The sequence below is a fragment of the Olleya sp. UBA1516 genome (genome assembly GCF_002323495.1).
Classification (GTDB): domain Bacteria; phylum Bacteroidota; class Bacteroidia; order Flavobacteriales; family Flavobacteriaceae; genus Olleya.
Window position 1 is genome coordinate 1 of sequence record NZ_DCQO01000018.1, and the last position, 95,982, is coordinate 95,982.

At 31.4% G+C, this 95,982-nt stretch carries 100 protein-coding genes; 40 read left to right on the forward strand and 60 right to left on the reverse strand.

What is annotated here, in order from left to right; genetic code table 11:
- Positions 1-197 precede the first annotated feature (197 nt).
- Together B2989_RS11365 and B2989_RS11370 are read left to right on the forward strand one after the other, a co-directional pair.
- Positions 198-584 (forward strand): START-like domain-containing protein, encoded by a 387-nt coding sequence (locus tag B2989_RS11365; protein WP_145002055.1) that lies wholly within the window; start codon positions 198-200, stop codon positions 582-584.
- Positions 585-636: 52 nt separating this feature from the next.
- Positions 637-1,479 carry an aminotransferase class IV gene (locus B2989_RS11370; RefSeq protein WP_292948474.1) on the forward strand — a complete coding sequence of 281 codons (843 nt, stop codon included), beginning with the start codon at positions 637-639 and terminating at the stop codon, positions 1,477-1,479.
- On the opposite strand, the gene B2989_RS11375 is transcribed toward B2989_RS11370, so the two are convergent.
- The 5 genes from B2989_RS11375 to B2989_RS11395 all read right to left on the reverse strand — a co-directional run bounded on the left by B2989_RS11375 (position 1,476) and on the right by B2989_RS11395 (position 6,011).
- Positions 1,476-2,036, reverse strand: a complete 561-nt coding sequence (locus tag B2989_RS11375; RefSeq protein WP_145002053.1) for a YqgE/AlgH family protein — start codon at positions 2,034-2,036, stop codon at positions 1,476-1,478. The two genes, B2989_RS11370 and B2989_RS11375, sit on opposite strands and share 4 nt — an antisense overlap.
- 119 nt (positions 2,037-2,155) lie before the next feature.
- On the reverse strand, positions 2,156-2,428 hold the full coding sequence (locus tag B2989_RS11380) for an HU family DNA-binding protein (protein WP_028281811.1): 273 nt from the start codon (positions 2,426-2,428) through the stop codon (positions 2,156-2,158).
- A 192-nt stretch (positions 2,429-2,620) separates the two neighbouring features.
- Positions 2,621-3,571, reverse strand: coding sequence for a methionyl-tRNA formyltransferase (gene fmt / locus B2989_RS11385; protein ID WP_292948477.1), 951 nt, complete (start codon positions 3,569-3,571; stop codon positions 2,621-2,623).
- Positions 3,568-5,469 (reverse strand): RecQ family ATP-dependent DNA helicase, encoded by a 1,902-nt coding sequence (locus tag B2989_RS11390; RefSeq protein ID WP_292948479.1) that lies wholly within the window; start codon positions 5,467-5,469, stop codon positions 3,568-3,570. The genes fmt and B2989_RS11390 overlap by 4 nt, the downstream gene beginning before the upstream one ends.
- Positions 5,469-6,011 carry an ATP-binding protein gene (locus B2989_RS11395; RefSeq protein WP_292948481.1) on the reverse strand — a complete coding sequence of 181 codons (543 nt, stop codon included), beginning with the start codon at positions 6,009-6,011 and terminating at the stop codon, positions 5,469-5,471. The genes B2989_RS11390 and B2989_RS11395 overlap by 1 nt, the downstream gene beginning before the upstream one ends.
- Positions 6,012-6,100: 89 nt before the next feature.
- On the opposite strand from B2989_RS11395, the gene B2989_RS11400 reads away from it, so the two are divergent.
- The 4 genes from B2989_RS11400 (at position 6,101) to B2989_RS11415 (ending at position 8,840) form a co-directional block, all read left to right on the forward strand.
- Positions 6,101-6,394 carry a DUF493 family protein gene (locus tag B2989_RS11400; protein ID WP_145002049.1) on the forward strand — a complete coding sequence of 98 codons (294 nt, stop codon included), beginning with the start codon at positions 6,101-6,103 and terminating at the stop codon, positions 6,392-6,394.
- 72 nt (positions 6,395-6,466) lie between these two features.
- Complete coding sequence (locus B2989_RS11405; RefSeq protein ID WP_145002048.1) at positions 6,467-7,126, forward strand: DUF4290 domain-containing protein; 660 nt, start codon at positions 6,467-6,469, stop codon at positions 7,124-7,126.
- A gap of 8 nt (positions 7,127-7,134) precedes the next feature.
- Positions 7,135-8,451, forward strand: coding sequence for a UDP-N-acetylglucosamine 1-carboxyvinyltransferase (gene murA, locus B2989_RS11410; RefSeq protein WP_145002047.1), 1,317 nt, complete (start codon positions 7,135-7,137; stop codon positions 8,449-8,451).
- Positions 8,452-8,456: 5 nt separating this feature from the next.
- A complete protein-coding gene (locus B2989_RS11415) occupies positions 8,457-8,840 on the forward strand; it encodes a lipocalin family protein (protein ID WP_292948485.1) in 384 nt (127 codons plus the stop codon).
- Between the two features lie 249 nt (positions 8,841-9,089).
- On the opposite strand, the gene B2989_RS11420 is transcribed toward B2989_RS11415, so the two are convergent.
- From B2989_RS11420 to B2989_RS11515, 20 genes are all read right to left on the reverse strand, one after another.
- On the reverse strand, positions 9,090-9,227 hold the full coding sequence (locus tag B2989_RS11420; protein WP_292948487.1) for a hypothetical protein: 138 nt from the start codon (positions 9,225-9,227) through the stop codon (positions 9,090-9,092).
- Between the two features lies 1 nt (position 9,228).
- Positions 9,229-10,533 carry a cryptochrome/photolyase family protein gene (locus B2989_RS11425; RefSeq protein WP_292948489.1) on the reverse strand — a complete coding sequence of 435 codons (1,305 nt, stop codon included), beginning with the start codon at positions 10,531-10,533 and terminating at the stop codon, positions 9,229-9,231.
- 3 nt (positions 10,534-10,536) lie between these two features.
- On the reverse strand, positions 10,537-10,998 hold the full coding sequence (locus B2989_RS11430) for an SRPBCC family protein (protein WP_292948491.1): 462 nt from the start codon (positions 10,996-10,998) through the stop codon (positions 10,537-10,539).
- A 10-nt stretch (positions 10,999-11,008) separates the two neighbouring features.
- Positions 11,009-11,470: a TspO/MBR family protein gene (locus B2989_RS11435; protein ID WP_292948493.1), complete on the reverse strand. Its 462-nt coding sequence runs from the start codon at positions 11,468-11,470 to the stop codon at positions 11,009-11,011.
- Positions 11,467-12,009: a glutathione peroxidase gene (locus B2989_RS11440; RefSeq protein WP_292948495.1), complete on the reverse strand. Its 543-nt coding sequence runs from the start codon at positions 12,007-12,009 to the stop codon at positions 11,467-11,469. Before B2989_RS11440 ends, B2989_RS11435 begins: the two co-directional genes overlap by 4 nt.
- A gap of 4 nt (positions 12,010-12,013) precedes the next feature.
- Positions 12,014-12,697, reverse strand: a complete 684-nt coding sequence (locus B2989_RS11445) for an SDR family NAD(P)-dependent oxidoreductase (RefSeq protein WP_292948497.1) — start codon at positions 12,695-12,697, stop codon at positions 12,014-12,016.
- A 100-nt stretch (positions 12,698-12,797) separates the two neighbouring features.
- Entirely contained in the window at positions 12,798-13,022 is a 225-nt protein-coding gene (locus B2989_RS11450; RefSeq protein ID WP_145002039.1) for a hypothetical protein, read from the reverse strand.
- Positions 13,023-13,026: 4 nt separating this feature from the next.
- A complete protein-coding gene (gene folE, locus B2989_RS11455; RefSeq protein ID WP_409994629.1) occupies positions 13,027-13,704 on the reverse strand; it encodes a GTP cyclohydrolase I FolE in 678 nt (225 codons plus the stop codon).
- Positions 13,705-13,784: 80 nt separating this feature from the next.
- On the reverse strand, positions 13,785-14,063 hold the full coding sequence (locus tag B2989_RS11460; RefSeq protein ID WP_292948500.1) for a TIGR03643 family protein: 279 nt from the start codon (positions 14,061-14,063) through the stop codon (positions 13,785-13,787).
- Entirely contained in the window at positions 14,064-14,492 is a 429-nt protein-coding gene (locus tag B2989_RS11465; RefSeq protein WP_145002036.1) for a hypothetical protein, read from the reverse strand.
- A gap of 111 nt (positions 14,493-14,603) precedes the next feature.
- On the reverse strand, positions 14,604-16,088 hold the full coding sequence (locus B2989_RS11470) for a cryptochrome/deoxyribodipyrimidine photo-lyase family protein (protein ID WP_292948502.1): 1,485 nt from the start codon (positions 16,086-16,088) through the stop codon (positions 14,604-14,606).
- Between the two features lie 90 nt (positions 16,089-16,178).
- A complete protein-coding gene (locus B2989_RS11475; protein ID WP_292948504.1) occupies positions 16,179-17,711 on the reverse strand; it encodes a cryptochrome/photolyase family protein in 1,533 nt (510 codons plus the stop codon).
- Positions 17,712-17,951: 240 nt separating this feature from the next.
- The gene (locus B2989_RS11480) at positions 17,952-19,265 is read right to left on the reverse strand and encodes a DASH family cryptochrome (protein ID WP_292948506.1); all 1,314 of its coding nucleotides are present in this window, start codon (positions 19,263-19,265) and stop codon (positions 17,952-17,954) included.
- A complete protein-coding gene (locus tag B2989_RS11485) occupies positions 19,235-19,375 on the reverse strand; it encodes a DUF2256 domain-containing protein (RefSeq protein WP_292948632.1) in 141 nt (46 codons plus the stop codon). Before B2989_RS11485 ends, B2989_RS11480 begins: the two co-directional genes overlap by 31 nt.
- Positions 19,376-19,379: 4 nt before the next feature.
- Positions 19,380-20,804, reverse strand: a complete 1,425-nt coding sequence (locus B2989_RS11490; protein ID WP_292948508.1) for an SDR family oxidoreductase — start codon at positions 20,802-20,804, stop codon at positions 19,380-19,382.
- 257 nt (positions 20,805-21,061) lie between these two features.
- Entirely contained in the window at positions 21,062-21,679 is a 618-nt protein-coding gene (locus B2989_RS11495; protein ID WP_292948510.1) for a flavin reductase family protein, read from the reverse strand.
- A complete protein-coding gene (locus B2989_RS11500) occupies positions 21,680-22,990 on the reverse strand; it encodes an ABC1 kinase family protein (RefSeq protein ID WP_292948512.1) in 1,311 nt (436 codons plus the stop codon).
- Positions 22,991-23,063: 73 nt separating this feature from the next.
- Positions 23,064-23,720 (reverse strand): TetR family transcriptional regulator C-terminal domain-containing protein, encoded by a 657-nt coding sequence (locus tag B2989_RS11505; RefSeq protein ID WP_292948514.1) that lies wholly within the window; start codon positions 23,718-23,720, stop codon positions 23,064-23,066.
- 404 nt (positions 23,721-24,124) lie between these two features.
- On the reverse strand, positions 24,125-24,595 hold the full coding sequence (locus B2989_RS11510; protein WP_292948515.1) for a DUF6428 family protein: 471 nt from the start codon (positions 24,593-24,595) through the stop codon (positions 24,125-24,127).
- A 34-nt stretch (positions 24,596-24,629) separates the two neighbouring features.
- Positions 24,630-24,959, reverse strand: a complete 330-nt coding sequence (locus B2989_RS11515) for an ArsR/SmtB family transcription factor (RefSeq protein WP_292948516.1) — start codon at positions 24,957-24,959, stop codon at positions 24,630-24,632.
- 142 nt (positions 24,960-25,101) lie between these two features.
- Here B2989_RS11515 and B2989_RS11520 point away from each other — a divergent pair, with 142 nt between their 5' ends.
- The gene (locus tag B2989_RS11520) at positions 25,102-25,950 is read left to right on the forward strand and encodes a DUF2911 domain-containing protein (RefSeq protein ID WP_292948517.1); all 849 of its coding nucleotides are present in this window, start codon (positions 25,102-25,104) and stop codon (positions 25,948-25,950) included.
- 349 nt (positions 25,951-26,299) lie between these two features.
- On the opposite strand, the gene B2989_RS11525 is transcribed toward B2989_RS11520, so the two are convergent.
- From B2989_RS11525 to B2989_RS11535, 3 genes are all read right to left on the reverse strand, one after another.
- On the reverse strand, positions 26,300-26,929 hold the full coding sequence (locus B2989_RS11525) for a tRNA (guanine-N1)-methyltransferase (RefSeq protein WP_292948518.1): 630 nt from the start codon (positions 26,927-26,929) through the stop codon (positions 26,300-26,302).
- A 129-nt stretch (positions 26,930-27,058) separates the two neighbouring features.
- Complete coding sequence (locus tag B2989_RS11530) at positions 27,059-28,507, reverse strand: glyceraldehyde-3-phosphate dehydrogenase (protein WP_145002024.1); 1,449 nt, start codon at positions 28,505-28,507, stop codon at positions 27,059-27,061.
- A 150-nt stretch (positions 28,508-28,657) separates the two neighbouring features.
- Complete coding sequence (locus tag B2989_RS11535; protein ID WP_292948519.1) at positions 28,658-30,070, reverse strand: S1C family serine protease; 1,413 nt, start codon at positions 30,068-30,070, stop codon at positions 28,658-28,660.
- A gap of 125 nt (positions 30,071-30,195) precedes the next feature.
- Between B2989_RS11535 and dapF the strand changes: the two genes are divergently transcribed.
- The 5 genes from dapF (at position 30,196) to B2989_RS11560 (ending at position 34,192) form a co-directional block, all read left to right on the forward strand.
- Complete coding sequence (gene dapF / locus B2989_RS11540; protein ID WP_292948521.1) at positions 30,196-30,975, forward strand: diaminopimelate epimerase; 780 nt, start codon at positions 30,196-30,198, stop codon at positions 30,973-30,975.
- Complete coding sequence (locus tag B2989_RS11545) at positions 30,969-31,502, forward strand: GNAT family N-acetyltransferase (protein ID WP_292948523.1); 534 nt, start codon at positions 30,969-30,971, stop codon at positions 31,500-31,502. Before dapF ends, B2989_RS11545 begins: the two co-directional genes overlap by 7 nt.
- Positions 31,492-32,535, forward strand: coding sequence for an endolytic transglycosylase MltG (gene mltG / locus B2989_RS11550; RefSeq protein ID WP_292948525.1), 1,044 nt, complete (start codon positions 31,492-31,494; stop codon positions 32,533-32,535). Before B2989_RS11545 ends, mltG begins: the two co-directional genes overlap by 11 nt.
- A 6-nt stretch (positions 32,536-32,541) precedes the next feature.
- A complete protein-coding gene (locus tag B2989_RS11555; protein ID WP_348661575.1) occupies positions 32,542-33,447 on the forward strand; it encodes a DUF2279 domain-containing protein in 906 nt (301 codons plus the stop codon).
- Between the two features lie 106 nt (positions 33,448-33,553).
- Positions 33,554-34,192 (forward strand): peptidoglycan-binding protein LysM, encoded by a 639-nt coding sequence (locus B2989_RS11560; RefSeq protein WP_292948527.1) that lies wholly within the window; start codon positions 33,554-33,556, stop codon positions 34,190-34,192.
- On the opposite strand, the gene B2989_RS11565 is transcribed toward B2989_RS11560, so the two are convergent.
- The 3 genes from B2989_RS11565 to dnaA are packed head-to-tail and all read right to left on the reverse strand — an operon-like array spanning position 34,189 to position 36,820.
- Entirely contained in the window at positions 34,189-34,902 is a 714-nt protein-coding gene (locus tag B2989_RS11565; RefSeq protein ID WP_292948529.1) for an SAM-dependent methyltransferase, read from the reverse strand. The two genes, B2989_RS11560 and B2989_RS11565, sit on opposite strands and share 4 nt — an antisense overlap.
- A gap of 26 nt (positions 34,903-34,928) precedes the next feature.
- Positions 34,929-35,381, reverse strand: a complete 453-nt coding sequence (locus B2989_RS11570) for a low molecular weight protein-tyrosine-phosphatase (protein ID WP_292948531.1) — start codon at positions 35,379-35,381, stop codon at positions 34,929-34,931.
- An 11-nt stretch (positions 35,382-35,392) separates the two neighbouring features.
- Complete coding sequence (gene dnaA, locus B2989_RS11575) at positions 35,393-36,820, reverse strand: chromosomal replication initiator protein DnaA (protein WP_028281850.1); 1,428 nt, start codon at positions 36,818-36,820, stop codon at positions 35,393-35,395.
- Positions 36,821-37,005: 185 nt separating this feature from the next.
- On the opposite strand from dnaA, the gene B2989_RS11580 reads away from it, so the two are divergent.
- Complete coding sequence (locus tag B2989_RS11580) at positions 37,006-37,410, forward strand: acyl-CoA thioesterase (protein WP_292948533.1); 405 nt, start codon at positions 37,006-37,008, stop codon at positions 37,408-37,410.
- Here B2989_RS11580 and B2989_RS11585 read toward each other — a convergent pair.
- From B2989_RS11585 to B2989_RS11605, 5 genes are read right to left on the reverse strand one after another with little or no spacing between them, the layout of a single operon-like run.
- Complete coding sequence (locus B2989_RS11585; protein WP_292948535.1) at positions 37,399-38,010, reverse strand: IMPACT family protein; 612 nt, start codon at positions 38,008-38,010, stop codon at positions 37,399-37,401. The two genes, B2989_RS11580 and B2989_RS11585, sit on opposite strands and share 12 nt — an antisense overlap.
- 3 nt (positions 38,011-38,013) lie before the next feature.
- Positions 38,014-38,877: a DMT family transporter gene (locus B2989_RS11590; RefSeq protein ID WP_292948537.1), complete on the reverse strand. Its 864-nt coding sequence runs from the start codon at positions 38,875-38,877 to the stop codon at positions 38,014-38,016.
- Positions 38,877-39,488 (reverse strand): HAD family hydrolase, encoded by a 612-nt coding sequence (locus tag B2989_RS11595; RefSeq protein WP_292948539.1) that lies wholly within the window; start codon positions 39,486-39,488, stop codon positions 38,877-38,879. Before B2989_RS11595 ends, B2989_RS11590 begins: the two co-directional genes overlap by 1 nt.
- Positions 39,489-39,518: 30 nt before the next feature.
- On the reverse strand, positions 39,519-40,613 hold the full coding sequence (ribD, locus tag B2989_RS11600; RefSeq protein ID WP_414692231.1) for a bifunctional diaminohydroxyphosphoribosylaminopyrimidine deaminase/5-amino-6-(5-phosphoribosylamino)uracil reductase RibD: 1,095 nt from the start codon (positions 40,611-40,613) through the stop codon (positions 39,519-39,521).
- Between the two features lie 2 nt (positions 40,614-40,615).
- Positions 40,616-41,071, reverse strand: coding sequence for a hypothetical protein (locus tag B2989_RS11605; protein ID WP_292948541.1), 456 nt, complete (start codon positions 41,069-41,071; stop codon positions 40,616-40,618).
- A 65-nt stretch (positions 41,072-41,136) separates the two neighbouring features.
- Here B2989_RS11605 and B2989_RS11610 point away from each other — a divergent pair, with 65 nt between their 5' ends.
- The 5 genes from B2989_RS11610 to B2989_RS11630 all read left to right on the forward strand — a co-directional run bounded on the left by B2989_RS11610 (position 41,137) and on the right by B2989_RS11630 (position 46,911).
- On the forward strand, positions 41,137-41,628 hold the full coding sequence (locus tag B2989_RS11610; RefSeq protein ID WP_292948543.1) for a GNAT family N-acetyltransferase: 492 nt from the start codon (positions 41,137-41,139) through the stop codon (positions 41,626-41,628).
- 9 nt (positions 41,629-41,637) lie between these two features.
- Positions 41,638-42,510, forward strand: coding sequence for a peptide chain release factor N(5)-glutamine methyltransferase (prmC, locus tag B2989_RS11615; protein WP_292948545.1), 873 nt, complete (start codon positions 41,638-41,640; stop codon positions 42,508-42,510).
- Positions 42,510-44,111, forward strand: coding sequence for a hypothetical protein (locus tag B2989_RS11620; protein ID WP_292948547.1), 1,602 nt, complete (start codon positions 42,510-42,512; stop codon positions 44,109-44,111). Before prmC ends, B2989_RS11620 begins: the two co-directional genes overlap by 1 nt.
- A 1-nt stretch (position 44,112) precedes the next feature.
- On the forward strand, positions 44,113-46,107 hold the full coding sequence (ligA, locus tag B2989_RS11625; protein ID WP_292948549.1) for an NAD-dependent DNA ligase LigA: 1,995 nt from the start codon (positions 44,113-44,115) through the stop codon (positions 46,105-46,107).
- Positions 46,108-46,248: 141 nt separating this feature from the next.
- Positions 46,249-46,911 carry a hypothetical protein gene (locus tag B2989_RS11630; RefSeq protein WP_292948551.1) on the forward strand — a complete coding sequence of 221 codons (663 nt, stop codon included), beginning with the start codon at positions 46,249-46,251 and terminating at the stop codon, positions 46,909-46,911.
- Between the two features lie 2 nt (positions 46,912-46,913).
- Here B2989_RS11630 and B2989_RS11635 read toward each other — a convergent pair whose 3' ends face one another.
- Both B2989_RS11635 and B2989_RS11640 read right to left on the reverse strand, forming a co-directional pair.
- The gene (locus tag B2989_RS11635; RefSeq protein ID WP_292948553.1) at positions 46,914-47,831 is read right to left on the reverse strand and encodes a bifunctional metallophosphatase/5'-nucleotidase; all 918 of its coding nucleotides are present in this window, start codon (positions 47,829-47,831) and stop codon (positions 46,914-46,916) included.
- 7 nt (positions 47,832-47,838) lie between these two features.
- Positions 47,839-48,597, reverse strand: a complete 759-nt coding sequence (locus B2989_RS11640; RefSeq protein ID WP_292948555.1) for a 5'-nucleotidase C-terminal domain-containing protein — start codon at positions 48,595-48,597, stop codon at positions 47,839-47,841.
- Positions 48,598-48,667: 70 nt separating this feature from the next.
- On the opposite strand from B2989_RS11640, the gene B2989_RS11645 reads away from it, so the two are divergent.
- The 14 genes from B2989_RS11645 to B2989_RS11710 all read left to right on the forward strand — a co-directional run bounded on the left by B2989_RS11645 (position 48,668) and on the right by B2989_RS11710 (position 64,566).
- Positions 48,668-49,195 carry a DUF6913 domain-containing protein gene (locus tag B2989_RS11645; protein ID WP_292948557.1) on the forward strand — a complete coding sequence of 176 codons (528 nt, stop codon included), beginning with the start codon at positions 48,668-48,670 and terminating at the stop codon, positions 49,193-49,195.
- Positions 49,188-50,075, forward strand: a complete 888-nt coding sequence (dapA, locus tag B2989_RS11650) for a 4-hydroxy-tetrahydrodipicolinate synthase (RefSeq protein WP_292948559.1) — start codon at positions 49,188-49,190, stop codon at positions 50,073-50,075. Before B2989_RS11645 ends, dapA begins: the two co-directional genes overlap by 8 nt.
- 108 nt (positions 50,076-50,183) lie before the next feature.
- Complete coding sequence (locus tag B2989_RS11655) at positions 50,184-50,984, forward strand: outer membrane protein assembly factor BamD (protein ID WP_145002001.1); 801 nt, start codon at positions 50,184-50,186, stop codon at positions 50,982-50,984.
- Between the two features lie 6 nt (positions 50,985-50,990).
- Positions 50,991-51,320, forward strand: a complete 330-nt coding sequence (locus B2989_RS11660; RefSeq protein ID WP_292948562.1) for a DNA-directed RNA polymerase subunit omega — start codon at positions 50,991-50,993, stop codon at positions 51,318-51,320.
- A gap of 4 nt (positions 51,321-51,324) precedes the next feature.
- Positions 51,325-52,536 carry a bifunctional phosphopantothenoylcysteine decarboxylase/phosphopantothenate--cysteine ligase CoaBC gene (gene coaBC, locus B2989_RS11665; protein WP_292948564.1) on the forward strand — a complete coding sequence of 404 codons (1,212 nt, stop codon included), beginning with the start codon at positions 51,325-51,327 and terminating at the stop codon, positions 52,534-52,536.
- Positions 52,529-53,416: a DUF4835 family protein gene (locus tag B2989_RS11670; protein WP_292948566.1), complete on the forward strand. Its 888-nt coding sequence runs from the start codon at positions 52,529-52,531 to the stop codon at positions 53,414-53,416. Before coaBC ends, B2989_RS11670 begins: the two co-directional genes overlap by 8 nt.
- Before the next feature lie 77 nt (positions 53,417-53,493).
- Positions 53,494-55,146: a DNA repair protein RecN gene (gene recN / locus B2989_RS11675; protein WP_292948568.1), complete on the forward strand. Its 1,653-nt coding sequence runs from the start codon at positions 53,494-53,496 to the stop codon at positions 55,144-55,146.
- 97 nt (positions 55,147-55,243) lie between these two features.
- Entirely contained in the window at positions 55,244-56,068 is an 825-nt protein-coding gene (locus tag B2989_RS11680; RefSeq protein ID WP_145001996.1) for an enoyl-ACP reductase FabI, read from the forward strand.
- 246 nt (positions 56,069-56,314) lie between these two features.
- The gene (locus B2989_RS11685; protein ID WP_292948571.1) at positions 56,315-59,572 is read left to right on the forward strand and encodes a GEVED domain-containing protein; all 3,258 of its coding nucleotides are present in this window, start codon (positions 56,315-56,317) and stop codon (positions 59,570-59,572) included.
- A 73-nt stretch (positions 59,573-59,645) separates the two neighbouring features.
- Positions 59,646-60,650, forward strand: a complete 1,005-nt coding sequence (locus B2989_RS11690; RefSeq protein WP_292948573.1) for a glycosyltransferase — start codon at positions 59,646-59,648, stop codon at positions 60,648-60,650.
- A 3-nt stretch (positions 60,651-60,653) separates the two neighbouring features.
- Entirely contained in the window at positions 60,654-61,613 is a 960-nt protein-coding gene (locus B2989_RS11695; RefSeq protein WP_292948575.1) for a YbbR-like domain-containing protein, read from the forward strand.
- Positions 61,610-62,209 (forward strand): dephospho-CoA kinase, encoded by a 600-nt coding sequence (gene coaE / locus B2989_RS11700; RefSeq protein WP_292948577.1) that lies wholly within the window; start codon positions 61,610-61,612, stop codon positions 62,207-62,209. Before B2989_RS11695 ends, coaE begins: the two co-directional genes overlap by 4 nt.
- A gap of 106 nt (positions 62,210-62,315) precedes the next feature.
- Complete coding sequence (locus B2989_RS11705) at positions 62,316-63,851, forward strand: sensor histidine kinase (RefSeq protein ID WP_292948579.1); 1,536 nt, start codon at positions 62,316-62,318, stop codon at positions 63,849-63,851.
- 4 nt (positions 63,852-63,855) lie between these two features.
- Positions 63,856-64,566, forward strand: a complete 711-nt coding sequence (locus B2989_RS11710) for a response regulator transcription factor (protein ID WP_028281877.1) — start codon at positions 63,856-63,858, stop codon at positions 64,564-64,566.
- 51 nt (positions 64,567-64,617) lie between these two features.
- On the opposite strand, the gene B2989_RS11715 is transcribed toward B2989_RS11710, so the two are convergent.
- From B2989_RS11715 to B2989_RS11755, 9 genes are all read right to left on the reverse strand, one after another.
- Entirely contained in the window at positions 64,618-65,613 is a 996-nt protein-coding gene (locus B2989_RS11715; protein ID WP_292948582.1) for a hypothetical protein, read from the reverse strand.
- Positions 65,610-66,524 carry a tRNA (adenosine(37)-N6)-dimethylallyltransferase MiaA gene (gene miaA, locus B2989_RS11720; protein ID WP_292948584.1) on the reverse strand — a complete coding sequence of 305 codons (915 nt, stop codon included), beginning with the start codon at positions 66,522-66,524 and terminating at the stop codon, positions 65,610-65,612. Before miaA ends, B2989_RS11715 begins: the two co-directional genes overlap by 4 nt.
- 23 nt (positions 66,525-66,547) lie before the next feature.
- Positions 66,548-67,408, reverse strand: coding sequence for an ion transporter (locus tag B2989_RS11725; RefSeq protein ID WP_292948585.1), 861 nt, complete (start codon positions 67,406-67,408; stop codon positions 66,548-66,550).
- Positions 67,409-67,431: 23 nt separating this feature from the next.
- Positions 67,432-69,390, reverse strand: coding sequence for a DUF3857 domain-containing protein (locus B2989_RS11730; RefSeq protein ID WP_292948587.1), 1,959 nt, complete (start codon positions 69,388-69,390; stop codon positions 67,432-67,434).
- Entirely contained in the window at positions 69,390-70,751 is a 1,362-nt protein-coding gene (locus tag B2989_RS11735; RefSeq protein WP_292948638.1) for an exonuclease domain-containing protein, read from the reverse strand. Before B2989_RS11735 ends, B2989_RS11730 begins: the two co-directional genes overlap by 1 nt.
- A 12-nt stretch (positions 70,752-70,763) precedes the next feature.
- Positions 70,764-71,423, reverse strand: coding sequence for a YggS family pyridoxal phosphate-dependent enzyme (locus B2989_RS11740; protein WP_292948589.1), 660 nt, complete (start codon positions 71,421-71,423; stop codon positions 70,764-70,766).
- A gap of 17 nt (positions 71,424-71,440) precedes the next feature.
- Positions 71,441-72,679 carry a DUF1015 domain-containing protein gene (locus tag B2989_RS11745; protein WP_292948591.1) on the reverse strand — a complete coding sequence of 413 codons (1,239 nt, stop codon included), beginning with the start codon at positions 72,677-72,679 and terminating at the stop codon, positions 71,441-71,443.
- A gap of 112 nt (positions 72,680-72,791) precedes the next feature.
- Positions 72,792-73,679, reverse strand: coding sequence for a 3-hydroxybutyryl-CoA dehydrogenase (locus tag B2989_RS11750; RefSeq protein WP_292948593.1), 888 nt, complete (start codon positions 73,677-73,679; stop codon positions 72,792-72,794).
- Between the two features lie 158 nt (positions 73,680-73,837).
- Positions 73,838-74,797 carry a Gfo/Idh/MocA family protein gene (locus tag B2989_RS11755; RefSeq protein WP_292948640.1) on the reverse strand — a complete coding sequence of 320 codons (960 nt, stop codon included), beginning with the start codon at positions 74,795-74,797 and terminating at the stop codon, positions 73,838-73,840.
- A gap of 159 nt (positions 74,798-74,956) precedes the next feature.
- Between B2989_RS11755 and B2989_RS11760 the strand changes: the two genes are divergently transcribed.
- Positions 74,957-75,598, forward strand: a complete 642-nt coding sequence (locus B2989_RS11760) for a protein-L-isoaspartate(D-aspartate) O-methyltransferase (RefSeq protein WP_145001983.1) — start codon at positions 74,957-74,959, stop codon at positions 75,596-75,598.
- A gap of 15 nt (positions 75,599-75,613) precedes the next feature.
- On the opposite strand, the gene B2989_RS11765 is transcribed toward B2989_RS11760, so the two are convergent.
- Entirely contained in the window at positions 75,614-76,546 is a 933-nt protein-coding gene (locus B2989_RS11765) for a helix-turn-helix domain-containing protein (protein WP_292948596.1), read from the reverse strand.
- Between the two features lie 239 nt (positions 76,547-76,785).
- Between B2989_RS11765 and B2989_RS11770 the strand changes: the two genes are divergently transcribed.
- On the forward strand, positions 76,786-77,409 hold the full coding sequence (locus B2989_RS11770) for a LysE family translocator (protein WP_292948598.1): 624 nt from the start codon (positions 76,786-76,788) through the stop codon (positions 77,407-77,409).
- Positions 77,410-77,459: 50 nt separating this feature from the next.
- On the opposite strand, the gene B2989_RS11775 is transcribed toward B2989_RS11770, so the two are convergent.
- The 9 genes from B2989_RS11775 to deoC all read right to left on the reverse strand — a co-directional run bounded on the left by B2989_RS11775 (position 77,460) and on the right by deoC (position 85,743).
- Positions 77,460-77,975 (reverse strand): hypothetical protein, encoded by a 516-nt coding sequence (locus tag B2989_RS11775; RefSeq protein WP_292948600.1) that lies wholly within the window; start codon positions 77,973-77,975, stop codon positions 77,460-77,462.
- Between the two features lie 4 nt (positions 77,976-77,979).
- Positions 77,980-78,891, reverse strand: coding sequence for a helix-turn-helix domain-containing protein (locus B2989_RS11780; protein WP_292948602.1), 912 nt, complete (start codon positions 78,889-78,891; stop codon positions 77,980-77,982).
- Positions 78,892-78,958: 67 nt separating this feature from the next.
- On the reverse strand, positions 78,959-79,570 hold the full coding sequence (locus B2989_RS11785; protein ID WP_292948604.1) for a hypothetical protein: 612 nt from the start codon (positions 79,568-79,570) through the stop codon (positions 78,959-78,961).
- Between the two features lie 9 nt (positions 79,571-79,579).
- Positions 79,580-80,530 (reverse strand): SDR family oxidoreductase, encoded by a 951-nt coding sequence (locus tag B2989_RS11790; protein ID WP_292948606.1) that lies wholly within the window; start codon positions 80,528-80,530, stop codon positions 79,580-79,582.
- A 122-nt stretch (positions 80,531-80,652) separates the two neighbouring features.
- Complete coding sequence (locus tag B2989_RS11795; RefSeq protein ID WP_292948608.1) at positions 80,653-83,121, reverse strand: DUF5686 and carboxypeptidase regulatory-like domain-containing protein; 2,469 nt, start codon at positions 83,119-83,121, stop codon at positions 80,653-80,655.
- 205 nt (positions 83,122-83,326) lie between these two features.
- Positions 83,327-83,785: an SsrA-binding protein SmpB gene (gene smpB / locus B2989_RS11800; RefSeq protein WP_292948610.1), complete on the reverse strand. Its 459-nt coding sequence runs from the start codon at positions 83,783-83,785 to the stop codon at positions 83,327-83,329.
- A gap of 34 nt (positions 83,786-83,819) precedes the next feature.
- Positions 83,820-84,326 (reverse strand): GNAT family N-acetyltransferase, encoded by a 507-nt coding sequence (locus B2989_RS11805; protein WP_292948612.1) that lies wholly within the window; start codon positions 84,324-84,326, stop codon positions 83,820-83,822.
- A 10-nt stretch (positions 84,327-84,336) separates the two neighbouring features.
- Positions 84,337-85,035 (reverse strand): purine-nucleoside phosphorylase, encoded by a 699-nt coding sequence (gene deoD / locus B2989_RS11810; RefSeq protein ID WP_292948613.1) that lies wholly within the window; start codon positions 85,033-85,035, stop codon positions 84,337-84,339.
- Positions 85,036-85,071: 36 nt separating this feature from the next.
- Complete coding sequence (gene deoC, locus B2989_RS11815) at positions 85,072-85,743, reverse strand: deoxyribose-phosphate aldolase (RefSeq protein WP_292948615.1); 672 nt, start codon at positions 85,741-85,743, stop codon at positions 85,072-85,074.
- 179 nt (positions 85,744-85,922) lie between these two features.
- Here deoC and B2989_RS11820 point away from each other — a divergent pair, with 179 nt between their 5' ends.
- Entirely contained in the window at positions 85,923-86,540 is a 618-nt protein-coding gene (locus tag B2989_RS11820) for an OmpW/AlkL family protein (RefSeq protein ID WP_292948617.1), read from the forward strand.
- 107 nt (positions 86,541-86,647) lie between these two features.
- The gene (gene mqo, locus B2989_RS11825) at positions 86,648-88,135 is read left to right on the forward strand and encodes a malate dehydrogenase (quinone) (RefSeq protein ID WP_292948619.1); all 1,488 of its coding nucleotides are present in this window, start codon (positions 86,648-86,650) and stop codon (positions 88,133-88,135) included.
- A 21-nt stretch (positions 88,136-88,156) separates the two neighbouring features.
- Here the strand turns inward: mqo and B2989_RS11830 are convergent, their stop codons facing one another.
- The 3 genes from B2989_RS11830 to clpB form a co-directional block, all read right to left on the reverse strand.
- A complete protein-coding gene (locus B2989_RS11830; protein ID WP_292948621.1) occupies positions 88,157-88,570 on the reverse strand; it encodes a hypothetical protein in 414 nt (137 codons plus the stop codon).
- Between the two features lie 304 nt (positions 88,571-88,874).
- The gene (locus tag B2989_RS11835; RefSeq protein WP_292948623.1) at positions 88,875-90,791 is read right to left on the reverse strand and encodes a PEP/pyruvate-binding domain-containing protein; all 1,917 of its coding nucleotides are present in this window, start codon (positions 90,789-90,791) and stop codon (positions 88,875-88,877) included.
- A gap of 149 nt (positions 90,792-90,940) precedes the next feature.
- A complete protein-coding gene (gene clpB / locus B2989_RS11840) occupies positions 90,941-93,550 on the reverse strand; it encodes an ATP-dependent chaperone ClpB (protein WP_292948625.1) in 2,610 nt (869 codons plus the stop codon).
- A gap of 267 nt (positions 93,551-93,817) precedes the next feature.
- On the opposite strand from clpB, the gene ytxJ reads away from it, so the two are divergent.
- The 4 genes from ytxJ to B2989_RS11860 all read left to right on the forward strand — a co-directional run bounded on the left by ytxJ (position 93,818) and on the right by B2989_RS11860 (position 95,812).
- Complete coding sequence (gene ytxJ, locus B2989_RS11845) at positions 93,818-94,198, forward strand: bacillithiol system redox-active protein YtxJ (RefSeq protein ID WP_409994622.1); 381 nt, start codon at positions 93,818-93,820, stop codon at positions 94,196-94,198.
- A 4-nt stretch (positions 94,199-94,202) separates the two neighbouring features.
- Positions 94,203-94,709 (forward strand): DUF3124 domain-containing protein, encoded by a 507-nt coding sequence (locus B2989_RS11850; RefSeq protein WP_292948627.1) that lies wholly within the window; start codon positions 94,203-94,205, stop codon positions 94,707-94,709.
- Between the two features lie 5 nt (positions 94,710-94,714).
- Positions 94,715-95,320, forward strand: coding sequence for a MarC family protein (locus tag B2989_RS11855; protein WP_145001963.1), 606 nt, complete (start codon positions 94,715-94,717; stop codon positions 95,318-95,320).
- A 75-nt stretch (positions 95,321-95,395) separates the two neighbouring features.
- Positions 95,396-95,812 carry a hypothetical protein gene (locus B2989_RS11860; protein ID WP_292948630.1) on the forward strand — a complete coding sequence of 139 codons (417 nt, stop codon included), beginning with the start codon at positions 95,396-95,398 and terminating at the stop codon, positions 95,810-95,812.
- The last annotated feature ends 170 nt before the right edge of the window (positions 95,813-95,982 follow it).

A 95,982-nucleotide genomic window follows, 5' to 3' on the forward strand; every position in this document is an offset into this window, starting at 1 on the left:
TCCCCTGACCTCTGGGTTATGAATCCAACGCTCTAACCAACTGAGCTACCTCGCCATAATTTTGAGAGTGCAAATATATAAACATTATTCTTGTTGGCAAACATTATTTTAAATAAAAATTTTTATTTGAAATATTTTCTAAACTTATTAATTAATGTATATATTGGACAAAATAAAATTTACAAGACTACAATTAAATGGAAGATAAAATAAAGTACGAGATGGAGTTTGTTGTACATGCTTCACCATCATTACTATACCAATATATATCGACACCTTCAGGGTTGTCCGAGTGGTTTGCTGATAACGTAAATTCTAGAGGAGAATTATATAAATTTATTTGGGATGGTTCTGAGGAGCAGGCTAAATTAATTACAAAAAAATCTGGCGAGCGTATTAAGTTTAAATGGTTAGCGGATGAGGATGAACCATATTTTTTCGAAATAAAAATTCAAGTAGACGAAATAACAAAAGATGTATCAATAATTATTACTGATTTTGCCGAAGAAGATGAAGTTGATGAAGCTAAAATGCTTTGGACTAATCAAATTTCTGATTTAAAACAAGTATTAGGTTCTGCCTAAAAATAAATACATTTAAAGTATATTTGTCCCATTGAAAAATGGGACTTTTTTTATGATAAATTTTAACGGTAAAATTCAAGAAAACAATTTAGTAATTTCTAATAATAATCGTGGCTATTCCTATGGAGATGGGCTTTTTGAAACTATAAAAGCGGTACATGGTAAATTATTGTTTTTTGAAGACCACTACTTTAGATTAATGGCATCCATGCGTATTATGCGAATGCAAATACCAATGGATTTTACAATGGAGTTTATAGAAGAGCAAATTATAAACACCTTAAAGGCTAACGATTTAAATACACAATCTGCACGTGTAAAAATTCAGGTTGATAGAGTGGAAGGTGGGTTATATTTACCTGAAAACAATACGATTAACTTTGTGATAAGTGTAAAAAAAATAGACAGTGATTTTTATCTTTTAAACGAAGAAAATTATGAGGTAGATTTGTTTAAAGATCATTATTTGTCTCCAAGTTTATTGACAACACTTAAGTCAAATAATAAAGCGTTGAATGTAATAGGAAGCATTTATGCAAAAGAAAACAGGTTAGACAACTGTTTATTAATAAATACTAATAAAAGTGTCGTAGAGGCCTTAAATGGAAATTTGTTTTTAGTAAAAGGTAATATCATAAAAACAGTTCCATTATCTGATGGGTGTTTAAAAGGTGTTTTAAGAAAACAATTAATTGATATTATTAAACTTTTACCAGAATACACCATCGAGGAAACATCAATTTCTCCTTTTGAGCTTCAAAAAGCAGATGAGTTATTTTTAACAAACGTTATACAAGGTATCCAGCCTATTACTAAATATAGAAAAAAGGTATTTAAAAATGAAACAGCAAAAATGTTGTTACAAAAGCTAAACGTGAAAGTTAGATTAGGCTAATTATAACTTGGGTTTTCAGGTGCATTAGACCAAATGGAGTAGTCACCACCTAACTCGACCATTTTTTCTTTCCAAAGGGTTTCATAACTTTTTTCAATAATATCTTTCTTGTAGGTGTTTTTTGTAACAACCCATGCATTGGATTTAAGTTCAGTTTCTAACTGGTTGCTTTCCCATCCAGAGTAGCCTAAAAAGAATTTGATATCATTTGCTGTGATTTTTTGTTCAGCAATTAAATTAGCGACAATATTAAAATCTCCTCCCCAAAAAATTCCTAAAGAAATCTCTACACTATTAGGGATTAAGTCTGGACGCTTATGTATAAAATATAAATTATCTTGCTCCACAGGGCCACCATTGTAGACTTTAAAAGAAGCATCTAATTCTGGAATTAAATCACTGATAGTATAATTTAAGGGCTTGTTTAAAATAAAACCTATAGCGCCTTCTTTATTATAATCTGTAAGCAGTACTATAGATCTATTAAAAGACATATCTCCTATTATAGAAGGCTCTGCGATTAATAAGTCACCCTTTTCTGGTTTGGTTGTAGTCATTTTAAAAGGATTTGTTTCTTAAATGTAGCATTATTTATTTAATAAACAAAGTATATGATGTATATAAAATAAAAAAAGCCTTCAATATTGAAGGCTTTTTGAAATATTTTAAACAAATACTAGTTAACAGCATTTGCTAAATCAGAACCAGCTTTAAACTTAACTACGTTTTTAGCTTTGATTTTGATAGTTTTTCCAGTTTGTGGGTTTCTTCCGTCTCTTGCAGCTCTTTTAGATACTGACCAAGAACCAAAACCTACTAAAGAAACTCTATTACCTTTTTGTAAAGATCCTTCAATTTCGATTAACGCACACTCTAAAGCTTTCTTTGCAGCTGCTTTAGTAATTCCTGCGTGTTCTGCCATAGCATCGATTAAATCTGTTTTGTTCATAATTTTAATTTTAATTATTAATAAATAGTTGATTAACAGTTTTTGTTAAATCCTTTTACAAATTTATACGGATTATGCTACTATGCAAGTAATAGCAAGGGAAATGCGCACATTTGTTAATAACTTATAGCATTTGTTAATAAAGAGGACGTTTTTTTAATGGTTTATAGCAATATCAATGATACTAAGGGTTTAGCGAAGTTTTGCGTCTTCGTCAAAATTATAACCATTTAAAAGAGATTTTACTTCCATGTTTCGTTTTCCAGGTAATTTTAATTCTAATATAGTTATAAAACCCTCTTTAACAGCTACTTTAAGTGTGGATTTACTGCTAATAATTGTACCTACTTCTATGTTATGGTCTTCAAATTCTTTTTCAGCTTTATAAATTTTGATATCTAAAACGTCGTCATTATTATGCAATTCGCACCAAGCAGCAGGATATGGACTTAATCCTCTTATTTTATTGTAAATAGCTTCTATAGGTTGTGTAAAGTCTATTTTGCAGTTATCTCTGTTAAGCTTATATGCTGTTCTAGAAATAGCATCTTCGGACTGTGGTGTAGTTGTAACATCACCTTTTTCAATAAGTTTTATAGTGTCTATTATTAAGTCACTTCCTAACATCATTAACTTATCATGTAAGCTTCCTGCGTTTTCAGAAGGATCAATCGCAATGTCCTTTTGCAAAATCATTTCGCCAGTATCAATTTTTTCGTCAATAAAAAAGGTGGATACACCTGTTTTTGTTTCACCATTAATTATAGCCCAATTTATTGGCGCTGCACCACGATAGTTTGGTAGTAATGAGGCATGTAAATTAAATGTGCCATACTTTGGCATATCCCAAACAACTTTAGGTAACATCCTAAAAGCGACTATTATTTGAAGGTTTGCCTCCAAAGCTTTTAATTCGTTTAAAAAATCGTCACTTTTTAAATTGGTAGGTTGTAAAATATTTAAACCTTTTTGTTTTGCAAATACTTTTACAGCAGACTCGTGCATTTTACGTCCACGTCCAGCAGGTTTATCTGGTGCTGTAATAACACCAACAACATTATAGTCGTGATCTAAAATAGTTTTAAGGGTCGTTACCGCAAATTCTGGTGTACCCATAAATACAATTTTTATGTCTTTATTCATATATGTTTTAATTTATAACTATTAGTTTTTGTAAGTTCTACAATGTCATTTTCTAATAGTTTTTTTAGTGTATTGTTTATATCTTCTTCTGTAAAAGGTAAGGTTTTAAATAATGTTTTAGAGTTTTTGTCTCCAAATTCTAAGCATTCAATTATTTTATTTTTAACTGTTTTAAAGTCTGTTTTAGGTTTCGCTTTCGCGGAAATACAAACACTGCAAATCCCACAAGGTTGTACATCTTTTTCACCAAAATAAGTTAGTAGTTGTATGCTTTTGCAAAGTTGGTCATTATTAATATAATCCAATACTGCTTGTACTTGTTTTTGTTTTAATGTGTTTTGTTGTTTAATTATGGATGCAATACGATTTATGGTTTTTTCGTCTTCACGAGGCTCTATAAAGGTAATTTGAGCATCTGTTTTATTAATAAGTAATGTAATAACTTCATCTTTAGCTAATTGTTCTAAAACATATACAAGTCTAATTTCTTTAATTCCTGCTTTATCAGAAATAAGACTGCTATTTATTTTTGTACTATGCTCAAAAATTCCGCCATAAGTTCTTAATATAGACTTTATAATAATTTCAAAATCTTTATGTGCGTCCAAGTATTTAAATAAGGCGTGACTACTAATTAAAAATTGGACCTCAATACGTTTATTAAATTGCTTACTAAGCGTTATTATACTGGTATTGTCCAATATATTTAAGGCGTTATAAGTAGTTACAGTGTTAAACTTATAAGTTTTGCAAAACTCATTAAAATTAAAATCAAAGGTTTGATATGCGCCTTCACCATAGGATATTTGAAAATAGCTACATAGTTTTCTGTAAACAATTTTAACAAAATCTACCGTTGGTAAAACTTTTAAAAACTGATTGTTTAAAGCAGTATTATCATTTTTGTTTTTTAAAATAACAGCATAAGCTTTAGCTTCATCACGACCAGCACGTCCGGCTTCTTGAAAATAACTTTCTATACTATCTGGTAAGTTAATATGTATTACTGTTTTTACATCAGATTTATCAATTCCCATTCCAAAAGCATTGGTGGCAACCATGACTTGTTTTTTACTACTTAACCAATCGTTTAAATGTTGGTCTTTAATAGTATTGTTTAATCCTCCATGATAGTAAGTGCTGCTTATGTTTTTGCTTTCTAGGTATTGGGTTATTTCTAATGTTAGACGTCTGTTTCTAACATATATAATAGAGGGTTGTTTGTTTTTAAGTAATATGGCTTCAAGTCTAAAGTATTTATCCTCTTCTTCAAAAACCATATAAGCAATATTAGGTCTGTAAAAAGATTGTTTAAAAACTTTAGGACTAATAAAGTCCAATTCGGTTATAATATCCTCCACCACTTCTGGTGTTGCACTTGCTGTTAAGGCAATAACGTTAACCGTTGGATGTAATTGACGTAATATATTTATGTTTTTATAAGCTGGTCTAAAATCGTTTCCCCATTGACTAATACAATGGGCTTCATCCACAGCAATAAGATTAACATTCATCTGTCTAATACGATCTTGTACTAGCTCTTGCTGTAAACGCTCTGGTGATAAGTATAAAAACTTATAGTTTCCGTAGATACAATTATCTAAAAGGGTGTCTATTTCTTTATTTGGGATTCCGCTAGTTAAAGCAATAGCTTTAATTCCTTTATTTAAAAGGGCATTAACTTGATCTTTCATTAATGCAACTAATGGAGATATAACAATGCAAATACCTTCTTTAGCTAAAGCAGGTATTTGAAAACAAACACTTTTTCCGCCACCAGTTGGTAGCAATGCAAAAGTGTCTTCGTTATTAATTACAGCATTAATAATATCTTCCTGTAATGGTCTAAAATCCGTAAATTTCCAATAACGTTCTAATATGTTTATTGGATGCGCCATTATAATGCTTTAACAACATCAATTATATGTTGCGCTCTAGTCTCTATACTACCAAACGGAACATCTTGTAAGTGGTAATCGTATTTATTATAAGTTTTTAAAAGGTTTTGATGAATAATTTTGGCTTCTTCAAAACTTTCGTAACGCACAGCATCACTTTGGTAAATTTCCTGCCAAGGTGCTAATATAAAAACGTAGTCGTACACATTATCTTGGCACGATTTTACAAAAGTATCAGGATAATCTTCGTTTGCATAATCCATGTATGCCACAACGTCAGGAACACCTCTGTCTAAAAAAACAAATTCACTATCGCTATTTTCAGCGTCTTTATACTGTTGCTCGCGACCTTTTAATAATAGCTCGCTAAATAATAACGGTTGCGTTAAAAACATTTGATCAATACCTTTTTCTCTTGCTTCAAGCGTCACTTGACGAGAAATTTCTTCGTAGCAAGTATAGCCACGTTTAGTTAATTCGTTTATGATTGCCGATTTTCCTGTGCTTGGACCTCCTGTAATTACTATTTTTTTTGCTTTCAAAGGGAAATAATTTATTTGTAAAAATCCGAAATATATTCTTTAAAAAAAAATATAAACAAAATGGTATATTTGTTGCTTATTAAAAAGGTATGAATAAGACACCAAATCCAGAAGAATTTTACGCAAAATTAAAAGCGCAATTACAGGACACAGCAATGTGGCCAAATGAATATTTATATAAATTTATTGTATTATCCGATTTACAAAAAATAGCCGAAATTGAAGCTATCTTTGATAATATGGGATCAGTAATTAGGACAAAAGAGTCTAGTAACGGTAAATATACAAGCGTATCTATTAATGTAACAATGAAAAACCCTGATCATGTTATAGAAAAGTATCTTGAAGTTACAGAAAAAGTAGAAGGCGTGATAAGTCTTTAATTTTTTTTTGTATTTTGCACAAGCATTAGAGACTTCAATGCAACACATATAACTTTCTACACTTTTTTTATTTTGATAGACGACATAGAGTATAACACAGAGCGTGAACATTTAATCATTCCAGAGTATGGACGCCATATTCAAAAAATGATTAATCATGCTAAAGCACAAGAGACCAAAGAAGAGCGTAATAAACTAGCTAAATCTATTATAGCTGTAATGGGAAACATGCAACCGCATTTACGCGATGTAGCCGATTTTCAGCACAAATTATGGGATCAGTTATTTATAATGTCAAATTTTGAGCTAGATGCAGATTCACCTTATGGAGCTCCTTCAAAAGAAGAACTGTCAGAGCGTCCACAACCTTTAAAGTATCCTCAAAATTTTCCAAAATATAGATTTTATGGTAATAATATAAAAACCATGATTGACGTCGCAAACACTTGGGAAGATGGCGAAATGAAAGAAGCGTTGACATATACCATTGCTAATCACATGAAAAAGTGTTTTTTAAATTGGAATAAAGATACAGTAGAGGATGATGTGATTTATGATCATTTATATGAATTGTCTGATGGTAAAATTAATTTAAAAAATACAGACGAAGATTTAACAGACTCGACTAGATTAATGAAAGCCTCTAGTGGCAAAAAGTATTCTAACAGTTCTAATAAAAAAACAGGACAAAAGAAAAACAATAATCAAAACAGAAACAGAAAAAGATACTAATACTATTTATGGGAACATTTAAAATTGAAGGTGGTCACCAACTAAAAGGAGATATTCAGCCTCAAGGCGCAAAAAACGAAGCATTACAAATATTATGTGCAGTTTTATTAACTCCTGAAAAAGTAACCATAAATAATATTCCTGATATTATTGACATTAATAAATTAATTACCCTATTAGGTAATTTAGGCGTTAAAGTTAACAAGATAAAAGACGAAACTTATACGTTTCAAGCAGACGAAGTTAATTTAGACTACATGCAAACTGCCGATTTTAAAAAAGAGGGTAGTGGACTTAGAGGGTCAATCATGATGGTTGGACCATTATTAGCACGTTTTGGTAAAGGGTATATCCCAAAACCAGGAGGCGATAAAATTGGACGTCGTCGTTTAGATACTCATTTTGAAGGATTTATTAATCTTGGTGCTAAATTTAGATATAATCGTGAAGACTATTTTTACGGTGTAGAAGCAGATAAATTAATTGGGACAGATATGCTTTTAGACGAAGCCTCTGTAACTGGAACAGCAAATATAGTTATGGCAGCTGTATTAGCACAAGGCACAACAACTATTTACAACGCTGCATGTGAGCCTTATTTGCAACAACTGTGTAAAATGCTTAACCGTATGGGAGCAAAAATATCAGGTGTTGGTTCTAACTTATTAACCATTGAAGGTGTTGATAGCTTAGGCGGAACAGAACACACTATGCTACCAGATATGATTGAAATAGGGAGTTGGATTGGTTTGGCAGCAATGACTAAAAGTGAACTGACTATTAAAAATGTAAGTTGGGATGATTTAGGACAAATACCTAATGTGTTTAGAAAATTAGGAATTACTGTTGAAAGAAAAGGGGATGATATTTACATTCCTGCACATAAAGATGGTTACCAAATACAAAACTACATTGATGGTTCTATATTAACAATTGCAGATGCACCTTGGCCTGGATTTACACCAGATTTGCTTAGTATTGTATTAGTAGTAGCTACTCAAGCAAAAGGTGAAGTTTTAGTACATCAAAAAATGTTTGAAAGTCGTTTGTTTTTTGTAGATAAACTTATCGATATGGGAGCAAAAATTATACTTTGCGATCCACACAGAGCAACAGTAATGGGTCATGACTTCAAGTCTCAGTTAAAAGCAACCACAATGGTGTCTCCAGATATTAGAGCAGGTATTTCATTATTAATAGCTGCATTATCTGCCAAAGGAACGTCAACAATTCATAACATTGAACAGATTGATAGAGGTTACCAAAAAATTGTAGAACGTTTACAAGCTATTGGAGCCAAAATAGAACGTTTAGAAGGAAATTAATACCTATGAAAAGCTTAAAAACACCATTAATTTTAGTACTAGTATTTACATTATTATCTTTTCAATCAATAGATAAGATATTAGGTAAATGGGAAATTGATAAAGTAACGGTCAATACCGTTGAGCAAGAAAAAGAAGAAGACAGGAATTATATTGAATTTTTAGAAAATGGTATAGTCAATTCATATATAACTAATGAAGGCACTATTGATACTGAACATTCTGGTACTTGGATATATAATGAAGATGAAAAAATACTGACAATTAAAGAAGAATATGTTCCTGAAGAACAATACAAAGTAGTGCAATTAGATAACGAAAATCTTATTATGAAATCAGTAAATAAAGAAGAGGACGTTGTTATTGAAATTTATTTCAAAAGAAAATAAAACTATTATTAAAAAGCTTCAATTAAAAATTGAAGCTTTTTTAGTTTTTATCAGTACTTGGATTTACAATGTATTATAAAATACTGCTGACTAGATATTTTACCTTACGTAACTTATTAGAAACAAACTTCTTCCGTTTATTATCTTCAGCTTTCTTTAAATAAACCATCAAAAGTCATTATCGCAGTAAAAAAAATGCATACCAAACTGGATCGCTAATAGTAATGGCATGAAATTCTGAGAGATTTTCTAGCCATCCTTTACTTTTATTCCAGATATTTTCTTTCCGGAAGTTGTTTCTCTTGGCATTTCTGGCATTTCTTTACAAACTACATTATCTGCATACAATTGTTTTACATAGTCTAGGTTTTGACCTCCTATACACATATTAGGCAACCGCTTCCTTATAAACTTTTAAACAACGCTCTCTTGCTTCTTTATGATCAACAATTGGTTGCGGATAAGTAAGCTCCTGATAGTCCGGAACCCATTGTTTAATATAGTCATGTTGTTTATCAAATTTATCAATTTGAGTTGTTGGATTAAATATTCTAAAATAAGGTGAAGCATCGACTCCTGATCCAGCTACCCATTGCCAATTACCAACATTACTAGACATATCATAATCATGTAGTTTTTCGGCAAAATAAGCTTCTCCCCAACGCCAATCAATTAAAAGATGCTTGCATAAAAAACTACCCACTAACATACGTACGCGATTATGCATAAAACCTGTTTGGTTTAGTTGGCGCATGCCAGCATCGACTAATGGATACCCTGTTTTACCCTCACACCATGCTTTAAATTCGGTTTCATTATTACGCCATTCTATACGATCATATTTTGCTTTGAAGGCCTCTTCATGTGTTTGAGGGAAATGCCACAATATTTGCATAAAAAATTCTCTCCAAATTAGTTCTTGCCAGAAAATTTCATTGTTTTCTGCAATAGCTTTTTTAATCATTTTTCTGACACTTACTGTTCCAAAACGTAAATGTGGACCCAATTTAGAGGTGGCATCTTTAGCAGGAAAGTTTCTAGTGGCTTCGTAATTTTGAATTAATGTTGGTGTAATTGTGTAGTCTTCTATTTTTTGTGATGATTGTTTAAAACCAATATCAGACAAACTTAAATTGGGCAATCTTGTATGTTCTACTAAATTGTTTAGGTAGGAATTTGTATAATAAATTTCTAGATTATAAGATTTAAAGTTTTCTTTCCATACACGCATATAAGGTGTGTAGACAACATAAGGGTCACCATCTTTTTTTACAACTTCATCTTTCTCAAAAATAACTTGATCTTTATAGGTCTTAAATTTAATCTCGTTTTTTGATAATAAATTTTCTATTTCCTTATCTCTTTTTGTAGCATAAGGCTCGTAATCGTGATTTGTAAAAACAGTATCGATAGTATACTCATCCATCAAAGTTTTAAAAACATCTTTTGGATTATCATAATACATTGCAATACTACTTTGGTGCTCTGCTTGTAATGTGTCACGCATGTTTTGTAAAGTATTATATATAAAACTTACACGTGCATCGTCTTTAGGTAATTGATCTAATATGGCTTTATCAAAAATAAAAATTGGTAAAACAGGATGGTCAGATTGTAACGCGTTAAAAAAACCAACGTTGTCATCTAATCTTAAATCGCGTCTAAACCAAAAAATGTTTATAGGTGTTTTCATGTATTAATATTTTCCAAAAAGTGCTTCCAATTTTTTCGTTCTGTGATTAAAAATTTCTTCCAGTTTAGGTTTAACTATTATGGGATGTACTAGCTGTCCTAAAATGCCAAAAGGGACTTTGTAATCTATGATGTCTTCCATTTCTACACCACCATCAATTTCTTTAATAAAATGTTTATGATGCCATAAGGCATAAGGTCCAAAACGCTGTTCATCTACAAAATATTCACCTTCTTTAACGTGTGTTATTTCTGTTACCCATTTTGTTTTTATGCCCAAAACAGGTGTGACAATGTATTGTATAATTTGACCTGCAAACATAGGTCTGTCTGCTCCAGACAAGATATTAAATCCCATGTAATCTGGAGTTATTGTTTTTAGGTTTTTTGGGTCTGATAAAAAATCCCAAGCTTGCGTCTTAGTAATTGGTAAGTTTTGTTTTTTATGTAATCTATAAATTTTCATAATAATTAGTCTAATTATATATTAGAATATAAGCGTTTAATGATGTAGCAATTATTAGCCATATGATATATGGAAACAATAAATAACTTAGATTTTTGAGTGTTTGTTTGTACTTAAAAAATAGATATAAAATGACAATAGTTAATGCTACAATGACTATTAAAGCTAGAAACACTTGATGTAAATTGAAAAAAATATAATTCCAACTAACATTTAAAAATACTTGTAAAACATAAACTAAAATTAATTTTTTACTTTTTACAAGTGAAAATAATTTGGATAGATAAATCGAAAAACACAGCATTATCAAAGTCCATGCTACACCAAAAACCCAACCTGGTGGTGTCCAAGGTGCTTGATTTAAATTAGTGTACCAATCCGATAAAGGACCATTATCCATTAGCCAACTTCCAAAGGCTAATCCACCAAAATTAATGACGCTAAATATTAAGAAAAGTAAAAGTTGCTTCATTTTAAATATTTAGTGATTTTTGAGCTATTTGGATTAGAAGTAGAGTATAGGTAGTCTAATAATTGACCCTCTGGACTAACAATGTATTTTTGAAAATTCCACTTTACTGATGAATTACTTTTACCGTTTTTTTGTTGTTGTGTAAGCCAAGAATATAAAGGATGTTGGTTGTGTCCTTTAACATCTATTTTTTCGGTAATTAAAAATGAAACTCCGTAATTTACTTCACAAAATTCTTCTATCGCATTAGCATCTCCAGGTTCTTGATTTCCAAATTGATTACATGGCACTCCTATAATTTGTAATTTATCCTTATAAGTATCGTGTAAGATTTGTAAATCTTTGTATTGTGGTGTAAAACCACATTTGGAAGCAACGTTAACAAATAAGATGTGCTTGCCTTTAAAAGCACTTAAATTAATTGGTTGTCCTTGCAAACTATTAATTTTAATATCGTAGATGCTTGGTAGATTTTTTAAATCAATTTTAGGATTACTTCTAGAAAAAAAAGTAGCAACAAATGCTTTAAATGGATTCATGCTATTAGATTTTAAAACTTACTATACCGCAATCCATTTCAAAGACTTGACCAGAGATTGATAACGCTTTTTCTGAGGTTAAAAATTGGGCCATATCTGCTACTTCTTGAGGATTTAAAAACTTTTTAAGAGGATGCCTATCTGTTATATTCTCAATCATTTTCTCATTACGTAATAGTTTAGAGGCTAATTGAGTGTCTGTAACCGTTGGTGCAATAGCGTTAATCCTAATTGTTGGAGCCATTTCTGCTCCTACAGATTTAACTAGTCCTTCTATTGCACTTTTAGAGGCAGCAACGCTAGCATGAAAAGGCATACCTAATTTTGCAGCGACAGTACTAAATAATACAATGGACGGATTGTTTCCTTTTTTTAAAGGGTCAATGTACTTTTGTATTGCTTTAACTGCACCAATGACGTTAATTTCAAAATCTGCTCTAAAATCATCTAATTTTAGTCTACCTATAGGTTTAAGATTAATACTTCCTGGACAATAAATTAGTGTGTCCACTGCTTCTATATCAGGCAAGGCTTCAGTTAGTATGTCACAATTATGATGTGTAAGGTTATCATGCTCAAAGTCAGGTTTAGTGCGACTTATGTTTATTACCTTGTGCGTGTTTAAAAAAGTTTGTGTAATGGCTTTACCAATACCTTTACTTCCTCCTATAATTACTAAATTTTTCATGGCTTTTTTTTGATTTTTAGGTATAAAAAAAGTGGTATCAATAAGATTGCTCCTATTAATTAATACCACTTAATATGTCATTTGGATTATAATCTAGTGCTTATGCAGCAGACGGTCTTCCTTTTAATCGTTTTTCAATCTTTTGTTTGATAGCAGTCAAATCTTTCATAATATCCATTAACTTAGGATCTTTGTTTTCTTTGTAAAGCTCATTCACACCAAGTATTAAATCTTTAGCTTCTCTTGACGCAAGAATACGATCACTTGTTGTAATAAACTTGTGCTTTTTTTCTGTAAACTCTATTGCTTTTTCTACGATACTCATAATGCTACTCTTTTAAATAATTTTGTAATTCGGCTATTTTTTCTGGCGTATTAAATTTTCCACCATAAAAAGTCGTCACTGTTGCAGAAGTTTCATCTTTAATGCCTCGTGACGATACACATAAGTGTTTGGCATCAATTATAACAGCAACATCATCAGTTTGCAATGCGGCTTTTAGCTCTTCTGCTATTTGGTTTGTTAAGCGTTCTTGTACCTGAGGACGTTTAGCGAAATACTGTACAATTCTGTTTAATTTTGATAAGCCTATAACTTTCCCTGAAGAAATATAAGCTACATGAGCTTTACCTATAATGGGTACAAAGTGATGCTCGCAATTGGAGTAGAAAGTAATGTTTTTCTCCACCAACATTTGATTGTATTTGTATTTATTGTCAAATAACGCAATTTTTGGCTTATTTTGAGGGTTTAATCCAGAAAATATTTCATCAATGTACATTTTAGCCACTCTTTTTGGAGTGCCTTTTAATGAATCATCTGTTAAATCTAAACCCATAACATCCATTATTTCTTCAAAAAGTATAGCAATTTTTTCTTTCTTTACTTCATCAGAAAACTTGAAAGCGTCACGCTTCATAGGTGTTTCAAGACCTGTGTACATGTGATCGTCTCCAATGTCTTGATAGTCAATACCATTAAGGTCTTGATGGTTTAGGGCTGGCATTATGTCTTGTTTAATCATTTTATCTTTTTATATGCTGTATTTGGTCAATCAAGCCAAATCAAAGCAGTTTTTGTAAATATCTAACGTTTAGATATTTTATTGTGAGTAATTTGTTTTTGTCTTGAGCATTTAAAACGTCCATCCTCAAACACTCTTTTTTTGCTGTGTTTTGTATTTCTACCTTGTACTCTGGCTCTCCATAATCTAAAACTACTAGGTTTCATTTCACGACGCATCAAGGTAATAACGTCTTGCTCTTTTAACCCAAATTGAAATGTTATAGCATCAAAAGGTGTACGATCTTCCCATGCCATTTCAATAATGCGATCTAGTTCTTCAATTGTAAATTCTTTTGTCATTTAAAGTGGCGAAAAATTAAATTGTTCGTCATATTTTATCTTCTCATTCATTAATTTATCAAAAAACTTTTTATTCTCTTTAAAGGTTTTATTATTTCTAAAATGAATAAATTTTCCGTTAGAGTGAATACTAGATCCATTTGTTTTATACACTACTAATTGGTAATAGGGTATGGCCCAAGTAAAATTTTTCAAGCCTTTTGTAATGTGTATTAGTATACCAATTGGTCTTAACTCTATATTCCCATAATTAGTATCACTAACAGTATTCAAAATTGATGCCATATTAGGACTAACTTCGTCAACAATCATTCTTTTTGATCCTACACCTCTCATCTTAATAGATTGTATAAGACTAAAAGGCTTACCAACGATGTCATCAATTAGTTTGTTGTTTTCCTTATTAGTATGTGTTGTATTTAGTAACAAAAGTTGTTTTCCGTTTAATTATACTCAAATATACAAAATGTTTAACCTTTTTAAGTTAATGTTAAACAATATTTAACATATTGAATTTAATTATCCCTAAATAGAAGTAACTTATTGATTGCGAAGTAATTTATTACGGTCACTTAAGGTATGTCGTTTTAAGATACGATAACTTTCTTTTTTTATCAAATCATTGTCTTTCATGCTCCATAACGTGTCACTAGCAAAAGTTCTAGTTTGTTTCTCGTCAATTATTGGATAAGGATAATCTGTGCCAAGCTGAAAGCCTGTCAGTTGTTGATCAAAATATGACATTTCGCTAGGATTATGAATAAATGGCGCTTCTAAACAAGCCAATTCCGGAACCCATTGTTTTATAAATTTACCATCAGGATCATGTTCGATACTATTTTTTAATGGATTATAAATACGTAAGGTGTTAATTCCGGTTTCTCCTGCTTGCATTTGTATTTGCGGATAATGTATGCCTGGTTCAAAGTCTAAAAATAAACTTGCCAGATGCTCGCTCATATCCTGCCAAGGTTGCCATAAATTATGTGTAAAAAATGAGACTACTAATGCTCGCATTCTAAAATTTAAATACCCTGTTTCTTTTAAGCATCGCATGCACGCATCTACTAACGGAAATCCGGTTTGTCCATTTTTCCAAGCCTCTTGATAGTTTAAGTTTACAGGTTTATTAAGTTGATGATACCCTTTGTTTACACTTTTAAATTCCATAAGATGTTCCATCTCAAACTTTTGGATAAAGTGCGCTTGCCAGCGTAATCTTGATACAAATGCATTTAAGTGACGTTTGTATCTGGTGTGCTTTACAACGTCTGAGGCGCCATTAATAACTTGTTTTATGGATAGATTTCCCCAAGCTATGTAAGGTGACAGCCTGCTGCAACCCGTTCTAGCATCTAATGGTTTTGAAATGTGGTACATGTAATTATGATAGCGTCCGTTGTAAAACGATTGCATGTATTTTAAACCTGTAGTTGTGCCTCCTTTTTGAAATTTTTTTGTGTAGTCCGTTTTCACGGAAATTGTGTTTAGTTCCGATTCAAGAGTTTCAATTTGATTTATGTTTAGTAATTGATTTGGTTTCGGTTGAAACAGAAACTCGGCTTGCATCATATAATTATCCCAATTCTGATACCATGTTTTTCTGTTGGTTAGTCCACGTTGCACACCATTATTGTCATTTTCTAACCAAACAATAGTGTTTTTGGCTGAAAATTCCGCGAAAGCGATATCCCGTTTAAACGTAGACAAAATACCGGTTTCTTTATGAGAAAATATGTGTGTGACATTATACGTAGTGTTGATGGTTTTAATAACCTTTTGGATGTTATTTTGGACAACCAATATCTTGGTGTTGTACGGTTTTAATTGACTATTTAAATCCTGTAAAGATTGTTTTACAAAATCCCAATGACGTTGGCTGTAGTGTTTGTCTTGTAACAAAAAATCTTCAAAAGTGTAGAGTAGGAGTGTGCTTTGTCCTGAGTTTAAAGCATTGGTAATGGCTTCGTTATCTTTTAATCGAAGGTCACGTTTTAGCCAAACTATGCTTAGGTTTTGTTTCATTTTAATTGTTTTCTTTTTTATCTGCGTGTTTTGCGGTAACGTCACATCGAGAGGTTTTTAGTTTTTACTAAAAATTGTATCTAGATGTTTTTAAAAATTATCAGGATTTTCAATAATTTGCTGTGCTCTTTCTTTTAGGTTACTTAATTGTTTGGCTTCCATTTTATCTAATAGGCTGTACATCATTTTCATTCTAAAATTGTCACCTAATTGTTTGCGCTTATCATCAAGAAAATTCCAATATAAACTGTTAAATGGACAGGCTTTGTTACCCAGTTTTTCTTTTTTATTATAATGGCAACTATCACAATAATTACCCATTTTATGTATGTAACTTCCGCTAGATACGTAAGGTTTTGTGGCTATTTTTCCGCCATCTGCAAATTGACTCATCCCTCTGGTGTTAGGAAGTTGGACCCACTCCACAGCATCCACATAAATACCCAAATACCAAGCGTCCACTTGGTCAGGATTAATTTGTGCTAACAATGCAAAATTACCTGTAACCATAAGACGTTGGATGTGGTGTGCGTATCCATTGTCTAAACTATTGGTAATGGATTGTTTAAGGCAATTCATTTTTGTGTTTCCTGTCCAATAAAAATCCGGTAAATTGTTATTGTTTTCAAGATAATTTAGTGTTTTATATTCTGGCATTAATGCCCAGTACATGCCACGCATATATTCTCTCCACCCTAAAATTTGTCTTATAAAACCTTCTACTTGGCTAATATTAATATCCTCGCCATGTTTGCGCCAATAATTAAGGACTGTATCGACTATGTTTTTAGGCGAAATTAATTTTAGATTCATTGCAAAAGACAATCTAGAATGAAATAAATAGACTTGGTCTGTGTGCATGGCATCTTGATAATCTCCAAAATGAATCAGCAATACTTCGCAAAAATATTTTAGCTGTTCAAGCGCTTGCTGTCTGTTTATTGGATAACTAAAAGTTTTGGTGTCTAAAGTGCCTATGGTTTTAATGTTTTCTTTTTCTATCAGTGATACAATATCTTCAATATCGTTTTTGAAATATTTGTAAGGCGGAATTGGATGTTCGGCTTTCCATTTATTTCTATTGCTTTTATCGTAATTCCATTTGCCACCTTCAGGTTGTTCTGCAACCATTAAAACATCGTGCTTTTTGCGCATGTCACGATAAAAATTTTCCATTAGGTATTGCTTTTTACCTTTAAAAAACTGTTTTAAATCTTGACGTTTTGTATAAAAATGTTCTGTTGAAAAAGCTTCTGTATCAATATCTAAAGTGTTACAAAAAGTAGACAATTGATCGTCTAATCTGTATTCGTCAGGTAATTGATATTCAAATTTAGTAATATTATGTTCTTCTATTAATAACTTAAGGTTGTCCGTTAAATTTTGAGTGTTTTTAGTGTCGTCTAGTTTAAAATATTGAACGGTAAAACCTTGGTCTTTTAAATGTTGGCTAAAATCGCGCATGGCAGCAAAAAAGCCAATCACTTTTTGGATATGATGAGTTACGTAATCTGTTTCCTGACGCATTTCAAATAGGCAATACACTGTGTTTTCTGGACAGTCTTTGTACCAGCTGTGTTTACTATTTAGTTGATCGCCTAATATTATTCTTAATGTTTTCAATGGTTGGTTGTTTTGTTATGTCATTGTTTTCGGTTGCGCTTAAACAGACAATAGTGTTGTACTTCCTATTTTATGTCTTACTGAGCGCAGTCGAAGTGTTTGTTTAATCTTGTTATCTATTTTTAAAGTGCTTCGCTTTTTTTAGTCAAACCTTCCGAGTTTTCTAAAGAAAATCCCATCGTCCTTTAGCTAAAGGAAAGAGTGTGTTACGGGATTATCAATTTTTTTAACTGACGTGAGTTAAAAAAGGGTGTCTTGTAGCCATAAACGCTGATAATTTCCGTTTGGATCATAGCGTTCTGATTGTAGTTTTACATTAAACTTTCTGTCTCTTGGATCGTTTCCAACGCCTGCAACGTACATCCAGTTTCCGTAGTTGCTGTGTACGTCATAATCTATAAGCATACTTTCAAAATAACTAGCTCCAATTCGCCAATCTAATTCTAAAGATTTTGCAAAATAACTGGCAACATTTTGTCTTCCACGATTACTCATCCAACCTGTTTTTTTTAGTTCAATCATATTGGCATTAACAAAAGGTTCTGCAGTGTTACCGTCAATCCATTGTTTAAGTTTTGTTTGGTTTGTAGACCAATCGTATTGTTTATTTAAAATACCACCTATTTTAAACAGTTGATTACCGTGTTTTAAGGAGACGTATTTAAAATAGTCACGCCAAATCAATTCAAAAATTAGCCAATAAGTAGATTCATTTTTTACATGCTCGTTTTCAAAACGTTTGACTTGGTAATAAATTTGTTTTGCAGATAAACTTCCGTTTGCTAACCATGGCGAAAACTTGCTACTAAAGTCCGTCCCAATTAATCCGTTTCTAGTTTTTTTGTAAAAGCCGAGTTTTTTGGTTTCGAAAAAATAATTGTTTAAGCGTCTTGAAGCCTCGGTTTCTCCTCCTTTAAAAGGAAAGGCGTTATTAGGATGTTGTGTTACAGCATCTAATCCTAAATCTTTTAAAGTCGGAATAGTTGTGTTGTTTGTTATGTTGAAGTTTTCAGCTGTAGCTGAATTAGTTACGTTTAAAGGTCTGATAGCACTCAGTTTTTCACACTGTTTTCTAAATTGCGTGAACACATTTGGCAATGCTTCCGTTTTAAACGGAATATCTTCCGGATGGTATAAAAACTGGTCATAAGTTTCAATAAAAGAAACGTCATCAGAAAGGGTGTTTTTTACTAAATTGATAGTAGAAACTTCTTCGTCTGTCCATTCTTTTTGAAGATAAATAGCCGAAATATTATGTAGCTTAACTAAATTTTGGATAGCATGTTCTGGAGTTTCCGTGTAAACGAACAACGGAATATTAAGGTGTTTAAGTTGCTGCTTTAAATCTGTTATAGTTTCAATTAAAAACTGCCCTCTAAAGTTTTCTGTCTTTTTAAATCCAAAGGGAGATAATTTAAATTGTCTTGAGTCAAAACAGTAGACAGCAATAGTAGATTTACTGTTTTCTATTGCTTTTTTAAGCGCAATATTATCTTGAGTTCTTAAGTCGTTTTTAAACCAAACTAAGCTGTTTTTGTTTTGTTTCGTCTGCATTTTTCACTACAATATTTTACGTCATTCCAACTCTTTTCCCATTTTTTACGCCAAGTAAAAGATAATTGGCAGGTTGGGCATGTTTTGGTTGGAAGGTTTTGTTTTTTAATGTTTTTAGGCATTGGCTAATTTGTTAATCATCCCTTTAAATATAAAACCATGAAAGGGAAGTACGCTATACCAATACAAGCGTCCGGCTAAACCACGTGGTCTAAAAGTGGCGCGCTGGTAAACCTTACCTTTTGCAACTCTAAACTCTAGCCAAGCTTCTCCGGGTAATTTCATTTCGGCAAATAAGATTAGACGTTTTTCGTCTTTATCAGCTAAAAGGACACGCCAAAAATCTAAGGCATCTCCAGTCTTAATTTTTGTTTTGTTAGTACGTCCACGACGTAAACCAATACCACCAACTAGTTTATCTAAAAACCCTCTGATCTTCCATAAAACCGTACCATAATACCAACCGTTTTCTCCACCAATAGCCCATATTTTTTCAAGTGTACGTTGTTCGTCATTAACTTGGCGCTCTTTGATGTCTGTAAAACAACCGTGTTTTGGGACTTTTAAATATTGTGTGGATGCTCGTTTTTTAAATCGGCTATTAATAAGTGCATCTTTCCAACTTGAGATAATATCGTTGCCTTCAATTTTGACAAAAGCTAATTCTACAGCTTTTTGATACGACATTGGGTTGACGTCTAATAATTTATTAATATTACTTTTTTCGCCTATAATTTCAATTCCCATACTATTTACTAGCGATGACGCTAATTTATAGGATGTAGATGTTACAAAGTATAACCAATAACTAGATAGTTTTGGTGTCATTATTGGTACGGTTAATATGTAGCGTTTTAATTTTCTGGCTTCAGCAAATTTTAATAACATTTGCTTGTATGTCATAACTTCTGGACCAAAAATATCGTAAGATGTGTTGTACAATTCAGTTTTACCTAAACCTTTAGTCAAAAACGCTAAAACGTCGCGTACACCAATGGGTTGCGTTTTTGTATTTAGCCATTTAGGAGCAATCATTACTGGTAGTTTTTCTACCAAATCTCTTATAATTTCAAAACTAGCACTACCAGAGCCAACTATAATTCCGGCTTTAAAAACCGTTAGACCATAGTGATTTGATTGTAATGTGGTTTCGACATTTTTTCTAGATAATAAGTGTTTTGATAATTTGGTATCGTTGGTAATTCCGCTTAAATATATGACTTGTTTGACACTTGTGGTTTCAATATAATTTTTGAAATTTACTGCGCAATCTTCTTCCATTTGATGGAATTGATCTACAGAATTTGACATGGAATGAATCAAATAATAAGCAGCATCAATATCCTTTGGAATATTATTTAAGGTTTCTGGTTTAAGAAAGTCGGCTTCAATCACGTGTAAATTTTCTTCTTCAGAATATTTACGTTCTGTACGTAATTTACCTCTAACAGCACAAACTACAGTGTGACCTTGCTCTAATAGTAACGGGATAATGCGCTTACCAATGTAACCTGTTGCTCCTGTTACTAATATTCTCATGGGTTTGATTTTAGTTTATGTAATTTTATTTATTTCTGTTCATTTTGTCTTGAAACAAAACGAACCAAAAATTCAAATCAATTTGAGGAAATTCCTACGGAACATTCGTTTTCGAAACTTCATGCTTGAAGCTTTGCTTCGCAGTTACGTTTCTTCACTCTCTATTTCTCCAAATTGATGATTTCGACTGTGTCGAAATTTGGGACTTTCTATCTGAAATAGTTTGTTTTTATTTCAAACTATTTTCTTCTTTTTATTTATTTTTTTGGTCTTTGGTAATCTAAGCGTTTTTCTAATTTAGGGATTGTGTATCCATCCAATCCGTTAATAGCAGCAATATTTGCTTTGGATAGGTTTATAAATCCATCGTTTTCTAATAAATCCCCATTAATATGTAAGCCTTGTATTTCTCCGATTACTAAAATGGTGTCATTTGCTTTGATTAGGTATTCTTCAACAAATTTCATTTCTAATTGAATTGGAGCGCCTTTAACAAATGGTGCTGCACAATTATCTTTGTATTCTGGTTCTAAATCTGTTTTATCAAATTCGGATATCGATTGATCGTATTTGGCAGATGTATGATGCGCGTCTTCAAAACTTTCTAAATCAATGTGATTTATAGTATAAACACCTGTGTTTTTGATATTGTCATACGTGTGACGTGTTACTGTTGTTGGTCTGCAAAAAAAGCCCAATAAAGGTGGGTTGCTTCCAATGTGTGTCACCGAGCTAAATACAGCTACATTTTCTTGTCCTTCGGCAGATTTTGTGCCAATTAAATTAGCGCTTTTAAAACCAGAGCAACTATTAATTAAATTAATTTTATATAAATGTTCTAATTCCTGAATCTGTTTTAAATTAAAATAAGCCATTTATAACGTTTTGTAATTATTTATTTGAACGCCTTTTGCTTTTAAATCAAACATTAAATTATACAAACCAAAGAAGGTTCTGTTTATGTAAATAAAGTGCTTAGAACCTCTATTACCATTCATTTTTCTTAACTCTGTGCTTTTGCTGTAACGTTGTCCCATTTCTGAAATAGCATTAAAAAATTCTGGATCAGAAAAATCAAAAGTATCCTCATGAAAAGGCTTTGTAAATAAGCTTAATAACTCATGAAACATTGCCGAGAAAAAATCTAATTCTTCTTGAGTGTCTTCTTCTCTTAAAATTTCTAACTCGTACATTTTAGCAGTAAAAGCGTCTTTATTATTGATTACTTCTGGTTTTGCTAATTCAAAATAAGGCACATAAAAATCTTGTGGTACTTCTTTCATACATCCAAAATCTAACGCAATTAAATCGCCAGTTTTAGAGACTAAAAAATTTCCAGGATGTGGATCTGCATGTACTTTTTTAATCACATGCATTTGGTACATATAAAAATCCCAAAGCGCTTGACCTAATTGGTTTGCTTTGTTTTGATCTGCGTTATATGCAGTAAATTCAGAAAGGTGTTCGCCTTCCATCCAATCCATAGTTATAATACGCTCGGAAGATAATGCTTCGTAATAGTTTGGAAACTTTAAATTAGGGATGTGCTTACAAGCTGCAACAATAGCTTTACTTTGCTCAACTTCTAAAATATAGTTAGTTTCTTCTACTAATTTGTTTTCTACTTCTTGAAAGTATTTATCAGAGTCCTTTCCTTTAATATTAAACATTTTTATGGCAATAGGTTTTACCATAGCCAAATCGCTAGCAATGCTATCTGCAACACCTGGATATTGAATTTTCACAGCAAGTTTTTTCCCATCCTTTTCGGCTAAATGCACTTGTCCAATACTGGCTGCATTTACAGAATTTAGATTAAAGGTGTCGTAAATTTGGCTTGGTAATTTACCGAAATATTTTTTAAACGTTTTACTAACTAAAGGTGCCGAAAGTGGTGGGACAGAAAACTGTGCCAACGAAAACTTCTCTACATAAGCTTGGGGTAAAATACTTTTTTCCATGCTTAGCATTTGTGCTACTTTTAGCGCACTACCTTTTAATTGCTTTAAACCATCATAGATGTCTTCAGCATTGTTTTCGTTAAGTCTCGCTTTAGCTTCGGCTTCAGTTTTGGTGATTTTGTCACCATAATATTTTAAATAATTTACACCAACTTTTGCTCCAGTAGAGACTAATTTAGTCGCTCTAGATATTTTTGAAGTTGGTATTTTGTCTATCGTTTTCAATAGTTTTGGGTTTTAGTTGTTATTGATACATTTTTTAGTACCTCAAAAACACTCGCACAGGAAAATGTTTTAATTAACTCATCTTTACTTTTTCTTTAAAGATGAATTTTCCAAAGTCAATGATACTTTTTAAAGGCATTACATTTAATACATCAAAACTTGTGTTTACAGATTTTTCGATAAAAATGTCTGTTTTTTCAAATGAAGCCGAAGTATCATCCATCCAAAATTTCATGGTTAACAATAATTGTAACCAGGCAGATTCTGTAAGCCCTTTGTCTTGAATTTTATTTAGCTGTTCTTGCTTAACATCAATAAGCTCGATTCCTAAATCTTTTATGTAGTGAGTAAAACTTGCTTTAAGCTCAGATAAAGCAGAAAAACCTTTTAAGCTGTTTTTGTGTTTGTGCAAAGCATATATTACATAACTTCTGTTAGCAGTAAGATTTTCAAAAAAGGTAAAGTAAAAACTTAGTAATTTGTTTCTTGGCTCAAAGTGTGCGTAATCGTTACTAGCCTCTAAGGCGTTATGTGTATTGTCAAAAAAGGCTTTGAAGATGCCTTTTTCTATCGCATCAAATGTTCCGAAGTGTTCATAAAATTTAGATTCCTCAAAATTATTATGCTTCGCAAATGCGTATACTGATTTTGGTTGCTCGTTATGTTCTAGGACATAATCCATGTAAAATGAAATGATGTCGTTACTACTTATGTTTTTCTTTTTTGCCATCCTATAAAAATTTGGTAGCATAAAGATACAAAATGTTTAACGATGTTTAGTTATTGTTAAACAAAATTTAACATGACTTTGTGTATGTTAGTCAAAAACGATTAATTAGTTGTTTAAATCAGGTAGTCTTTAGCGATTTGTCCTTTAAATTGTTTTGGTATATAAACACTAACTTCTGCAACGTAGGAATATACTTTTTTTTAAATGTGCAATTGGAGAAGCCTAAAATAAAAATTGGTCGTTTTTTATTGCTAAAAAACGACCAATAGGTGAGTGGTTATTATTCCTGTATTTCTATTTGTTTACTGCGGTTTCAACCGTTGTAACTCTTGCAGACAAGCTATCTTTATAACATGCTTGCGCTTTTACAAAATTGGTTTTTACTTATAGGTACAAAGTAACTTTTAGCAACAACCTGATCCTGGAGCACAAGAGTCTCCTGCTTGCATGTCTGAAAATTGTAGTTTTTGTTTTGGTTTCGGAATACCACATTTATCTTTTGCAAGACAATCCGTTACTAGTGATGTAAGTTGAAAAGTATTGTTTTTAAATTCTAATCCAAATTTTTGAATGGTTTGTTCTCCTTGATATTCCACTTCAATATCTAAACCTTCTAGGTTAAAAATATCTTCTGATAGCGCTATAATTTTAGCTAATTTTTCAGGATGTAACCTGTGGTCATAGTCATCTGCATTCCAAAGTTGAAAACTTACTTTTTTTTCTTGTCTTACAGTTCCGCCACAATCAATAAAGTGTTTAGAGACTTGTCCAACTTCAGTAACATGAAAATGGTTTGGAACTAAACTACCATCAGGCAGTGTGAAAGAAATAGTTTCTAATTGAGATAAGTGTTTTTTAATTTCTGAAAGTGTCATAATTTAATGTGTTATTATGATTAATATTTTGTTTTTAGCAACACGAGTTGCTGTCTAAATTGTTGTCAAAAAAGCCATTTAAAAGTGTTTTCATGGCTGTCCAATTGTCCTTGTCTATACAATAGCAAACGCTGGTGCCTTCAATAGTACCTTGTATTAAACCTAGGTTTTTTAATTCTTTTAAATGTTGAGATATAGTGGGTTGTGCTAATCCAATTTCTTCAACCAAATCACCACATACACAAGCATTAATTTTAAACAAATGTTGTATAATGGCTACTCTAGCAGGATGTCCAAATGCTTTTGCAAAAAGTGCAATTTGGTTTTGTGATTCTGAAAATTTTTCGGTTTTAATTAATCCCATAATGTTCGCATATTTGTACATCGCAATATTACGATTAATTGTTTGATTTTAAAAATAGATTACTCTTTTTTTAAGGTTTTATTAACAAACAAGGTTATACTTATGCTTAATTTTACGTTAATTAAAATCAAAAAATATAACCATGAAAAAATTATTTACATTAATTATGTTGCTAACAGTATCATTTGCTGTTAATGCACAAATTGAGACGCCTCAACCTAGTCCGTTTCAAAAGATTGAACAAAAAGTTGGTCTTACAGATGTTACATTAGAATATTCTAGACCGTCAATGAGAGGTCGTGAAGTTTTTGGAAACTTAGTGCCTTTTGGACAATTATGGAGAACAGGAGCAAATAAAAATACTATTATAACTTTTAGTGGAGATGTAACTGTTGGTGGTCAAGCTTTAAAAGCTGGGTCTTACGCAGTATTTACAACACCAAATGCAGCTAGTTGGGACGTTATATTTTACAACGATACTAATAATTGGGGAGCACCAAAAACTTTAGATGAATCAAAAGTAGCAGCTAAAATATCTGCAGAAGTATATACTTTACCTATGGATATCGAAACGTTTACTATGTCATTTGATGACTTAACAAATGATTCTGCTGTTTTAGGAATTATGTGGGAAAAAGCTTATGTAGCTGTAAAATTTGAGGTTGCAACAGATAAAGTAGTTACTGACGCTATTGCTAAAACAATGAATGGTCCTAGTGCAGATGATTATTATGCTGCAGCACGTTACTATTTTGAGTCAGGTAAGGATATCAATCAAGCTGTAATTTGGATGAATACTGCAGTAGATATGTATAAAGATGCTCCTAAGTTTTGGGTGTTACGTCAACAGTCTTTAATTAATGCAAAAGCAGGAGATAAAAAAGGAGCTATTAAAGCTGCTAAAGCGTCTTTAGCACTTGCTGAAAAAGCAGGTAATGCGGATTATATTAAGATGAATACAGACTCTTTAAAAGAATGGGGAGGATTATAATCTTAAGATTATTAAATTATAAAAAAGTGCAATCTATTAGATTGCACTTTTTTTTGAATTAACTCTATATATTGAGTTTATAACAGTCTTATTCTAGGCATGTTTTTATAATTCACTTTGATTAATTATAGTGTACTAAGGCTATTATTTTAGAGTCTATATGACTGTTAAATTTAGTAGTTACTCACTGGCTTAATTTCCGCGAAAGCGCTATTATTGTTAAAGTATTTGTTTTTTACTGAATACATTGCTTTGCATTATACAGTTATTTGAATTTTAAGTATAAAAAAAAAATCTGTAAATATAAGTTTAAAGATTTTTGATTTTTATTGCGATTAATAGTTTAAGACTAGCTATTGCGATGTTTATTAAGTTCGTCTTGAAGTTGGCGTCTTACTTTTTGTTCACGCTCTAAGGCATTACGTCTATGTTCTTCAAACTCTTCTTCGGTTTCTTCCAATCTTAATTTAGCTTCTTTAGTTACAGCATTACTGTTTTTAAATTTATAGATAAAGAAAAATAGAAAGGCTAGTAATCCTGCAATGATTGACCATAGTAATGTGTTGTATCCAACTTTACTCATTTGTAATCCAAATAGAGACATGCTGTCTTTTTCTTGGTTTGTTTCTTCTAAGTTGGTTTTTGTATGGCTTAAGCTACTTTTTAATTGCGTTACTTCTTGACTTTGAGAAGCTACTTTATTTTGAGTATCTAATAATTCTTTTTTTAGTGCTTTCAGCGAATCTAAAGTATGCGATTTAATTTTTTCAATCCATTCGTTTCTAATAACTTCATAAGACTGTCCACGTGCATCTCTCCAGTTGTTTGATCTTTTTGTTAGATATTCAAATTGGTTTTCTAAAGTTCCCGAATCTAATGATAGTTTGTCATCTTCTTCTTCGGTTTCAGTTTGTGCAGTAGCAGTAAAAGTAAAAAGTAATAGGAAAAAAGCTGCTAATAGAAAATTTGTTTTACGCATTGTATTGTGTTTGTTGTCTTTCGTCTTTGCGAAAATATAAAAAAAAGGTTTGCTATAAGGCTTAAATATAACAAAAAGCCTCACAATTGCGAGGCTTTTATATATACGTTTGTAATTAAAATTTGGATGTTAGTAGTATGTAAAACGTCTTACTTTAGCAATATGCTTAGCTAATCTAATTACTTGGTGGCTGTAACCATACTCATTATCATACCATACATATAGTATTGCATTTTTTCCATCTTTTCTAACAATGGTTGCTTTGCTGTCGTAAATAGAAGGTGCAGAGCTACCTATTATGTCTGTAGACACTAGCTCGTCACTCATTTCGTATTTAATTTGCTCAACTAAGTCGCCTTCTAATGCATATTTTTTTAATGTTGCATTAATACTATCAATACTAGCTTTAGAGCTTAGTTCTAAATTTAAAATGGCTAAAGACCCATTTGGTACAGGTACACGAATAGCGTTAGAGGTTAACTTACCTTCAAAGCTTGGTAATGCTTTAGAAACCGCTTGACCAGCTCCAGTTTCGGTTATTACCATGTTTAAACCAGCAGCACGACCACGACGGTATTTACTGTGGAAGTTGTCTACTAAGTTTTGATCGTTTGTGTAAGCGTGTATCGTTTCTAGGTGTCCGCTTTTTACACCATAGGTATCTTCCATTGCTTTTAAAACAGGAGTAATCGCATTTGTTGTGCAAGAGGCAGCAGAGAAGATGTCTATTTTATCAGGATCATTTTCTAGATGGTTAACACCATAAACAATATTAGGAATTCCTTTTCCTGGAGCAGTTAATAATACTTTATCAGCACCTGGAGAATTTTTTAATCTTGTTAATGCTTCTTTATCTCTAAATACACCTGTGTTGTCAATGATTAGTGCATTGTTAATCCCATATTTGGTATAATCGATGTCTTCTGGTTGGTTAGCATTAATTATCTTTACAGTTGTCCCATTAATAATTAAAGCTTCATTTTTGATATCTGTAGTGACAGTACCAGAAAAATCACCATGTACAGAGTCGTTACGTAATAAAGCTGCACGTTTTTCTAATACAGTAGCATCTAATTTACCACGTGTTACTATAGCACGTAAACGTAATTGACTTCCTTTACCAGTACGTGTCATAAGCTCTCTAGCTACTAAACGACCAATACGACCAAATCCATAAAGTACTACATCTTTAGGTGTGATATCTTTAGTTTTACTAGCACCTTTAAGCTTGTTAGATACAAAAGCTAAAGCATTGCTGTATTTTTTTTCTTCTAAATGATACTCATACGTTAATTTACCAATATCTAATTTAGCAGGAGGTACATCTAAAGTTTTGATAGCCTGAGCAATCTCTACAGAATCAAAAATTGAGATTGGTTTTTGTACAAACTCGCCAGCATATTCATGCAGGTTTAAGATTTCGGATACATTTCTGTCAATTAATTGGTTTCTAAAAATCACCAATTCGATAGATTTGTCATACCATAAATCGCTAACAATTTTAATAAATTCTACGGTAGCTCGTCTTCTGTCTGCTTGAAACGCTAATTCGTTTTCGTAAGTTTCGTTAATGGACATTTTAAATTATTTAGTGTGTGTTGTTAATTTATTATGTAAATTTTCGGCAAAAGTATTGATTTCAAACGATTTCGTAAAGGAAAAAGTATAAAAAAATAAAAGCACTTAATTTTACTAATTAAGTGCTTTCTATTTAGGTTGGATAATTAATTATCTTAAACCATATCTGTTTTTCTCTCCTTTGGAGTTTATTAGCTCGATGCTTAATGGTTGATACGTGTCTCTGTTTTTTAAAACGTCATCAACATCTTCAATAGTATTTACTTTTACGTTATTAATGGCAGTAATTATGTTACCAGCTTCAATACCTTCCCTTTGTAAATATTGACCATAGGTACCATTTACTTTAGTGATTTTTACACCATTTTTAGTTTTGTATTTTTTTAAGTCTTCTGGTTTTGCATTTTTAATAACACCAATAACAGGTAAAATATAGGTGTTGTTTTTTAGTAAAGTAACAGCAACCTCCTTAGTTTGTCCATCACGTAATAAAGTTACGTTAACAACATCATTAGGACGTTTGGCATCCAAAAAGCCTCTTAAATCAGAGAATTTTTTAATTTTAATATTATCAATCATTTTAATAATATCACCACTTTTAATACCAGCTTCAGCAGCTCCAGTGTCTTCCTCAACATCATCCACGTAAAACCCTTCGGTTTCTGCCACACCTAATTTTTCTGCATACGTACTATTTAATGATCCTCCAATAACTCCCAAAATACCATTTTGGACATTACCAAACTCCATAATATCTTGTACTACTTTTTTAGCAATATTACTAGGTACAGCAAAAGAGTAACCAATATAAGATCCTGTTTGAGAAGTAATTGCTGTATTAATACCAATCAATTCTCCAGCAGTATTAACTAAGGCTCCTCCAGAGTTTCCTGGATTAACAGCAGCATCTGTTTGGATAAAAGACTGTGTGCTTTGTCCACTTAAATCTCTAGATTTAGCACTAATAATACCTGCAGTAACTGTGGATGTTAAGTTAAACGGATTACCAACAGCTAAAACCCATTCGCCAATTTTAGCAGTATCACTATCACCAAACGTTGTATAAGGTAACTGCTCGTCACTTTCAACTTTTAATAAAGCAATATCTGTTTTTGGATCAGTACCAATAATTTTAGCTGTTAAGGTACGATTGTCATTTAAGGTAACACTTAATTGTTGCGAGTCCTCAATTACATGATTATTAGTAATAATGTATCCATCAGGTGAAATAATTACACCACTACCAGTACCAAGCTGCCTTTTTTGAGGTACACGACCATAAAATAGGTCTTGTAATGTAGGTTGTGCTGTATTTAATGCCACATTTTTAACGTGTACCACAGCATGTACTGTTTTGTCTGCAGCATTGGTAAAGCTAATACCATCATTAGCAGCTAAAGCAGTTGTGGTTGTTTTATAATTGGTAGGTAAAAAAACAGGATTATCCTGTAGTGTGTTAGTTGCAATTTGTGCGTTGTCTTTTTCAAGAAAGGTTTTGTATGTTCCTAGGGTAATTGCACCTCCTAATACCGAAACTAAAACCAAAGTTAACATCTTCTTCATAAAATACTTAGTTTAGATTTATTAGATAACGATTAAAATTAATTAAATATTGAATGTCTATTTCAACTTTAACGACGTTTTAACAACTGAAAAAACTTATATTTGTCATTCAATTTTTCAGCCCAATGACATTGACTTTTTATAAATATCAAGGAACAGGTAATGACTTTGTCATGATTGATAATAGGCAAAACTTATTCGACAAAAATAATACCAAACTTGTTGCATTTTTATGTGATCGTAGATTTGGAATAGGAGCAGATGGGCTAATTTTACTAGAAAATCACCCAACTGTAGATTTTAAAATGGTGTATTACAACGCAGACGGAAACCAAAGTACAATGTGTGGTAATGGTGGACGTTGTATTGTCGCTTTCGCGGAATTTTTGCAGATTGTAAAACATGAGACCACTTTTGAAGCGATAGACGGTTTGCATTATGCAAAATTGACAGATGGTTTAATACATTTGCAAATGAAAGATGTTGATACCATCGAAGTCTTTAAACAATACCAATTTTTAGACACAGGATCGCCACATCACGTTCAGTTTGTTGAGGACTTAGTTAATTTTGATGTTAAAACGGAAGGGTCAAAAATTAGATATGGTCAACCTTATAACAAAGCAGGAAGCAATGTAAATTTTGTTGAAAAAATTAACGAAGATACTTTTGCGTTAAGAACCTATGAAAGAGGAGTAGAAGATGAAACCTTATCTTGTGGTACAGGTGCAACAGCAGTCGCTATAGCCATGCATGAGACAGGTCAAAGTACAGCGTCCACAGTAAATCTTAATGTACAAGGTGGACAGTTAAAAGTGTCTTTTACAAAAACAGAAAATGTTTATAAAAACGTCATGTTAATAGGACCTGCAAAACAGGTTTTTAAAGGCGAAATTACATGCTAACATTACAAGGTAAACATATAAATTTAAGAGCCTTAGAGCCTGAAGATTTGTCATTTATACACCAAATAGAAAATGATGAATCCATTTGGGAAATTAGCAACACGATAACACCATATTCCAAATACCTAATCAAACAGTATTTAGACCACGCACACAAGGATATTTACGAAGTCAAACAATTACGATTGGTCATTTGTAATAAAGATGAAGATGCAATAGGAATGATAGATATTTTTGATTTTGATTATAAAAACAGAAGAGCAGGTATTGGTATTTTAGTAAAAGATACTGCTAATAGACAAAAAGGGCATGGTAAAGAAGCTTTGCAATTATTGACTAATTATTGTTTTAAACATTTAGATTTACATCAATTATATTGTAATATAAGTGAAGATAATACTGCAAGTTTAGCACTTTTTAAAAGTCAAGGCTTTAAGGAAATAGGATTAAAAAAAGACTGGAATTATTTAAACGGTCACTTTAAAAACGAATATTTATTTCAATTGATTAATACAGATGTACATTAAAAAAATTTTATTAGCTATTGCCTTAATTGGATTAGTCGTAGCAGCTTATTTTGCTTATTTTATTTATGGAGCCATGTTTGAAAAAAATACTGCTTTTAATAACGACAAAGCTTATATATATGTTCCAACCAATGCAAATTACGATCAAGTAAGAGCGCAATTAGTCCCTTTGTTAAAAGATATTGACAGTTTTGATGCTGTAGCAAAGCAAAAAAAATACACCACTAATATAAAAGCGGGACGTTTTGCTATTACTAAAAACATGAGTAATAATGATATTATAAACTCAATTAGAAGTAAAAATATTCCAATTAAATTAAGTTTTAACAATCAAGAACGTATACAAAATCTTGCAGGTCGTATAGCACAACAAATTGAACCGGATAGTTTACAGCTTTTATCTGTTATGACGGATAATACTTTTTTAACAGAGCATAAATTTACTGATGCAACAGTTTTAAATATGTATGTACCTAATAGTTATGAGTTTTTTTGGAATACGTCTGCCGAAGGTTTTAGAGAACGTATGTTAAAAGAATATTATCGTTTTTGGAATACCACTAGACAATCAAAGCGTAAAGCTTTAAACCTATCCGTTAACGAGGTTATGACTATAGCATCCATCGTACAAAAAGAAACTGCTAAAGTTGACGAAAGACCACGAGTAGCTGGAGTATATTTAAATAGAATAAAAAAAGGAATGCCATTACAAGCAGATCCTACTGTGATATTTTCTAAAAAGTTAAAAGAAAATGATTTTGATCAAATTATAAAACGTGTGTTATATAAAGACCTTGAAATTGATTCGCCATACAACACGTATAAATATGCTGGTATTCCTCCTGGACCAATAACAATGCCTGATGTATCAGCAATTGATGCTGTACTAAATCCAGAATCTCATGATTACTATTATTTTGTCGCTAATGTGCATAACTTTGGTTATCATAAATTTGCTAAAACCTTAAGTCAACATAATGCCAATAAAAACGAATATGTACGTTGGATTAATAGTCAAGGTGTTAACAGATAATTTTTTTTGAATAAAATAATCACTTTATTACTGTTTTTGACTTCAATTTTAGCTTTAGGGCAAATTGATGACGACTCGTTTTTTAAACCTAGTGATACGCTTAATACAAAACGTAAACAAGGTGTAATAATTACTCAAACCAGTTTGGCCACTTTGTCAATTGTTGGTTTAAATACGTTATGGTATTCAGATTATGAACGTTCAAAATTTCATACCACAAACGATAATTCTGAGTGGTTTAAAATGGATAAATTAGGTCACAGTTTTTCTGCCTATCAACTTGGTAAATTTGGAGCTCAAACTTTAAATTGGAGTGGTGTTAGCAAAAAAAATCAGTTGTTATATGGCGCAACTATAGGTTTTTCTTTTTTAACTGCTGTTGAAGTTTTAGATGGTTTTTCAGAAGAATGGGGTTTTTCTTGGGGAGATTTTACAGCAAATGCAGCTGGAGCAGGTTTATATATTGGACAAGAATTACTTTGGGATGAACAACGCATTCAATTAAAATACTCTTTTAGTCAAAGTCCTTACGCTAATCAAAATCCTGAAAAATTGGGTAAAGGTTTACTTGAAGAGATTATTAAAGATTATAATGGACAAACCTATTGGTTAAGTGCCAACATACAGTCGTTTTTTAAAGACACAAAATTACCTAGATGGTTAAATGTAGCAGTAGGTTATGGTGTTGATGGCTTATTGTATGGTAATGCTAGTCTTCAAAATTTAGAATTTACTAACCAAAAACGAAGCAGACAATTTTATTTAAGTTTAGATATGGACTTAACCAAAATTAAAACTAATTCTACATTTTTAAAACAAGTATTTAACCTTGTAAACGTTATAAAAATTCCTTTTCCTACAATTCAATTAAATGACAATGGAAAGGTAAAAGGACACCTTTTGTACTTTTAACATAAGTTAACATATTGATTATCAGTATTTAATTTTTTTTCGTATATTTGCACGCTGAAATTTAAGTCTATCCCTTATTAATTTATAGACTTTTAAATCAATACAAATGAAAAAAAATATTGGAAAGTTTATATCAATAGTACTTACAATATCAATATTAGTATTAGTTGTCTTTGATCAAACAGAAGGTAATGCAAAACTAATTGAGCGATACGATATTAATGATTTAGAGAATCAGGATTTAGCAATAAATCAACAAAAAATATTTTCGCCACACCTAGGAAAATCATTTACGGGTTTTAAAGAAGCTTTAGGTTTTAAAGAGTCTCAAAATGATTATTTTAGAGTTAACCAATTTGGTTATTTAGGTAAATATCAATTTGGGAAAAGTACCTTGAAAGTGTTAGGTATCCATCATCCACAATTCTTTTTAAACAATCCGGAATTACAAGAAAAAGCATTTATAGCAAATACACAGCGTAATAAATGGGTTTTGCGTAAGGATATTAAACGTTTTAAAGGAAAACTTATTAAAGGTGTGAAGGTAACTGAGTCTGGTATACTTGCAGCTGCACATTTAGCTGGTCCAGGTAGTGTTAAAAAATTTCTTAGAAGTTATGGCGAAACTGGTTTTGCAGATGCAAATGGTGCAACTATTAAGTATTACATGAAAAAGTTTTCGGGTTATGATACCTCGTTAATTAAACCTGTTAAAAAGGTTAGAGTAAAATATGAAAGCGCTTAAAAGCTTTTGTGTATTATAAATAGTGTTGGTCTTTTATGTAGGTCAACACTATTTTTTTTCCATTGATTTACTGTTTTTGTTTTAATAAACTCAGTAGGTAATGTTATATCACACGCCACGCAAATTTCTGTGTTTTCGCTTAATGTGTTACATAAATCTTCTAATAATTTATTGTTTCGGTAAGGTGTTTCAATAAAAGACTGTGTCTGGTTATGTTCAAAACTTAAACGTTCTAAGCGTTTTAATTCTGCTTTACGCTCTCCTTTATCAATAGGTAAATAACCATTAAAAGCAAAACTTTGACCATTCATACCAGAAGCCATCATAGCAAGTAGGATAGAGGATGGTCCAACTAATGGTACAACTTGGATGTCATATTTATGAGCTAAATTAACAACGTCAGCTCCAGGATCTGCAATTCCAGGACAACCAGCATCAGATATTAAACCAATAGTTTTACCTTCTAAACAAGGCTGTATAAAATTAGGCAAATCTGCAGCTTCGGTAAATTTATTTAATTCAAATAGGGTTAAGCTAGATTGTGGTTTTTCAGGAGCTATAGATTTTATAAACTTTCTAGCTGCTTTGGAGTTTTCAACAACAAAAGTATCCAAACTATCAATAATCGTTTTTACCTGAGCAGGTAAAACATGAAATGGATTGGACTCACCAAGTGTACACGGAATTAAATATAATTTACCTTTTGTCATAATTTTATAAATATATAAAACATAGTTTATTTTAACCTAATTTTAATTTTATTACAAGCATCATCAAGCATATTAAATACAGTTTCAAACCCTCTGTCACCACCATAGTATGGATCTGGTACATCTAAATTTAGATTTGGTTGACTTTCGTTTAATATTAGATTTACTTTTGATTTTTGAATATCATTTTCTGCTAAAGCTATAATATTATTATAGTTAGAATTGTCCATAGCATAAATAATATCAAAATCTAAAAAATCTTGTTTTACAAATTGTCTAGCTTGTTGTTGGGAAATATCGATACCTTTTTGCTTTGCAATAGCAATGGATCTAGGGTCTGGTTTGTTACCTATATGGTAACTGCTTGTTCCTGCAGAATCTACAAAATATAAATGATTATCTAATTTAGATTGTAGGATGCCTTCAGCCAAAGGAGAACGACAAATGTTTCCTAGGCAGACCATTAAAATTTTAGTCATTTAAAATAAAATTAAACCGAAAGTTTTTTCGTTAAATCTTCCACGTATTTTCTAAACTGCTTGTCTGTAGTTGATAAATTATCAACCGTTTTACAAGCATGTAATACTGTAGCGTGATCACGTTTTCCTATCTGAGAACCAATACTAGCTAAAGAGGCTTTAGTAAACTTTTTAGCAAAAAACATGGCTAACTGTCTAGCTTGTACAATGTGACGTTTTCTAGTTTTAGATTGCAAAGTATCCACATCCATTTGGAAATAATCTGATACTATTTTTTGTATATAATCTATTGAAACTTCACGTTTTGTGTTTTTAACAAACTTCTCGACAACCTGTCTAGCTAACTCTATATTAATTTCTTTTTTATTAAAAGAAGATTGCGCTATTAATGAAATAATGGCACCTTCAAGCTCTCTAATATTAGATTTTATGTTTTTAGCAACATATTCAATTATATCCTCTGGCATTTCTACACCATCTCTATATAATTTGTTTTTTAATATGGATACACGTGTTTCAAAATCTGGAGTTTGTAATTCGGCAGATAATCCCCATTTAAATCTTGATAATAAACGTTGCTCAATATCTTGCATATCTACAGGAGCCTTGTCACTTGTTAAAATAACTTGTTTTCCGTTTTGATGCAAATGATTAAAAATGTGGAAAAAGACATCTTGTGTACCAGACTTACCAGATAAAAACTGTACATCATCAATAACCAATACATCTATTAATTGATAAAAGTGTATAAAGTCATTACGGTTGTTTTTTTTAACCGAGTCAATATATTGTTGCGTAAATTTTTCAGCAGAAATATATAAAACAGTTTTTTCTGGGTATTTATCTTTTATATCAACACCAATAGCGTGCGCTAAGTGTGTTTTACCTAAACCAACACCACCAAAAATTAATAAGGGATTAAAAGATGTTCCACCTGGTTTTGCAGAGACTGCTAAACCTGCACTACGTGCTAAACGGTTTGAATCACCTTCTAAAAAGTTATCAAAATTATAGTTTGGATTAAGTTGAGATTCAATTTTTACATTTCTAATTCCAGGAATTATAAATGGATTTCTTAATTCCGGATTTTTATTATTTAAAGGTACGTCAACGTTTTGCGACTTGACAGCACTTCTATTTGAACTCGGAATTTTTTCTGTAAAGGGTTGTTTATTACCATACGTGTTTTCCATTTTTATAATGTAAACTAGTTTGGCAGTTTCACCTAACTCTTTAGTTAAAGAGACTTTTAATAATTTAACGTAATGCTCTTCTAACCATTCGTAAAAAAATTTACTAGGGACTTGAATACTTAATGCATTGTCTGTTAGTTTAACCGCGACGATTGGTTCAAACCAAGTTTTGTATGCTTGTGGTTGGATATTATCCTTTATAAAAAGGAGACAATTATTCCAGACCGTTTGCGCAGTTACACTCATGTTAATTTTAAAAAGTATTTTTTATTAGTTAATTTGTCCCTATAATAGCAATAAGACAACTCTGATTGTTAGCTTGGCAAATATGTGAACAAAAAACGTAAAAAAAAAATCATTTACTATTGAATTTATAGTTTTTTTTGTGCATGTTAACCAACCATTCGAAACTACAAAAAAAAATCAAGACTATGGACATAATGCAAGATGAAATTGAAATAAGAGTACGATATGCAGAAACAGATCAAATGGGAATTGTACACCATGGTAATTACGCAATATATCTAGAAATGGCTAGAATTGAGTGGTTGCGTAAATTAGGAATTTCTTACAAAAAAATGGAGGACGAAGGACTTGGTTTACCAGTTGTATCGTTGTCTATAAATTTCAAAAAATCAGCATATTATGACGATGTAATTACAGTAAAAACTACGTTAAAAAAAGCGCCAACTGCTCTGGTTGAGTTTGAATATATTATACTGAATGATTTGCAACAAGTTTTATGTACAGCAACCGTAGTTTTAGCTTTTTTAGACATGAAAACTAGAAAACCTACTAGACCTCCTAAATATTTTTTAGAAGCTTTAAATAGCTAAATCTTTGATTTTAACCTCGTAAATTGTATCAAAAATTTCAAAAATAGTTTGCGCCTCTTTTTTTCTAACAGAGATCGTGATTTGGCAGTCTAGTTCTAATTTTTGGTTGATAACTTTTAAGTTTTTCTCTTTAATAACACGCATGACCTTATTCATGTTTTTGTAGTCAAAACTAATAAGGTATTTAATATTAATGGTTCGTGTTACAATTTTTGAAGCTTCTAAAGCCATTTGGGCTCCAGTTTTGTAGGCATTAATTAAGCCTCCAACACCAAGTTTAACACCTCCAAAATATCTAACAACAACAATCAGTACATTAGTGACGTCAAAAGACTGTATTTGACCATAAATAGGCATGCCAGCACTATTATTTGGTTCGCCATCATCATTTGCTCTGTAGGCAAAGGTTTCTGTACCTAGTTGATAGGCGTAACACCAGTGTCTTGCTTGATGGTGTTGTTTTTTTAAGTCTTCAATATGTTGCTTAACATCTTCTTCTGTTTTTACAGGAAATGCATACCCAAAAAACTTGGAATTTTTATCTTTAAATAAGACTTCTTCAGATGGTTTAGTAATTGTTTTATAAGTGTCTTTTTCCATAAATTATGATAGTGTCACTAATATTATAGACAGTATGGCAATTCCAATACCAATCCAGTTTTTAGTTAATAAACGCTCTTTAAACATCAACAAGCCTATTAAGGTGGTCAGCATGACTATGGCTACATTATTAACCGTAAAAATGGTCGAGCTTTCAAAATTTTCAGCATTTAAAGCCTTTAATAACATGTAAATTGAATAGTAATTAACCACACCCAAAATAATACCAGACACGATGCTTTTAGGGTCAAAAGTAAATTGTTTTTGTATCGCTTTCGCGGAAAGCAAGCCAATCCCAATCACTCCAGCTATAAAAAATATGGTAGCTGAAAAAATAGGGATTCCGTTGTCTGCTAAATAAGTCGTTTCGATATATTTAATAGACGTATCAATAGTACCTGATCCTAAAAATAAGACAATAGGCAACCATAGTGTTTTTATGGAAAAACGTTGATCAGTTTTTGTTTTATAGGATGCTAAGTAAACTGCTACTAAAGCCAATATAATACCTAATGCTTTTTGCCAACCCAAACTTTCGTTATAAAAAAATAGGCCAAATATAATAGGAATAACAACGCTCATTTTACTAGCAACAGAAGCTACAGATAATCCATTACGTTGAGCTGTTAAAGCCATTACATTAAAAATGGCTATAAATAAAAATCCTAAACCTATTGCGCCAAAAAACCATTTGGATTGTATAATATCACTAACTATTATTGGAGAATCGTAGCTTAAAATACCATAGGTAAAAGCAGTAAAATAATTAAAAACTATAGTTTGTAGTGTATTTATATTGCGTTTTCCAACAACTTTAAAGATGACAAAAATTAATGTAGACGCACAAATACTAAGTAGTAAATACATTAAAATAAGTCTTTTTTTATGGTAAATAAATCTATAATATCTTCTGTTTTTGGATTGTTATTCCAAACGTTAATCCCTAAATTACTAGCAGTTTCTGTGTTTTCAGAAGTATCATCTATAAACAGGCATTCTTCTGGTTTTAGGTTGTTTTCATTTAGTACAAACTGAAAAATATCTTTGTTTGGTTTACGCAATTGTATTTCGTGTGAGAGGTAAAATTTATCAAACGCATTTTTAAATTCGTCATAAAACGATACCTGATTTTTAATACAATCAATATGCAACTCATTAGTATTACTTAGTAATATTAGATTGTACTTTTTGTCTTTTGCTAATTGTTGTATAAACTCTAAACGTTTAACGGGAAAATCACAAATAATGTAGTTCCAAGCTTCAACGATTTGTTGTTTGGTTAATTTTGGAAAATTACCCATGTAAAAATCTATAAACTCGTTAGTATCTATCAGACCTTGTTCGTAAAAACTATTAAAAGCGACGATTTCTTCGGATAACTCATCAACGTCAAACAGCTCTAAAGCGTTGGTCATTGCACCTTCTTTATCTAAATTAATAAAGACATCTCCAAAATCAAATATTAGGGTTTTAATCATAGGGTTAGTATCATTTTGCTAAAGCAAAACTTAATTAGTGTTTTTGTAAATATATAGTAAGTCGTCTAAAATGGATGACTGATTAATTAATTCTCCTTGTAACTTAGGTGCTTTTACACCTTCGGTAAAAATAGTTTTACCCTTAAAAACTCTAGCTTCGTCCCAAAGTCCAGCATCTATAAAAAGTTGTAATGTTTTAGAGCCACCTTCAATAATTACAGAGTTGATGTTGTGTTTAAATAGAGTGTCACAAATTTGTTGCGCTTGAGATTCTTTTTGACTAAAATCAATTCCTGAATTTAAATCTCCAACCATTGTATTGTTTGGTGGATGGATAGACCAGGTTGTGTTTTGTAAAGCTTCTTGAGTTGCGTTGTCTTTATTGTGAATTAATAAGCTCTCCGCTTTAGCGTTAAAAACATGGCAGTCTGCTTTTAAGGTTTTATTTTTATCTAGTACGACACGTAATGGATTATTGCCAGTCCAATCCCTAACATCTAGCGTTGGATTGTCTTGTATGACGGTATTAGTGCCTACTAATATGGCTTGCTCTTCAGCTCTCCATTTATGGACTAATTGTCTAGAATACGTGTTGGTAATCCAGACAGGTTTTTGTTCATTTTTAGATTTTGGTGCGATAAATCCATCGTTTGATTCTGCCCATTTTAATATAATATAAGGTCGTTTTTTATTATGAAAAGTAAAAAAACGTTTGTGGTGTGCTTTGCATTCGGCTTCCAAAACACCAACTTTTACACTACGACCAGCTTCTAATAATTTTTTGATACCCTTTCCAGCAACTTCAGGATTATCATCAATACATCCAATAACTATATTTGGTATTTGATGGTGGATAATTAAGTCGCTACAAGGTGGTGTTTTACCATAATGACTACAAGGTTCTAGCGTTACGTAAATAGTAGCATCTTTTAAAAGGGATTGATTTTTTACACTATTTATAGCGTTTACTTCTGCATGATTGCCACCATATTTACTAGTGTATCCTTCGCCAATTATACGATTGTTTAAAACAATAACGCAGCCAACCATAGGATTTGGACGTGTTTGTCCCAATCCACTTTTGGCTATTTGCAACGCGCGTTTTATGTAAAATTGATCATTCAAAATTATAACTTTATTTTAATGTCCTCTGTACGATCGACTTGGTAAGAATGAGAAAAACCTAAAATCTTGTATTTAATATCTCCAAGATATTGAATTTTTATTTTTTTGCTAAAAAAACTGCCTAATAAACTGCTTAAGTTTTTATTGCTTAGTAAGCTGTCTGTTGGTATTTTAGCTTGAAGTGGTATTGTAAATTCTTGTCGTGAAGGTACATCAAAACTAACGCTTGAAACAGCACCAATATGATTGTTGTTTACCAATACTTTGATGCCATCAGTTTTAATTTTACCACCAATACTATTAGGATTTAAAAAAAGAGCATCTGCTGTGATAGTGATAAATTTTGATGAAGACTCTAATACTTTTATGTTTTCAACTCTAATAAATTCTGGTTTTTCAGTCACTTTACAGTTAAAAAAACAGGTTAATATTGTTAATAAAATAAGTACTTTCTTCATGGGTCTTTTTTTGGATTTAATGTATCTTCATCCTCTAAAATAAGGCACAAAAATACTATATAAAAGTGAGTAATACTATTATTGAAATAAGAGAAATCCAGCCACATGATAATCCTCAAATTGAGGCTGTCATTCGCGAGGTTTTTATAGAATATAATTTGCCTTTAGTTGGGACAGCATATGCAGATCCTGAGACACCAAAAATGTTTGAAGCCTATGCAGACCCAAAATCGACGTATTACGTCGTAGTGGTTGATGGAAAAGTTGAAGGAGGAGGTGGTTTAAAACCTTTGCATGGAATGGAAGAGGAGGTGTTTGAAATTCAGAAAATGTATTTTTCTAATCGCTTACGCGGAAAAGGTTTTGGTAAAAAACTATTTCTGAAATGTCTGGAAAAAGGTAAAAATCAAGGATTTAAAAAGGCGTATTTAGAAACTATTCCTATTTTAAAAGAAGCTATACATATTTACGAATCTAACGGTTTTAAGCATTTAAATGGTCCATTAGGTAGCACAGGACATTTTAATTGTGGTATTTGGATGGAAAAACAACTATAATATCAGCCTATGTTAATAAAAGATTTAAAAGCATTATTCCACAAAGAACTAGATGATATTTATGGTCCAGACGAAGTCTTTACCTTTTTTTTTATGTTGACAGAGCATTATTGTAATATTTCTAGATTGGATGTAGCTTTAAATACTAATTTAAGTGTGACAACGGAGGAGAAAATTAGGATATTTAAAGCTTTAGAAAGCCTAAAGCAGCAACAGCCCATACAATATATAATAGGTGAAACTGAGTTTTTTGGAATGCCTTTTAAGGTTAACCCAAACACTTTAATACCACGTCCAGAAACAGAGGAGTTAGTGCAATTAGTTTTAGATAGTTATGACAATAAAAAACAAGGACATAATGCTTCGATTTTAGATATAGGCACTGGTAGTGGTTGCATTGCCATTAGTCTGGCCAAAAATTTAGCTGAAGCAACTGTTTTTGGGCTTGATATTTCTGCGAAAGCGATAAAAACAGCCACAGAAAATGCCTTATTAAATAAAGTAAACGTGGATTTTATTGAAGCTAGTATTTTAGAAGATACTGCTTGGAAAAGTATTTTTAAGGATTTAAAATTTGATATTATTGTGTCTAATCCTCCTTACGTGAGACAGTTGGAAAAACAAGCAATGACGTCTAACGTGTTAGATAACGAGCCACATTTAGCCTTGTTTGTGTCTGATGATAATCCGTTAATTTTTTACAAAGCGATTACAAAATTTGCTGCGCAATACTTAAAAACTAATGGCGAATTATTTTTTGAAATAAATGAATATTTAGGTAAAGAAATGATAGCTTTATTGACCGATAATGGGTTTAAAAATGTACAATTAAAACAAGATTTTTTTGGTAAAGACCGAATGATTAGTGGTGTTAAACAATAATGAAAGTAATATATTACATACTGCTATTTGTGTTAGTTTTAGGTTGTAAAAAAACCGATAAACAAATGGTAACGCCTGCTGTTAAAAAAGCAGTGGATAATAGTGCTTTTATTGACCGATTTGAGGATGAATTTTTAGGTAGCGTAGGATATGTTGATCTAAAAAAACCACATTTAATTACTTCACGACTATTCAATACGTTTAGTATTTTTTCTGAAGAAGATAATAAGGTACTTGAAACACAAAAGTTATTTAATACTCAGGATACAATTACTAAATTTGGAATGGCTTTAAATATAAATTTTAGTAAAGCATTTAAAGCGTTTGTAATTTACAAGTTTATTGAAGACCAAGTCATGGATTATAAATTAGTAACCTACACTAATAACTACCAATTTATAGATGCTATTGACGTGTCTTATTATAATTTGACACATAAAATTAATCAAACCGAAACTTATGTTTATAATAATAAGTTATTTGTTTATGACAAACAGCTTAATAAGGCTATCCATTACTATTTAAGCCCTAACGGAACTTTTGAAAAGCAAAGTGATAGTATAAAATTTAATTATTTACCACTAATAGATTATCAAACTTTAGATTATTTTAAAGTAAACTTTGATCAAAGGATTGTAAAGTCCAAAAACGGTTTAATCATTAGGGATAGTTTGGGTAATAAAGTAGGTAAGTTTGAGTATTTAAATACTGTTTCTGTTATAGAATATTCGGATAATAAAACAAAAATTATAGATAATGATCAAGTTGTTTATAGTCGCAAAGCTAAAGTGATTATTAGCCCTGAAGTTTTAAAGAAAGACGAGAATTTTTATATTGATAACACAAATATAGGTTACGTACCTGAAGCTTATTTTTTCAAAACTTATAGCAATGATGGTAATCATTATAATTATGATGGTTTGTCTGTTAAAGGAAAAAATTTACAACCAATAGCGCTTAGTGAGTTATTTGATGTAAAGCAAGTTGATATTAATGAGTATAAAAACCGAGTTTTATATCAACCTAATAGTATAGATGTTACTAAACTTTACAAGAAGGATAACGTCTTAACCTTATTGGCAGAAAATGGTAAAAAAGTAGTGTATAAAGACACGACTTACAACTCTGAGTTTAGTCCAACAAAAACATACAGTGTCTTTAAAAATTCAGGTTTTAAAGATGTGTTTTTGGTGCATTATCACATGGTTTTTGATTATCAACGTTTTGATTTTATTAGTCAAGAGACAGGAGGATTATTAGACCAATACGCAGGAGGTTATCCTCATGTATCGCCTAAAAAAGATATAGTAATTTCTATAGATTATGATACTGAGTGTCCTAGCCAGCGTACATTATTTATAGACAAAATAGTGGATGGTAAAATCATAAAGGCTTTTGAGTTATATTATAATTTGGAAGAAAACTATGACCACATAACTTTTGAAAAAATCTCTGATGACACAGAAGTTTATTGGTTAAGCAATAAAGAATTTATTGTGAAATTTTGGGGAGCATCAGAGTGCTATTCGGATTCAGAAAATTATTTTTATTATAAATACAAGATTAAACAGCAATTTTTAGAATTGCTAGAAGGCATATAATATGAGCATACAATTAAAAATAAACGCATTAAGAGAACAGTTAAGAGAGCATAATTATAATTATTATGTTTTAGACAGTCCGACAATTAGCGATTATGATTTTGATATCCAATTAAAAGAGTTACAAGCTTTGGAAGAAGCACATCCTGAATTTTTTGATGCAACTTCGCCAACCTTACGTGTAGGAGGTCAAGTGACTAAAAATTTTAATACACTTGTGCATAAGCATAGGATGTATAGTTTAGATAATTCGTATTCTCTTGAAGATTTAAAAGATTGGGAAGCACGAGTTAAGAAAATGGTAGATGGAGAGATAGACTATGTGTGTGAATTAAAATACGATGGTGCCTCCATAAATCTAACATATCAAAATGGAAATTTATTAAAAGCGGTTACACGAGGTGATGGTATGCAAGGAGACGAGGTTACTGCTAATATAAAAACAATTAATTCTGTCCCTTTACAATTAAAAGGTAGTTTTCCTGAAGAATTTGAAATTAGAGGTGAAATTATTTTACCCTTTGATGGTTTTAATAAAATGAATGAGGAGCGACTTGCTAATGGAGAAGAGCCTTATAAAAACCCACGTAACACAGCTTCTGGAAGTTTAAAGTTACAAGATAGTGCAGAGGTTGCAAAACGACCTTTAGATTGTTTGTTGTATGGTTTAGTAGGTGGTGATTTTGATTATAAAACGCACCTTGAAAGCTTAGAAAAAGCAAGACAGATGGGATTTAAAGTCCCAAATGAAATTAAATTATGTAAAACCATTGACGACGTATTTGCTTTTATAAATCATTGGGATACTGCGAGACATGAATTACCTTATGAGACTGATGGTGTTGTAGTAAAAGTTAATAATTTGCATCATCAAGACGAGCTTGGTTTTACATCCAAAGCGCCACGTTGGGCTATGGCATACAAGTTTAAAGCAGAACAGGTTAGTACTATTTTAAATACTATTACTTATCAGGTTGGTCGTACAGGAGCTATAACTCCTGTTGCAAATTTAGAGCCTGTAGAATTGGCTGGTACAATTGTTAAACGTGCATCGTTACATAATGCAGATCAAATAGAAAAACTGGATATAAGAGAATGTGATACTGTGTTTGTTGAAAAAGGAGGCGAAATTATACCTAAAATTATAGCAGTCAATTTTTCTGAAAGACCAGATAACTCTGTACCTACAAAGTATATAACACATTGTCCAGAATGTAATACATTATTACAAAGGGAAGCAGGTGAGGCTAAACATTTTTGTCCTAATTATAATGGTTGTAATCCGCAAATAATAGGACGTATTCAGCATTACATCTCTAGAAAAGCAATGGATATTGAAGGTTTGGGAGGCGAGACTGTCGCGCTTTTAGTGCATGCAGGATTAATCCATAATTATGCAGACTTGTACGATCTAACTAAAGACCAAATCTTACCGTTAGAGCGTATGGCAGATAAAAGTGCAGATAATTTAATTGCAGGTATTGAAGCGTCAAAACAAATACCGTTTGAACGAGTTTTATTCGCGTTAGGTATCAGGTTTGTTGGAGAGACGGTTGCAAAAACGCTAGCTAAACATTATAAAAGTATTGATGCACTTGCTTTTGCATCTGTAATTGATTTAGAACAGGTTAATGAAATAGGTATCCGAATTGCTGAAAGTGTAGTTGACTTTTTCTCAAATCCAGAAAATCAAAAAGTCATTGATAGACTTAAGCAGTGTGGTTTACAATTAGAAATCTCTGCAGAAAAGTTAGCCAACCAAACAGATAAGTTAAAAGGACATAATATTGTAGTTTCAGGCGTATTTTATAAAGTATCACGTACTCAGTTGAAAAAGCTTATTGAAGATAATGGCGGAAAAGTAAGTAGTTCTATCTCTTCAAAAACAAGTTATATAATTGCTGGAGACAATATGGGACCAAGTAAAAAAGACAAAGCCGATAAGTTAAATATAGACATGATTTCAGAAGATGATTTCTTAAACAGCTTAGAATAAATGTGTTAATAGTCGATTAAAAGCTTATTTTATCGTTTAATAACAAATTATTTGTATATTTGTCATCCCAAATAAATAATAATGAAGTTAACAAAGTTTAATTTAGTATCGATAATTTTAGTGATTCTCGTAATACTTACTATGGCTGGACGCATATTTGATGCGCCAACATTGTCTGATTATTCCTGGATTTTAGTGTTTCCTTTTTTTGCCTATTTATACTATAGTCAGACTAAGCAAACTAACCATTATTTTGGTTTTTTTCTTATTGGATTTTCTTTAGTAGAAATTCTGAAAATTGTCTTTTACGGAAATGATACTATGGCTTATTATGTTGCTAATTATCTAGTAATAGCCACTTATACTTCCTTAATTATTTTTCTAGTTAAAGACTTTAATATCAAGTTGTTATTAAAGGAATTTAAGTTGCATATAATTGTCTTATTAATATTTAATGCATATATAATTTATGTGTTAAATCAGATGATAATGCAAGATGCAAAGTTAGCAGTATACTCGTTAGATTTTATCATAGAAGTAACATATAATGTATTGATATTGTTAGTGCTATCACTATCATTAATACATTATTTATATCACGAAACCAAACAAGGATTACTATTGTTTTTAGCCAGTGTTTGCATCGTTTTTTCCGAAATGGTACAAGTCGCTTATTTGTTTATATCTTCAGCATATTTACTTCAAATGGTATACACTGCTTTAATAGGTGTTGGCTTTTACTTTCTATACGTTTACATTAAAATTAAATATAAATCCACTCAAAAAAAAACTGAAATCGCTTAGTTTTAAACAATAATAGAAGTTCCTTCTGCTTTTTTAGTACTATCTGCATCAAAGTAAAAGTCTATTTTACCTAAATTTATACCATAACAACCTACTTGGTTAACTAATACGTTTTTACCTTCTAAATTTTGCGCAACGGTTGGCTTAGGTAAAAACGTATGTGTGTGTCCGCCAATAATCAAGTCAATATCTTTAGTTGCTTTAGCCAAACTTAAATCGCTTATTTTATCAGGTGTTTTGCTGTAATTGTATCCCAAGTGTGACAAGCAAATAATAAGATCGCATTTCTCGTCGGTTTTTAAAATACGTGTCATTTCTTGTGCAGCTTCAATTGGATCTAAATACTCAGTTTCTTTGTACATTTTTTTGTCAACTAAACCATCTAATTGAATTCCTAATCCAAAAACACCAATTTTAATACCTTCTTTTTTAAATATTTGATATGGTTTTACATGAGTATCCATGACTGTATTTTTAAAGTCATAGTTAGCAGATACAAATCCAAAGCTAGCATGAGGTAATTGGGCATATAATCCATCTATACCATTATCAAAATCATGATTCCCTATTGTAGCTAGATCGTATTTAAGTTTACTCATTAACTTAAATTCTAATTCGCCACCATAGTAATTAAAATATGGTGTGCCTTGAAAAATATCTCCAGCGTCTAATAATAATGTATTAGGGTTATCTTGTCTAATGTTTTCAATTAAAGTTGCACGTCTAGCCACACCACCTTTATTTGCATTTCTACCATCTTCTGGTCCAAAAGCATCAATGTGACTGTGCACATCATTAGTATGTAAAATCGTTATTTTTTTAGATTTTGAAGATGTTGCAAACGATTGTAATCCATAACCACCAACTGTAATTAAAGCTGTAGCTGCTGTTGCTTGTTGTATAAAATCTCTACGTTTCATTATGTGGTTATTTAGTTTGGATAAATCTATTGTCAATTACAGGTTTGATAGTATCAGTCTTTTTAAAGTAGTCTATCATCGCATTTCTTATTTTATAATCAAGAGTATATAGGCTATCATTTACCTGAAAAAATCGCATTCTGTCACCTCCATTATATAGGTAATCATTAGTCGCAACGTAATAGGTTTTATCCTTTTCAATTGGATTGTTGTTTATTAAAGCCTGTGTAATATTATACGTTTTATCCAGTGTTAATTGTATTCCGCTTACAGGATGTGCACGCTTAGCCTGACTTAAATAATGTGTCATGCTATCTATTTGTTGTCCTTTTAGTGCGACTACTACAATACTGTTTTCAAAAGGCATAATTTCAAAAGCAGTTCTAGTGGTAATATTTCCTTTAGAAATTATAGATCTAATACCACCATGATTTAGGATAACAGCATCTATATTTTTTCCAGTACGTTTGTTAAAAATAGGATTACTTTCTTGCATAACAGCATCAGCCATAAGATTACCAATTGCAGTATTTAAATCACCATCACTTTTGCTATAAGTTTCTGGAGCGTAAGACAAAACAGCGTCCATGTCCTTATTTATGCTTTCGCGAAAAGGTTTTACAAAGTCATCGATAGCTTTATCTGTTGCTAAAGTGTCTGTAATTGTAATCTGTTTGCCTTCTATTTTACTCAACGAGTAAGTGTCTTGCTTACAAGAGTTTAAAACAGTAATTAAAAGCAAGATGAAAAGATGTTTGTATTTCATATTTAATGTTGAATAATTTAAAGCTAATATAGTTACAATTACTACATTTGTAATAAAGGAATAAAGATAAATGATTTTAAAAGGTTTTAAAGAAAAATCTAATAAAAAGTACATTATTAAATGTGCTCAAAGTCGTGTAATTGCACCAAACGCAAACAGGATTAAACATGTTGGAGTCTTAGTAAATAGTCATGAGTTTTCTGATCCAGAATGGATTAATAGTTTGTCAGAGCAATTAAAAATTAACGCTAAGGACTTAAAAATCTTATCTCTTTTTAATGGTAAAAAAAACGAAACGTCTGTTTATAACCATATTTTTTCTGAAAAAGAACTTGCTTGGAAAGGACAATTTAAATCACAAACAGTTAAAGATTTTTTAGACAATAAATTTGATTTGTTGATTAACTTTTATGAAACCGATTCCTTAGCTTTGCAAGCTGTTAGTGCATCAGCCAATGCTGACTTAAAGGTAGGTCTGCATAATGCTAATCCTGACGTAAATGATTTAATTATAGATATTACAATAAAAGATAAAAACATCTTTAAAACCGAAATTATAAAATACCTAAACATTTTAAATAAATTAAGTAATGAATAACCCTTTTTTAGGCACAGGAATAGCAATTGTAACGCCATTTAATGATGATTTATCAGTAGATTACAAAGCGCTAGAAAATATTGTAGAATATAACATTACCAATGGTATCAATTATATAGTTATAAATGGTACAACAGGAGAAAGCGTTACAATTACAAAGCAAGAAAAACAGGATATAGTTACTGCTATTATTAAGTATAACAAAGGACGTGTACCATTAGTTTTAGGTATTGGAGGTAGTAACACTGCACAGGTTGTAGAAGAAATTAAAGCTACTGATTTTACAGGTATTGCAGGAATACTATCTGTATCGCCTTATTACAGTAAGCCAACTCAGGAAGGTATGTATCAGCACTTTAAAGCGATAGCTCAAGTCTGTCCAATTGATATAATTTTATATAACGTTCCTGGCAGAACTTCTAAAAATATGACACCAGAAACAACGTTGCGTTTAGCAAAAGATTTTGATAATATCGTTGCAGTTAAAGAAGCTGGTAATAATGTGGCTCAATATTTAGAATTGTTAAGAGATAAACCAGACAATTTTTCTGTTATATCAGGAGACGACGACTTAGCTTTAGGTATCGTTTTAGCAGGTGGAGCAGGAGTAATATCAGTAATTGGACAAGGGTTACCTAAAGCTTTTTCTACAATGATAAATCTAGGTTTAGAAGGTAAAAACAAGGAAGCGTATCAGCTTCATTTTAAAATGATGGATATCGTTAACATGATTTTTGAAGAAAATAATCCAGCAGGTATTAAGGCAGTATTAAATAGCCTTGAGTTATGTAATACAACCGTTAGATTACCTTTAGTTACTGCTACAACACAATTACAAAGTCGTATAAATACTTTTATGACTAATTTTAGTAAAAGTTAAATTATACTTAAACCTAAGTCCAACTTGATTTCTTCAATTAATTTAGCAATCAAATTATATTTTTAAAATCCATTTAAATAGCGTATTTTTGCGCTTCGTTAAAATTTTATGAAGAATTTACTTTACATCTTAATTACATTTTTAGTTTTCACTTCTTGTAGCGAGTATCAAAAGGCATTAAAGTCTGAAGATGTTGCTGTTAAGTTTTCAATGGGTGAAAAACTTTATAATGAAGGTAAGTATAACAAGGCAAGTCGTTTATTTACTCAAATTGTTCCTGCTTACAGAGGGAAGCCTCAAGCAGAAAAATTGATGTTTTTAGATGCCGATAGTTATTTTCATTTAGAAGATCATTATTTAGCAGGATATAGATTTGAGCGTTTTGCATCTGCGTATCCTAGAAGCGAAAAAGTAGAAGAAGCATACTATAAAAGTGCATTAAGTTATGCGCAATTATCTCCAGTGTATTCTAAAGATCAACACGATACAGATCATGCACTAGAGCAATTACAATTGTTTGCCAACTTATATCCAGACTCGCAATACATGCCAAAAATTAACGAGTTGGTTAAAGAGTTACAATACAAATTAGAATTAAAAGCATACAGTATTGCTAAGCAATACAATCATATTTCAGATTTTAAAGCTTCTATTAGTTCATTTGATAATTTTATTGCAGATTTTCCTGGTACAACCTTACGTGAAAAAGCGTTATATTATCGTTTTGATTCTGCTTACCAATTAGCAATGAAAAGTGTAGAGTATAAAAAAGAAGAAAGATTAAATACAGCTATCGCATATTATAACAACTTTAAAAAAACAAATGCAGAGTCAGAGTTTATTAAAGATGCAGATAAACAGGTAGAGGATTTAAAAGAACAATTAGAAAAATATAGTACTAAAAGCTAATATATTATGGATTTAAAAAAAATCGACGCTCCGTTAACAACAACGACTTACAATAGAAACGAGATAGATGCACCAACAAATAACATCTATGAAGCTATTTCTGTAATTGCAAGAAGAGCAGAGCAAATTAATTCTGAAATTAAAAAAGAATTAATAGAAAAGCTTGAAGAGTTTGCTACATATAATGATAGCTTAGAAGAAATTTTTGAAAACAAAGAACAAATTGAAGTGTCTAAGTTTTACGAAAAATTACCTAAACCTCATGCTTTAGCAGTACAAGAGTGGTTAGACGATAAAATATACCACAGAAATACAGAGCAAGATAACCAAGACTAAACCTATGTCTATATTAAGTGGCAAAAACATACTATTAGGCATCAGTGCTGGTATTGCTGCTTACAAGACAGCCTCATTAGTCAGAGCATTTATAAAAGCAGGTGCAAACGTACAAGTCGTTATGACACCTGCTTCTAAAGACTTTGTGACACCACTCACACTGTCTACGCTTTCCAAAAATCCAGTACACTCAACATTTACCAACGATCAAGATGATAACGCTATGTGGAATAACCACGTAGAGTTAGGGCTATGGGCAGACTATATGGTTATTGCACCAGCAACAGCCAATACACTCTCTAAAATGGCAAATGGTACGTGCGATAATTTATTATTAGCAACATATCTTTCTGCAAAATGCAAAGTCTATTTTGCACCAGCAATGGATTTGGATATGTATGTTCATCCCTCTTCAGTTAACTCATTTAAGACACTTCAAAGCTTTGGCAATGTTATGATTCCTGCAACATCAGGAGAATTAGCAAGCGGTTTAGTTGGTCAAGGTCGTATGGCAGAACCTGAAGATATTGTCTCTTTTATAGAAAATGATATTATCAGTGGTTTGCCACTAAAAGACAAAACGGTTTTAATTACAGCAGGACCAACCTATGAAGCTATAGATCCTGTACGTTTTATAGGTAATCATTCCTCTGGTAAAATGGGATTTGAAATTGCTAAAGCAGCAGCAAATTTGGGAGCAAAAGTTGTTTTAATTTCTGGTCCAACACATCAAACTGTAAAACATAGTTTAATAACAGTCATACCAGTAATTAGCGCACAAGAGATGTATGATGCAGCCCATTTGCATTTTAACAGTGCAGACATTGCTATTTTATCTGCAGCTGTTGCAGACTATAGACCAAAAAATATTGCAACTCAAAAAATAAAAAAGAAAGAATCTACGTTAACCTTAGAACTAGAAAAGACTAAAGATATTTTAGCCTCTTTAGGACAAATAAAAACAACTCAATTTTTAGTTGGTTTTGCTTTAGAAACTAATAACGAATTAGAACATGCAAAATTGAAGCTAAAAAAGAAGAATTTAGATTTAATTGTTTTAAATTCGTTAAACGACAAAGGTGCAGGTTTTAAGTCAGACACTAATAAAGTAACTTTGATTAACAAGGAAGAAGAAGCTACTGTGTATCAATTAAAATCTAAAACAGAAGTTGCTAAGGACCTTTTTAAAACTATAATAAATACATTAAATGCGTAAACTTTTATTTCTATTTTTAATTTGTTTTAGTGTTTCATTACAGGCTCAAGAGCTTAATGCAACAGTAGTTGTAAATGCACAATTAACAGGAGACGAAAATTTACAGCAATTTAAAACACTAGAAAAACAATTAAAAGAGTTTATTTCTGGTACAAAATGGACAAACAAAAAAGTTGAACCTCAAGAGCGTATTGATTGTAATTTTGTAATTAATATTGGAGAATACTCGGGTAATAGCTACAAGGCAACTTTACAAGTCCAATCGTCAAGACCTGTTTTTGGATCAAGTTACACAACACCTATCTATAACATAAATGATAAAGATTTTACTTTTGAGTATGTCGAGTTTCAAAATCTAATTTATAATCCAACACAATACGCTTCTAATTTAATCTCTGTTTTAGCTTTTCATATCCATATGATTTTAGGTATGGATGCCGAGTCTTTTAAACAAGAAGGTGGAGATGAGTACTTTAGACAAGCACAAAACATTGTAAATTTTTCTCAACAAGAAAATTATTCTGGTTGGAAGCTAGAAGATGGTTTACAAAGTCGTTTTGCTTTAATAGATAATTTGTTATCACCAACATTTAAAGAGTTTAGAACCGTATTATATAATTATCATAGACGTGGTTTAGATACTATGAGTGATAATCAAAAGGATGCAAAAAACGAAATAGCTATAGCTTTAAGCTTATTTAATGACATGAACAGAAGACGTCCAAACTCGTATTTACTTCGTGTGTTTTTTGATGCAAAAGCAGAGGAGATAGAACAGATTTTTAGCGAAGGTCCAAGTGTAGATATTGCTAATCTGGTCGATACTTTAAATAAAGTTGCGCCAATGCACTCTTCTAAATGGAGAAATATAAAATTTTAGACACTAATTATTTTCATTCTTAAAAAGCGTAAAACCAAAACTTTTCACTTTTTAAATTTTAACCTTTCACTTTAAGAATGCTTACTGGATTAACCATAAAAAATTACGCACTAATTGATCAACTTCAAGTTAATTTTAATGATGGCTTTACCATTATTACAGGAGAAACTGGAGCTGGTAAATCTATACTTTTAGGAGGCTTATCATTAATTTTAGGTAAACGTGCAGACTTATCTAGTTTACGTAATCCTGAAAAAAAATGTATAATAGAAGCCACTTTTGATATATCTAAATACAAACTTAAAAACTTGTTTAAGGATCAAGATTTAGACTACGACACACAAACGATTATTAGACGAGAAATTTTACCATCAGGTAAATCTAGAGCGTTTGTAAACGACTCGCCTGTTAACTTGTCTAATTTACAAGCTTTAGGAGAACATCTTATTGATATTCATTCGCAAAACGAAACATTACAGTTGGTAGATGACGCATTTCAATTTCAGGTTATTGATGCATTGGCAAATACAGAAGCTAATTTAGAAACCTATAATCTGCATCTAAAAGAGTATAAAGTATTACAAAAGCAGCTAAAACAGTTACAGCAATTTCAGGCCGAAGCTATAAAGGAACATGACTATAATTCGTTTTTATTAAATGAATTAGTTGCTGCAAATTTAAAAGAAGGCGAGTTAGAAACTCTAGAAGAAGAGTATGAACTTTTAAATAATGTAGAAGCTATACAACTTAAACTAGAAGAAGCTAATGCGCTGTTAAGCGAAGAGCAAGCAGGTGTTTTAACATCACTTAGAGAAGTTAAAGCAGCCTTTCAAAAACTGGCTTTAATATCAAATACTTATCAAGATTTATTGGATAGAGTTACTAGTAGTTTAATTGATTTAGATGACGTTTTGGTTGATATTGAACGTTTTGAAGACAAATTAGACGCTGATCCAAATAGGCTAGAGGTTGTTAATGCTCAACTTATGACCATAAATAACCTAATGCAAAAGCATCTAGTCAAGTCTATTGCTGAGTTAATCGATATTAGAGAAGCATTATCTAAAAAAGTAGAGGCAACTGAAAATGCTGACCAAGATATTATAGATAAACAAGAAGAAATTAAAGCATTAGAAAAATTATTAGATACCCAAGCTAACAGTATTACAGATATGCGTAATAAAGCTATACCAGAATTAAAAAAACAATTAGAAGCATTGTTAACGCAATTAGGTATGCCGAATGCACAGTTTAATATAAGCTTAGAAGCATCCAAAACGTTTTTATATAACGGAAAGGATAATTTAAACTTCTTATTTTCTGCCAATAAAGGTGGTCAATTTAACGTGTTAAAAAAAGCAGCATCTGGTGGAGAATTATCAAGAATAATGCTAGCTATTAAGTCTATTTTATCAAAATACGTTAAGCTTCCAAGTATTATGTTTGACGAGATTGATACAGGTGTTTCAGGAGAAATTTCTAATAAAATGGCAGATATTATGGCGCAAATGAGTACTAAAATGCAAGTCTTTAGTATTACCCATTTACCACAAATTGCAGCTAAAGGAAACACGCATTATAAAGTTTATAAAGAAGACGTTAATGAAGTGACCACGACTAATTTAGTTAAATTGGAGTATGATGAGCGTGTTGTAGAATTGGCTCAGATGTTGGGAGGGACTCAATTATCAGATTCGGCAATAGCACATGCTAAACAACTATTAAATTAGTGGCTAAATTTCCGCGAAAGCGAATTAAAAAAATTTTAAATACTATCTTTGACAGATAATATAATAAACTAACATATCAACTGATAAACTATAAGTTATGTCATACAATTTATTAAAAGGAAAAAGAGGAATCATATTTGGAGCATTAGACGAAAACTCTATAGCATGGAAAACAGCAGAACGTGTCCATGAAGAAGGTGGTACTTTTGTACTTACAAATGCACCAGTTGCAATGCGTATGGGTCAAATTAATGTTTTAGCAGAAAAAACGGGCTCTCAAATAATTCCTGCAGACGCAACAAGCGAGGAAGATTTGCAAAATCTTGTTACGCAAGCAATGGAAATCTTAGGAGGTAAAATAGACTTTGTATTACACTCTATTGGTATGTCAATTAATGTTAGAAAAGGAAAACATTATACAGATCAAAACTATGCTTGGACACAAAAAGGAACAGATGTTTCTGCAATGTCTTTTCATAAAACAATGCAAACGTTATACAAGCAAGATGCAATGAATGAATGGGGAAGTATCGTGGCTTTAACTTATATGGCAGCACAACGTGTTTTTCCTGATTATAATGACATGGCAGATAATAAAGCCTATTTAGAAAGTATAGCACGTAGTTTTGGTTACTTTTTTGGAAGAGATAAAAAAGTTAGAGTTAATACTATATCACAGTCGCCAACACCAACTACAGCAGGTAGTGGAGTAAAAGGATTTGATGGATTTATCGCTTACGCGGAAAAAATGTCGCCTTTAGGTAATGCTACAGCTTTAGATTGTGCAAACTACACAGTGTCGTTATTTAGTGATTTAACTAAACGTGTGACTTTACAAAACCTGTTTCATGATGGTGGTTTTAGTAACATGGGAGTTAGCGATGCAGTAATGAGCGCATTTGTAGATGGTATTGATAAATAGACACTACTAATACAATTTTAAAAAAGCCTTACAGAAATGTAAGGCTTTTTTTATGTAATTAAACTACTGGTAATCAGTTGTGTGTAAAAACTTACAATTTTCTTAATTACATTTAACATAAGGTTAATGGTATTTTAACCCTTTTTTAAGACTTCTTGTCGATTTGATGTGTATGATAGTGCTAGGTTAAGAATAAATCAATATTTTTAGAAGATGATTAATTAATTACTAACTTATACTAAACTTATGATGAAAAAAATTACTTTATTATTTTTATTGATGCTTTTTGCTTTTCAGTCCTTTTCTCAGGTCTGTTCTAGCTTTACGTCAACAACCACTAACACTACTACTTTTATAGATGCTGTTAGTACCACAAACGGTGTAGTAAATATCTCTAATATAGGATCGGGATTAGATTCTGGAGATGCAACTATTCGTTATGTTAATAATTTTGATACAATGTCAGTATCCACTTATCCAGGTGGTACATTTGACTTTAATGTTGTAATACAAGGAGGTACCGTTGGTTGTGCTGTATGGGTAGATTGGAATGGTGACGATGTTTTTGATATTGCTACAGAAACAGTATTTAACACAGTATCGTATGGTAGTGGTCCTTTTACAGGGAGCATAACAGCACCATCATCTACTATAGATGGAGATTATGTTATGCGTGTCATGATAGATTGGAATGATTCTAATCCAAATGATAACGCTTGTTCTTTTGAATTTGCCTCAGGAAGAGGAGAGGTTGAAGATTATAAAGTTACAGTTGATGCTGCATTAGCACCATCGTGTATTGCACCATCTGCTCTTACATTTGAAGCAACTACATTAACTACATCAGATCTTAGTTGGTCAGAAAATGGTACTGCTACAAGTTGGAATGTAGAATTGGTTAATGTAACTGAAGGAGAAACAGTTACAGGAACAGCTACAGCTACAGGAGTAACTAACCCTTATTCTGCTTCAGGATTAACTGCAGGAAATCAATACGAATTTTATGTTCAGGCGGATTGTATTGCAGATGGGACTTCAGAATGGTCTGGACCTTTTTCATGGACTCAACCATTAGAAGGTGATGTTTTTAGTTTACCATTAGCTATTATACCTTCAGAAGAAGGAACTGCTTGTGAAACTTCGAACTATACTTTTTCTTATGATTTTTCTACAGGAATTACTGATAGCGGAATGAGTAGCACTTGTGGGACGACTTCAACATTTGATATGTTTTTCTCATGGACAGCTACAAGTGATGGACTAATATGGAATGATGGCGCGTCAAATCCTGGAGTTGCAGTTTATGACGCAACAGGGACGCAAATAGTTTGTTTAGGTACTTTTGCATCAGTAGATTCTCAGTTAAGTGGTTGGGCAATTGGAGATGAATTAATTATTCAGGTTTACGATTTTGGAACAACTGGAACTAATCCAGTATCTTTTTGTTTAACTCAGTACAATTTACCTGATTTACCAGAGTGTGCAACTAATATAACGTCAGCACCAGATGCTACTTGTGGTAGTTTAGATACAGTATTATCTTGGGATGCTGTGGTACTTGCAGAAGGTTATAATTTAACGGTTGGTACTACAACAGGAGGTAATGACATTCTTGATAATGTTGATGTTGGAGATGTATTATCTTATAGTGTAGGTAACCAAACAGAAGACACTACTTATTACTGGACATTAACACCTTATAATGTTTCAGGTTCTGCAGAAAATTGTACAGAAAATACTTATACTACAATTGCTGTTGGATGTTATTGTGTTTCTACACCTTCAAGTAATGATGGTACTGGAATAGGAAATTTACAAGTAGGTACTACAGATTTTCCAAGTGCAGGTGATGTAACATATGAAGATTTTACAGGTACACCTGTAGATTTAGGTCAAGGAATTACAGCTAATGTTGTAATTACGTTTATGACTAATTATACATATAACACAAATATTTGGATTGACTTAAATGATGATTTAGTTTTTGATGATGCAACTGAATTATTATATTCAGGTGAATCTCCAGACAGTAATACAGGAACTGATATTTTAGATGCATCTTTCTTAATGCCAGCTACTGCTACTTTAGGACAACACAGAATGAGAATTGGTACTGCAGACACTGGTCAAGCAACTCCAAATTCTTGTTATAATGGTACTTATGGTGTAACTATGGATGTAGATGTTAACATAATAGTTGTATCATGTATTGCGCCAACTGGAACAGCAACTTTAGTTACAGATTGTGATAATACACAATTTTATGTTGATGTTGATGTAACAGGTTTAGGGGATGGAACATCTCAAATTAATGATGGAACAAATACTTATCCTGCAACTGCTTTAGGTGTGGTGCAAGTTGGACCTTATGCAGATGGAACATCAGTGACATTAGTGTTAGAAAATGGTACAGACAGTGCATGTGATACAGCATTAGGGACTTTTAATTATTCTTGTCCTCCTGCTAATGACTTATGTGGTGGAGCAATTGATTTGACAGTTGGTTTTGCTTTTGCAGATAATGCAATTGTAGGAACTAATACAGCAGCAACTGGCTCTGGAGAATTACCTTTACCAGGTTGTGCTTCTTACGATCCTGCAGATGCTTCGGGTAATGGAGGAGATGTTTGGTTCAGTGCTATTGTTCCTGCAAACGGAATGCTTACATTAGAGGTTAATACAGAAACTGGAGGTATTACAGATACAGGAGGTGCTGTTTATTCAGGATCTTGTGGTTCTTTAACATTAGTTGAATGTAATGATGATGGAAGTACTAATGGTGCTCATCCAATTATAAATATTGATGATATGGCTTTAGCTGGTCAAACTGTATATTTTAGAGTTTGGGAGTATGGAGGTGATAGTGCTGGAGATTTCCAAGTTTCTGCATATTCTCCTGTACCTAACGACGAGTGTACAGCTGCTGAAGCATTAACAATAGGAGTTGAAATTACAGGAGATAATACTGGAGCAACAGATTCTGGTGTAACTGCAGATTGTTTTACAGGTGCAGTTGCTGATTTATGGTACTCATTTGTAGCACCTCCTTCAGGAGAAGTTACAGTGACTACAACTGCTGCTCAATATGGTGTTTATACAGATTGTGCTGGTACAGCAGTTGGTGCTTGTAATACATCAGTAGTTGGTGGATTAACGGATGGTACAACTTACTACGTGAGAGTGAGTGATGATGGTACTGCAAGAGCACAAGCTCCAGGATCGTTTACTTTATTACTTTCTGAGTCTTCTTTAAGTACTGCAGAGTTTAATACAGAAGCTTTATTCTCTTACTATCCAAACCCTGTTAATGACAACTTAACATTAAAAGCTCAAAAAGAGATTTCTAATGTATTAGTTTATAACATGTTAGGACAAGAAGTGTATAGAAACGCACCTAATAGTGTAGATAACCTAGTAAACATGTCTGACTTACAGTCAGGAGCATACTTTGTTAAAGTTACTATTGGAGATGTTACTGAAACAATAAAAGTAATTAAGAAATAATCTTAAACTTTAATACAATTAAAAGCCACCTTTTTAGGTGGCTTTTTTTATACGTTTAACTTACATTTGTTATATGGAATTAAGTTTTTCGTTTATTATACCTGTTTATAATCGTCCTATTGAGATTGAGGAGCTATTAGAAAGCTTTTTAACCTTAAAAGGTAACTATAGCTACGAAATTGTAATTGTAGAAGATGGATCTACAATTACGTCTAAAGCTATCGTAGATAAATACATGGATAAGCTTGATATATCCTATTATTTTAAGTTAAATTCAGGACCAGGAGATTCCAGAAATTTTGGAATGCAACACGCTAAAGGTAATTATTTTATTATTTTAGATAGCGATTGTTTATTGCCTAGTCACTACTTGCAAGAGGTAGAAACTAGCTTAAAACATAATTACGTAGACTGTTTTGGCGGACCAGATAAAGCACATCATTCGTTTTCAAATCTTCAAAAAGCGATAGATTTTAGTATGACGTCTGTAATTACAACAGGAGGCATTAGAGGTAATAAATCTAGTTTGGATAAGTTTCAACCTAGAAGTTTTAACATGGGATTATCAAAATTAGCATTTGAAGCTACCAAAGGGTTTGGTAATATCCACCCTGGAGAAGATCCTGATTTGTCTATTAGACTATGGGACTTAGGATTTAAAACAACTTTATTTCCAGAAGCTTATGTGTACCATAAAAGACGTATATCTTGGAGTAAATTTTATAAACAAGTTAATAAATTTGGTTCCGTAAGACCTATTTTAAATAAGTGGCATCCACAAACTAAAAAAATTACCTATTGGTTTCCAACAGTGTTTTTTATTGGAGTTATTTTAGCTTTGGTTTTAACACTGTTTAATCTAATTTTACCACTATACTTAGTGTTATTTTATTATTGTCTAATCTTTGTTGTAGCAGTATTAAAAACTAAAAATATTATTATTGCTTTTCAGGCTTTACTAGCAGTATCCATCCAGTTTTTTGGATATGGTTACGGATTTTTAAAGTCAACAATATTATTACATTTTAAGTCAGAAAAACCAGAAGTAATTTTTCCTCATTTATTTTTTAAAAATTAAGGCATGCAAAAACTTAAATTGAAAATATTAGGATTGTTTAAAAGTAAAAAGATCAATATATTTTTACTGTTTTTTGTTTTAGCTTTTTCAATTTTAGTTTTAACAAAATTATCTAAAGTATATACAGCCACATTAGCCTTTAAAGTAAAACCTAAGGATATTAGTGATACGCATGTTATAATAAATTCAAACAATCCAGAGCTTGATATTACAATACAAACTACAGGTTTTAATTGGCTTAGGTATGCTATTAAAAGACCAGAATTAGATATTAATTTTAAAACAGACATTTCAAAAAAAGATTCAACTTTAATTTGGAGTGTTTCCAAAGGGTTTTCAAATATTAATAAACAGTTTGATAAAGAAGAAAAAATTATCAGTATTAATCCGGACACACTACTTTTTAGATTTGATGTCAATGATGTAAAATATGTACCAATAATCTTAGACTCTAAAATTCAATATGCTAAAGGGTATAACACTTTAGATACTTTAAAAACTGTACCTGATAGTGTTAAGTTAATTGGGCCAAGTTCTGTTTTAAAAACTATTAGTAAAGTAAAAACTCAGTATTTAGAATTAAAGGAGGTGAAATCCGATGTAAATAAAACGTTTTTACTGCAATTGGATAGTTTAAATAAAAATATTAAAACCAATATTAAGCAAGCTAAGTTGATGGTTAATGTTTCTAAATTCTCTGAAGGCGTTTTAGACATTCCAATCCAAATAATTAATATTCCGGAAGGTGTAAAAGTTAACTATTTTCCAAAGCAAGTGTCCTTAAGTTTTACCACAAGCTTGGAAAAATTTAATACAATAAAGTCAGAAGATTTTAATATCGTTTGCGATTATAACGATGCTTCTGGAAATACAACTTTAGCACCAAAATTAATTAAACAGCCAAATAATGTTAAAAACATTAGGTTATTGCAACAAAAAATTGAATTTATAATTACAGAATGACACCAACAATAGTAGGCTTAACAGGAGGTATAGGTAGCGGAAAAACTACAGTTGCTAATTATTTTAAAGCATTAGATGTGCCAGTTTATATTGCTGATAATGAAGCCAAAGCATTAATGGATCGTTCTAAAGTTATTAAACGTAAATTAATTAAGCTTTTTGGTGATAGTGCTTATGTTGAGGATACATTAAATAAACCTTTTATTGCTAGTCAGATATTTAGTAATCAAGCTTTACTAAAAAAAATGAATGCAATTGTACATCCAAAAGTTGCAAAACATTTCTCTAATTGGGTAAAAAAACAAAACGCACCATACGTTATTAGCGAAGTCGCTATAATTTTTGAAAACGGAAGTCAAGGCAAATACGATTATATAATTACTGTCGTAGCACCAGAACAGACTAGACTAAATCGAGTAATTAAACGTGATAACTCGTCTGAAGCTAAGGTTAAAGCAATCATGAATAACCAATGGACTGACCAACAAAAGACAGAATGTTCAGATTTTGTAATTAATAATACCGATTTAAAAGACACAAAACTTCAGGTTCAAAATATTCATAGTAAACTCTTAAAATCTATAACAAAGAATTAAATTTTAACGTTTTTGTTAATGTAAGGTTAAATGGTAACATTGCTAAATGTTAAAATCTTAATTTTGGATGATGAACAAAAGGATTTTTTTTGTGTTAGTCGTTTTAATGAGTTGTTCCCTAATAGGAATCATACTAGTTCAGGCGTATTATATAAATAATTCACTTCAAAATACTGAAAAGCAGTTTAACTTCAATGTAAGAAAAGCACTAAGCTATGTGTCTAACATTGTAGAAAATGAAGAAAAGGAGGATTATTTAAGAAAGTTTAATGATTTATTAAGCAATGGATCAATTAATGTAAATGATACAACTGCAATTATAAACATTTACATTAAAGAGGATAATCCTGATACAAACGAAACAGTAATTTATCGAAACGGTATTTTAGAAGAAAATTATAAAGTATCATCAGCGCTCTTTGACATAGGTTTAGATAGTTTAAACGTAAAACGTATTTTACAAAAAAGAGAAACCGAAATTATTGAAAACAACTCTATAGATGGTAGTAAAAACCTATCATCAATGCTTGCAAGGTTAAGTAAACTTAATGAAAGCACACGTATAGCTTTAGAGACTGTTTATAAAGATAAAGCCTATTTAAAACCAATACACAAACGTGTTGACGTGGACAAAATCAATAGGTTATTAGCATTAAAATTGTTAGAAAATGATATTGATATAGGTTACGAATTTGCAATATATAGCAACGATTTAGCAACAAAAATTAAAACTCAAGATTTTCAGTTAAATCCAGCATCTACGTTTAGTGTACCATTTTTTTATAATGAAAATGATAAAAGTAATTACAGACTATTAGTTAATTTTCCAGAACGTAAAAAGTTTATATTATCATCAATTTTAACGATGCTAATATTATCTATAGTTTTTACTTTAATTATAGTCATAGCTTATTCTAGCGCATTATATCAATTAATAAAACAACGTCAAATTTCTGAAATTAAAACAGATTTTATTAATAATATGACGCATGAGTTTAAGACGCCAATTGCGACTATTAATTTAGCTTTAGATTCCATTAGAAACCCTAAAATAATTGACGACAAAGAAAAAGTCCTACGTTATTTAGGCATGATAAAAGAAGAAAATAAGCGTATGCATGCGCAAGTGGAAAATGTACTAAGAATATCTAAACTTGAAAAAAACGAACTAAACATTAGTAAGGAACGTGTGGAACTTAACGACTTAGTAGAAGATGCTATATCACACGTAGAGTTGATTATTGAAGATAGAGGTGGACATATTGAAACACATCTTGATGCCGAAAAATCTTCGGTTTTAGCAAACGAAACACACTTTACAAATGTATTAGTAAACGTATTGGATAATGCAATTAAGTATTCTCCAGATGCACCAAAAATTATTGTCACTACAGAGCTGGCAGGAAATAATATTTTAGTGCATATAAAAGATCACGGAAGTGGTATGAGTAAAGTAGCTCAAAAACGTGTGTTCGAAAAATTTTATAGAGAGCATACAGGTAACATACATAATGTTAAAGGTCATGGATTGGGCTTAGCATATGTAAAACGAATAGTTGAAGACCATCATGGTCATATATCAGTAGAAAGTGAAAAAGAAAAAGGAAGTACTTTTACAATAAAGCTTCCGTTAATCTCGTAGTATTATGGATGAACAATTAAAAAGAATATTATTAGTAGAAGATGACCCAAATTTTGGAACAGTCTTAAAAGATTATTTATCAATGAATGATTACGAAGTTACCCATGCAAAAAATGGTATGGAAGGCTTTGAAAAATTTAAACGTGGTGATTTTGATTTATGTATTTTAGATGTCATGATGCCATACAAAGATGGATTTACTTTAGCTAAAGAAATTAGAGAGAAAAATGCAGAAGTGCCTATCGTATTTTTAACTGCTAAAGCCATGAAAGAGGACGTGCTTAAAGGTTATAAAGTTGGTGCAGATGACTATTTAAATAAACCTTTTGATAGTGAAGTCTTATTAATGAAGATAAAAGCTATCATGCAACGTAAAGCAAACGATACAGTTGCGGATAGTAAACAATTTGAATTTAAAATTGGAGGATTTGATTTAAACTCTAAGCTTAGATTTTTAACATACAATGGAGGAGAACAAGTTAAGTTATCTCCTAAAGAAAACGAATTACTGCGTATGTTAGCATTGCATGAAAACGATTTAATGCCACGTGAGTTAGCATTAACTAAGATATGGAGAGATGATAATTACTTTACATCTAGAAGTATGGACGTGTATATTGCTAAACTTAGAAAGTATTTAAAGTTAGATCCAAATGTGGAAATTTTAAATATTCATGGAGAAGGATTTAGATTAGTAGTTAATCAAAACGATTAATTATCAAATATATATATTAAAAAAGCTAGCATTTATGCTGGCTTTTTTTGTTTAATAAATCGAGTCTAAAATAATTTTAGCAACATTAGGTTTATAATGGCTGCTTTCAAAATAATTACTAATAGGCTCTGTTAAATTATTTTTCCCTGAAAAGTCAAAGACTTTATCTTTACCAAAAATAGAATAGAGTAGTACTAATTGTTCTTCTTCCATAGGGATTTGATCATACAAAGGCGAAACAACGATTTTGTAATTAGTATCATGTTTATTAAATATAGATTTTATTTTATTAAGTAAATCTATTTCTCTTTTAGTTTTTTCTAATGTAATATTAGATTCTTGGGGTCTTTGATAAAATACACCTTGTTGTTTCAATTTATTATAATAGCCTAAACTGTCTTCTTTAATTTCTTTAGCTAATCCGTAATACGAATCATTGAAAATTGGTGTAAACGTATCTGGATATTTATCCATAGTCACATATTTTTTCATATAATTTCTATACGTTTTAAAGATAGAAAAATCTGTGTAAGCAATTATGAACCTTGGTTTAAGATTTACAGAAATATAACTTTTATAAAATTCATATTTAGAAACATCGTTAAACTCTAATGGGTTAATGTATAGGTGATTAAGTCTTTTTGTAGTGCCAGACAATACGGCTCTATCAATAATAATTAAAGCATGGTTTATTGGTGAATTTACGTTGTCTAAAAATTCTAATTTCTTATAAATACCATATAAATCTTCGCTATGTGCATCATAATGAAACGGAATCGCTTTTACGGGTAAATAGTGCTTCCAGATTGGTGTTTTAAAAGCTTTAGATCTTGAGCTTCCAAAAATAAAACTGTCATAGTTTACACTGTCTTTATATTTTTGATAAATCTTTGTGGACACATAAGTTCTATTTAATGTGGTAATATTTTGATTATAATAGTTATCATAATCTTTAAAAATTTTAAAAATATCTAAGGATAAAACTATTAGTACATAGAGTATAATAGGAATAAAAAAGAATGCTAATTTTTTTAAAAAAATTTTCATTCTATCTCAGATTCTATTTTGGTAATTATAGTGGTCAAAGGTGTTTGATAGTCAAACCAAAGGGTTTCAGGTTTTCTTCTAAACCAAGTTAATTGGCGTTTTGCAAACCGTCTAGAGTTTTTCTTAATTTCAGAAACAGCAAAATCTAATGTCCAAGTCTTATCTAAGTAATTAAAAATTTCTTTGTAACCAACAGTGTTAAGGCTGTTTAGATTTTTAAAGGGAAGTAAGGACTCTACTTCTTTAATCAACCCATTAGCAACCATAATATCCACTCGCTGGTTAATTCTATCGTAAATAACATCACGATCAGCCTCAAGGCCTATGGTAATTGTTTTAAATGGTCTTTGGTTTTTATCTTTATTTAAAAAGGAAGAGTAGGGTTGTCCACTACCTATACAAATTTCTAAAGCACGAATGACACGTTGCGGATTATCAATTTTTATTGTGTTATAGGATTGCTTATCTAAAGTTTTCAGCTTAAGCTGAAGTATTTCCAAACCTTCCGTTTCTAATTGTTTATTCAGTTGCTCTCTTATCTTTTTATCGACCTCAGGAAAATAATCTAAACCGTTAGTAACAGCATCAACATATAATCCAGAACCACCAACCATTATAACAACGTCATTAGTTTGGTGTAGGTTTGTTATGCAGTCGATTGCTTCTTTTTCAAAAGCACCAACATTATAGTCTTCTGTTATAGATTTATTATGTATAAAATAATGTTTAGCAGCTGCTAATTCTTCTGCTGTAGGAGCAGCAGTACCAATACTCATTTCTTTAAAAAACTGCCTGGAATCTGCAGATATTATTTGGGTATTAAAATGATTAGCCAACTTAATACTAAGTGCAGTTTTACCAATAGCAGTTGGTCCAACAATTGAGATTAAATATTTGTTAGCGTGTTTCAAATTTATTGTAATTAAGTAATTGTTTAGTGTAGATTGTTACCGCAAACTCTGCAAAAGTTGGCATCATCGTCATGATTGTCTTCATGACAATTAGAGCATCTTTGTGTATTTAAATTTAGTTTTTTACTTGTTGGGTTAGAGGGTTGGTCCTCAGATTTTTTTAAGCTTTTAGAATATTCTGCAGACACAATTCCTGTAGGTACTGCTATAATACCATAACCTAAAATCATGATAATAGTAGTAATAAATTGTCCAAGTGCAGTCTGTGGTGCAATGTCCCCAAAACCAACTGTAGTTAATGTTACAATACACCAATAGACGCTTTTTGGAATGTTTGTAAATCCGTTATCTTCACCTTCGACCAAATACATAATGGTTCCAAAAATTACGGACGATATTAATACAGCAAATAAAAACACAAATATCTTTACACGACTAGCAACAATGGAATCTCTTAATTGGTTTGAGGCTCCAAGATATCTTGCTAATTTAAGTATTCTAAAAACACGTAGTAAGCGTAACGCTCTAAGAGTTACTAAAGCGTGTGATCCTGCAAAAATAAACGAGATGTACATTGGTATTGTAGATAGTAAATCTAAAATACCGTAAAAGCTAAAGATGTATTTAAATGGCTTTTTTACGGTAATTATGCGTAAAATATATTCGATACTAAAAAAGATAGTTATAATCCACTCGCCAACATATAACGCGTTGTGGTACTTTTTATCAATGTGATTTACACTTTCTAACATAACTAGTAGTATACTAGCTAAAATTAAAATAAGTAAAACAACGTCAAAAAACTTACCAGCAGGCGTGTCTGCTTCATAAATAATTTCATGAAGTTTATCTTTCCAATAAGTTTTATCGTTTGTTGGGCTCATGTGGTAAAAATACTAAATTAACATTAGATATTTTTTTCTAAAACTATAACCGAGTTATTTTGAATATTTACAATGTTGCTAAAAAAAGATTTTAGTTCAGTATAGTAATTAGTTGGGTAAATTGTATTGTAAAAATTAATCCTAAAAGATAAATCAATGTTACCATTTTTTGGTTGAGTTAAAAAATTAAGTAAACCAGAGTTATTTGATAATTCAATAGTTTTATCTAGAGGCTTATCAGCAATTTTATACTTATCATTTGTGTCAATTTGAATGTAATAAATAAGGTTGTTTTTATATCCAAAATCAATAGGATATGTCCTTGTATTAAGTTGTAAAGGGTTTTTTGTAAAAAACTTAAATATAAAAGGGTCCAAGTATATTTTGTCGCCAATTACAGTTAATGGACCTGATATTGATATGGTCTCTGTATATATTGCTTTATCGTTTTTATTTGTGTCTACTTGACTATTTTCAAAAGTTAAATCAGGATATTTTTCTCTGAAGTACTTTAAATTATTAAGATTGTTTTTTTTGTACAATTGACGCGCATCCAAAGCATCATATCCTAATTTTGTTGTTGTTAATGTTCCAGAAAAGGTATTATCATCATTAATTTTGATATTAACTTTATGTTGTGTTGTAGAATTGATATTAGTGTTTAGGTCTATCCAACGACTATCATTGTCAAAATCCATTTCGCGACCATACTCATTTAAACATTTAAATGGAATTTGTCCAAAGACTAATAAAGGGTCTGTTGCATCTAAAAAATAAGATTTTCCATTAATTTCGGCTCTTAAAATCACATAATTAAATTCTGAAATTACAGGATACAGTGTAGTGATAAATCCGTTTTCTCTTGTAGAAATTAAAACAGGATAGGTTACTATATCATGTCTTTTTAAAAGGTTATATAGAAGTAGGTTGATTTCGGCTACATTACCTGTTTTTTCCTCAATAATATCTTTAATGGACACATCTTTAAAAATTCGATAATAGCCATTCCAAGTATAATTATTTTTGACATAATTAAAAATGTATTTAGCTTTATCTAAATCACTTTTTTGATCCAATAAGGTTGGGTCTATTAGTTTTTTTACTAGACTTTCTTTTTTTAGTTGTTTTCCAAAATCTTCATTTTGTTTAAGTTCATCATCCGCAGTTTCCCATGTTTTGGTAATGTTTTGTACAGAGCCATCAAAGCCTTTTATTACTTTTAATTCATATTCCATTCTAGAAATATAATTTTTAGAAGCAGTCGTGTAATCTTCTTCTATAAAAGCAGGTATGTCTTTCATTACATACTTACCTATAGTACAGTCCGCACTTGCACCATTGTCTAATTGGATACAGTATTTTTTTATATCACTTTGATTGACGCTTAACTTAAGCTCTCCTACAAGCTTTATATTATAATCGTAGTTTCCTGGTATGCTAGTATTGTACTCGCTGTATAGCTTTGGTATGTCTTCTTGAAATTTCCATGAGTTAAAATTGAATAAAAATGGGCTTTCAAAGGTGTAGCTATATGTAATAACTGACCCTTCTTTTATATTAGGTAAAACAAATTTAAATATGGTGTAATTATCGTTAACCTTTTCTTCAAATACTTGAGAAGGATCTAAGTTAATTCGGGTAACTTTACCATCTTCAATATTGGTTGTTGTTGCAACCAAGTTTGTGATTTTTTCTGATTTTCTATCAGAATTATATAAATAAACCTCAATATTGGCTTGGTCAAATCCGTTACGGTTTAAAATTTTAACTTTCTTCTTATAGTCTAAAACTAAGTTGAACGTTTTTTTATGAATTTCGGCATCTCCATATTCATAAAGCACTATGGCATTTGCAGTGGTGTCTTGTTTAAATTCATTTAATTCTAAATCAGCTCTTGTCGTCGTTAAATTTTCAGTATTAAATTGGCTTTGAGCGACTAAAAATTTTGAAAAGAGTAGCGTAATAAGAAATATTTTTTTCATTATAAATCTATAATTTTTATGCGTTTATTTTTTCTTAGGTAACTTTGTATGATGTGTTGTTGATCTCTATTATTCTCCATTGGAGTAATGATAGACTCTAGAATGTCCAAATTATTAATTTGGTAATTTAAATTATAAAAGCCAAAACCTTTAAATATTCCATTCTGAATTAAAATGGCACTACGCTCATCCACCTCTCGACCACGATCAATAATGACCATGTTTTTGTTTTTGTAGCTGTATTTATCTAATAATTCTTGTACACGTTTATTATAATCCTCTGGAGATTCCTTTTGTATGCATGCACCTGCACATGTTTTTACTTCATAATGGAAGCAACTGGTTTTGGTTTTATAAATACCTGATAGTTTTTGACACAAATTAAATTGTTCGACCATTTTTTCTAAAAAATGACGTCCACTTTGTCTAGTGCTAAAGGTTGTTATGCAAGGTTTTCTACCATCTGCTTTATCAATGGTAAGATTAATATAACCGTTATCGTCTATAAAACTGTATAGTGCATGTGTAAAAATACTTCTGCGTAAAGCTCTATTTAATATAGGTTTATTACGCTTAATCTCTTCGCTTTCTTTTAAAAGCGCCACTAATTCACTTCCTGTAGCTTCATATTTTACAGCTGCTACTTGTGTTTGCATTTTCTTGGACTTTGGTGTAGTACCAGTAAAATGTTGATTAACGCGATTTTTTATGTTCTTACTTTTTCCAATATAGATTAACTCACCATCTGCTTTATACATGTAGTAAACTCCAGTAACAGAGGTTAAATTATCAATAATATCTATTAACCTAGGCTCCATCTGGAATTTTGGTTCTTTTTTAATAGATTCCTTAATAATTGTTTTATTAGTATCCTTAGTAAGTAATAGCTTAAAAAGTTTAACGGTTGCTAAAGCATCTCCAGATGCACGATGCCTATCTGTTACAGGTATACCCAATGATCTAACTAGTTTACCTAAACTGTAAGATTTTTGATCAGGAATTAAATCTTTAGACAACTCAACTGTACAAAGGGTTTGTCTTTTAAAAGGAAATCCAAGACGTTTAAACTCGGTTTTTAAGATACGATAATCAAATTGCGCATTGTGAGCCACTAAAATAGTGTCTTCTGTAATTTCAACGATTCGCTTAGCTATCTCGTAAAATTTAGGCGCATTTTTAAGCATTTTGCTATTTATACCTGTAAGATTAACCACAAAGGGTTGAATCTCTCGTTCTGGATTTACTAAACTTATAAACTGGTCTACAACCTCATGACCATCAAATTTGTAGATAGCAATTTCGGTTATTCCTTCTTCATTAAACTTACCACCAGTGGTTTCTATGTCGACTATTGTGTAAATAAAGTTTGTTTTTTAATTATAATTTCTAGCACCAAATATACTACTTCCCACTCTAACCATTGTGCTACCACAATCGATTGCTAATTGATAATCACCACTCATTCCCATACTAATTGTCTTTAAACTAGGATGTATTGTTTGCAGCGAATCAAAGGTAGTTTTAAGTAAATCAAATTCTTGTTTAATCTGATTTTGGTCTTTAGTAAATGTAGCCATTCCCATCACGCCAATAACATTAATATTAGTTAAAGCTGAAAATTCTTCAGATTTAAGTAAACTAGTTGCGTCTGGTATAGACATTCCAAATTTAGAATCTTCCGATGCTATTTTAATTTGAAGTAAACAATCGATGCTTCTATCGTGCTTTTTAGCTTGTTTATTAATTTCTTTAAGTAATTTAAAGCTCTCCACACCATGTATTAAATCTACAAACTCAGCCATATACTTTACTTTATTAGTTTGTACGTGACCAATCATATGCCATTTAATGTCCTTTGGCATTTCTTGATGTTTGTCTGCCATTTCTTGGATTTTGTTTTCTCCAAAAATACGTTGACCAGCATTGTAGGCTTCCATTAAATCAGTAACTGGTTTTGTTTTAGAAACCGCAACTAAAGTTACATGTTTAGGAAGTGTAGCTTGTATTTGATTTAGGTTTTGTTTAATTGACATTTGCTTTATTTTTTTACTTAAAACTCGTAAATAGTAACACCACTTCTAATTTTAGGCTCGATATAAGTACTTTTTGGTGGCATTGTTAATCCGTCGTCTGCAATTTGCTTCATCTGAGAAATTGTTGCAGGAATCATACCAAAACCAACAGTAAATTCTTTACTATCCACCTTACTTTTTAAATTCACAATATCTTTTTTACCACTAAGGTAATGTATGCGATTATCGTTGCGTAAATCTGTGATTCCTAAAATAGGCTGTAATATGGTTTTAAAAAGTACTTGTGCATCTAATTCGTCCAAAGACGTATCAAATGTATATTCTGTTTTTCTTAAGTATAACGAGTAAAATTCGCCATCTAAATACATACTAAAGTGATGTGATTTTGAGGGTTGGTAAGGTGTTAATCCTCTGTTTTCAATTCGATAAACGGTATCTAGTTGAATTAAAAATTCTTCTTTAGTTAAGCCATTTAAATCTTTTACTAAACGGTTAAACTCGTGTATGCGTAATTCGGATTCCGAAATTAAATAACTCATAAAAAAGTTATAGCTTTCTTGACCAGAATGATTTTTGTTTTCGTTTTTTAAATCCTCACAAAGTAATTGTGAAGAGGCAGACCTATGATGTCCATCTGCAATGTACAACGTTGGCATTTTGCTAAAATTAGTTGTAATAGCTTGGATGTCTGTGTCGTCTTCAATTAACCATAAATAGTGCGTGTCTCTGTATGTTGTTGTAAACTCAAACTCGGCACGCTCTTTTTGTTTTTCGGTTATAATTTTAGAGATTGTATCATTATCAGGATAGGTTAGTAGTACAGGTTCTGCATTAAAACCAACGGTTTTTAAATAGTCTTTAAAAACGGTTTCGCGAGAAGCGATAGTATCCTCATGTTTTTTAATAATATTATTGTTATAATCGTCTACGCTAGCAGCTGCAACTATACCATTAAATACTTGATAATCACGATCTACTATTTTGTAAATGTAAAAACAAGGTTTTTGATCTTGCTTAAATACACCATCTTCTTTAAATTCAGAATATCTGTTTTTAACTAACTTATAGCGTGCTTCTCCAGAGATTTCTTTATCATATTTGTAACCAGGATTTACAATGTGTAAAAACGAAAATGGATTATGGTCTAAACGTGCTTCTCTTTCTGGTTGCGTATAACTTTGATAAGAACGTGAGGCTACTAAACTAACCTTATCTCTAGTAGGTCTAACCGCTTTAAATGGTAGTATTTTAGTCATTGTTATTGCAAATAAATCAAGAAAGATTAGACAGTTGGTAAACTTTAAAAAAAATAAAAGGCATAAGATTGCAGGTTAAAACTGTTAATCTAAATATGCCTTTTATTGTTAATTATATAAATTGCTGAGATACTTTTTCTGCCTTTCTGCTTTCAGAATAATCATAAAAACCTTCACCAGATTTAATACCTAATTTTCCTGCATTAACCATATTAACTAATAAAGGACATGGTGCGTATTTAGGGTTTTTAAATCCATCGTACATGACATTTAAAATAGAAAGACATACATCTAATCCAATAAAATCTGCTAGTTGCAAAGGACCCATTGGATGTGCCATACCTAACTTCATTACTGTGTCAATTTCTTGGACACCAGCAACACCATTGTATAGCGTCTCAATAGACTCGTTAATCATTGGCATTAAAATACGGTTGGCAACAAAACCAGGATAATCATTAACTTCAGTTGGTATTTTACCTAATTGCTTAGATAATTCCATGATAGTATTAGTCACTTCATTACTTGTATTATAACCACGAATAATTTCGACTAATTTCATGATTGGTACAGGATTCATAAAATGCATTCCAATAACCATATCAGGTCTAGAGGTTACAGCTCCAATTTGTGTGATGGAAATAGAAGAGGTGTTAGTCGCTAAAATCGTGTCATCACCACAAGCTTGGTCTAATTGCTTAAATATTTTTAGTTTTAAATCTAAGTTTTCTGTAGCAGCTTCTACAACTAGGCTTGCATATTCAACACCTTCTTCAATATTAGTAAAAGTGCTAATATTACTTAAAGTTTCAGCTTTATCTGCTTCAGATATTTTTTCTTTAGCGACCATGCGATCTAAATTTTTAGAGATGGTATCCATTCCGCGTTTTAATGACGCTTCGCTAATATCTATTAATTGTACTTTAAATCCAGATTGTGCAAAGGTATGTGCAATACCATTACCCATTGTTCCTGCACCTATAACTGCTATGTTTTTCATTAAAATTTATTGTTTTTGTGTCCCACAATTATGGGCTTTTATTATTGTTTTACTTTTTTTTCTTACCACCAAATAGCACGTTGACAAAAAAATCTACAATATATTTTAGCAACGATTTTTTGTTTTTATCTTTTTGATTGGTCATAATTTAAAAGGTTTTAAAACTGATCTATAATCATAGTGGCCACACGTAAAGCTTCTGTACCATCGTGTAAGGTTACTATTGGAGTTGTATTATTGTTTATGGCGTCAGCAAAGGATTCTAACTCGTCTAAAATAGCGTTGTTTGCAGCTATTTCTGGGTTATCAAAATAAATTTGTTTTTTAACACCTTCTGCATTTTGTAAAACCATGTCAAAATCACCAGGTGTTTCTGGTGCATCTTTCATTTTTACAACCTCACATTTTTTCTCTAAAAAGTCTACAGAGATATAAGCATCACGTTGAAAAAAACGTGTTTTACGCATGTTTTTCAGCGAAATTCGGCTGGCAGTTAAATTGGCAACACAACCATTAACAAATTCGATACGTGCATTAGCAATATCAGGTGTATCACTTATCACTGAAACTCCGCTTGCAGATACATTTTTAACTTTAGATTTAACTACACTTAAAATAACATCAATGTCATGAATCATTAAATCTAAAACCACAGGTACATCAGTTCCACGAGGGTTAAACTCGGCTAAACGATGCGCTTCAATAAACATTGGACTATCCAATTGGTCTTTAACTGCAATAAATGCAGGATTAAAACGCTCGACATGACCTACTTGACCTTTTACACCATTTTCTGCAACTAAAGCTCTAATACTTTCGGCTTCATGAACTGTATTGGTTATTGGTTTTTCAATAAATATATGTTTACCTTTAGATATAGCTTGCTTAGCACAATCGTAATGCGATAGGGTAGGCGTTACAATATCTACAACATCTACAGCATCAATTAAGGCTTCAATGGTATCAAAATATTTGTAACCAAATTCGGCTTCTACTTTTTTAGCGTTGTCCGCATCAGCATCGTAAAATCCTACTAATTGGTATTTATCTGATTGATTTAATAATCTAAGATGAATTTTTCCAAGGTGACCAGCACCTAATACACCAGCTTTTAGCATAGTTTGTTCTGTTTTCAACAAAAATAAGTTTTTTTGTACACTATTTAATATCAATTTGATAATTATATGCAGGATTTAAGACAAAATTATAAATTGAATGAAAACCTTTTCAGGGTTATATTTTTGAAGTAATTTTATGCTCTAAACTATCCATTACCATTGAAAGACACTTTTAAACATCAAGGCTTACGACAGCAACTAGTAGCTGTTTTGAAGGACAAAGGAATTACTAATACCGCAGTTTTGGCTGCAATTGGCAGAATACCAAGACATTTGTTTATGGATTCTAGTTTTTTAGATCATGCGTATCAGGATAAGGCATTTCCTATTGCAGCAGATCAAACCATTTCTCAGCCTTATACTGTAGCTTTTCAAACCGAATTAATGCAAGTTAAACGAGGTGATAAAGTGTTAGAGATTGGTACAGGTAGTGGCTATCAGACTGCTGTGCTTTGCGAACTTGGTGCTAAAGTATATAGCATTGAAAGACAACAAGAGTTGTTTAAAATTACGAGTCGTTTTTTGCCAAAATTAGGCTATAGAGCAAAAAAACTAATTTTTGGAGATGGTTATAAAGGTTTAAAAACCGAAGCACCTTTTAGCAGTATTATTGTAACTGCAGGAGCACCTTTTGTGCCTAACCCTTTACTAGCACAATTAGAAATTGGAGGACGTTTAGTAATTCCTGTTGGAGATAAAGTACAAACTATGACGCTTTTTGTTAGAAAAGGTCCAAAGGATTTTGAGAAAACAGAGTTTGGCGAGTTTAGATTTGTTCCGCTTTTAGAGGATAAGAATTAGTAGATTAATTGGGTTTTATAAATTGTTGTAGGTTTGCATTTCCATTAAATTATCTAAATCATGATCATAGGATTTTGTCGTAGATGAATCAAAAAGAGTAATTTCCAACTTAGCTTGTTTTTTAAATTCATCTATATGATTCTTGTCAACTTTTAATTCAAATCGTAAAATTGGATACTCTTCGTCAGGAAAGATTGGGGATTCATTATAAGCAGTGATTACTACGTTCTTTTCTTTTGAAAATCTTTGTCCCACGTTGGAATCTCTATAATAACTGAACCCAACACCAAGTCCATTTATATTCTTGAATGAAGCTTCGATTTTACAATGTTTTTCAAGTGATTGACTAATGTTTCTTACGTATATGAATATTTCTTTACGAATTTTAAGTATACCATCTTCAGTAATTTCGTCCAAATGTTTTGACCAAACAGATTCAAAGTCAATTTCGGCAGATGAACTCCGATTATATAAGTTTCTAACCTCATATTCCTCCATTGGAACTGATTTAAAGTTATATCTACGATAGTACTTTTTATCAGTGCTCATGTGTGGTGCATTTTCGCTCTCAGGAATTTTAACTATGTATACGGTTTTTTTTAAGTCATTTTCAATTCTAATAGGTGTTATCTTAATGCCTTGTATTCTTGGTTGAATGTTGCCATCAATAATATTTTCAAGCCATTCTTTTGTGAGTATTGAACCATCAACAAAAGAAAATATTGTTGGTTTATGGTTTTCTTCTTCTATACCATAAATTATTATCCCTCCATCTGAGTTTGAAAAGGCACTTATATCTTTTGCTAATTCTCTTTTTTTACCATCTGCTTTGTCTAATGATCGAGCAGATTTATAATCTAGATTTATGGATTCTTCAATTTGGTCATTAATTAAATTTTCTAAATCTGAAAATGTATAGTCATCCTTATCAAAAAAACTTTTACTCATATCTTAACTATTTTAAAACAAAATACCGAATATAATTACATTTCAATGTCTCATATTCAAAGTTAAACGAAGTTAATTAAATAAATTAGAAAGTCAAGTTCTCTATTTTAGTCAATACTGTAAAAAACAAAAGCTATTTATTTTTTTGAAAGTTAAGATAATACTTAAAAAATGTTAATAGCTACTAATAATAAGCCACACATGTTGTTTCTTTGTTTGCTTATAAACATTAATAAATTATGACATTTTTTATTTACTTACTATTAGGTTTTTGTATTGCTGCATTAGGAAGTATTACACCTAGTTTTCTAAATTTAACGGTAGTAAAGTATAGCTTAAAAAACGGTAAAAAATCGACATTTTATCTAATAGCTGGTTATGCTACAGTTTTGTTTTTTCAAGCCAATTTAGGCGCTTATTTGGCTAATATTTTAATGAAAAATTCTGAATATATAACCTTAATTCAAAAAATAGGAACAGGTATTCTGTTTTTGTTGTCTATTAATTTTTTTAGACTTTATTTTTCTCCTAAAAAGGAAGTTAGTGAGAAAGAAATCCCTAAATCTAAATCCTATTTTTACGGTATATTAATGTCTTCATTAAATATGATGGCTATACCGTTTTACTTTACATTTATTTCGTTGTTAATTGGTTTTAAATACTTTGAATACACTGTATTTAATGCTTTTTATTTTTCAATCGGTTCTACCATTGGATCTTTTACTTTATACACGATTTATGCAATTGTTGCTAAAAATATTGAACATAAACTAACTTACATTGCTTCTAAAATGGATTTTATTTTAGGTTGTTTAACTGGTATTGTTGGTATTGGAAACGTCATCTATTTGTTTAGTAAGTAGTATGCCTATATTAAAAACTAAATCCAAACATAAAGATATAGTTAACTAAACTATTTAACATTATGTTGTTTTACGTATAGCTGTAATTGATTGTTATAACCTTTTATTCTTGCATGTGCTGAACCATCAATTATTAAAATTACTATTAGCATTGCAATAGTAGTAATACTAATTGCACGCCAAGTTGGACTTCTAATAAGTAGGATTAATAATGCAGCTACAATAATAATAACAGGAATGGCTTTAAAGACTATTGTTTGATATTCTTTTAAAGTACTTTCGGTACGATCAATTTCTGATTTTACAAAAGCTGAAGCATTTGTATTGTAGGCAGTTTCAAATGCTGAGATTCTTGATTTGTTTGTAAAAAATAAACCTAATCCAATGACTGTTAATAAAAGTCCTGCTACTAGTGTAGGTATAATGTAAGCTCTTGCTATATCTGTTTTTCCTAATTGCCAAAACCCGATACTTGCTGCTAAAAATAGAAGCCCAAATACTACAAAAAAAGGTGTTGAAAAAAGTTCGGCTTTTGCCCAATCTGTTGCTGTTTTTAAAATATCCATACTATTAATTCATTTTATATAATTCGCGGTATTCGGTAGGACTAATACCTTCTTTCTTTTTAAATAATCTTGAAAAATATTGAGGATATTCAAAACCTAATTCATATGCCACTTCAGAGATGCTTTTGTTAGGTTTTAATAAAATATTTTTAGCTTGATCTATTAAATATAACTGTAAATGTTCCGTTGTAGTTTTACCAGTTTCAATTTTAAGTGTATCACTTAAATAGCGTTTAGATACTGACATTTTAGTCGCAATATTTTCTATACTTGGTATACCATTTTCTTGTAAAAGTCCTGATTCAAAATAGTCCGTTAGTTGTATGTTAAACTGTTCTAATAAGCTATTAGATAGTTCTTTTCTGTTTAAAAATTGTCTTTCGTAAAACCGATTGGCATATTTTAAAAGTGTACTTAGTTGCGAAATGATTATGTCTTTACTAAATTCATCTTGATTGTTTTGGTATTCTATTTCAATACTTTCAACTAAAGCTTCAATTTGTTTTTCTTCTTTTGGAGAGAGGTGTAATGCTTCGTTAGCAGAATAAGAAAAGAATCCATATTTTTTTATTTGATGTGCTAATTCTGTTCCTTTTAAAAAATCTTCGTGTAAATTAATACTAAAGCCTTTCTGTTCAAATACGACACTATTATCCCATTGTAGCACTTGTTTTGGCGCTATAAAAATTAAAGCTCCATTTGTAAAATCGTATTTAGTGCGTCCATAATTAAGATTTCCTTTCACGAATTTTTTTAAACTTATTGAATAACAATCTGTAGTGATAGGAGGAGAGCTTTCTCTGGGACACGGTAAAAAACCGTCTCCTTTGGAAGTGAATATGCTAAGCATAGGATGCTCTGGACTAGGTAATTCTAGATAGTTTAAATAAGAGGATAGTGTTTTAAAGTGTTTCATTTTTAATGGCGTATTACTTTTAAAATACTTAAGTTGTCGTTTAAAATTACTGATTTTTAATCAAATATTACTGTTGTTTTGCAGCTCCTAAATTAATAACAATATTAGCAGGACCTTTTGGAAACCATGTTTTTATTAAAAAATTAGGAATTGATCCCACAGGTATATAATCTGCATTATAAGTGATCTTAGTTGTTGATTCATCAATTTTTTCGAATTCGTAGATTACTTTATAGGTTTTCATTCTTTCAACATCCTTAGTTTTATAGTCGCTGGTGGTAGCTGTTGAAACAAATTTAAGTTTGTTGTTTTCTTTATAACGCGTGATTTTAATTACTAAATCACTGTCGGAAAGAGGCCAAGGCGCATTAAAATAGTAATACGCTATCCATTGGTTGTCAGAAGTTTTTTTTATTTGTTTAGTAATAGGTGTTCTTTCTAAAAATAGTTTGTGATTTTCGGTGTTAGAAAAATAAGTATCTAATTTATCTAAAGTTATGTTTGCAGTCGTTTGAGCTATATAATAAAAGTGAGTCCCTTCATCTTCCTTTACTAGTTCATATTTTACTGTAGTTTTTCCGTCTTTTAAGGTTTTTTCTGTCCAATTTCTAGTTTGAGAAAAAGCATTACTAGTTATTAATAAGACTACTACTATACTTAGGTATTTAATATGTTTCATAATATATGTTTATAACTTCCAGTTAAAGTTTACTGCTTGTTCTGACACTTTCCAAAGTTTTTCCATTACAGTTTTATCTTTGGCATGAGGTTCTAGTTTACATTCTCCAACAGGTCCAGTCCAATAATTTCTGCCTGTAGGTCCATAAAACCCCTTTTGATCAAGGTTAGGTTCTGTAGCACACATTAATTCTGGATACGCTCCTTTTTCTGCAGATTGTACAAAAGGAGATAGTTTCATTAATTGCCAAATAAACCTAGTCATTAAGCTACCACTAGTTTTAATTAATGAGGTTCTAGAAGCACCAGGATGACAAGCATACACTTTTACATTTGTTTTACCTGCACTTTTAAGTCTATCTTGTAACTCATAAACAGACATGATTTGAGCTAACTTACTCTGGCTGTAAACCGTATTAGGATTATAGTTTTTATCCCAATTCATGTCATCAAATTTAATGGTTTTAATTCCCATTTTATAACCTTCACTACCAACAGTAACTATACGTCCATTTGATTTTTCAATAAGAGGAAAAAGTAAACCTTGTAATAAAAAATTACCATAATGGTTTACACCTAATTGGCTTTCAAAACCATCAACAGTAAGTGTTTGTTTAGGGACTTGGGCAATTGCAGCATTACAGATTAATGCATCAATATGAGATATGGTTTGATTGACTTCTAAAGCTGCTTTTTTAACAGATGCTAGTTCAGCTAAATCCATTTGAATATTAGAAGCATCAATAGTATTACCAAGTTCTATCTTTAATAAGGCAATAGTATTATTGGCTTTTTTATTATTACGGTTAAGCATTACTACTTTAGCGCCTTTTGATAATAATATTTTAGCAGCTTCAAAGCCTGTACCGCTTGTGGTACCAGTTATTACATACGTTTTACCTTTTAAGCTATTAACTCTATCTGGTGTCCATCCCTTTTTTCCAAATTGATTTTTTTCCATTGTGTTTATCTTTTAAATTTATAAGACAAAGGTAATTTGGAGATGGAAAAAGGACTTACACAGTTTTTCTAAAGTTGTATACTTTTTTGTATTGCGATTTTTTATTAAAAATTGCTAATCACTTAAAAACTAAATCCAAACATAAACGTATCGTTAACCAAACCGCTTCCTTGGTAAGCACGCACATAATCTACACGTAAAAAACGCATTTTACCCCAACCTAAATTGCTTAATCCAAGCGAGTATTCAGTATAAGGTTTGTTTTCTTTAGTTGCTGCTGCATTAAATCCAGCTACCAAATTAAAATTAAGCTTATTTAGTAACGGAATTTTGTTTAAGATGTAACCCTTAAAGTTGTGTTCTGCATGAAATTCGGCGTAAGCCTTATTAGTACTTAAAGCGTAATATGGTAGTATTTTAAAGGCATTTATGTAATTACCGTCTATAACCGTATTGGTTTGATTACCATTAAAATGGTGGTAGTCTACAAAAGCAATATCGTCTGCATTATTAAATATTCCTCCTTTTGCTAAGTAAGTTAAATCACCTTTGTTACCTAGGTTTAAGCTTTGGTAAATTTGAGCTTTAAATTGATCAAAATTATAATCAGCGTTACTACTTCCAAAACCTTTTTCGTAACCTAGATATAAGGTCGGGATTTTACTATTAGGAAGGTTGTATTTTCCAAATGGGTAACTCATGTAATTTTGTCCAAAGTTAATACGTGTATTAAGATTAAACTTCATGATATTGTGCGCATCAAAAGATGCTACACCATTTGCAGTTGGATCTAATGGATTGTTACTAGTGTAGTCTCTGTTATCTTGAGGTTGCCAAGTTTGATCTGTAGTGTTAAATAATGGTTTACGATCATTATAACTTAGGTCAGAGTACACATGTAAACCGTTTAGCAACTCTTGACTATAATTTAATTGTGCAAAATTACGATCGTAGATTTTTAGATAATTTTTTTCGGCCCAAAGGGAATATGATGTGTTTAAGAAATCTAAACTAGTTAGGTTAGGATTAAATTGTTCCACTTTACTACCTCCTGATAAGGACACAAATGCTCTGTTTTTTTTATCAAATCTGTAATTAATAATTCCTGTAGCTCTTAATCTGTCCTCAGACTCGCCATAATTAATAGTAGATGACATATTAAAATACTCTGGACTATCGTCTTTAAAACGCTTAGTATAGCTTGCGGTTAATGATCCATTCCAGCCTTGTACTGTGTTAAAACCTAGTTTAGTAATAGGAGAGGAGATATTAAAATACGTTTTGTTATACGAGTCACGATAACTATAACCACCTAAAATATCACTAATTTTAAACTTGTTGTCAACTTGGTCAACAGAGTCTAAATAGGTTTTTGATTCTCTGATTAATTGTATGCTATCCCTTCTAACATAGTCATTAGCCTCAACAGTAGTTAAAGGGACAGGTCTTTTGGTATCCCAATATAATGAGTCTTTTTTATTGGCATTATCTTGAAACGAAAGTACTTCTCTTGTAAAATTCTTTTTATCAAAATTAGGGTTAAAATCATAATCACTATAAGCAGCTGTAAAACGACCATCACCATTAAAGCCAAATATTCCAAACTCAAAATCAAATAATTGAGTGGTTTTAACCCATTGTTTTTCTTGGTCGTAATAGGTAAAGGTTTGTTTAATTTTAAATAGGTCCACAGCTGGTATTTGCGCTTGTTGTCCAGTTAGTGTAACGTCTGTACCAAACAAACTCCATTGGTCTTCTACGATGTATATAAAGCCTCCAAATGCTTTATCATTTTTACGTTTAGGAAGTAATTCAATTTTATTAATAAGGTTGCCTAAGTCGTCGTAAAACGTACCGACTAGTTTGTATTTGTAATAGTTAAAGGCAAAGTCAGCAATAGGAGATACAATCTCGCTACCTAACTCAAAGGTGTTTTGATAAAAATTAAATTCGACGTCAGTTGCATTATTAAAACTAAAACCATTGCTGTCTCCACTAATTTTAGAAGCTACAATAGTTTCTTTAATAGGTTTAGGAGATTGGTATTCTAGTTTGGATATTGTCTCAGATAAATAGACAATACCAGTTCTGGTGGAGTCTAATGCACCATCCAAATCACCAACCTCTTGACCCATAATTTTTTCTGGGACATCGACCATTTTTAGTAAACCTCTTGAGTAAAACTCGGCTTTAAACGATTTAAGTTTATTTAGATTTTCTTTACGTTTAGCAATAGTCTGTCTGATAATTGCATTTGCTGGATTTTCATCCGAATTTATTACAACCTCATCTAAGTTAATGTCTTCTTCTACTAATACAACATCAAGCACAAACGGAAACTTGGTAACGTTAACTTGTTTTTTTATAGTCTTATAACCTAAGTATTGAAAGGTAATGGTATACTCTCCCGTTTTTGAAAGTTCCAATATGTAATTACCATCATTATTGGTTGTAGTACCAGTGTACGTGTTTTCAATAAAAATATTGACTACAGGCAGTGGATCGTTTTGGTTGGATGTTACAGTACCTGTAATTTGTGCAAAAGCAAAACTGCTAACTAAAGTAAATAGTGTAAGTAAAGAATATTTCATTTTTTTAAGTTGGTTGTTTAATAGTATAGACGCACATTTTTATAAAAAGGTTGCCTAGCCTCAAACATATAACTTATTGAAATTGAATATTGTTATAAAAATTATAAAGTTTTTCTTGAAGAAAAATAAAAAAAGAAAGGTCTGCTATTTTGGTTTTAGTCGAAACTAAAGCATAAAACGGAAGCAGCATAGGTAAAACTAATGTTTAGTTGAAAGATTTTTTAATACGATCTAAATCACGTTTATTATCTCTATCCTTAAGCGTTTCGCGTTTATCATAAAGTTTTTTTCCTTTAGCTAAAGCAATATCTAATTTGGCTAACCCTTTTTCGTTTAAAAATAGACGTAACGGAATGATTGTTAAACCAGAGGTGTTTACCTCTTTTAATAATTTTTTAAGTTCACGTTTGTTAAGTAACAATTTACGTTCTGCTTTTGGTCTATGGTTATAATAGTTACCAAATGCATATTCCTGGATATGCATGTTAATAACAAACAATTCGCCTTGCTCATTAAACTCGCAAAAAGATTCGGCAATAGACGCTTGACTGTTTCTAATGGATTTAATCTCTGTTCCGGATAAAACAATTCCAGCAGTGTATTTGTCTAAAATTTCATATTGAAATTTAGCCTTTTTGTTAAGTATGTTTATCTTTTTTTGCATTAGTGCAAAGCTAATAAAATAGAAGTTAAAGTAATTATAATTGTTTAGTCATTTTATGCATCCCTCTAAATTGATCTAAAATTAAATCAAAATCTAATGCATAAGAGTCCACGATTTTAAAACCACATTTTTTATAAAAGTGTAACGCCTGTAATTGTGTGTCCATAGCTTCTAACCAAATGGATTTGGATAGATTATCTGTTGCTATGTCATAGCTTAATTGCATTAATTGTTGGCCTAAACCTAAACCTTGATACGCTTGGTCTAAATATAAGCGATGTAGTTTTGTGGTTCTTAATGGTTTTTGATGCACTAATCTTAAAATGCCAATGGTTTTGTTATTGTATTCTACAAAATAATAATTGGCGTTTAGATCTTGTAACTCTTTGGTTAGTTGCTTTAAATTATATTGCGAGTTTATGTACCAATTACAATCATTGTTTATCCATAAGTGTTTGTAAGCAGGAGGATAAATACGTTGCATTAACTGCAATAACACCTCGTGGTTGGCTAGTGTAATGGGTTTTAAATTTAATTTCAATAGATTAGTTTTAAGCTAACTCCAAAGCAATATCTATCATGTCTATAAAAGTAGTTTCACGTTCTTTACTAGTTGTTTTTTCTCCAGTAACTAATGAGTCTGATATGGTACAAATAGTTAAAGCATTAACATTGTGTTTGGCAGCTACGGTATATAAACCAGCAGTTTCCATCTCGACACAAAGTACACCAAATTTACTCCATTTTTTATAGGACTCAAAATCGTCTGCATAAAACTCATCTGAAGTAAAAACATTACCAGCTTTAATAGTAATATTTTTATTTTTAGCAGCTTCTACTGCTTTTTGAAACAATTCAAAACTAGCTGTAGGTGCGTAATCCGCTCCTCCAAATCTAAGCTCGTTTACACCAGAGTTTGATGAGGCAGCCATAGCTAATACGACATCTCTAATTTTGATGTGTTTTTGGTATGATCCAGCACTACCAACACGAATCAGGTTTTTTACGCCAAATTGTGTAATCAACTCATGAGCATAAATAGATATACTTGGTACACCCATTCCTGTTCCCATTACAGAGACACGTTTACCTTGATACGTACCAGTGTAACCTAGCATACCTCTAACTTCGTTAAAGCAAACAGGGTTTTCAAAAAATGTTGTGGCAATCCATTTAGCACGTAAAGGGTCTCCTGGTAATAAAATAGTTTCTGCAACATCGCCTTTTTGGGCTCCAATATGTATACTCATGTTTTTTCTATTTAGTTGAAATGAATAGCCTAGTATTTAATAACTTTTATCTCCTGATGCCTTGCCTGTCACAATTGCAATTCCGTTGGACGTTCCAATACGGTCAACACCTAGATTTATGTATTGTAATGCAGTGTCAGTGTCTCTAATACCTCCAGAAGCTTTTATTTTTGTAATACCATTATTAATGGCTTCTTTCATTATAGTTATAGCTTCAATAGTAGCACCAGAAGTACCAAAACCTGTTGAGGTTTTTATAAATTCGGCTTTAGCCTTAATGGCTAATTTACTAGCTTCACTTATTTCTTGGTTATCAAGATAACAAGTTTCTAAAATTACTTTTAATGTATTGTTTGGCATCACTTTTTTTACAGCCTCAATATCTTCAAATACAGCCTCAAAAGCTTTACTTTTAAGTAAACCAATATTTAAAACCATATCAATCTCATCTGCACCATCTTTTAAAGCTTGTTTAGTTTCTTCAACTTTAGCAATAGTACTCATGGCTCCCAAAGGAAAACCAATAACACTACACACTTTAACATCGCTATCTTTTAATTCGGCTTTAGCCAAACTAACATAACAGCTATTGACACAAACAGAGAAAAATTGGTGTTGTATTGCTTCTTGACACAATTGTATAATATCTGCTTTAGTTGCAGTTGCTTTTAAAATGGTGTGATCTATGTATTTACTTAATGGTTTCATCTAAAAAATATTAAGATATAAAGTTAGTTGTTTTTTGATTAAAAAAGTTAAAGCATTTTATCAAACTACATGCTGCAAAAACGATAAATAAACTTACTTAAACAATGACATAAGTCAGCTTTTGTGTTTTAAGTCTCACTTAAATTTGCAGTATACAAAAACAACTAATTTAATTTATTATGAAAAAAATAATTATACCCTTTGTGTTACTATTACTATTATCATTTAGTGTACAAGCGCAAGATGCACCTTCTAACGATTCTGATTTTAATACTTGGCAAGCTCGTTTTAGAGTAGCAGCTGTAATCCCTTCTCCTGGAGATAATCTTGAAGGCGCAGATGTTGATATTTCTACAACTGTAATTCCAGAGGTTGACTTTACTTATTTTTTTACCAAGCATTGGGCTGCAGAGCTTATTTTGGCAACCACTAAACATGAGGTTGAGGTTGAAGGTTTGGATTTAGGTCATGTTTGGTTATTACCTCCAACTTTAAATGTGCAATATCATTTTTATTCAGGAGATTTTAAACCTTACGTTGGAGCAGGTGTAAACTATACTATTTTTTATGGAGAAGATGCTGGAGATGTTGTGGGTATGGATTATGAAAACTCGGTAGGCTTTTCATTTCAAGCAGGAATTGACTATAATTTAAACGATAAATGGTTTTTAAATTTAGACGTTAAACAATTATTACTTAGTACAGATGTGACGGTAAATGCAGGTGAGGCTGTAATACCTGTAGAGGTGGATATTAACCCTTTAATTATTGGTCTAGGGATTGGTGTAAAGCTTTAATTTAAGAATACACTATATAAAAAAAGACTACAATTTGTAGTCTTTTTTTGTTTCAAACTTATTTTCTCGTTTGACTTATTTATATTTAAAAAAAAATATAATTTGGAATGAGCAAAGCTAAACTAGACAGTACACAGGAATACGATTTAATTTGTGTTGGAGGCGGAATTATGAGTGCTACTTTGGCATTAATGTCCAAGATTTTAAAACCGGATTTAAAAGTGTTGATTGTCGAGCGTCTTAGTGAGGTGGCTCAAGAAAGTTCTGCTGCTTGGAATAATGCAGGTACAGGACATTCTGCACTCTGCGAACTTAATTATTGTCCTGAGGAAGATGGGAAAGTAGTTATTGATAAAGCCATAAAAATTTGCCAACAGTTTGAAGAGTCTAAACAGTTTTGGAGCTATTTAGCCGAGCTTGGTTTAATAGACAATCCTGATAGTTTTATTGCAGCAGTACCACACCATAGTTGGGTTTTAGGTGAAGAAAATGCTGCGTATTTAGAGCAGCGTTTTAATACAATGAAACATCATTTTATGTTTGATACGATCCAGTTTACAAAGGATAAAAGTAAAATGAAAGACTGGTTTCCGTTAATTATGGATAACAGAGATGAAGATGAGGTTATGGCTGCGTCCAGAATTGACAGAGGTACAGAGGTTAATTATGGGACGTTAACAAAAACATTATTCAATATTTTAGAAACCAAATTTGATACGCCTGTATATTGCAATATGGAAGTTAAAGATATTGATCCAAGTCCAGATATTGATTGGACTGTCGAGATGGAAAATCTTGAAACTAATAAAAAATATAATCTAGAATCTAAACATGTTTTTATTGGAGCAGGAGGAGGAAGTCTTCTTTTATTGCAAAAAGTAGAAATTGAAGAAAAAGAAGGTTATGGCGGTTTTCCTATTAGTGGCGAATGGTTGGTTTGCAAAAATGAAGACATTATAAAACAACATAATGCTAAAGTATATAGTAAGGCGGGACTTGGTGATCCACCAATGTCTACACCGCATTTAGATACGCGTTATATTAACGGAAAACGCGAATTGCTTTTTGGTCCTTTTGCGGGTTTTAGTCCCAAATTTTTAAAAGAAGGTTCTAATTTTGATTTGTTTAAATCTGTCAAATTTGATAATATTTCGCCTTTATTAGGTGCGTTTTGGCATAATTTGCCTTTAACTAAATATTTGATAGAGCAAGTGACTTCCTCTCATGAAGACCGTATGAAGGAATTGCGCAAATTTGTTAAAGATGCTAATAGTGATGATTGGGAAATTTTAGTAGCAGGACAACGTGTACAGATTATTAAAAAGGACGAATTTGAAGGTGGTGTTTTACAATTTGGTACAGAGGTAGTAAGTAGTAAAGATGGAAGTATTACTTGTTTGCTTGGTGCTTCTCCTGGAGCATCTACAGCAACGTCAGTAATGTTACAGGTTTTAGAAAAAGCTTTTCCAGAACTATTACATTCTAAAGAAGGTAAAGCTGTTATGGATAAAATGATTCCTTTTTATAATGCTGAGGTTACAGAAACGTTGTTTAAAGCGCAATTAGAAAAAAGTAAAAAAGCACTAAAATTGTAATACTGTAGTTAAGTACAAGTATTATTTTTCTTTTAAGGAAGTGCTATTGGTTTGATTGTTGTTTTGTTTAAGTGCGTCATTAATCCAGACTATAGCATCGCTTAAATTTTCAAAAACACTAAACGGTTTATTATGAAATTTATTTTCAAATTCAGAGGTTTCACGCATTTTAGCGTCATTTGTTATAACAGCAAAGACAATTAAATTATCTATTTTATTAGCTTCGGAATAAGTTAAGGGGTTAATTGTATAAGAGTTTACACGATTAGAAATAAATCCAAATTTTTTAGATTTAAAATGTTTGTCAATTATTTCTACTAATTGCCTAACATCTTGTTTGTCTATAAAAACACCTTCTTTTACTTGTTTTATCATAAAATCATCAAAAACGTAAATTTCTGTATTTCCAATATCGTAAAAATGGAATAGACCCATGTTGTTTTATAGTTTTGGTTAATAGTTCAATGTTTTCAAGATAATAATAAAAAAGGGGCTTTTAAAATTTAAAATTAAATTCCGGAAGTATTATAGCTGTTTTTAACTTTAAAAACTACGTAGCTATTTGATATGCAATTATCTACAGAAGGTCTTAATTTTAATGTTTTTTAATAGTCTTTAGAGATACTTATTTATTCTCTACAAAGCCTTTAAATAGGCTAGTAAAGCTTAAAAGTCTAACTGCTAGTTGTTAGAGTTGATATAGCGTTGTAAATAAAACTTATATTACTGGATCTGTTGTTTAATCATTAAAATAACGGACTTGCTTTATATACAACTCTCGGTTTTCTCCGTCCAATTTAAACTCGATATCCAAACCAAAGTCCAAATACTTCTGTTTGGATTTATACACGTTATAGTAATAGTGTTTTTTTATTTTTTCTAATTGTTCGGATAGTTTAATAATTTCGGCTTCAGTCATCACTAGTTTACCATTGTTAAGGTTAGAGTGTGATATGATTTCGACAATACGTTTTTCGTTATATAATTTAGAAGACGATCCAGAGTAGCATATAACTTGATCGCAGGTCACTCCATTTTCAGGTTTTACTACACTGGCATCACCAACTTGTACATTAATAACGCTGCCTAGGTAACTTTTACGATATAAATTTTTGGTAATAGCCACACCATTGGCTTTCTCGTTAGGGAAGGAGCGATGCACTAAAACACCCATTGCAATGCTGTTTTGGTCAATATTAAAGTAGTCACGTTCTAAAAAGGCACGTTTGTACCATAAACTTGACCATACTTTTTTGATGGCTTTTTCAATCGATTTTTTCTTACTACCAACAATTCCTGTTTTAGAGTCATACAATCCCGCTCCAGAAAATCCAACAATATCTTCTGCGTTTGTCGAGCTTCTAAATCGCAAGCGTGTTTCATCTCCTAAACTTTTAATTTTAGCTTCGACTTTAGATATTAAATCAGGATCTAAGGTTGTTTTTTTTATTAGTTTTTGAATTGTTTTTAGTTGCTCGGTTAATTTATTAGCATCTTGATTGATTTTGTAGTCATAAATCATTTTTTTGACTAAGGTATCTGCTCTGGATGCTTTTAGATGGGCTTCATAATAGTAAAATGGAATGGCAAAAGCAGATTCCGGAATTTTAAAAGCTTCTTTTTTAGCTAAGTCATATAAAACACCAAAGTTAGCTGCTTTGCCACCAACAGTGTTTATTGAGTTTTGACTTAGATTGTCAGCATTAATTAGTGTTTTTACATCTGTGTTTTTTTCTAGAAATAAAGGTGCTTTTTTCTGTTTCTTTGTTTTTCTTTCAAACAATTCTTTAGAGATTGGTTTGATGTAAAAGGTGTCCAAAGCGACTTCAAAAGAGACGTATTGATTGTCAAAGTTTCTTAAAACATCAGATTGCATGGCTTTAGTATAAGCTGCAATTGGAATTTGTCTGTTTTTCCCTAAAACAGAAATGTGACTTAAAGGCGTTTGAAGAATAGTAGTTATAACACCCGCGGTTATTGGTAATTCTAAGATAGGTTGGTTAATAACAATAATATCATGTTTACTAATGTTGTTTTGTGTTAACGAATCAACATCAACAAACTTTAAGCAGCCATAGCTTTTTTGTGCACTTACCGCCTGATAGGTTTGGTCTCCATATAAATCTGAAGCAGATATTGTAGGAATGTCCAAAACAGCATCTAGTTGTTCTAATCTTGCAGTATTTAAAAAGAAATTAAAACTTTTGAAATAGGTTGCTTTTTTTATGACTTCGTAAAAGGTTTTTACATCTGTGATTTGCATATCATCAATAGGAGAAAGCTCTAAATTATAGGTGTTATTTGCTAAATAGTGATTTATGTTTCCTAATAAAAAGCGTTTGTTTTTATGTTGTGCTTTGTAATTAGAATTATTAAATTCTTTTAAGGTTTCAGGGATTTCTAAATAGCCTTTACAAAAATGGTAATGGTATTTGTAGTTTTTACTATTGATAAAATAGAGTTGTTGTTCTTTAATATCAAAAACGACTTTTAAAGCATCAACATTCCCGTATTTATTTGTGTTTGGTGTTGTTTTTAGTGCATTAAAATCTGTTTGTGACGTTAAAATACGTTTAAATTTAGATTGAGATAAAGCAAATGTTGAGGTTAATATGAAAAGAACGACAAGATGTTTTTTAATTTGGGATGTAATCAAGCTAAGTGGTTTTTTATTAGAGAATTACAATATAGAACAAAAAAAAGCAACACGCCACTTTTGTAAAGTATTGTGTTGCTTTTCAACTAACCAACCATAATTAAAACGTACTGTTTTACGGTTTATTTTATGTTAACAGAACTTTGTGATTACAGTTCTTCAGTTACTAAATCACTTTGATTTCTAAAGACTAATTCGCCATCAAAAGCATCTAGTAAAATAATGCTGTCTGTTGTTACTTTTCCTGATAAAATCTCTTTACTTAATTGATTAAGTACGTCTTTTTGTATCACACGTTTTACAGGTCTAGCTCCATATTCTGGATTATAACCTTTGTCTGCTAAATATGCAATAGCTTCAGGTGTTGCATCAAATGTAATCCCTTGTTTTGCTATCATTTTAGAAATACCTTTTAGTTGTAATCCTACAATTTGGGTGATATTATCTTGCGTTAAAGGTGTAAACATGATGATGTCGTCAATACGGTTTATAAACTCTGGTCTAACCGTTTGTTTTAATAATGCTAAAACATCTACTTTAGCACCTTCTATTGCAGTATCTACATCTTTTACAGCATCAAAACGCTCTTGTATTATTTGACTACCCATGTTGGATGTCATAATTATAATAGTGTTTTTAAAATCTGCAATACGACCTTTATTGTCCGTTAAATGTCCTTCATCCAATACTTGTAATAAAATATTAAAAGTATCAGGATGCGCTTTTTCAATTTCGTCTAAAAGCACTACAGAATAAGGTTTACGTCTAACAGCTTCGGTTAACTGTCCACCTTCGTCATAACCAACATATCCTGGAGGTGCACCAACTAGTCTGCTAACCGCATGACGTTCTTGGTACTCGCTCATATCAATTCTAGTCATTGCACTTTCATCATCAAAAAGGTATTCTGCTAATGCTTTAGCTAACTCTGTTTTACCAACTCCAGTGGTACCTAAAAACAGGAAGGTTCCGATTGGTTTTTCAGGGTTTTGTAAACCAGCACGACTACGTCTTACAGCATCACTAACTGCAACAATAGCTTCTTCTTGACCAACCACACGTTTGTGTAATTCGTTTTCAAGATTTAATAACTTTTCGCGATCGCCTTGTAGCATTTTGGTAACAGGAATTCCTGTCCATTTAGCAACAACTTCGGCAATATCCTCATAAGTAACTTCTTCTTTAATTAAAGAATTTTCAGATTGGTTATCAGCCAAATCTTTCTGTAATTTTTCTAAAGCTTCCTGCGCTTCCTTAATCTTACCGTAACGTAACTCGGCAACTTTACCATAATCTCCATCGCGTTCTGCTTTTTCAGCTTCAAGCTTAAAGTTTTCGATGTCTTGCTTTCTGTTTTGGATATTATCTACAACTTCTTTTTCGCTAATCCATTTTGCATTAATCTCGTTGCGCTCTTCTTTTAAGTTAGCTAAATCAGATTGTAATATTTTTAATTTACTTTCGTCTTTTTCACGCTTAATTGCTTCAATTTCAATCTCTAATTGCATCACTTTTCTGTCTAAAACATCAAGTTCTTCTGGTTTTGAGTTGATTTCCATACGCATTTTAGCAGCAGCCTCATCCATTAAATCAATTGCTTTGTCCGGCAAAAATCTGTTGGTTATGTAACGTTGAGACAACTCTACAGCACCAATAATAGCATCATCTTTTATACGTACTTTATGGTGTGCTTCGTATTTTTCTTTTATTCCTCTTAAAATAGAAATGGCACTTTCTGTATCAGGTTCATCAACCATTACTTTCTGGAAACGACGCTCTAAGGCTTTGTCTTTTTCAAAATATTTTTGGTACTCATCCAAAGTGGTTGCTCCAATAGCGCGCAGTTCTCCACGAGCTAAAGCAGGTTTTAAAATGTTTGCAGCATCCATTGCACCTTGTCCGCCACCAGCACCAACTAAGGTGTGTATTTCGTCAATAAATAGTACGATGTCACCTTCACTTTCTGTTACTTCTTTTATAACTGCTTTAAGACGCTCTTCAAATTCTCCTTTAAATTTAGCACCTGCAATAAGTGCACCCATGTCTAGTGCAAAAATTTGCTTATCGACTAGGTTTTCAGGGACGTCACCATCCACAATTCTGTGAGCTAAACCTTCTGCAATAGCAGTTTTACCAGTTCCAGGTTCACCAACTAAAATGGGGTTGTTTTTAGTACGACGGGATAAAATTTGAAGAATTCTTCTAATTTCTTCATCACGACCAATAACCGGATCTAGTTTTCCGTCTCTGGCTAATTTATTTAGGTTTTTAGCGTATTTGTTAAGGGAGTTATATGTTTCCTCTTGACTTTGTGAGGTGACACGATCTCCTTTTCTAAGCTCGTCAATAGCTGCTTTTAAACCTTTTTCTGTTACGCCTTGATCTTTAAGCATCTGTGCTATTTTGCTTTTTGATTTAAAGACTGCTAGAATAAAATGCTCTATAGATACATAATCGTCATTCATTGCTTTGGCAATAATAGAGGCTTCGTTTAGTGTTTTACTAGCTTCACGAGACAGCATTAAATCTGCTCCTGTAACTTTTGGAAAACTTTCTAGTTGCTTATCTAATGCAAGTTCTAAAACATTAAGATTGACATTCAATTTTTTTAAGATGAATGGTAATACGTTTTCATCAACCTCAAAAATGGCTTTAAAAAAGTGTTCATTTTCTATTTGTTGATGACCATAACTTTGCGCAATCTGCTGTGCGCGCTGTATGGCTTCTTGCGATTTGATTGTATAATTATCTGGGTTCATATATAGTATGTGTTTTTTAATTTCCTCTTAAGCGAAAACTTGATTTTATAATTGTTTTCAAGAGGTGTATTTCAATTATCTTACCAATTGTAATTGCGAGACAAAATGTCGCTTTGGTGTGGTTTTTAGCTGACTTTTAGTCAGTTGGTGGTTTCGTTTTATTTCTATGTAAGTTAATCAAAACCTTTCGACATAATCTATGATATGTATCATAAAAATGATATTTTTGTTTAACTTATAGCCTTAATTTGCTAAAAAGAAATTATTATGTTTGGAAAATTATTTGGAGGATCAAAAGCGCCAAAAGAAGAGAAAGTATTACCATGGAAAAATTTAACCGAAGTGTCTCAGTTATCAGAGATAGAGCGTTTATCACTTGGTAAAACACAGGTTATATTTAAGCATTCTACACGTTGTGGAATAAGTAGTATGGTTATGAACCAGTTTGTTGCTGCGTTTGACGTGGATGCTAATTTAGATTTATATTATCTAGACTTATTAAGCTACAGAGAAGTCTCTAATGAGACTGGTTATAAGTTTCAGGTAATGCACCAAAGTCCACAATTATTAGTGATAAAGAATGGAGTAGTGGTGGCACATGCTAGTCATGGTGCAATAAATGAGATTGATTTAACTAAATTTATTTAAAATTATGAGATATGTATTGCTTTTTATTATCGTGTTAGTCACTTTTAGTTGCGAAACTGAACAGGAAGACGTCTATGTAGCTTCTAATAATTGGAAAGCGATGCAATGGAATAAACCACTTAGTGACTCGTTAGTTTCTGGGTCAACATATTTATCTGTGTACTCGCAAATATATAGTGTTACAGAGCATAAACGCCATGATTTGACAGCAACTGTTAGTATTAGAAATATTAATAAAAAGGATACTATTTTTATAAAAGAAGCAGATTTTTATAACACAAAAGGGGATTTAGTTAAAGTGTATTTTACCGAAACGATTTATGTAAATCCAATGCAAACTATTGAAATTGTTATTAATGAAAGAGATATAGAAGGTGGTACAGGTGCTAATTTTGTTTTTGATTGGTTAGCGTCTAAAGATGCAAAACCGCCTTATTTTGAAGCAGTGATGATCTCTACCTCAGGACAACAAGGTTTGTCTTTTACAACTAAAGGTGTTGAAATCGAGTAATAAATATGAAAGACATTTTAACAACTATATTATTTTTAATTGCAGTAATTGATCCATTAGGATCAGTACCTGTTTATTTAGAAGCTACTAAAAATTTTGATAAGAAATATAAAAAACGTGTGGCCATCAGAGCTAGTATTGTTGCGTTTTTTGTACTTCTGTTTTTTATGGTTATTGGTCAATTTATTTTAGAAGGTATGCAAGTAACTTTAGATGCGTTTCAGATTTCTGGAGGTGTGATCTTATTTTTGTTTGCTTTAACAATGATTTTTGGAGATGGTAAACCAGAAACCGAAAAACACTTGATTAAAGATTATAAACACGTCACTATTTTTCCTGTAGCTATACCATCCATAGCGTCTCCAGGAGCCATAATGGCTGTGGTTTTAATGACCGATAATCATGTTTATACAATAGAGCAGCAAACCATAACTATTTTATTAGTTTTAGTTGTTGTTGCAATTACATCGCTATTACTTTTAGCAGCAAATGTTGTGCAAGAAAAGGTTGGCGAGTATGGTATTACCGTAATTAGTAAAATTATGGGATTAATATTAGCCTCATATGCAGTACAAAGTATACTGAGTGGCTTAAAAGATTTTTTTGCTTAACTATTAATTAATTGGCTTCTGATATTATTTGGGAGTTTATATGTTTGATGCCCAACATTTGAAAAAAATCCTCTTATGAAAAAAATAATCGGAATTGGAATTTTATTCTTCTCTATTATATCGTGTGGATATTTGTTTCAACTTGAGAATGACAAAAAGCTGACTGAAAAAATCATAACGGAATTACACTCTAAAAACCGCACAGTTGATTTTTCAAAAGTAGCCGATTTTGAATGGGATAGTTTAATTATTCTTGGACCTTACTCTCAAGTGGAAAGAATTGAAGAAGAATTTAGTCTAAATCTTAAAAACATAAGACAAAACGGAATTGAATACTCTGATTATTACGACTTAATCGTTTTTGTAAAAAACAAAAAATCTATAAAAATTGTTGAACTGAAAAAAGCAATTAGTCCTCATAGGACAATCATTAAGAAAGAGAAAAGTCTGTTTATAACTGGAAAGGACGGAATAGTAAAGCTATCGGAATAAAAAACGTTGGTTAACAACGTGTAAAAATAATTGCTTGGGCAATTGCCTACTTGGAAAATTCCTTCGGAATTTTCTCTGGCTCGTGAATGTTTACTAAATTAGTTGCTGAAACACGCAACTATCCTTACACAAGACCGTTGGCATACTGACCCGTCCTGAATAAAGGCTAC

Excerpts from the sequence above, each read along its gene's own strand:
- dapF (WP_292948521.1), top strand. The coding sequence starts at position 30,196 with ATGACATTGACTTTTTATAAATATCAAGGAACAGGTAATGACTTTGTC.
- B2989_RS11660 (WP_292948562.1), top strand. The coding sequence starts at position 50,991 with ATGGATTTAAAAAAAATCGACGCTCCGTTAACAACAACGACTTACAAT.
- B2989_RS11730 (WP_292948587.1), bottom strand. The coding sequence starts at position 69,390 with ATGAAAAAAATATTTCTTATTACGCTACTCTTTTCAAAATTTTTAGTC.
- B2989_RS11445 (WP_292948497.1), bottom strand. The coding sequence starts at position 12,697 with ATGAAAAATTTAGTAATTATAGGAGGAAGTAAAGGTATTGGTAAAGCC.
- B2989_RS11380 (WP_028281811.1), bottom strand. The coding sequence starts at position 2,428 with ATGAACAAAACAGATTTAATCGATGCTATGGCAGAACACGCAGGAATT.
- B2989_RS11765 (WP_292948596.1), bottom strand. The coding sequence starts at position 76,546 with ATGAGTAAAAGTTTTTTTGATAAGGATGACTATACATTTTCAGATTTA.
- B2989_RS11795 (WP_292948608.1), bottom strand. The coding sequence starts at position 83,121 with ATGAAATATTCTTTACTTACACTATTTACTTTAGTTAGCAGTTTTGCT.
- B2989_RS11860 (WP_292948630.1), top strand. The coding sequence starts at position 95,396 with ATGAAAAAAATAATCGGAATTGGAATTTTATTCTTCTCTATTATATCG.
- B2989_RS11435 (WP_292948493.1), bottom strand. The coding sequence starts at position 11,470 with ATGAAGCAACTTTTACTTTTCTTAATATTTAGCGTCATTAATTTTGGT.
- B2989_RS11605 (WP_292948541.1), bottom strand. The coding sequence starts at position 41,071 with ATGAAGAAAGTACTTATTTTATTAACAATATTAACCTGTTTTTTTAAC.
- B2989_RS11505 (WP_292948514.1), bottom strand. The coding sequence starts at position 23,720 with ATGGCAAAAAAGAAAAACATAAGTAGTAACGACATCATTTCATTTTAC.
- B2989_RS11640 (WP_292948555.1), bottom strand. The coding sequence starts at position 48,597 with ATGAAATACAAACATCTTTTCATCTTGCTTTTAATTACTGTTTTAAAC.
- prmC (WP_292948545.1), top strand. The coding sequence starts at position 41,638 with ATGTTAATAAAAGATTTAAAAGCATTATTCCACAAAGAACTAGATGAT.
- dapA (WP_292948559.1), top strand. The coding sequence starts at position 49,188 with ATGAATAACCCTTTTTTAGGCACAGGAATAGCAATTGTAACGCCATTT.
- B2989_RS11565 (WP_292948529.1), bottom strand. The coding sequence starts at position 34,902 with ATGACAAAAGGTAAATTATATTTAATTCCGTGTACACTTGGTGAGTCC.
- smpB (WP_292948610.1), bottom strand. The coding sequence starts at position 83,785 with ATGCAAAAAAAGATAAACATACTTAACAAAAAGGCTAAATTTCAATAT.
- folE (WP_409994629.1), bottom strand. The coding sequence starts at position 13,704 with ATGCCAGCCCTAAACCATCAAGACCTTAATGGTATTGACTATCAAGAC.
- B2989_RS11425 (WP_292948489.1), bottom strand. The coding sequence starts at position 10,533 with ATGAAAACACCTATAAACATTTTTTGGTTTAGACGCGATTTAAGATTA.
- B2989_RS11545 (WP_292948523.1), top strand. The coding sequence starts at position 30,969 with ATGCTAACATTACAAGGTAAACATATAAATTTAAGAGCCTTAGAGCCT.
- mltG (WP_292948525.1), top strand. The coding sequence starts at position 31,492 with ATGTACATTAAAAAAATTTTATTAGCTATTGCCTTAATTGGATTAGTC.
- B2989_RS11790 (WP_292948606.1), bottom strand. The coding sequence starts at position 80,530 with ATGGAAAAAAATCAATTTGGAAAAAAGGGATGGACACCAGATAGAGTT.
- recN (WP_292948568.1), top strand. The coding sequence starts at position 53,494 with ATGCTTACTGGATTAACCATAAAAAATTACGCACTAATTGATCAACTT.
- dnaA (WP_028281850.1), bottom strand. The coding sequence starts at position 36,820 with ATGAGTGTAACTGCGCAAACGGTCTGGAATAATTGTCTCCTTTTTATA.
- ligA (WP_292948549.1), top strand. The coding sequence starts at position 44,113 with ATGAGCATACAATTAAAAATAAACGCATTAAGAGAACAGTTAAGAGAG.
- deoC (WP_292948615.1), bottom strand. The coding sequence starts at position 85,743 with ATGAAACCATTAAGTAAATACATAGATCACACCATTTTAAAAGCAACT.
- B2989_RS11690 (WP_292948573.1), top strand. The coding sequence starts at position 59,646 with ATGGAATTAAGTTTTTCGTTTATTATACCTGTTTATAATCGTCCTATT.
- B2989_RS11520 (WP_292948517.1), top strand. The coding sequence starts at position 25,102 with ATGAAAAAATTATTTACATTAATTATGTTGCTAACAGTATCATTTGCT.
- B2989_RS11755 (WP_292948640.1), bottom strand. The coding sequence starts at position 74,797 with ATGCTAAAAGCTGGTGTATTAGGTGCTGGTCACCTTGGAAAAATTCAT.
- B2989_RS11560 (WP_292948527.1), top strand. The coding sequence starts at position 33,554 with ATGAAAAAAAATATTGGAAAGTTTATATCAATAGTACTTACAATATCA.
- B2989_RS11750 (WP_292948593.1), bottom strand. The coding sequence starts at position 73,679 with ATGAAAAACATAGCAGTTATAGGTGCAGGAACAATGGGTAATGGTATT.
- B2989_RS11440 (WP_292948495.1), bottom strand. The coding sequence starts at position 12,009 with ATGAATCCATTTAAAGCATTTGTTGCTACTTTTTTTTCTAGAAGTAAT.
- ytxJ (WP_409994622.1), top strand. The coding sequence starts at position 93,818 with ATGTTTGGAAAATTATTTGGAGGATCAAAAGCGCCAAAAGAAGAGAAA.
- B2989_RS11855 (WP_145001963.1), top strand. The coding sequence starts at position 94,715 with ATGAAAGACATTTTAACAACTATATTATTTTTAATTGCAGTAATTGAT.
- B2989_RS11620 (WP_292948547.1), top strand. The coding sequence starts at position 42,510 with ATGAAAGTAATATATTACATACTGCTATTTGTGTTAGTTTTAGGTTGT.
- B2989_RS11820 (WP_292948617.1), top strand. The coding sequence starts at position 85,923 with ATGAAAAAAATAATTATACCCTTTGTGTTACTATTACTATTATCATTT.
- B2989_RS11680 (WP_145001996.1), top strand. The coding sequence starts at position 55,244 with ATGTCATACAATTTATTAAAAGGAAAAAGAGGAATCATATTTGGAGCA.
- B2989_RS11400 (WP_145002049.1), top strand. The coding sequence starts at position 6,101 with ATGAATAAGACACCAAATCCAGAAGAATTTTACGCAAAATTAAAAGCG.
- B2989_RS11695 (WP_292948575.1), top strand. The coding sequence starts at position 60,654 with ATGCAAAAACTTAAATTGAAAATATTAGGATTGTTTAAAAGTAAAAAG.
- B2989_RS11830 (WP_292948621.1), bottom strand. The coding sequence starts at position 88,570 with ATGGGTCTATTCCATTTTTACGATATTGGAAATACAGAAATTTACGTT.
- clpB (WP_292948625.1), bottom strand. The coding sequence starts at position 93,550 with ATGAACCCAGATAATTATACAATCAAATCGCAAGAAGCCATACAGCGC.
- B2989_RS11595 (WP_292948539.1), bottom strand. The coding sequence starts at position 39,488 with ATGATTAAAACCCTAATATTTGATTTTGGAGATGTCTTTATTAATTTA.
- B2989_RS11370 (WP_292948474.1), top strand. The coding sequence starts at position 637 with ATGATAAATTTTAACGGTAAAATTCAAGAAAACAATTTAGTAATTTCT.
- B2989_RS11480 (WP_292948506.1), bottom strand. The coding sequence starts at position 19,265 with ATGCAGACGAAACAAAACAAAAACAGCTTAGTTTGGTTTAAAAACGAC.
- B2989_RS11535 (WP_292948519.1), bottom strand. The coding sequence starts at position 30,070 with ATGAAGAAGATGTTAACTTTGGTTTTAGTTTCGGTATTAGGAGGTGCA.
- B2989_RS11515 (WP_292948516.1), bottom strand. The coding sequence starts at position 24,959 with ATGGGATTAATTAAAACCGAAAAATTTTCAGAATCACAAAACCAAATT.
- coaE (WP_292948577.1), top strand. The coding sequence starts at position 61,610 with ATGACACCAACAATAGTAGGCTTAACAGGAGGTATAGGTAGCGGAAAA.
- B2989_RS11715 (WP_292948582.1), bottom strand. The coding sequence starts at position 65,613 with ATGAAAATTTTTTTAAAAAAATTAGCATTCTTTTTTATTCCTATTATA.
- B2989_RS11470 (WP_292948502.1), bottom strand. The coding sequence starts at position 16,088 with ATGAAACAAAACCTAAGCATAGTTTGGCTAAAACGTGACCTTCGATTA.
- B2989_RS11655 (WP_145002001.1), top strand. The coding sequence starts at position 50,184 with ATGAAGAATTTACTTTACATCTTAATTACATTTTTAGTTTTCACTTCT.
- B2989_RS11460 (WP_292948500.1), bottom strand. The coding sequence starts at position 14,063 with ATGACAAAAGAATTTACAATTGAAGAACTAGATCGCATTATTGAAATG.
- B2989_RS11525 (WP_292948518.1), bottom strand. The coding sequence starts at position 26,929 with ATGCGTAAAACAAATTTTCTATTAGCAGCTTTTTTCCTATTACTTTTT.
- B2989_RS11490 (WP_292948508.1), bottom strand. The coding sequence starts at position 20,804 with ATGAGAATATTAGTAACAGGAGCAACAGGTTACATTGGTAAGCGCATT.
- B2989_RS11630 (WP_292948551.1), top strand. The coding sequence starts at position 46,249 with ATGGCTGGACGCATATTTGATGCGCCAACATTGTCTGATTATTCCTGG.
- B2989_RS11770 (WP_292948598.1), top strand. The coding sequence starts at position 76,786 with ATGACATTTTTTATTTACTTACTATTAGGTTTTTGTATTGCTGCATTA.
- deoD (WP_292948613.1), bottom strand. The coding sequence starts at position 85,035 with ATGAGTATACATATTGGAGCCCAAAAAGGCGATGTTGCAGAAACTATT.
- B2989_RS11530 (WP_145002024.1), bottom strand. The coding sequence starts at position 28,507 with ATGTCCATTAACGAAACTTACGAAAACGAATTAGCGTTTCAAGCAGAC.
- B2989_RS11850 (WP_292948627.1), top strand. The coding sequence starts at position 94,203 with ATGAGATATGTATTGCTTTTTATTATCGTGTTAGTCACTTTTAGTTGC.
- B2989_RS11645 (WP_292948557.1), top strand. The coding sequence starts at position 48,668 with ATGATTTTAAAAGGTTTTAAAGAAAAATCTAATAAAAAGTACATTATT.
- B2989_RS11430 (WP_292948491.1), bottom strand. The coding sequence starts at position 10,998 with ATGAAAATTTATAGATTACATAAAAAACAAAACTTACCAATTACTAAG.
- B2989_RS11670 (WP_292948566.1), top strand. The coding sequence starts at position 52,529 with ATGCGTAAACTTTTATTTCTATTTTTAATTTGTTTTAGTGTTTCATTA.
- B2989_RS11590 (WP_292948537.1), bottom strand. The coding sequence starts at position 38,877 with ATGTATTTACTACTTAGTATTTGTGCGTCTACATTAATTTTTGTCATC.
- coaBC (WP_292948564.1), top strand. The coding sequence starts at position 51,325 with ATGTCTATATTAAGTGGCAAAAACATACTATTAGGCATCAGTGCTGGT.
- B2989_RS11710 (WP_028281877.1), top strand. The coding sequence starts at position 63,856 with ATGGATGAACAATTAAAAAGAATATTATTAGTAGAAGATGACCCAAAT.
- B2989_RS11635 (WP_292948553.1), bottom strand. The coding sequence starts at position 47,831 with ATGAAACGTAGAGATTTTATACAACAAGCAACAGCAGCTACAGCTTTA.
- B2989_RS11785 (WP_292948604.1), bottom strand. The coding sequence starts at position 79,570 with ATGAAACATATTAAATACCTAAGTATAGTAGTAGTCTTATTAATAACT.
- B2989_RS11420 (WP_292948487.1), bottom strand. The coding sequence starts at position 9,227 with ATGTGTATAGGAGGTCAAAACCTAGACTATGTAAAACAATTGTATGCA.
- B2989_RS11585 (WP_292948535.1), bottom strand. The coding sequence starts at position 38,010 with ATGGAAAAAGACACTTATAAAACAATTACTAAACCATCTGAAGAAGTC.
- B2989_RS11780 (WP_292948602.1), bottom strand. The coding sequence starts at position 78,891 with ATGAAACACTTTAAAACACTATCCTCTTATTTAAACTATCTAGAATTA.
- B2989_RS11570 (WP_292948531.1), bottom strand. The coding sequence starts at position 35,381 with ATGACTAAAATTTTAATGGTCTGCCTAGGAAACATTTGTCGTTCTCCT.
- B2989_RS11450 (WP_145002039.1), bottom strand. The coding sequence starts at position 13,022 with ATGAGTATCGTAGAAAAAGCAATAGAGTTTACAGAAAAAAAGCACAAG.
- B2989_RS11705 (WP_292948579.1), top strand. The coding sequence starts at position 62,316 with ATGAGTTGTTCCCTAATAGGAATCATACTAGTTCAGGCGTATTATATA.
- B2989_RS11415 (WP_292948485.1), top strand. The coding sequence starts at position 8,457 with ATGAAAAGCTTAAAAACACCATTAATTTTAGTACTAGTATTTACATTA.
- B2989_RS11725 (WP_292948585.1), bottom strand. The coding sequence starts at position 67,408 with ATGAGCCCAACAAACGATAAAACTTATTGGAAAGATAAACTTCATGAA.
- B2989_RS11375 (WP_145002053.1), bottom strand. The coding sequence starts at position 2,036 with ATGACTACAACCAAACCAGAAAAGGGTGACTTATTAATCGCAGAGCCT.
- murA (WP_145002047.1), top strand. The coding sequence starts at position 7,135 with ATGGGAACATTTAAAATTGAAGGTGGTCACCAACTAAAAGGAGATATT.
- B2989_RS11390 (WP_292948479.1), bottom strand. The coding sequence starts at position 5,469 with ATGGCGCATCCAATAAACATATTAGAACGTTATTGGAAATTTACGGAT.
- B2989_RS11580 (WP_292948533.1), top strand. The coding sequence starts at position 37,006 with ATGGACATAATGCAAGATGAAATTGAAATAAGAGTACGATATGCAGAA.
- mqo (WP_292948619.1), top strand. The coding sequence starts at position 86,648 with ATGAGCAAAGCTAAACTAGACAGTACACAGGAATACGATTTAATTTGT.
- B2989_RS11740 (WP_292948589.1), bottom strand. The coding sequence starts at position 71,423 with ATGTCAATTAAACAAAACCTAAATCAAATACAAGCTACACTTCCTAAA.
- B2989_RS11510 (WP_292948515.1), bottom strand. The coding sequence starts at position 24,595 with ATGACACTTTCAGAAATTAAAAAACACTTATCTCAATTAGAAACTATT.
- B2989_RS11745 (WP_292948591.1), bottom strand. The coding sequence starts at position 72,679 with ATGACTAAAATACTACCATTTAAAGCGGTTAGACCTACTAGAGATAAG.
- B2989_RS11365 (WP_145002055.1), top strand. The coding sequence starts at position 198 with ATGGAAGATAAAATAAAGTACGAGATGGAGTTTGTTGTACATGCTTCA.
- B2989_RS11775 (WP_292948600.1), bottom strand. The coding sequence starts at position 77,975 with ATGGATATTTTAAAAACAGCAACAGATTGGGCAAAAGCCGAACTTTTT.
- B2989_RS11495 (WP_292948510.1), bottom strand. The coding sequence starts at position 21,679 with ATGGCTTATTTTAATTTAAAACAGATTCAGGAATTAGAACATTTATAT.
- B2989_RS11685 (WP_292948571.1), top strand. The coding sequence starts at position 56,315 with ATGATGAAAAAAATTACTTTATTATTTTTATTGATGCTTTTTGCTTTT.
- fmt (WP_292948477.1), bottom strand. The coding sequence starts at position 3,571 with ATGAATAAAGACATAAAAATTGTATTTATGGGTACACCAGAATTTGCG.